We start from the raw sequence: 115,343 nt of genomic DNA on the forward strand, positions 1-115,343 counted from the left end.
GACTTGTCCCGAAGAAGTGGAGCGCATTTTAGAGATTTATCGCCCCGCGTCAACCGCTAATTGCAATTAAATTGATAAAAGTGGTTTGTTTGCTTTTTTATTGAACTATTCGGACATTAAACAGACTAACCAAGGCAATATTAAGTTTTTATTATCACATTATTTAAAGCGAAACCTAATTTTCATGTACAAATACACAGGAGATATAAAGTTATTTATACTCTATATTGTTTTGACATAAAAATAATAATATTCAAATAGCATGGATTACCACGCTATGCATACAGAGAGCATAACAAATGAAAAAACTTCTCATCTTGTTAATTCTTGCTGGCATGTCTAATGCCGTCATAGCAAAGGATATTGCTGAATACAAACAAGAACACTTAATAGCTAAGATATTAAATCAACAAGTTAAAAAACATCGATCCGTACAGAGTAGCGTGCATTCAATATTGGCAAGGTATCCTGAAAAAGTTGATGTTGTCATGGCTGTTGCACTTAAGCGCTACCCTGAAGAGTATCGTCAGATAATGGAAGGTGCTTTATCAGCAGAACCAGTACTTGCTTGTGATGTTATAGAGAATGCTATTAAAGCTAATGTCGCTCCTAGTAGTGAATTAGTGCAAATTGCTATTGAAGCTGAACCTGCTTATGCCCAAGAAATTGTAAATACGGCGGTACTGTTTAGCCCTAGCGAAATTGAAAACATTGTCCGCGTTGCTATAAAAGCTGAGCCTTATGACACCAGTAATATAGTTAATAACACGGTAACAAATCACCCAAGCAAATTATTAGATATTCTCACTGCCGCCATAACGGCTATCCCTGATCAAGCAACAAGTATCGTTAAAGGTATCTTACGTTTATTCCCTGGGCAAGCCGACACTGTTGTTGCTACAGCAGTCAATAAAAGTACTGATAATCATAATACAGATATTGTTAATGCGGCGATTGACTCTGGATTTGACAGAGACTCGGTGATTGCAGCTGCAATAGCTGGCGGGGCTAAAAAGGAAACGTTAGCTAAATTAAATAATTGATAGCTAATAATTATAGTTGATAAAAAAGCCCAAGTTAATACTGGGCTTTTTATTTAAGTGTTTGTAAATCAAAGTCTAATGTTGTTCACGCTCAATCGCACGATATGCAATATCAGTGCGGTACTCAACACCTGGCCAAGAAATTTCTTGTAATAGCTCGTAAGCACTACGTTGTGCTTGAGTGACATTATCACCTAATGCTGTTGCACAGAGTACTCGACCACCTGCGGTAACAACCTCACCTGCTTTTACACTCGTACCTGCATGGAATGTTTTACGGTCAATCGCCTTATTTTTATCAAGCCCGCAAATAACATCTCCTTTCGGGTAATTACCTGGATATCCGGCCGCCGCTAATACCACACCAACAGCGGGACGAGGATCAAAATCAATTGTAGCTTTATCTAACTCACCACGACATGCCATTATGCATAGCTCAACAAGGTCAGATTTTAAACGCATCATGATCGGCTGAGTTTCAGGATCACCAAAACGACAATTATATTCAATAACTTTCGGTGTGCCCTCATTATCTATCATTAAGCCAGCGTACAAAAAGCCGGTATAAGGTGCGCCCTCTTTTGCCATACCTTCAACAGTAGGTATGATAACTTCATTCATTGCGCGTTGGTGAATTTCAGATGTCACTACTGGCGCTGGAGAATATGCCCCCATACCACCGGTATTTGGTCCTTTGTCTCCATCATAAGCGCGCTTATGATCTTGACTGGTTGCAAATGCTAAAATATTTTTACCGTCAACCATGACAATAAAGCTGGCTTCCTCACCTTCTAAGAACTCTTCAATTACTACTCGATGGCCTGCATCGCCAAAAGCATTACCAGCAAGCATATCTCTAATTGCGTTTTCTGCTTCTTCTAGCGTCATCGCAACAATAACTCCTTTGCCTGCAGCAAGACCGTCAGCCTTAATAACAATTGGCGCGCCCTGTTGGCGAACATAGGCAAGAGCAGGTTCGATTTCAGTAAAATTCTGGTAAGCACCAGTAGGAATATTATTTCTTGCTAAGAAGTCTTTTGTGAATGATTTAGATCCCTCAAGTTGCGCAGCTTTAGCACTAGGCCCAAAAATCATTAAACCTTCAGCTTGAAAGGTGTCAACAATACCGTCAACCAAAGGCTGCTCTGGACCAACAATCGTTAAAACAACGCTGTTGTCCTTAGCAAAGTTGACTAAGGCGGGGATATCTCCGACAGAAATATTAATATTTTCTAATTTGCTTTCTGTTGCTGTACCTGCGTTACCAGGGGCAACAAATACTTTTGTTACTGAGGATGATTGTGCAGCTTTCCATGCCAACGCATGTTCACGACCGCCACTACCAATTACCAAAACATTCATGTACTTAAATTCCTAAAGTTTTAAAGCCACTACAACAAAGGCATTATGTTATAGCAGCTTTATTAGTTTATTTTACAAATTTTAATGTCATTCTATCACTTTCGCCAATCGCCATATACTTAGCCTTATCAGTATCACCTAAGCGTAATACTGGTGGTAAAGTCCATACTCCTTTTGGGTAAACAGCCTTATCTTTAGCATTAGCGTTTATTTCACTACTTGCTGCTAGGGTAAAACCCGCCGCTTTTGCTTGCTCGATAGTTTTACTTTGAGAAACATACCCCATGGCCTTTTTAGGATCGACACCTTCAGGTAGACGGTGCTCAACAACGCCTAGCACGCCCCCTTTTTTCAAGGCTTTGTAAGCATCTTTAAATGCTTGCTCAACTCCAGCATCACGCCAGTTATGTAGGTTGCGGAAAGTTAAAACCAAATCAGCGGTGCCTGCAGGTGCAAGCTCGCTCTCTTTGCGAGGAACAAAATTAGTCAACTCTACTTCGCTAAATACTGGATCACTGGCTAATTTTTTAACTAACTGCTTGCGAGAGTTACTGTAATAGTTGTCTTCGCCGGTATCAGGATAATGAGCGCCATATAGCTTACCTTTGCCTTTTACAGCAGGAGCTAAAATTTCAGTGTACCAACCACCACCTGGTGTAATTTCAACCACGGTCATTGATGACTTAAAGCCAAAAAACTCTAAAGTTTCTTTTGGATGACGAAATTCATCACGGGCTTTATTTTTTGCTGAGCGGTGCTCGCCAGAAATGGCTTGTTCAAGCTGACTTTGATGGTCAACGTCTTGATGAGCGCTGGCAAATCCTGAACATAATAGACTGGCTGAGATGATTGAGGCAGTGAAAACTTTTTTTATAGTTTGAGCTGTTGTATGCATTGTTATCTTCCATTAACGAGTAAATTATAGAGTGGCTAGCAACTGTTAAGCTTTTACCAAGGTAACAGAACTATAAACCGAATGTTAAACAGACACTATTTATAACAGATTTCTTTCAGATGTTCAGTGCAGAACGCTTCATTTTATCGACGAAAACTAGCATGTTAACTTAATCGTGTAGGCCTAAGCATTACTTAGCCTAGGCATACACCTTACTGTGACGCGGATAAGAAAATCACCTATAAGGGCTTTTCTTATCCTACTTCATCATTAATGACGGAAATGACGCATACCGGTGAATACCATAGCGATATTGTGTTCATCTGCCGCGGCAATAACTTCATTATCACGCATAGAACCACCAGGCTGAATGACAGCCGTAATTCCCGCTGCTGCTGCTGCATCTAAACCATCACGAAATGGGAAAAAAGCATCTGATGCCATAACAGAACCCGCAACCTCTAAATTTTCATCCGCAGCTTTGATACCAGCAACTTTTGCTGAATAAACACGGCTCATTTGGCCAGCACCTACACCAATAGTCATACTATTCTTAACATACACAATGGCATTCGATTTCACGTACTTTGCGACTTTCCAACAAAATTGCAGATCGCGCATTTCAGCATCTGTTGGTTGGCGTTTAGTCACTACGGTTAATTCATCAGCAGCGACTTTACCTTGGTCACGGTCTTGTACTAACAAACCACCATTTACACGTTTGTAATCTAGACCCGTAGTTTTAGCTGACCATAAGCCACAAACAAGTAAACGCACATTAGGTTTTGCAGCAACAATTTGCGCTGCGGCGTCAGAAACACTTGGTGCAATAATGACTTCAACAAACTGACGAGATACAATTGCCTCTGCCGTATCAGCATCTAATTCACGGTTAAAAGCAATAATGCCACCAAAAGCTGAAGTAGGATCAGTTTTAAAAGCACTTTCATAAGCGGCTAAAATATTATCACCAATTGCAACACCACAAGGATTAGCATGTTTGACAATTACACAAGCGGCTTCATCAAATTCTTTTACGCACTCTAATGCGGCATCAGTATCAGCGATGTTGTTATATGATAACGCCTTACCTTGAATTTGCTTAGCAGTAGACACTGACGCTTCTTCTGGATTAGCTTCTACATAAAAAGCAGCATCTTGATGTGAATTTTCACCGTAACGTAAGTCTTGAGCTTTAATAAATTGATTATTAAAAGTGCGAGGGAACTTCTGTGTTTCTTTACTTTGCGCTTCTTTGTTGCCGTATGCCGGTAACATCTTACCAAAATAGTTTGCGATCATGCCGTCGTAAGCAGCAGTATGTTCATAAGCTGCAATCGCTAAGTCAAAACGCGTTTGATAGACCAAAGAACCATTATTGTCTGCCATCTCTGCCAGTACTCGTTCGTAATCATGCGCATTAACCACAATAGTAACATCTTTATGATTTTTAGCAGCTGCGCGCACCATCGTTGGGCCGCCAATATCGATATTTTCAATTGCATTTTCTAATGAACAATTTTCATCAGCAACAGCATCAGCAAATGGGTAAAGATTTACCACAACCAAATCAATAGCACTGATATTGTTTTCGGCCATTACCGCTTCGTCCATATCACGACGCGCTAAAATGCCACCATGTACTTTCGGGTGTAAAGTCTTAACACGACCATCCATAATTTCTGGGTGGCCTGTATAATCAGATACTTCCGTTACTTTTATACCATTTTCAGCCAATAATTTGGCAGTACCACCCGTTGATAAAAGGTCAACACCTTTTTCTGATAGCGAGCGAGCAAATTCTACAATACCGGTTTTATCTGAAACACTTAATAGTGCACGTTTGATTGGGCGTGGTGTATGCATGGTTTTTCTAATTACCTATAAATTAAAATGGTTGTCTGGCCTATGACACATGTCCTTGGCAGTGAGCTTAGCGCTTTATCGCGTCCTTTATCATTGATATGCGATATTTACTTTGCGGGATAAAAGTTGACTAATTGGATAACTTTTATATCCCTAAAAACAAAAAAGCACCCGAGGGTGCTTTTAATTGACAGGCTAGCCTGTCGTATTTCTTAGTTCATGCCGTATTTTTTTAACTTTTTACGTAATGTACCACGGTTGATGCCTAATAAGTTTGCCGCGCGGGTTTGGTTACCACGCGTGTATTGCATGACTTCTTCAAGCATTGGCGCTTCAATTTCTGAAAGTACAAGGTCGTACATATCATCAACGTCATTACCGTTTAACTGAGACAAGTAGTTTTTAATAGCTACTTTTGCTTGTGTGCGTAAAGGCGATGCCTTTGTCTGAGTTTGTAAATCACCGGTAATAAATGGAGAGGAAATATTTTGTTCAAACATAAAGTTCAGACTCTTTCTAAAGTTAAATTATCAAAATACATAGTTAATGCGTCAAGTTGTTCAGTAACTGACTCGAATGCATTAAAAATAGAGCGAAACGATTTTCCTTGTTCATGCGTTTGCATGTACCAAGAAACATGTTTACGGGCAAAGCGTACACCCATAAAGTCACCGTAAAAGTTGTGTAATTCCATTACATGCCCAATTAACACTGAGCGCACTTCATCCATAGAAGGAGCAGACAAATGCCTACCCGTTTTCAAAAAATGATTAATTTCTCGAAAAATCCAAGGTTTCCCTTGGGCACCACGGCCAACCATAATGGCATCAGCCCCAGTGTAATTAAGCACCTGTGCCGCTTTTTCCGCACAAGTAATATCGCCATTAGCAACAATAGGTATACTCACCGCTTGCTTAATTGCTTTTATGGTGTCGTACTCCGCATCGCCTTTATAAAAGTCGTTACGTGTACGGCCATGAACAGCAAGTGATTGAATACCGTTATGCTCAGCGATATTGGCTATTTCAATACCATTGCGAGTGTTTTCACACCAACCAGTTCGAATTTTCAACGTTACCGGAATATCTACCGCATTAACCACAGCTTTTACAATTTGCTCGACTAAAGCGGGTTCTTTCAATAACGCTGAACCTGCTAATTTTTTGTTTACCTTTTTTGCTGGGCAGCCCATATTGATATCAATAATCTGTGCACCGCTATCAGCATTAAACTTGGCAGCAAAAGCTAATTCTTCAGGATCAGAACCGGCAATTTGCACCGACCGTATACCTGCTTCTTCGCTATGTTCCATCCGACGTTGAGATTTACCGGTATTCCACACTTTTGGGTTAGATGACATCATTTCTGATACAGCTAAACCTGCCCCCATCTGACAACATAATTGTCTGAATGGTTGGTCGGTAATTCCCGCCATGGGTGCAAGCATAGTATTGCTCGCTAATGTGTATGGACCTATCTTCACGCTGGTGTTTTTTTGAGCTACTAGTCAAAAGGGCGCTAAGTTTACGCGTTTTTTTTAGGATTGAAAAGGATATAAATTGACCAAAAAGCGCTTTTTTTCACGTTTTTTATATTGACTTTTTATAAAGTGTTGATGCGAGCAGTTTCTGTACAAATTGATAACAAAAGCTGCTCATTTTTTAAGACATTTAGCGTTGACTATTTACGAATACCTGATAAACGCACCCATTCATCTTGCACCGCTACCGCATCCATCTGACAATATTCGCCATAAATAGTTTGTAATTGCTCTGCCTGCTCTTCCAAAACACCAGATAATGCAAGTACGCCATTGCTAGCAACATATTCAATAATCACTGGAGCAAGTTCACGTAATGGCCCTGCTAGGATATTTGCCACGACAACGTCGGCTTTAAATTCGGGCTGATCTTTAGGTAAGTATAATGCTAAGCGATCTTCGCATTGGTTACGCTTTGCGTTTTCTAAACTAGCTTGCAATGCTTGTGGGTCGATATCAATACCAATAACTTTCTTCGCGCCCAATTTAAGCGCAGCCAGTGATAAAATACCTGAACCACAACCAAAATCGACTACGGTTTTACCTTCAAGATCTAAACCATCGAGCCAAGTTAAACATAATGCCGTTGTTGGGTGTGTGCCAGTACCAAATGCTAAGCCGGGATCGAGCATCACATTTACTGCTGTTGGATCAGGTACATCACGCCAGCTTGGGCAAATCCATAGGCGTTGACCAAACTTCATCGGATGAAAATTGTCCATCCATTCACGTTCCCAATCTTTATCTTCAAGCTGTTCAAGCTTATAAGCCATTTTATCTTTATCTGGGTGAATACCTTTTAAGTAATTCAGTACCTTATCCATATCATGGCTAGCATCGTATAGCCCCATAACTACGGTATTATTCCAATAGATAACTTCATCACCAGGCAGAGGCTCATATATAGGTGTATCTTTAGCATCAATAAAGGTGACAGCTTGTGCACCACAGGCACTTAGCCAATCACTATACTTTTCTGCCGTCTCTTCATTCGCACTTAATCTAAGCTGGATCCAAGGCATGTTTAATCTCATCAAAAAATTTTCGCTAGTTTATCATTCTATATCGAGACAGAATAGCCACTTTAACTAGATACTAACGGTTCAAAAACTTTCATGGGCTAAATCGTAGACGCGAGTAAAATAAATAAGCGTAATACTCACTATTGCGTCTGTTAACAGATCCCAGTTCAATGTTCTGATAAAGTGATATTGCACTCATTCATTATATAAGGATACTTATGCTAGATTTACTGCCTGATTTATTTGATATGCATGCCGACAAGCTTTCATTGGCACAGCCGATTTTTAATGACTATGGCGGCAAAAAGTTATTTCACGGTGAAATAGTGACGGTCAGTTGTTATAACGACAACTCGAAAGTGAAAGAACTGGTGGCCACTGATGGCAGAAATAAAGTCATGGTTGTTGATGGCAAAGCAAGCCTTACAAATGCTTTGCTCGGTGATATGCTTGCTGAACAAGCCGTAGAAAACGGTTGGCAAGCAATCATTATCAATGGTTGTATACGTGATGCCGGCACTATTGCTACATTACCACTGGCAGTAAAAGCCCTTGGTTGTTGCCCAATAAAAACTGAAAAATTAGGTAAAGGTGAAATTAACAGCACTATTAACTTTGCTGACCTAACCTTTATTCCAGGTCAATATATTTATGGTGATAGTAATGGCTTAGCTATCAGTAAAGCACTATTATCTTTTTAAAATAAATGTGAATAACAAAGCCGTTAGACATATTATAAGTAGAGCTAAACCATAGAGTATTATAACAATGAAATATTTCCCTATTTATCTAGACGCCAATTACATCAACGCCATGATAATAGGTGGTGGCGAAGTTGCTGCCCGTAAGATTGATTTATTATTAAAATCAACCACCAAAATTACAATTATGTCTGAAACACTTAATGCTAGTGTTGAACGTTTAGTCAATTTGCACAAGTTAACTTGGCTCAAGCATAACTATCAACCGGGACACCTCAATAATTATAATATCGTTATTGCAGCAACCGACAGCTGTGAAGTTAATAGCGCTGTCGCAGCAGAAAGCAGCCAGTTAAAGTTACTTACTAATGTTGTTGACCAGCCAGAACTGTGTAATTACATCACGCCAGCGATAATTGATCGTGCCCCAATGATTATTGCCATGTCTAGCTCGGGTAGCGCCCCCATACTCCTGCGCATGCTCAGAGAGCAAATTGAAAAAACACTCCCTAATGGCTATGGTAAATTAGCTGATTTTTCATTTAAGTTCAGAGATCATGTCAAAGCACGCGTTAAAAGTATACGTGACCGTCGTTCGTTCTGGGAGCAGACATTACGTGGTGGTATCGGACAGGCTATTTTAGACGGCAATACAATTCAAGCCGAGCAACAACTCATTGCCAGTTTACAAAAACAAACACCACCACCTGAAGGTGAAATTGTCTTTATTCATACCGGTGACGGTAATCCTGACAACTTAACACTGAATGCGCACAAAGAAATGCAGTTTGCTGATGCTGTATTTTACGATCAAGAGGTCAATACAGATATCATAGAATATATCAGACGCGACGCTAGCAAGTTTCCTCAAGATATATCATCAAGTATTTTAATCAATGTTCAACATGCTTTGGATCTCGCAGAGCGTGGTGAAAAAGTGATTTACCTGCTTGATGGCACAACAGAGCTGCCAAGCAATCAAGCCTTAGCTGAAAGCTCAATTCCTAAAAAACATTTATACAGCGGCTGTTAATATTGCAAAACAAACGCGTAAAAATACACTTTACAGCCCGGACGATAAAAATGACTACAAAGTAGCGCTGATCTTTCCTTGTCAGTATTTATCTAAATCATGGTGCAACAAGCATATGAGTGATTATCAACCACCTAAAGCTATGAAAATAGCTACACTTTAGCTTTTGAGCTACCTAGGCAACAAGTGCAATGGCGACGAGTAACATAAATAGCGCAGCGGCATCTAAATAATTAGAGATCGGATTAGCAACAGTCAATTGATTATCATCTTGCATAAATAACTCCAGGTTAAAGTTGATTGCTATATGTAATACTATAGAGCGGGCTACAGCACATTAAGTTCCGGGCTTTACCATTCATTACATTCAAATTATCTTGAACTACTTATATAGATAGGCGCTTTTAGCAAACTATTTCACTTAACTTGCCTCAGAATATTTTTGATTGACTATAGATATATACCCAAACCACATGAAAATACAGGATTTTGCAAGTCGAAAAAGGTTTAGTACCAAGGCATTGATTGAAGAGAATGCTTGTTCCATTGTCAAAATCAATAACGCCGGAGGTGGCCCTTTATCGCCTTGCCCTGCGGGAGCTAAGCTAGAAAAACAGTACAACGTTGCATACATGGATGTATGTACTTAGCTTTTGTCTGGAGCAAAAAAGCTGTACAGCGCTTGATAAGGTTCCCACAGGGATGTAGGGCATTAGGATAATGCAGGCGCTATTATCGAGAATAACCATTATCTGTGTGCTGCGCCTTGCTCTGATTTCCTAGCTTAACGCTGAAACTGCATTTCCAAGTGGCTTGGGTATAGTCATTATATTGGCTAGCAATATGAAAGTGCTAACGGTGAATGACAGTCAAGTCACTGAGCATAACGAACAAGGGGTTCAACAGTAGAGCTCAGAAAGATTGATACCACTGCACTGAGCTCACTGGTATCGACTTTTCATCGTAAATGAACAAAATAAAAAGTTGTATTTATAGGTACATTTCACATAACAACAAGCTTTTTAATAAACCATCAGCGCACTCAGCAAAAATGTAATACAAGAGAATGAATAATTTAGCTTGCTATTTATTCCTCTTACCATTACGATCGCAACCGATAATCATTCGCATTTAGATTCCTATTGGTATTAATAAACATGTATATTAAAGCTAGCCTCTCGGCGCTAATTTTGGCCTTGCCTATTGAAACAATAGCGCAAGTAACGCCAGACAAAGAGCAAACCGAACATATCGTTGTTACCGGCACCCGCACAGCAAAATTATTAAGTAACTCCCCTGTTTTAGTGGACGTTATTGACGGTGAAATTATTTCGAAAATCAGTCAAGGCACATTAGCGCAAGCGCTTAATTATATTCCGGGTGTGGTAGTAAAACGTAGTGCTAAAGACGGCTATAACATTCAAATGCAAGGCTTTGATGGTGACCATGTTTTAGTACTTATTGATGGTCAGCCAATTATTAGTCCAACAGGATCTTCAGCAGATTTAGACCAAGTGCCTGCCAGCAATATCGCTCAAATAGAGGTTATTCGTGGTGCTGCATCTGTCATGTACGGTAGCTCGGCAATGGGAGGAGTAATTAATATAATTACCAACAAAACAAACGAACCAGCGCTTAATCTTGATTATGATATTAGTCAGTATCAAGGCAATACCATCGAAGATGGTGACTTCAACCATACTGTAAAAATACAGGCTATTGATATATTTTCCGGCTGGCGTACGCAGTTAAATGCCTTAATTATTGATGATCAAGGTTACGATTATAATCGTGATACGGTTAATCAAAATGCCGCTAGTGTCGATAAAAAGTTTCTCACGTTAAGTACCAGTAAAGATCATCAAGTTATTGCTACCACGTTCAAGTACCAATGGTTAAATGATAAAAAGCTCAGAGATACTTCAATCATTCCTGGGCAAAGTGAGATTATTAATTATCAAACAGATGTCACACAACATCAATTAGATATTGGTGTTAACAGCATTAGAAATAAGCTTTCGCCTTGGCAAATTAACGGCCGTTATATCAATCATCAAGAAACTAGCGGCCAGTCAAATAGTATTCGTGATACCGATATTGTATTAGCAGAAATTAACGGCCAAAAAGTATTTCAAATTCAGAATATTGAACTGGTAACCGGTGGTGTTATTCATACTGATAGCTTAGATCAGATTAAACCTAATGAAGGCATTATCGAAATAGAGAATGAAAATCGTCACAGTATCGAAGTTTTCACGCAAGGTAACTGGATTAAAAAAAATCATCAAATATTGGCTGGTATGCGCAGCCAGTATGATTCAGATTTTGGCTGGCATAATGCGCTGCGTCTAAGCGCAATGAAAAACTTCACTTTCGAATCAGGAAAGTTGCAATGGCGTGCAGGTATAGGCCAGAGTTATCGAGTGCCAAATTTAAAGGAGCGCTTTTATACTTTTGACCACACTGCACTAGGTTATAAAGTACTTGGTAATAAAGATTTACAACCAGAAACAGCCGACTCAATTAATTCAAGCTTAAGCTTTAATACCACTTTAGCTAACAACACCCTTGATTTGCGCAGTGATATAAGTGTGCATTACTCCAAAACAACCGATCTTATCGATCCAATTGTTGATGACAAACTATCTGCTGAACAAGGCATCGAAGTTCATCAATATCAAAACATCAGTGAAGCGACAATTCATGGTCTAGATATCAGCACTGAACTTACGTTAACCGATTGGCAGTTACAACTAAATTACAGTTACTTAACCAGTGAAGATGACAACAATAAACGCTTATTTTCTCGTCCACGTCACCAAATAAAATTCAATGTAAATTACGACCTAGATGCCTACGACATTGAACTGATTGCTTACGCGGTATATCAAGCGGATGAAGCCGTACCTGAGGACGAATTTGGGGTAAAGAAACATGTTGAGAATAATCAATACACCACATTTAACGCGGTGATGAACCAAGCAATAACGCCTCAATTATCGTGGCGCATTAGCGTCGACAATATTTTTGATGAACATAAAAACCCAGCAATAAATAACGAAACTTCATTTGATGCAAGACCTGTTAGTAGTCGCACTATCGGTGCAGGCATTAGCTACCAATTTTAAGATAACTTCGGAGACCAACATGAACACAACATTTTTTACACCATTTAAATTAACTAGCTTGGCATTATGCGTATTATTAACGGCTTGTGGGGGTAGCGACAGCTCAAGTAACGATACCACACCAGAGCCAACGCCGACACCAGAACCAACACCTACCTCGCCAACACAAGGTGCGATTAATGGTCCTTTTAGTACTGGTAGCGTTAGCGAGCCTGCTTTTGTTTACTATGACTTAGATACACAAGCCGTTTTAGAACTCAGCACAGAACAAGCCGCAAACGATACCGCATGGGATATTGCTTTTAAACGCAGTGGCATTTATTTGAATCAGCATAGTGATAATACCGTTAAAGCACATGCTACGGGTAATAATAGTGAATTCTTTAATGCTGACGGCACAGCAATCGCTGCCAGTTTTATTGCTGCAAACGCTGACACTGAATTAGACGATTACTTAGCGGTAACAACCAGTGATATACCAACAGATGACAGTAAATTTATTGGCGATGTAACATCAAATATCATTGAAGGTTTTTACGATTACAATACAACAACGCATGTTGTAACTGCCGCTGATAGCCATTACTTTATTACGCAATCTGATGACGCTTTTGCTAAGTTTAGAGCCACTGATATTGTTACTGCCGGTAGAGGTATTGGCCAAATCACCTTCAAAACAGCTTATCAAGGTGTGGGTGATGTAGCATTCTCAGCAGAACAAGAGCTGGTTATCGACGCCGCGCTCACTTGTTCAGGTGATGTAAGTCATGTTTACATTGATTTTGACACCAACCAAGAAGTAACCATGGCTGATGAATGGGATATTAACTTGCCATGTGTTGCTGATAAAACCGCTGCTGATTTTACCATTAATATTGCTGATGATGCTCAAGCTCTACAAGACTTTGATAACAGCTATGATGCCATTGATCCCGCTGCAGCTTCATTCTATGAATTCCAAGCAAACAGCCATACCGTAAAAGCTTTTGATAACACACCTTGGTATCAATATGCCCTCAATGGTGGTCATTTATTATGGTCACAATTTGATATCTACTTAATAAAAACACCAAGCAAGGTACATAAACTACAAATAACAAGTTACTACAATGCTGACGGTGTTTCAGGCAACATCAGCTTCAGAGCTGATGAAGTCACTGAACTTGCCGGCGAAGCCAGCAACTAATAATAAAGAGTAAACCTCATACTCAAGGTGCCCCCCCTCTCCGCACCTTGAGTCCCTGACTCTCCCTTATTAAATTTACCTTAATACCGCTAGGAAAATATTATGATCGCTCTGATCGAACAAACCATGTACCAGCTGTCAGATTTTTTTATGGCGCCAGTACTTTGCCTTATTGCGCTACTTTTTGTTTATTCACTATTTGCTACAGGCCAATTTTTTAGTCAAACAATGCAGCGCCGCCGTCACTATCGTGCATTTATCCAATTACTCAATAACGACTTAGGCAGTAAACCTGAGTTGGTGCTAAACGGTTATCCCATGGCAAACTTAGCAAATGAAATACCTAATATCAGCCAAGATCAACTCGATGTCGCAGCACTAAAAGAGCTAGAAGGTGTCCGTAACGTTAGCCGACTTGCGCCAATGTTAGGCTTAATAGCGACAATGATCCCGATGGGACCAGCCTTAAAAAGCTTAGCCGATGGCAATATTCAAGGCATCAGTGAAAACTTAATCGTCGCATTCTCCGCCGTTATTTTTGGTCTTATTATCGCGTCAATTACTTTTTGGATAGCTTCAGTGAAAAAGCGCTGGATGGTTGAAGAACTTGTCGCATTAATGCCACTTATTAATAGCGAAGCGCCAGCAATCAATCAACAAACACTCGCCTTACCTGTACAAGCTGTGGAGAAAAACTATGAGGTTGCTTGATGAAGATGAAGGTATTAACCCGGCACTGTCGGTGGTTAATTTAGTCGATGTATTTTTAGTGTTAGTGGCAGCTTTATTAATTGCCATTGCACAAAACCCATTAAATCCTTTTCTTGCTGAAGACGTTACAGTGATTAAAAACGAAGGCAAAGAGAATATGGAAATTATTGTCAAAAAGGGCAATACCATCGAGAGCTTTAAAAGTGATGGAAAAACAGGCGCAGGTACAGGTAAAAAAGCCGGTACCGCATACGAAATGGCCGACGGCAGCATGATTTACGTTAAAGAGTAGCGATATTATCCAATGAACAATCTTTTAATTAAAATTTCCATCTTATTGTTTTCTGCTATCGGCTTTATAGTTAGCGCCCTAGCTAGTGATGTTAGCCCTAAAAAGTCAACAACCACAGTAAACAACAAGCACAGTGTACTTTTTGTCAGCACCGCCCATACCAACACAGCAAAAATAACGCTACTAAAAACCGTTGCTGAGAAAAAGCTCGACTCAAACTGGAATATTCAACAGCAATCAGCAAAGTCATTATTAGAAACAGCGAGTCAAGCCGATTCATTAGCTGCAATTTTCAATCAATATGATCTGGTAATTCTTGATGCGGTATCTGTACGTGAAGCCAGTGCTGCTTTTGACAATTATGCCGATGCCATCAGCAAAGTAGATAGTGCGGTGGTCGCCTTTAGTTATTTACAAAATACTAAATTGAATAAAGCCTTAAACATTGAAAAAGCGAGTACTTTACAAGCTTATTGGATGAATGCTGGACGTCGTAATCTTGATAACATGCTATCGTATATAGCTGCCAACATAATCAAAAAACCTTCTAATAATTCAGCTTTGATCGACAGTTCAGCCGTGCCTGCTCCGATCATATTTCCACATCAAGGCATATATCACCCTGAACTGCCCAACTTAATCATCAACGACTTAGTTGAATATAAAAAACGCCGTTCGGCAAAGCCACAGCAACCTAAGATAGCAATATTATTACAACGCGCATTAATAGAGTCTGAGCAAACGCAATTAATTGATGCCACCATTGCCCAACTAGAAGCCAAAGGCGCTTACGTTGTACCGTTCTTTTTCAAACTAAGCCCTGTTACCAACGACTATAGCCATTTGCTACAATTGCCAATCACTAAAGATGGCCAGGTTGTTGGTCAACAAACCGATGTTGATTTAATCATCAACTTTCGTAACATTCATTGGGCTAATCAACGTAAAGTCGAGTTTGAAAAATTCAATGTGCCAGTCATGCAAGCAATGACTTATTATTCTGGTGATAAAGAAACATGGGAAGCTGATATGCAAGGTGTCAGCGCCAATATGATGTCATTCACTTTAGTACTACCAGAAAACGCCGGCGTGATTGATCCGATGATCGTGGCCGCAATGAACATGGCAGATCAAGAAATTGAAGTTATTGACTACCAACTAGAGCACCTAGTGAACAAAGCTATTAATGTCGTTAATTTAAAATACAAAGCCAATAAAGATAAAAAGCTCACCCTATTTGTTTGGGGCGACAAAGATGTTGGTGCGTCATTTATGAATATCCCTAAAAGTATTGAAGCCATTAGTCAGCGCTTAGCTAATGAAGGCTACAACACCGCAGAACGTGATGCAGAATATTTTGTTGCCAACGCCAAGAAAATTCTCGACCCTTTCTATCGTGATTATCAATTAACCGAATTGTTAGATAATGACTTAGCCGAGTTAATGCCGATTGATGACTATTTAAGCTGGTTTAATGCCCTGCCAACTGAGTTAACGCAAAAAATAACTGACCATTGGGGCAAGCCGCAAGACAACTTTATGGCCGTAGAAAAAAACGGTAAGCACTTTTTTATCCTGCCACGGATTCGCAACGGCAATATGCTGATCATGCGACAACCACCGCGTTCTGATAGTAAAAATGACGAAAACATGATTTATCACCAAGGTTTAGTGCCTATCAATCATTTCTACCTTGCCGCTTATTATTATGCCCGCGAGTATTGGCAGTCAGACGCTATTGTGCATTTAGGTACTCATGGTTCACAAGAGTATTTAGGCGGAAAAGAGCGGGGGTTATCTATTTATGACCAAGGTAATTTGGCGGTTTGGGATACGCCCGTGGTGTACCCATTTATTGTCGATGATGTTGGAGAAGCGATGCAAACCAAACGCCGTGGCCGCGCTACTGTAATTTCACACATGACACCACCATTTGCTGCTGCCGGATTAGAAGGCGAGATTCGACATTTGCATGAATTAATGCATCAATATAAACAACTCGACCAAGGTGGCGTAAAACAAAAAACAGCCGTGCAATTAACCCAGTTATGCTTTGATACCAATATCTGTAAAGACTTAGCATGGGAACAAGCACAAATTGAGCAAGCGTTTGATGAGTTTATCGACGCCTTGCATATTCACTTAGAAGCGTTAGCAACGGCTAACCAGCCACTCGGTTTACATACTTTTGGTTATATTCCAGAACAAGCCTTAACGATATCAACCTTAGTACAAATGCTGGGCAACGACTTTACTGCACGAGCGAGTGAGTTTGAACATGAATACTATACCGCTAGCTTAACTGGTGAAGATAATGAAGATGACAGCGATAATCATAGTCATACTTACCATGAAAAGAACCATGATGAGGGTAATAAGAAGAATGATGATAAGAGTCTTGATACATCGGCAGAAAACGACATTACTCGCTTATCAGGTTATTTAACCGTTAAAAACTACATTACCGCTGCTGCCGCTGAATCAGCCGAACGCCCGATACCCGTTAACGAATTAACAACAGAGCTACAAGCTGACATTGTACGAGGTAAAGCACTATATAAAAGCATGACTAGCATTCATGAGCTAGATGCCATGGTTGATTTTTTGAGTGCTAAATATATTCCAGTCAAATCAGGCGGCGATCCTATTCGCCATCCTGAATCTTTAGCTACTGGCTATAATTTATTTGGCTTTAATCCTGCTCGGGTTCCTACTCAAGCGGCTTATGAGCAAGGTAAAGAACTAACAGAAAAGATGATCGCTAACTACTACCAAAAACATCAACGTTATCCAGACAAAATGGCCTTCTCATTATGGTCAATTGAAACTATGCGTCACTACGGTGTGCTAGAATCACAGGTGTTATATGCCATGGGAGTTAAACCTATATGGAGTAAAAGCGGTCGCGTTAGCGGCACCGAAATAATTCCCTATAGTGAATTAAAGCGCCCACGTATTGATGTCGTGGTCTCAGCCACAGGGCTATACCGTGATGCTTTTCCTAATGTTATGCAAATGTTAGCAAAAGCGGTCAATCAGGTAGCGGCATTAAAAGAAGACAACAACTCGATTTGGCAAAATAGTGAAAAAGTAAAAGCAGATTTACTGGCCGAAGGTGTTGATGAAAAAGAAGCAGAGTATTTATCCACTATTCGAATTTTCTCAAATCAATCAGGAGATTATGGTACCGGCATTGATGATGCTGCTTGGGCCAGTGATACGTGGGAAAATGATAAAAAAATATCAGATAACTATCTAGGTAAAATGGGTTACTTCTTCGGTGCCGACAACAGCCGTTGGGGACAAAAAGCGGCAAATACTGACGGTAAAGAAGTACAGCTTTACGCCAAACAATTATCAGGCACTGACATCGCCATGTTTGCTCGTTCTTCAAATCTATTTGGCATGTTAAGTACTGATGACCCGTTTGAGTACTTTGGCGCACTCAGCCTAGCGGTACGCAATATTGATGGTAAAAGCCCTGATATGGTAATAGCCAACTTACGTGACGCTAAAAACGCCAAAGCCGAAGATGCCGGTTTATTTCTTGCCAAAGAATTACGTACTCGCATGTTCCACCCGCGTTGGATAAAAGAATTACAAAAAGAAGGTTACTCGGGTGCTGTGTCATTAGCCTCAAAAATGGATAACTTTTTTGGCTGGCAAGTCGTTGATCCTAACCTGATCAGAAACGATCAATGGGATGAGTACCTAGACATTTATGTTAATGACAAACTCGACCTAAAACTCGACCAATGGTTTAAAGATATTAATCCTGCCGCCTTCGCCCGTATGATGGAGCGTATGCTCGAAGCAGAGCGTAAAGACTATTGGCAAGCAGACCCTGAACGTTTAAAAAAACTGGTTGAACAATACGTTGCTGTGGTTAATAGCAATGACTTAGTGATTTTAAATGACGCGGTAAAAGCGCATGTAAATGAACTAGCTGAAGGTTTTGGTTTAGCGCCACTGGCCGCAAAAACTCTTGAAGCAATGGCCGCTAGCGCAAAAGCCCAGCAAGCGAAGAACAACCAACAACTTGCCGAAAAAAATCTAGAGAAAAAAGATGACTCTTCGGCGGAAACTAAACCAGAACAGCAAGTTGAAGGACAAAAACTTGATAAACAAAGCGCACAAACTGTAGAACCAAACGACTTCATCTACTATAGCTTAGCGGGCTTATTCTTGTTTATTGGCTGTGGCGCTATTTGGCAAACTCGCCCCGTTAAAAATAATAAAAAGTCACTATTTACTTATAGCACAAATGTTTAACCATAAGCCCTAAACAAAAGCAGTACAACAGTGTCATTTTTATTGACTACTGCAAGCTAAAAGGCCGTAACACTCGTTGCGGCCTTGCAACCTTTACTTAACACACCATCTCAGCACTCAATGATTCCACGCTAAACTATTTCAATGTGCTTTAGCGAGCACTCATTATCCAGAGTTCAGGTTAAATAACCATATCGTGTGCAATTTATAGACAACTCTTGGGAAGTGTAATAACCTGACAAGAGCTTGGTTTATAATAACTAAATAACTTGAAACAGGTTATTTGGTAATTTTGAGTTACACTGAAATAAAGAGAAAAATCTACTAAAATGGAATGTTATAGATGCCAAATAATAAAAACAGTAAACAAGAGCAACAACCAGATGTCGCTCCAGTAAATGAACTTGACCAACTTCGGCAAATTGTTTTTGGCGCAGCTGAGCAACAATTAAAGCAACAAATTACCTCAACACGCAACGACATCGAGCAAGCGTTAAGTAAACAAAATAACGCTTTCAATGATCGTCTACTACAAATGCAAGACAGCATAAACCAACGATTTTCTGAGCTTGAGCAAAAACTACAACTTTTTGATAAGAACCATGACGATAACGAAGCATCAATTGAGAAAAACCTTGCCAGTTTATCATCAGAGCATGAAATGTTTGCTAGCGCTACTCAACAAGACTTTAAAAATATAGAACAAGCATTAGATACTGAGAGTCAGTCGCTTACCCGTAACTTCAATGATCAACTTGCACAATTAAAAGTTCATCTAGAATCAGTTTCAAAAGACTTAACCTCATCGAAAACTGACAGAAAAACACTCGCTAAATTACTGGCTACAATGGCAACCAATTTAGAAGACGACCAATTATAATGCCAACTGATGCCGCTACAGATCATGCTGACTCAGAGCAACAATTAGAAAAAGTACGCACCCTGCTCTTGGGGAAAGAAAATAGTAGAATAACAAAAAGCATACAAAAAGATGCTCGTAGCTTAGTCGCTGATGTAATTACAGAAGCCTTACATGACAGGCAAAAAAAAGATAATTCAGTTAATAAAGTACTGCAACCATTCGTCGAAGAGTCGGTTAAACAATCAGTTGCTCACAATAGTGAACAATTAGTTAGCTCATTATATCCCCTTGTTGGTAGCTTAGTTAGAAAGTCTGTTGCTGCTTTTCTCAGTGACTTTATGGAAAAAACTAATCAGCTACTCGAAAATAGTTTAACCATAAAAGGCTTAAAGTGGCGCTTTAAAGCACGGCAAAGCGGTGTGAGTTATGCTCAATATGCCGCATCACAAACCTTTGTTTACCGTGTAGAGCACGTGTTTCTTATTCATAGGGAAACGGGTCTTTTATTAAATACTGTCGCTCTAGAGCATGAAAGTAAAAGTAACGCGGATATAGTTTCAGCCATGCTAACCGCAATTAATGATTTTGTTGGCGACTCATTTTTAAGCGATCAAGAAGGTCAAAAAGAACAACTACAATCGGTCAGTACCGACAATTTTAACTTACTAATAAAGCCTGGGCCTAGTGCACTAGTGGTAGCCGCGGTAAGTGGCAATCCACCGCAAAGTATCAGCAATCAACTACAACTAACACTAGAAAATATCCATAGTTTATATTTCGATGAACTTAATCGTTTCAATGGCGACAATAAAGACTTTAATAGCGCCGATAATTTATTGCGCGACTGTCTATTATCAGAACAAAAAGAAATCGTAGCCAAGCAGAAAAAAACACCTTGGTTGGCTTGGTTGATCGTATTCTTAGTTGTTATTTACGTGGGATATCAATCTTTTAATTGGTTTAAAAGCGCACAATTACACGAAAAAATAATGCAATTAGATAGTCAGCCAGGGATCATTATCAAGCAACTAAAAATAAAGCAGCTTGATGACATTACCTTAGATGTATTACGCGATCCTGATGCTTTAAATATTCATGATTGGTTGAAAGACAATGCGTTAAACCCCGCACAACTGACGATTACTGAACGTAACTACCACTCACTTGACCAACAAATATTACAACAACGAGCACAGCGTATTGTGTCAGCATACCCAAATATCAGTGCCAGCTGGAAAAACCACAGCCTGATGCTTACAGGCACCATAGATTTAATAAAAACCGAACAACTACGCAACACATTAGCCATTGCCGGCTTCACCGAAGGAGAGAACCTAAACACTGAACAATTAAATTTAGCCTCTAATACCCCTTCATCAACCCACAAAGAAATTAAGCAACAACTGTTTGAGCAATTGGTTGGCCGCATAGCATCAATTCAACTTAACTTTTCTGTGGCTAGTGAAAATATCACCCCACAAATGCAGTCATCATTGCAGCGACTCTATTTGTATATTCAACAATTAACGCCAATAGCTAAAGAGCTTAATATTGATTTTGGCTTACTCATTTTAGGCAGTAGTGATAACACCGGTAATAAAAGCACCAATAACATTCTCAGTATGAAAAGAGCAAACAACACCGCGGAAATATTACAGCGCAAAGGAATAGCGAAAGATAGAATGTATGTGGTTGGTTTGGGGCAAATAGATATTAAAAACATTAGCAGTACAGCAAGAAGTGTCATGTTCAACGTAATTTATAATAGTCACAACTAAGTAGCCAAACTCAGGATAAATAAAATAATAAGGTGACACTGTTGTAAATAAGAGTAGTATTTTAAAACGTACAATGAATAAACAACAAGCGGTCGAAAAGGGAGGTGACGCTTTGATTCAAAAAAAAATCTGCCTATTAGGCGCATCGAGTGTTGGCAAAACCAGTTTAGTAAAACAGTTTGTCGAAGGTATTTTTAGTGAAAAATACCTAACAACCATTGGTGTTAAAATTGACAGAAAAACGCTATCTATCGCAAATGAACAAATTAACTTACTGTTATGGGACATGGAAGGCAATGATAGTTATAACGTTTTTCAAGAAAAGTACTTACGCGGTGCTGCGGGTTACATTATTGTTGTTGATCAAACTCGAACGTCTTCATTACTTGAAGGTATCGACATTCACACGCTCGCACGTCAAGTAACTGACTGCCCAGCAATATTAGCGATAAATAAAAGTGATTTACTGGCTACCTGGCATTTAGATGATAGCGAATATGAAGCCTATCAAGACTTATTCGATTTACAATTTTTAACCAGTGCTAAAACAGGTAACAATGTCGAACAAATGTTTTCATCATTGGCTGAATTACTATTGAAGCGTGAAAAAAATGACCTCACTACTTAATACCGCTTTAAATGCTTTAGAACAAGTTGTATTAGAAGTTACCGATGCCAAATCCGGTACAGTAAAACTACTTGAAGGTGGTAGCCCTTGGGCAAGCGATTTATTCCCGCAAGCTAGCGCTCAACAAGCATTTACCATTAATGACGATACACCATTCTTATTAGATTTTCTGATTGATGCTAACACTATCTGGCAACAGCAAGACAATGCCAAATTGCACTCAGGCTTATGGACTGAAATAACCACAAATAATACTGTTCTGCATTTAGAAGCTATCGCCATAAAGCACGAAAAACGTAATATTTTAGTTATTAGTAATCAATTAGAAAACTTTAAAATTCAACAACAAACTAAACAGTTAGCACGTGAAGTTTTATTATCTTACGATCGTTTATTTTTAAAAAACGAGTACCTGCATACTCGGTTACTCTCTATTTTGAATCAACCAAGCGATCAAAGTAATGTGTTATCAACACTAGCAAAAGTCATTGAAAATGCTGAATTTGCTGTATTAATTGCCAGCAAAGACTTTACTACAAGCATTGAAAACTCAGCCGCACTGAGCCTTTTTAAACACAATGATATCTTAAAAGCACAATCAGCTCGCCCGATAGACATTCTTATTAGCTTAATGAAAAACCAATTACCTGAATATGAGCGAATACTCTCAACAGGATCGAGCTGGGATGGCGAATTGTGCTGGATTTTACCCCCCTCTACGTTAAAGTGGCTGAAAATCGGCTTATATCCGGTTAAGAATAAAAATAACCAAGTAGAAAGTTGGATAATATTTGCCAATGACATCAGCACCATCAAGCATTTAACCCAGCGGAATGAATTACTTGCGATGCAAGACATGCTAACAGAGCTGCCAAATCGCTTTGCATTTTGGCAAACACTAGAAGAGCATATTGCTACCAAGCAGCCATTTTATTTGCTCTATGTCGACATTAATGACTTTAGGCGACACAATGAATTTTATGGTCATAATGAAGGCGACAAACTACTGGTCGAAATCAGCAGACGCATTCGCCGAATGATTAAAACCACTGACTTTATTGCCAGAGTTGGTGGTGATGAATTTGCCATCATTCTCAGTGGTGTTGACAGCAAAGTAACCTGTGAACTGGCCATCAAACGCATCATAGAAAGTATTAATAAACCATTTCAAACTAAAAAGTCTGAACTATTCTCAATTAATGTCAGCATTGGGGTAGCGAATTATCCCAATGATGCACAAAGCGTTGAAGAGTTGATGAAATTTGTCGACTTGAGCGCTTATAACGGCAAGAAGAACAAAAAAAATTCAGTGCAATTTTATTCAAAATCAATGAAAGATGCCTCTCATGACTTAATTAAAATAGAACGAGAACTTAGACAAGCTATAGTAAACAACGAATTTGAATTGTATTTACAACCCATTATTGATGTCAAAACCAACTGTATTAATAAGGCTGAAGCGCTGATCCGCTGGAATCACCCTGAAAAAGGTCTAATCGGTCCTGATGATTTTATTGCCATTGCAGAAAAAAGCGGGTTAATTATCGCTATGGGTGAATGGGTAATAAGCCGCTCTTGCCAAATAGCGAAAGCCATTAACCAACTAGGCTATGAAATAAAAATATCCATGAACTTATCACCTTCACAGGTCACTGACGATAATTTATTTTCTCACTTACGCCGCTGTATTAACGACAACAAACTTAATCCAGGTTTATTAGAGCTTGAGGTAACAGAGGGGGTATTAGTTGACGACTATTCTGTCGCAGAGAAGTTATTAAGCAAAGTAAGAATGATTGGAATGAGCGTTTCTGTTGACGATTTTGGTACGGGCTACAGCTCGCTTTCATATTTAAAAAAACTACCATTAGATTTTTTAAAAATTGACCGTTCATTTATTAAAGAAATTGTTACCGATGATAACGATAAGGCAATAGTACGAGCGGTTATTGCTATGGCACATAATTTAAACTTATGTGTCACTGCTGAAGGGGTTGAAACTAAAGAGCAACTGACATTTCTCGTGAATAACTCATGTAACTCGGTACAAGGCTACATGTTAAGCAGACCCATTAAATTTGATCACTTCATCACCCTGCTCAATGAACAAAAAGCGATTAGCTGAAGTTCACTTACATTAAGCAAAAGCAAATAAAGTTAACCTTATCGACACTTAAATTGCCGATAAGGTCTTAGCTTACTAATTTGTTTAACCCGTTACCTTACTTACTTTCTAGCAAGCAAATGAACAGTACTAGTTGAACGTTCTAAAAAAGCACCTTCACAATAAGCAAAGTAATACAGCCATAAACGTTTAAATTTTTCATCATAGCCAAACTGTGTCAACTCTGACCAAGCGTTTAGAAACGCTTCACGCCAATGAGCTAATGTTTTCGCATAATCTAACCCAATATCGCTAATCGATTCAGTTACCAGCTCAGTATGCTGAGTAAGGTTTTGCGTTAGAACCGTTACTGAAGGCAAAAAGCCACCAGGAAAAATATAGCGCTGAATAAAATCAACATTGTGCTTATAGTAATCAAAACGCTGATCAGCAATGGTGATTGACTGTATTAATAATTTACCCCCAGGTTTTAAGCGTTGGTTACATTGTTGAAAAAAGCTCGGTAAATACTCAAAGCCAACAGCTTCAATCATTTCAATCGAGACTAACTTGTCATATTCGCCGGTTAAATCACGGTAGTCTTTCTTAAGTAAGGTAATTTGCTCTGTTAAACCTAACTCTTCAATGCGTTGCTTGGCATAAGCGTATTGTGCATCTGAAATCGTTGTTGTGGTAACTTTACAGCCATAGTGCTGAGCAGCATATATAGCTAAGCCACCCCAACCTGTGCCTATTTCTAATAAGTGATCGGAAGCTTTTAACTCCAAACGCTGACAAATAGTCAATAGCTTATGCTGCTGCGCTTCTGCTAGCGTTGCTTCTTCTTGAGGATATATAGCCGAAGAATACATCATTTGTGGATCAAGAAAGCGGCTATATAGCTCATTACCTAAGTCATAATGAGCAAGAATATTCTTTTTTGAACCTGCTTGGCTATTACGATTACTGCGATGCAACAAAGCATATTTTAGCTTAGTTAGCCAAGGTTTCTTTTGCTCAAGTGCATCTGTTTGCTGTTGAGCGCGGGCAAAAATTCGAATAACGGCGGTTAAATCAGGGCTGCTCCATTTGCCAGCAATATAAGCTTCAGCAGCACCGATACTGCCACCTTTAACAAAGTCACGATAAACACTAGTATCATGAATATTAATACGTCCAAGTAAAGATCTGTTTTCCGCAAACTCAGGAAATAGAAAGCGCTGACTATTATCAACCAATTCAATTTGCCCATAGTCTATTTTTGCTAAAACGGAGAACACTATACTTCGACAGCGCTTATCTAACCAATTAGCTTGTTTTCTTACTTTTAATCCTGAGGCTTGTTCCACCACTAAACTCCTTAATTAAACCTTGCTGACTTAGTCTTGTAGCATATTAATTGGCATTACTTTGCTTTTTGATAGCCAATAAAGGGAATACCTTTACAAAAAATTCTTACCGCTTGCCAATAAATGCCAAAGACTATTTTCAAGGTCATTGCAGGTAAGTTACACCAAAGTTTCCATAACGATGTTCGGGTAAATGGCACTTTGGTTAAATTCATCGTTGCTGCAAATATTTTTTGCTCTGCTTTACTACTTCCACTGACTTTACCATCATTCTTTTTATGGTTTTCAATTTGAATCAGTAACTTATCACTATTAAGCATAGGTGGCTTAATACGCCACTGATAACACATGTTCAAATCCATAAAAGGTGATACTTGAAAGTTTTTCTCTGTTACATGAGGTTTTTTAGCAAACTCACTTTGCTCATCATGACTTAATGGCACTAAGTAATAATGCCGTTCATTCCATGGTGTATTACTCACCTCAACCAGCACTTGCTGGCAAGTATCATCAGCGTCATAGCAAAAATAAAAATTCGCTGGGCTAAAATATATCCCAAAGCATCTCACTTGAACTAACATAGAAATGCGCGTTATCTTATCTTCAACGTCATCAGTCGCGGTTAACACCGCGACTTTATTCTTTATACGCTGCTTAAGTGATCCAAGTTCACCCTTTACATAATCTTTTTGCTCAAACCTTAAAAGGTTAAACCATGCAAAGCCAAAAATACCTTTCGGTGCTTGCTTTTTTTCCATTTCATCGGCATCAAGTGCCAACATATATAACTGATAGTTAAAACTGTGCGGCTTAGGACTAAAGCGTCGATGGCTAATTTGTCCACGATAGATAGCACTATATAGCGACTGTTCAGCCATGATTATTCGCCGCACTGTCTTGCAAGTAACAGTCGAACCGCTGGGCTACATCAACTGCACTCCTAACGCCATCTTCATGAAAACCGCTATACCAATATGCGCCTGCAAAATGCGTGTTTTGCTGACCACATATTGTTAAGCGTTGACGCTGTGCCTCAATAGAAGCCATTGAAAATATCGGGTGATGATAAGTAAATTCTCGCAATATTTTATTGGGGTCAATATCTTCTCGCTGATTCAAAGTGACACAAAAAGTATGTTCAGAAGTTAATCCCTGTAAAATATTCATATTGTAAGTAACGCTAGCTGGTTTCGTTCTATTCGAGCTTAGCTGGTAATTCCAACTCGCCCACGCCTTTTTCCGCTTTGGCAACAAACTGATATCGGTGTGTAGCACCACTGAATTTTCGCTATAAGGTATTGCTGCAAGAATTTCTTGTTCTTGAGGGCTAGCATCGCCCAATAAGGCTAAAGCTTGATCTGAATGACAGGCTAGCACCACATCATCAAACGTCTGTACATCACCGCTAGCAAAGTGCAGTTGAACTTGACCGTTTTCACGTGTAACGGCGCTGATATCGGCATTAAGATTAATATCATCAGCAAATGATGCTGACAACGGCGCTAAATAACTTCTCGAACCTCCCGGCACAACATACCATTGAGGTCGGTCAGCAATATTTAACAAACCGTGGTGATGGAAAAACTGCACAAAGAAATGAAACTGCATTTGTGCTACTTCTGCCAACGAACTCGACCAAATAGCCGCAGCCATAGGCAAAATATAATGCTCGGCAAAGTAATCGCTAAAATTATTCGCGATTAAAAACTCACCTAGAGTTAACTGTTGAGTGTAATTTTCTGTTTGATAGCTTTGCTTACATAGTTTATTAAATTTGAGAATATCACTAATTAATAACCAAAATTTCGGATTAGCAATATTACGTCGCTGCGCAAATAGCGTATCTAAATTATGGCCATTGTACTCCATGCCAGTACTCGTGTTATGTACCGAAAAGCTCATTTCGGTTTCCTGTTTGCCAACACCAATTTCAGCCAGCAAGGCTAAATAATTGGGGTAAGTTTTATTATTAAAAACAATAAAACCGGTATCAATGGCATAGCATTTATCATCAAGCTCAACATCAACTGTTGCTGTATGACCACCGATACTGGCTGATTTTTCGTAAACCGTAACTCGGTGCTTCTTAGCTAACAAATAAGCCGTAGTTAACCCTGATATACCCGTGCCTATAACTGCAATGTTTTTCATTTATTTTCACTCTTTAAAATCAATTTCTGCCATACAGCATCGGGAAGTAGCGCGAATAATTTCATCAGCCACGTTAGCCTTTTAGGAAAATGTAGGTAAGATTTTTTTGCCTTAACACCATTGTATATCCGGCTAGCTGCTTGCTCACTCGTCAGTAAAAATGGCATAGGAAAATCATTTTTATCAGTTAATGGTGTTTTGATAAATCCTGGGTGCACTAAAGTCACCGCAATATTTTTTGTGGTTAAATCTATCCGTAAACTCTTAGCTAAATAGTCAATGCCGGCTTTAGATGCGCCATAAGCTTCAGCTCTTGGAAAAGGTAATAAGGTGGCACTAGAACTGACAAAAACCACTTGCCCGCCTTCAGGAACCTTAGGTAAAAAATGCTCAAGTAAATAGCCAAGCGATTGTAAGTTTATCGCGATAATGTCAGCAAATAATTGGCCATCAAATGCATTTACATCATCAATATAACGACAATCGCCTGCGTTTAGTAAAAGCAGATCAATTCGCTCAATATCAGTTAATTGACTAGCTGCCTGAGAAATCTGCTGCCTATCGGTAATATCAAATGCCAACGGGATAACATTGTGATGGTCATTTGCATATTGGCGTAATTTTTCTTGGTTACGACCACAGGCAATAACACGATAGCCATTAGCTAAATATTGCTGCAATAGGGCATCGCCAATACCGGAGGTTGCTCCGGTGATCAACACGGTTGCTTGTGTACTCATTATGCTGACGCTCGATGTTTAAACCATGAAATAATGCGACCAAACAAGGGTAATTGCTCATAAAGCATCGCACCTAAATCTAAATAGTCTCGATGATATATCACCCTATCAGCGCAACCTTTGATATGAGAACTACCTTGTACATGCACCACATTACCGGCATTTAAACGCGGATGCTGATAACTCATCGTCCAATAAACAGCAGCTTCAGAGTCTTGGGCAATCACTTGGTCAATTTTAAATTCACAGTAGCTTAACTGCTGATAGAGCTTACTAAAATAGTCACGTAAGTGATCGAAACCGCTCAGTTGATGCATAGGGTCGATAAAAATAATATCTTGATGGTAGATATCGCCGAGCAAGTGTAAATTGTCCGTTGAAAGCTGTTGATATATTTCAATAAAATTAGCTAACCAAGCAGCGTGTTCATTAGGCTTGCTTGTTTGCTCCATGCTATTAGTTACTTGCTTTGACATAAGAACTCTTCATTTTGGCGATAAAAAGGCATTAACGCTGCGATTCACTAGTACAGTAACAATGACTAACAGGTAACAATTTCAAAAATGCTCAAAAAGTTACTTAATAATCAACTGCCAATAACTGCTTAGCGCTCACAGCCTAACGGTAAAAATCAAGAGCGGCTAACCTTGCTTGCTTATGATCCACAATTGCCGGCCAATAATTTTTTAAATTATGCTTAGCAAGATACGCATGTGGAAAATGAATTTCTTTATCAGGCAATTGCGCCAACTCTGGAATATATTTACGAATAAACTGCCCTTTTGGATCAAATCTTTCGCTTTGTCGTATCGGATTAAAAACCCGAAAGTACGGTTGCGCATCACAGCCGGTACTTGCCGCCCATTGCCAACCGCCATTATTGGCGGCTAAATCACCATCAATAAGCTGTTGCATAAAGTATTTTTCGCCCCAGCGCCAATCAATCAATAAATGCTTAGTTAAAAAGCTTGCCACCACCATACGTAAACGGTTATGCATCCACCCCGTTTGATTAAGTTGTCTCATGGCGGCATCAACCAGTGGATATCCGGTATTCCCTTCACACCAAGCTTTAAAATACCCATGATTATTAGGCCAAATTACTGTCTGATACTTAGGGTTAAAGCATTGATGTTTCGATAAGTCTTGCTGATGAAAAACCAGATTACGATAAAATTCACGCCAAATAAGTTCATTTAACCAAGTAAACTCGGGGCTATCAGATGCGACTAAAATATCAGGAAAACGCTGTAAAAATAACAGCAACAAATAACGCGGACTAATTGCACCTATGGCTAAGTACGGCGATAAACCCGATGTGGCTTTAAGCGCAGGAAAGTCACGTTTTTCACCATAACTAGCTACTTTATTTTGATAAAATTCAGGGATAACCTGTTGCTCAACCTGCTCAGCTAAAGGCCAAGCGTCAGACTCTCCCGTGCATGTTAACAACGGCATTAACTCTACTTTCTTTTGCTCAGCGAGTAACTCGGTTTTTACCGCGCTAGGCTTACCAAGATAATCAAAGCCATGTTGTCGTACGTACGCTAACCAAGCCCGCTTAAAAGGGGTAAACACTTTATACATTTCACCGGTTTTGTTCAGCACTTTTCCTTTTGAAACAATGATATCGCTTTCAAACATCCGTAATGGAATGCCCTTAGCTAAACAAAGCTGGTCGCGTTGGTTTTCATTAAACTCAATTTCATAATTCGCCACAACTTCTTTAATATTATGTTGTTGGCAATAATGCTGTAAAAATGAAACTTGCTCAGAAAAATCATCGCAATGTACAACCTCTAGGCTAATATTTAATAACAATAGCTGCTTGGCAAGCGCATTGACATGGCGCTTGATAAAATCAATTTTTATCGCTGACCAATCATGAGCTAGCCATTGTTTTTCGCTGACAAAAAAAACAGCTTTACCAGGAAGTAAGCCGTTTTTTTGTGCCAGAAAATAATCTAAAGCCGGGTTGTCGTGTATTCTAATATCGTTGCGGAACCAAAGTAACACAGACATTCCTTAATAAAAAAGTGGGTTAATAGCCGTATCTCAGCTTTAATGACTCAGGATACGGGTTTAAATACGCTTGTTGAGCTAAGTAATCATTTGGGTGCGCTAACAAATAATGATTAACCAAGGTTAATGGCACCATTAACGGCACTAAACCATTTCGGTAAGCATCAACTTGCTCAGATAGTTCTTTACGTTGCTCTTTATTTAAGTACTTTGAGAAATAACCTTGAATATGCGACAAGGTATTAGAGTGATTTTTACGTGTCGCTTTTATTGTTAAGGCGGCCATCAAACCACTAATGTACTGCTCTGCCATTTCCTCAAGTGGCAAGTCTGCACGCGCTAATAAACGTCCCAACTCTTTATAAGCAACGAGATTATGGCTCATCACCGTATATTTATATTGAGCATGAAAACTGGTCAGTTTATGCTTGCTTATGCCTGACTCAACCAAGGCTTGCCAATGACGATAAGCATAAACACGAGCGACAAAATTTTCGCGAATAATCGGATCGTTCAATCGACCATTTTCTTCACAAGGTAACAACGGATTAGCTTTCATTATTTCTCGAGAAAATACGCCAATACCTTTTGCTTGCAGTGGATCACCAGTCGGTGAATACACTTTAACGCGCTCCATTCCACAGCTTGGGCTTTTGGCACAAAAAACATAGCCACTGAGGTTTTTGGAGAATGACGCAACTTTCTTACCATAAGCTTTAATCGCACTGGTAACATCACCCGAGCCATCAGGGCGTGACACCTTGATCATCTGCTCGTCTTTAATTAACCGTATGGTTGGTCGAGGAATTGGCATACCAACAGCCACTTCAGGACAATAAGCCTTATAAGTGACATGTTGGCTTAGCTCATGAATACAAAAATTCGATGGCTTGTTACTCGCATCAAAGCGAACTTTTTCACCAATTAAACAAGCACTGATACCAATAAAAACATCTTCTTTTGTAAAATTTTTATGCATAGTCATCCCAACTAATAAATAAAAGCGCCAATAGGGTTAAGCAACTTGTTGATACCTTGAGTAAAGTGCAGGGCGTCATTAGCAACGGTATAACAAAGACAACCCTGTTCAGTCGCTGGCTGATGTTGATGGCGTTTATCTAGCATTATAAAATCGCCTTGCACATACTCACCTTGTTCATCAGCAAAGGTACCTGCTAATAGTAAGGTTAGCTCAAAACCTTTGTGTGTGTGCTCAGGTATAGAACCACCAGCACCAATATGCAATAAATTAGTATGAATCTCACCTTCATCTAATAAAATACGTGCTCGTGATAACTTACCAATTTGCGCTGTTTTCCCGAGTGCCATATTACGTAGAGCATTAGGCAAAACATATTCTGTACCTTTAAAACTCACTGAGCGCTCAACACTCACAGGTTTAGTCGGTTCAACATCATCCGATGCCGTTATTTGACCAATAATGTCGTCAAAATCTAATTCTGTTGCCGTTGTTGTGACAACACTGTCAATCAACTCAGAGACAAAACTCTCGGTAAAATTGTCTTCAAAACTGGCTTCTGCTACCTGCTCTGTTAACTGGGTTATTTTTTGCTGACACAATGGGCACATTTCAGCATGTATTGCGATACCTGCAGCAAGTGAAGCCGGTAATTCACCATCAACAAAACTTTGTAATAAAGAAAATTTAGGGTGGTGTTTAATCATGATGCTCTCCAAGTTTCAACTTTAGTTTGCCAAGGGCAAGTCGAAGCCGCGATTTTATGGTGCCAAGCGGCAGATTAAGGTGTACAGCAAGTTGCTCTTGCGACATCTCCATAAAATAAAAACCTTTAACAACTTGTTGTTGATTTTCAGGCAAGGTTTCAATAACCCCAAGTAAATTACGACTTTGAATATGGTCAGTAAAACTTTCATCTTCGGTGTTTAATGATTCAGCCAAGGGCCAAATATCGTCACTGAGATTATCTTCTTTATTGGCTTTGATCTTACGCAATAAGTCGAAGGTAACATTACGCATGATGGTATACACCCAAGTAGTGGCTGCGCCTTTACTCTCATCGAATAAATGTGCCTTACGCCAAACATTACTCATGGTGTCTTGCAACACTTCAGCAGCTAATGCTTCATTGTTTAATTTACTTTGAGCAATGCGCTGTATTTTGGGTGCAAAAAACTTAAACACACCGGTAAAGGCTTGTTTGTCTCTATCAACAGCGACAGCTTTAAGCCATTGACAAAGTTGGGAATGATCGATTTTATTAGTCATGCTACTAGATGTAGCAGCTGTTTGACGACTTGGCAACTCTGAATGAACAGACTGCATAATTCTTACCCATTATTTCACTGATGTTAACTTATACGCTGTAAAACTTTGCTGAGATCACTTCTTTTAAATTTAATTTTTAGTCACGACATTTTTAGCCGCATTAATATTTGCCCATTTACTCAAGCAAAATTATATTCTGCAAAAACTCTTTCGCTGCACCAAATGATCCAGGCTCAACAAATAAACGTTTTTCATCAATATTCACTGGCAGTAACTCTAACCATCGCGCAACCACCCAGCTATCTTGGCTAAAGTAAGCTTGTCGATATAATGCCGTTAACTCAGTATTTTCATCAAAAGCTTTATTTAACGAATCCGCCAGTTGATCGGCGGTATTGTCTTCACCACTATCAGACCAATGTTTTTTGATACTAACATCACCATGATGAAGCTTATCTTTATCTTGTGTCATCAGGTGAATATCAACTAAACACTTACATTGCACATCAATCAATAGCAAGCCGTCTTCACCTTGATCAAAGTTAACAATTTCAACCCAACTACCCGTTGGCATATCGCTAACCTTTTCAGCTTTGCCATAAGGTAAAACGATAAAGCCATCATTTTTCATTGCATGAGCAACCATTTTTAAATAGCGTTTTTCAAAAATGCGCAAGCGAGTTACCCCTTTAGATAACAAAAAGACCGGTAATGGAAAAATAGGTAAATTCACTGTCGCCATAATTTTTACAATAATCAATGTTAAGAAGTTATAGAGTGTTATACGTTGAAAAATAAAAAACGATCAAAAAAAAGCCCCTAAAGCAAATTTATTGCATTGTAGGGGCAAAACACACAGCAAGTATGAATTAGGTAATTTTTTGCATGGCACTAACTAACCGCACCAATGCAACTTCAATATTTTAACGGCAAGTTTTAACAGGCATTTCTTTATCAAAAAATAAGGTTATTTCAGCTAGAGTTACCCCAAACTTTGCCATTTTTGTACGATTAAACAAACGATACTCATCAACTTGGTACATCCAGTCATCTAGCGAGAATTGTATGGTCTCGCCATCAATCGGCACTAATAGGTCATATTGCCATTGAAAAGCAAATCCCTCTTGCTGACCAAAAGCTTCACCAACAACATCTTCTGCACTGCCTTGGTATCTCCCCTGCTTGAGCTTTTTGAGCTGCCAGTTACGATAACTAACTTCACCATCAGCAAAATAGAACACCTCTTTTAATAGTCCATTATCCCCCTGCCATTGACCGTCAATTTCTACACAAAAGCGTCGAGTGACGTTATCGGTATAGTCTTGCACCATACCCCAGGCGATTAATTTCCCAGAAAAAAACTGCTTAATGTCAAGCGTTGGCGAAGTTGTTTGATAATCTTTCAGTTGCGTTGTACAGCTCGATAGCAGCAATATCGCCACAACAAGGCCGCAGAATTTGTAATGCCATCTCATATTTTTTCTCCAAGTAATTGCTGACGTAGCTTTGGTTCACTGGTGTTTTCATCTAACCAAATACTAAGAAACAGCTTAGCAAAACCTGCGCTGTCAATAGCACCAATACTCTGCCGATTTAAATAAAATACCGTGGTGCCTGCTTGGCTTAACATAGATAATTGATCACCGGCTTTTATGTCAGGCCAAATGCCGTCCAATAAAGGTACGAATTCAATATAGTCGCTTTCGTTCAGGGCTAAATGACGCCACTGTGAAATGGTATTTTCTAATAACTCTTCTTTACTAATGTCTCGTAAATACTGTATTTCAAATAGCGCACGCTGACAGCGATTGCTAAAAGGTGGCTGACCATCAGTAGTCAGTAATGTGCTTTGGTAAATATCCCAAAACAAAACCGAAAATTTTGCACTACCTAATTGCCGAAAATGCTTGTCTTTCATTGATGGTAATAACTCATTCATCAACATTGGCGATTGCTTGCTAAGCTGGCACTTAGTCAGCTCATTATTGGCCTGTGCTGTTGACGAAATCACCACAACGAATATCAAAATAATACGAGTGTAAGCAAAGCTAAATGGCATCATTTATCTCCTCAACTTTTGTCCAGCGACTAAGTGCAAAAATAAGCACCATTAAAGGTCCCCACAAACAAGCCAACAGTAAGTAACTTAATTCGAACGAAGGAGTAATATAAACCACAGAAAACTTTGCTCCGGCTAGGTAACTTAATGGGGCAAAAATAGCGCCTACCGAGCATTGTAATATTTTAGAATTGCTCAAAAACCCTAAGCTATGGCGCACAGTAGCCGCAAAACAAAACCACAGCGTAATTAGCCAAAAAGGCAGTTTTTTAGCTTCAGGAAAAATAAATACATGCGCATAAACTAAAACGCTATCTAACAGCACGCCAATGCCAGCAACAATAAAAATAAGCATTAGCTCATTTTTTCCTGCTAGAAAATACAAGTGTAAAAGCAGCAATATCGCCGCAACAGGTATAAAGCTATTACCCAGAAAAATAAGCCCAAACCAAATAGCATTAAAGCCAAGTAGGTTAATAAAGTTCGGGTTATTGATTAAAGTTAACTTGGGTTTTATCACGCGTTATCACAACAATATTTATCATCATAATAAGTCATACGTAAAAGACTAACATTTGGATTAGTCAGATAAGATAATTATTCAAGCAATAATGTCTTGCCAATGTGATGAGTATAGTAGGTTGCTAGTTGGGGATCAGGATTCGAGGTTGAGGGTTCAGGCTGAGAGTTCAGATTTAGGCGTTGAAAATTAACAGTCAACGGTTTCGAAAACACCAAGCGAATAAACCTAAAACAATACCATAACAACCTAACGCTAAAATTTTCATAGCAGCACCGGCAATAGGATTATCGCCAATTAAAATAATGATAGCTAAAAGCAAAAAACCAATAATGGTGGCAAGGGTAAAACTAGCGATAATATAGGTGGCACAATATTGTTGAGTGTTTTTTTTTATCCATAAAAATAAAGGCAGCGATAGCAAAGTGATCAGCATTACCGGAAAAACATAAAACAGCAGTACAGTTAACATCATATTATCAGCACTTAATGAAAAATGAATAGATTAATTTTTACGTAAATCGACAACAAATATTTTCCCACCATAACCATGCTTATTGCATTTAGCTCGGACAATAACTTGAGAAACTTCAGAAGGTATCTCGATATCGCACTGACCGCGAGTAAATGGCTGCTCATTAACATGAGGGTGTGCCAGCAAACGAAAGCTAAGGGGCTTGCCGTTAAAGTCTAACACTTCCCAGCCATCAGCATAATGCTCCCAGCCTTGATCATTATGTCGTACAGACGTGCCAAAGCACCAACTACCATCAGCTTGCTGCGTAGCAAGCACATTCGTCACCTGAGCATAATCTAAAGACGCTGAGTAAGTAGCTAAATCGTACTTTTCTGCCCACGCTGACGATGTAAATAACAATAATATCAATAAAAGTCGCATAAACCCCTCATATATAACTACTCGAAGAATAGCCTAAATAATTGATAATTAAAAACATACAGCCAAACTAGGCTAATTCGCTATTTATTAGCAATTAAGTCTGCTCTAGCTAAAGGCTTACCATGTAAAATAATAGTCTCGATACTATTCCACGCATCAATTGAGTCTAAAGGGTTGCTATTAAGTAAGAGTAGATTCGCAATTTTTCCAACTTCTACGGTGCCATAATCTTGAGCAATTTTAAATTGCTTAGCATTATTGACCGTTGCTGCCGCCAATATATCTTCAAGTGTTAATCCGGCATTAGCCATTGCCTTCATTTCTTGAAAGCTAGTCAGTCCCGGCTGATTAGCAAAGCTAGGGCTACCAGGAAAATCAGATGCTAACAAAATTGGATGTTTAGCGGCGTTTAAGTATTTAATAACTTGATTGCCTTTACCTATGCGACCATATAAAAACACCTCTGCGATTGCCTGATCTGCCATGCCATCAAATCCCACGCGAAGCTCTTCTTTAAACCACTGTGCTTGAGGCGTTTTATACCAATTTATAAGTGATTTAGGCGTAACAGATAAAAATTCGGCTGAATCAGCAATCGTCGGGTTCATTACTTCACCTAAACCGGCAATCACTCTTTGTGTTGGCATATAGCCAACTTTATCAGCAATAATTTTATCTAGTGTTACAGACATTTCTTTGGTTATATTAGCTTGGCGGCTATATTGTCCCCAATTCCACATACCATGCGCGATTACATCAACACTTGCGGCAAGTGCTAATTGCTGCATGTCTAGCGCATTAGCATGGGCAAGTATCGGTAAATTAACTTTATCTGCAGAGACTTTAATTCGCTTCAGTGTTTTAGGTGTAAAGGTTTGCCATTGATTAGCATTGCCATAGCCATCTTCAAAATAAAGTTTTATACATGATGCACCAGAGTTATAAATATTAAGCACTGCATGCTCTGCAGAATTCGTTTCATCTGCTGAAGCTGCCTCATCAATCACATAAGTGAACATCGTTTTCGATTTATCATCCACTTTTTCTACATAGGGAAAGGTATTTTTTGATGTTATAACTTCACAGCGTAAATAGTCGGGATGGTTAGCACTCGAAGTAAAATGTTTATAATTTAGCCCTGGATTGGGGTCAAGTACTTGAGTAACGCCATAATATAAAAAACTTTTCGGTTGCTGCTCAAAGTAAGCCTTAACCAGTTCAGGATATTGGCTAGCAACAACCTCAACGCCAAAGCCCATACCAGGAATCGACGAAACGTGAGCGTGGCTATCCATCAAACCGGGAGTTAAAAACTTATCTGTGCCATTAATTTTACTATCATAGGAGGTAATTTTGTCTCGCGAGATATTGGTAATTCGCCCATTATCTAACAACACATTCATCTTAATTTGTGGCGCTTTCAGGTGAGATGAAACAATTGTAACGTTCTCAATTAATACGGTATTTTTCGCCAATAGCGTAAAAGAACATAGCGAAATTGAGAGTAATAATACTTTAATCATAAAACATCCGTGTAAGGTTAATTATACCCAAGCCACCTGACACTAAGAGAAAAGTAATTGGCTGAAATATAAGACTAAATAGTAAACTAACACATTTTCAGCTTACTATTTAGTCTTATATTACACTTTATTATTTATCTTAAAGTTTTCATTAACACAAAGCAGCCACATCGGGCTGCTTTGTTATTAGACTCGGTTTACAAGACGCTAATTATTGCACTAAGACTAATAACTCGTGCTTAAAGTCTTTGCCTGCTCTTAATATGCGCCAGCCGCATAGGTTAGTTCATAGCTATGGCTATAAATTTCTAAAATATTACCAAAAGGGTCTTCCATATAAATCATACGATACGGCTTTTCACCCGGGTAATAATAACGTGGCTCAGCCATACGTTTTTTACCACCTGCAGCGACTATTTTTTCGACTAGCTCTTCTAAATTCGGATCTTGTACGCAGAAGTGAAATACCCCGGTTTTCCAATATTCAAAATTATTTTCTGGATTTTCTTGGTTTTTAAATTCAAATAGCTCGACACCAATACGATCACCTGTCGACATGTGGGCAATTTTAAATTTTTCCCAGTTAGCGCCAAATACATCAGTACACATTTCGCCAATGGCGCTATCATCTTCAATAATTTCTGTTGGCTCCATTATTAAATACCAACCTAAAACTTCGGTATAAAATTTAACTGCTTTTTCGACACTCGGTACTGAGATGCCAATATGTGAAAATGTTCTTGGGTATGCTTTGCTCATGTGCTTTCCTCACTAAAGTTGATAGGCAAAGTATAGTGCCACTGATAAGATACAAAAAATTATCATTTATAATAGATATGAGTACGTTTTGTTATGATAAATCTTCATTGGTTAAAAACATTTTGCACCTTGGCTGACATAGGGCACTTTACTAAAACAGCTGATGTTCTGTTTATGACACAATCTGGGGTCAGCCAACATATCAAAAAGCTTGAACAACAACTCGCGGTAACGCTACTACTTCGAGAAGGCAAATCTTTTACTTTAAGCGATGAAGGCTTACGTTTATATCAACAGGGAAAGTTGCTACTGGAAAAAAGTGATGATCTTGCACAGTCAATCAAACAAGATGACGCCCACATCGGCAATATACGTGTAGCTTCACCGGGTAGTATAGGTCTAAAGCTTTATCCACAATTACTCGCTATTTTGCAACAGCAGCCAAAATTATCACTCGATTATACCTTTGCGCCCAATCACAGTATTGAACTAGCGCTAATTGAACGTAACATTGATATTGGTTTGGTAACCAAAAAACCGCAGGATCATCGTATCAATAGCACAGCCATTGGTGTTGAACCGCTAGTGTTAGTTACTCCGGCAGCTGTTAGCCAAGTTACTTGGCCAGTGTTGAACGAACTGGGCTTTATTAATCACCCTGACGCCGCTCATCACGCCAACTTGTTATTGCAAAAAAACTTCACTGAATTTAGTCATATTAATCAGTTTCAACACAAAGGTTTTTCCAATCAAATAAGCTTAATTTTAGCGCCAGTGAGCTTAGGGTTAGGCTTTACAGTATTACCACTATATGCCGCTTTAGCTTTTCATCAGCAGAGCCTAATTAACATTCATCATCTCGCTGAAATTATTAATGAGCCGCTTTATATTTGTCATAACCAATACTCATATAAAGCGCAGCGTATTAACTTTATCAGCAACGAAATTATCAAGCATATTGCTAATGACGCATGCTTTGAAGTACCTAGGTCACTACACTCAGATTAAATACCCTGCTGATCTCATCGTGATTTTTTTTCGTATTATCTTAATAATACATTGTCGCTACCAACTAGCGGCCGAGCAAAGGAGTAAATATGACATCACATGCCACGCTGATCATTGGCGCGAATAGTGAAATAGCCAAAGCGATTGCAGCGCAAGTAATTAACAACGATACGGCACAATTGATTGTTATTAGTCGTGATTGTAGTTTTTATCAACAAGATAAATTTGCTGATGCCCAGCTAATTACCCTTGAAAACTATCAGGAGCAAACCATTAGCCAAGCAGTAGAAACACTAAAAGCAAATATGCCAATAGTGATCACACAGGTCTTTATTTGCCACGGTATTTTACATAATGAGCGTTGTCAGCCAGAAAAACGTTTAGAAGACTTTTCTGCTGATATGTTTATTGAAACCCTGACCGCTAATACCGTTACCCCTATGCTGTGGTTAAAACATTTAACACCATTATTGGCGACAAAGCATGAATGTAAAGTGGTGATATTTAGCGCTCGCGTTGGCAGTATTAGCGATAATAAATTGGGCGGTTGGTACAGTTATAGAGCCTCGAAAGCGGCAATGAATATGCTCATTACCTCAGCGGCGGTTGAACTCGCAAGACGAGCTAAAAATATGAAATTAATCTCTTTTCATCCCGGTACTACTGACAGCCCACTGTCGAAGCCTTTCCAAAAAAATGTTCCTAAGGGCAAGCTATTCAATAGCGAGTTTGTTGCTAGCCGATTACTTACCATTGTTGCATCAGCGACTATTGATGGTCAGGCAAGTTATTTGGATTGGCAAGGTAAAGAAATACCTTGGTAACTTTATGCTGAAATATTAAGTGTTGGTGCAAAAATGCTTACTGCCAACCTAACTTCCACTGTTTACTGTCTTTTAGGTCGCGCCAATTAATGACATATTCATTTTTGTTAATCACCGCTTCAATAACACAGGCAGTAACACGTTGCTCGTCATCAAAGCTGAGTTTTGTAATGGCAAAATGTTTTTCTTTATTCTCAACGATTACTTTCGTCCACTTGCTGTGCAGTAGTGCTTTTGGGCTAACTTTATTCATGGTATTCCTAACTATTCCTATGATGTAATTAACTAAATTCAATAGTAAAAACTTCTAAAGCGAAGGTGTTTGGCTGCTTATTAGCAATTAAGAATCCGACTTCTGTTATCGTGCTTGCTAGCAATATTGGCGCAGTGTCAATTGCGCGGCCACGATGCGTTGCTTTAAAGTCGGCTAACTTAAATTGATAACACAAACTTTGCCCTGCTTGCGTTGCAAGCGTCACTTTATAAGCCAGAGGAAAAGCCATCACATGAGATTTCAAGCGTAGTTGATAGTCATTTCCATCGCCTTTAAGGCAAACCTTAATGTTGCTAATTGCCTTTGGTAATGGTGTTATCGGTTTAAAAGTGCTGGTAAAACCACCATTATTTTCAGTGGATATATCGCCAAAGAATATCAACTTATGGTCAGCCTGCTCGACTCTACCTTCAGATAAACCGCCCATAACAGCGTCATTTGTGACATACCAAGGCGCGTCGCCCAAATCGATCATAACAGTGCCTAAGCGTTACTCGTCACTGGCGGTGAGTATATTTTCTGTACGAGTTTATTAAACGGCTGTAACTCGGCCTCGTCTTCACAGTCAAATGCAAACCGGCCATGAAAATACATCGACATGGTCACGCCTTTATAACTGAGATAGCAAGTATAGCCATCTAAGTCATGCCAAGCAGTGAGTCCATGTAAACAATACTTATCATCATGCTTTTCACCTTCCGAAATAATTTGATTAAACACATAAAGATATTGAGAAAGTTTCATAGCATTACACCCATTAATTTATAAATAGAGAGTTTGTGATATTGCCGTTGTGCTGGGCAAACCACACATTTCATCATAAGCAGACTCTAAAGTTAGCTGTACAACATTAATATCATTATCTCGCAGCAATTGCTTGGCCAAAGGCAAAGAATTACACATCGCGACAGTATGTAAACACGGCAATGCTATAAAGTTGTTGTCATTGTCAGTAGCACCGACTAAATAATGTCTCGCATCGGCAACGCCGAGTATGGTTGGCTTACACTGCATAGTAAATTCCTCCTAAGTAGATAATTTATTTTACGTAGTCGTGCCGTAAAAAGTTTACTTTCCCGAAAATGAATTTTTCTGCGTACCGGTTAAATCGCCTGTATCTTTAACACTTTTAACAAGAATAAGTACTTTTATCATACATCTCACATTGCACCAAAATGAAGCGGCGGCTTAGTTTAGTGCAATTTTATTAGCTTTTGAATCACTTGATCTTTAGCCAAATAAAAAATAAATCATATTTTACAATGAATTACAACAACTCAGTAGCGACTAAATAAAATGGCACAGGAGTTGAAGGTATAATAACAACCATAACGAATATTTAGCGACAGTGGGAATTATGCTTTCAACCTTTATGAAACAACACAAACTACCTGAAGCGTTTATCTTAACGGCAAAAGAGCACTACCAACCACTCGCTGAACAGATACATAGCCAATTTACTCAGCATGATGGTGCATTTTTTGTTGGTATTAATGGCTGTCAAGGTAGTGGCAAATCAACATTAACCGACTACCTTGCTGAATATTTAGCGACAACTTATCAACTAACTATCGTTGTTATGTCATTAGATGATTTTTATTTAACTGGAGAAAAGCGCCAGCAATTAGCAGATAACGTTCATCCTTTATTAGCAACACGAGGCGTACCAGGCACACATGACACCAACGCGCTAAAGCAAACATTACAGCAGTTAAAAACCAAGCAAATCGGCTTTACTATTCCACGATTTAATAAGGCAACCGACGAACCTTACCCTGAAAGCCAATGGCCAATAATTGATAAACCTGCAGACATTATTTTATTAGAAGGTTGGTGCTGGGGCGTCAAACCACAAACCGACGAGCAATTAGCTGCTCCGGTTAATGAACTGGAATTAAAACATGATACCGATGGCCTATGGCGACATTATGTTAACCAACAGCTGAAAAGTTATTATCAGCCTTTATATAAAGCAATGGACTTTTGGTTAGCACTACAAGCACCATCGTTTGATTGTGTTTATAAGTGGCGCTTAGAGCAAGAGAAAAAGCTGCAAGCCAGAAATATCAATCTACCAAATTCAAAGGTAATGGGCTCGGCTGGCGTTTTGAATTTCACTCAGTACTTTCAAAGACTCAGCGTACAAGCTTGCAACACAATATCACAATCTGCGGATGCCATTTTTTATTTAGATCACAACAGAAACATCACCAAAATGCCAATAACGGACGCACTGTAATGACTAAGCAAACCATTATTTTCAGTGATCTTGATGGCACACTGCTTGACCACTACAGTTATCAGTCAACGGCAGCTCAGCCAACACTAAAACAGCTACGTCATGCTGAAATTCCCGTCATTTTAAATACCAGTAAAACATTGGCTGAATTAGACATTATTCGTGCAGAGTTGAAGCTTGATACCCCTTTTATTATCGAAAATGGTGCCGCAATTTATATTCCGATCAACACCTTTAAAACGCAACCAGAAGACACTGAGGTATTCAAAAATTACTGGCTGAAATCTTTCTGTTCACCACGCCAGCATTGGTTAGACTTACTCAGCCAACAGTGTGAACAATTTCAGCCCTATTACCAAGGATTTTCAACCTTATCTAGCGCTGAATTATGCCAAGTTACCGGTTTAGATTCAGCACAAGCTGAACGCGCAAAACAACGACAATACGGCGAACCTGTGCAATGGGTTGGCGATGAAAAAACTAAAAAACTATTTGTTGAACACCTTATCGAACTAGGCGCTAGTGTTGTTCAAGGTGGCAGGTTTATGCATATCGGCGGCTATTGCGATAAAGGCCAAGCCCTGATTTGGTTGACTGAGCAATACCGTGAGCATTTTGCCAACAGCAACGTTTATACCATAGCGTTAGGAGACGGCGAAAACGATATTTCTATGCTAGAGGCAGCCGATATAGCCGTGCAAATACGCTCTCCTGTGCACGACTTTCCGCCTTTGTATCAACAATATAAAACCACACAAACCCAACGATATGGTCCCGAGGGATGGGCAGACGCGATACAGCAGCTTTTGGCTAATCAACTCAGTACACATCTTAGGCAATCTAATTTAGTTTAATAAAACAAAGAGGTAAATCATGGCTGATTTCTATCAAAACGGTACAGTTACTACGTTACATAACTTGGCACAGCGCAAGCCACAAGATATGGCAGCCGAGTTACTTGAGTTTTCAAAAGTCCGCTCACTAGGGCTTATTTTACCTTCGTTATTCTCCGAATTAGAGGGCAAAGCCTTACCCGATATTATCAATAAAATAAAAGACGTTGAATACTTATCTGAAATTGTTATTGGCCTAGACCGCGCTGATTTAGCACAATACAAGCATGCGCTGTCGTTTTTTTCTCAGTTGCCTCAACATCATCGCGTGTTATGGAATGACGGCCCAAGGCTTCAAGCAATAGACGCTAAGCTTCAAGCTCTTGGTTTAGCGCCGAAAGAGCTCGGCAAAGGCCGAAATGTTTGGTATTGCATGGGGTATATTTTGGCTTCAGGTAAGGCCGAGTCTATCGCCCTGCATGACTGCGACATTTTAACTTATGAAAAAGAGCTACTTGACCGACTTCTTTACCCAGTTGCCAACCCACTCTTTAACTATGAATTCTCTAAAGGTTTTTATGCTCGTGTTGCCGGCGGAAAAATCAATGGTCGAGTTTCTCGCCTATTGGTAACACCTTTGATCAAGGCATTGAAAAAAACCGTTGGACACTGCGATTATTTAGAATACATGGACAGCTTTTTATACCCGCTTGCTGGTGAGTTTTCATTTCGTCGCGATGTCTTAAGTGATATTCGTATTCCCAGTGACTGGGGATTAGAAATTGGCGTACTCTCTGAAATGTATCGTAATTATTCTCCAAACCGTTTATGCCAAGTGGATATTGCCGCCACTTATGACCATAAACACCAAGACTTATCACTCGATAATACCGCCGGCGGGTTATCCAAAATGTCGATTGATATCAGCAAGGCCTTTATCAGAAAACTCGCCACACAAGGTGAAACGTTTAGCGCTGAAAAGTTTAGAACCCTAAAAGCGACTTACTACCGTATCGCTCTAGACTATGTTGAAACGTATCGAAATGACGCGATGATGAACGGCCTAGAACTTGACATTCACAACGAAGAAAAAGCCGTAGAAATGTTCGCCGAAAACATTTTAACTGCCGGTAATACCTTTTTAGAAAACCCGATGGAAACACCGTTTATTCCATCTTGGAATCGCGTAGTAAGTGCTATTCCAGATATTTTATCGCAACTAAAAACCGCCGTAGAGTTAGACAACCAAGAGTTTAGTCAAGTATTAAAGGAAAGTAACACTTATGCCAGCGCAGGTTGAACAGCTAAAAAACAAACTTATTCAACAGCTTGAGACTATATATCAAGGCATCACCCTAGCCGAAGCTGCGGCCGATATTGCTGATGCTCTAATTGATATTATGCGCTTAACAAGCCAGGTCGCTGCGCCAAAGCCCTTTACTAACCATTGGTCAGAAAGTGATATTATTCTGATTACTTATGGCGATAGTATTATCAGTCAACAGCAGCCACCACTGAAAACATTAAAAACATTTTTAGACACCTATCTAAAAAGCACCATTAACAGTGTGCATATTTTACCATTTTTTCCTTATAGTTCTGATGATGGTTTTTCTGTTATTGATTATTCATCGGTTAATGAGTCATTAGGTACATGGCAGGACATTACACAGATCAGCGAACAATATCAGCTAATGTCAGATCTGGTAATAAATCATTGTTCAAGCCGAAGTGCATGGTTTGACAACTTTATTAAAGGCGAAGGCGTAGGTCATGACTTTTTCTTTACCGCCCACCCTGATGATGATTTAAGTGAAGTAGTAAGACCTAGAACCTCACCACTACTTAAAGAAGTTGAAACGGGCCAAGGTAAAAAGTTTGTCTGGTGTACTTTTAGTCATGATCAAGTCGATTTTGACTTTCGTAACCCTGAAGTATTAAAAACTTTTGCCTCGATTATTCGACAATATCTTGATAACGGCGTAAAAATATTCCGCTTTGACGCTATCGCATTTCTATGGAAAGTGGTTGGCAGTAAAAGTATCAATTTACCACAAACCCATGAAGTGGTGAGATTACTTAGAACATTAATTGAAGCCGCTGAGACACACGCCATTATCATTACCGAAACGAATATTCCTAACACCCAAAATTTGACCTACTTTGGTAACGCCAATGAAGCGCACGGTATTTATAATTTTTCACTCCCCCCCTTGTTGCTCAATACTTTACTGACTGGCAACTGCTTGTATTTAAAGCGTTGGTTAATGAGCATGCCACCTGCGCAAGATGGCACGCTTTATTTTAATTTTATTGCTTCTCATGACGGTATTGGTTTACGTCCAGCCGAAGGGTTATTAAGCGATGCAGAACTTGATAGCTTAATCCATACCGTTGAAAACTTTGGTGGTAAAATTTCATGGCGAAGCACAGAAAATGGCGAGCAAAAAGCCTATGAAATGAATATTGCTCTTTATGATGCCCTGCAAGGTACTGTTGACGGTAAAGATCAGTGGAATTTTGAACGTTTTATTTGCGCACATGCCATTATGTTTGGCCTTGAAGGCATACCGGGTATTTATATCCATAGCATGATAGGCACACAAAACGACACTAAAAAATTGGCTAACACGCATCATAATAGATCGATTAACCGCCATCGCTGGCAAGAAGATATTTTAGAGCTTGCGCTAGCAAACAAAAATTTACATCACCATAAAGTGCTATCAACTTTAAAAACTTTATTAGATATTCGCATTAAACAACCGGCATTTCATCCTAATGCAACGCAGTTTACTTTACATTTAGGGCTGCAGTTATTTGGCTTTTGGCGACAAAGTCTGAACCGAAAACAAAGTATATTTTGTGTCAGTAATATTTCAAATCAACCAGTAGTATTACCGTTAAGTGAGCTTAATTTAATAATTACCAAATCGTGGTATGAGCTAATCAGTCAAAGGGAGATCACTGAATTAAGCCAAGAAATGACTTTAGCTCCTTATCAAACCGTATGGATAGCTAACCAACAAAGTTAGAAAAACATTAATTTTTAAGTACTTATGTGTCAGATAGTTTTACTAACATTACAGAAAAAAACAAAACATTAAAAATCAGCAGTTTAAAAATGAATATAAAGTTCTTAAAGGCTGCAATTATTGGTGCAGCTTTCACTATTAGCAGTGTTGCCAATGCTGGCCTCATCTTTTCTGATAATTTTGATCCTATCTCAACAGCTAACTGGACTGTTTCTAATGGCGGTGTATTTGGTGGTGGTATTACTGAGTTTTATGATGGTAACGCATGATATTTCAATGGTTCAGGTTCACGTTTCGCTCACACATCTGGCTTTGATTTAACACAAGGTGAAAGTGTTTCTTTTTACTTTAGACAAGGTAAATCACCATCAACTAGCTATTTTGAAAACACTGACGGCTTAAGTGAAGCAATGGATTTCTCATATTCAGTGGATGGTACTAACTACACGACAATTTTTACTTTCAATCCAAGCAATAATAATTACAACGGTTCATGGCAGCAGTTTAGCTTTGATATTAATGGCGCTATGTTGTCGAGCTCTACCTGCTTCAAATGGCAACAAAGAGACAATAGTGGTTCATCTTACGACCATTGGGCAATTGATAATGTTGCCATTACATCAGCGGCAAGCGCACAGGTACCTGAACCAACAAGCCTTGCTATTTTAGCACTTGGTATTCTAGGTTTTACTGCCCGAAGATTTAAAAAGTAATCTGTAAGACAGCAAAAGTACTACTGAGCTATGTAGTACTTTTTCATAAATCTCGTCTAACGCATGCAGTGATTGCACTAAAATCTCATTGGCAATATTGCCCTGATATCACTTCGTTTCACATATGCCTGTAGGATTTAATACACTAAATTAATACCGCTTATCAGTACACATCTCAATAACGATCAAATAATTTAGACCTCAAAAAAACACCAAATTTCAATATCTTGTGACACATATTGCTATCACACTTTATCTTTGAATTTCTCGCACAGAGTTTACTCTGGATTTTATACTCAGTATCAACTAACTTTTGGTGCAATATTTCCCGTCAAATTTACTACTATAATCTGGATAGCATCTGTGGCTGTGTGTTTTTTAAACAAATGATATATACAAAAATACCCCGTATTATACCAAGCCAACACATAAGCTAAGTTAACCATACCGGAACCGCTCGCCCAAAGTTAAAAATAAACTAAAAATAAGATTGTTAAGATCTTATCAATAATAACGCTCGTATATATCCATCATGCATTAATCGCTGAATTTTAGCTTGGTGTGTCATGGCAATTTAATGCAGTAATAGAAGCTAACAATATCAGGGAGAACAACATTAACTATCAACATTACGACAGTGCTGACTTAGCAAAAATGTCGAGTCGCTACCGCGCAAGGTTTATTAACAGCTTGTCTGGATATAAAAGTGTCAACCTTATTGGCACACAAAACCTCGACGGCCAAAGCAATTTAGCAATATTCAGTTCGGTTGTGCATTTAGGCGCATCACCGGCACTCATTGGCTTTATCATGAGACCCGATAACGGCTCAAGGCACACACTAGAAAATATTACGCAAAGTCAGCATTATACGATTAACCAAGTTTGTGCTGATTTTTATCAAGCAGCGCATCAAACCTCAGCTCGTTACCCTGAACATGAAAGTGAATTTGACACTTGCAACTTATCTGAGCACTATATTGATGGGTTCAATGCGCCATTTGTTCAAGAAAGTCGATTAAAATATGCAGTGAAATTACAGGAAATAATGCCAATAGCTATCAATAACACGCAGCTTATTATTGGTGAAATTGTTCATGTTATTTGTCAAGGTTCGGCTATTCAAGCAGATGGTTATATTGATATAGAATCTTTAGACACAGTTACGGCTTCAGGTTTAGACAGTTATCACACAAGCCAACGACTCGCACGTTTAGCTTATGCTAAGCCTGATGTTGCTAGCACTGCACTTAAACTAGATGCTACTGCTGTAAAAGCGGAATTTTCTAGAGGTGTTAACGAAGCGTAGTCATTGTTGATTTGACGATAACAGCAATAAAACTTGGAGTCCAAAAAGAATAGCGGCTATCGGTATGTGCATTCATACCGATAGTACCGGTCAATATCGACATGATTACCTATTATGACGCTACATAAATAGATCAATATAGATAACTAATCGCACGGCTAACATAGTGCCGAAATTTTGTGCTATTCACTCTAAAAGTCAATCACTCGTTGTGACAAACTTCAATCCTATTGCGACCATTCTCTTTTGCTTTGTACATGGCTGCATCAGCATCTTTAATTACATCTTCGAAACAGCCATGCCGCTTTTCAGCCTGGCAAATACCAATACTCAATGTTACATAAACATCCACACCTTCTAAAGTTATTGTTTGCTTAGCTAATGATGATTGAATTCGCTCAGCTGTTGCTATTGCACCACTTAATTCGCTTTCGGGTAATAAAATTATAAACTCTTCACCGCCATAACGTGCAAAAAAGTCAATGCTACGTATTTCTTCATTGCACACAAAACAGATATGCTGCAACACTTCGTCACCAAATAAATGTCCATACTTATCATTTATATCTTTAAATAAATCACAGTCGAGTAAGATTAAACTAAAAGAACTACCTGACCTTTGTAAGCGCGTAAATTCATCATGACCTTTTTCAAACAAAGCCCTACGGTTTGCTACTTTGGTCAAGGGATCAGTTTTAGATAGTTGCTCTAGCACTTCCGTTCGCTCTGCAACAATTTTTCTCATTGACTCCAAAGAAACTGTGGTTGCACTCAGCTCAGTGTTCATTTCATTAAAAGCATTTGCAATACTCTCAAATTCTTCAGATTTGTTCGATAGTTTAATATTTTGATAATTACCACAACGGTTTTTAGTGAAAGCGAGCTTAACTTCATTAAGTGAAGTGCTAAATATTTTTACTAGTTTAAATGCGCCAAAAATCAAAATAATAAGGCTTAACGATAAAATTGATAAAACCAAAGTTACTTGACGTTTAATCACCCGATGGAGATCTTTTTGTACAATATTGAATAACTGTTTTGCATCTGAACTAATGGCTTCTAGTTGCATAATAAGCCTCAATTTTAAATGCTGTTTAATTCGATCATCAGCTTTTTTCAATTTATTTTCATGAATAACATTAAAAAGTTTAAGTACATTTTTATTCTGGCTTTCAATACTGTACTGAATAGTTTTTTGCTCAGCCGATAAGCTAGGTGTTCGCGTAAGTAGCTCATTAAATTTAGCCTCTAATAACAACCACTGATCGATATTGTGATCTTTAGCATAAATATTCTCGCTACGGATAAACTGCTTTAATACATTACTGTGGTTTTCAACTTTATGCGCATAACGCTCACGCTCTATGGCAACATCGACCACATGAATTGACCATAAAATACTGCTAACAAGTACTACAAAAAATAAGCAACTGCTTAGGATAAAAAAGTAAATGTGCTGCTGTAAGCTTAACTTCATATCAAAACCTTAATTACCGCGATATATTGACTGCGCCTGGGTCAACCTTAAGTAGTGCTCTACTATCAATAAAATTGATTGCACTCGAGGTTACATTTACTGATGTCATTTGATTCGCTACCGCCCAATTAGCTTGCGCATTAATATTGAGTATAAGCGACTGATTTAGTGATAACTTAAAAATATAGTCAGGCCATACCCAATCAATAAAGTCAGTCGAAATAGCTAATTCAGTAATCACTATACTTTTTGCCTGCTCTGGATATGAAGTAATATAATGAATTGCCTTCTGTAAACCTTGAATAACACATACAGCCTGCTCAACTAAGTGTTGCTCGGCTGTTTGAGAAACCAAGTTAAAACTCAGGGTACTTAAACTTTTAGTATCATGAATTTTAATTTTACTTTTAAGCGATTGCAGCGTTTGAAATGCGAAGGGCTCCCACGGTAAAATGGCATCAACTTCATTGTGCCTAAAAGCTTCAATTAGGTGCTCAGGGGGATAATCTTGTAGTACAATATCTCCTAGACTCAAGCCTTCAATAGCAAGTAAGGTACTTAATATATATTCACTTGCTGTGCCCTTAGTCACTCCGATACGCTTACCTTTTAAGTCGATAAAGGCTCTGATATTATCTGCTTTGCGAGTTATAATTTTTACGTCATTGTCTGATTGTACAAACATAGCGTGAGTCACAAATGGACGAGCCTTAAGGCTTTCAAATGCAATAACGGAATCAGAGCTAGTAGCAAAGTCAGCCTGGCCACTCATAACTTTCTCAAATGCTAGCTGTCCGCCTGCAACCGCAATATATTCAGGGGCAACACATGTATCGTCAAATGCATTAATAGCTTTAGCAACATAAAAAGGCGTTGATAATGGCGATTTTGATACAGCGATAACAACCGGATGTCTTTCTTGCTGAAAAAGCGGTACTACACCAAAATAGATAATACTCAATGCTGAAAATACAGCCGTGAATAACAACAATGTTACAAGTGAATTCTTCTTCAATGGCTTAACCTCAACTCCATTAATAATTTTATTGCCATTAGCACAAGCATTATTAACATAATTGCTAACAACCTTGTCGTATAACTACAGTTGCAGCACTAACAGTGTCTAGTAAAAAACAACCAATAAACTAACTAACATTGATTGTGATGCAAGCAACCCTTAATGCTATACATTTGTTCTTTAGTATTTTATAGCACCATAAAATTACTAGCCTTACTGCTTACTCATTAATACTTGCATGATATTTTTTGATTAGATCTAAGGAAGCCGTATACATCCATTTTGAGGTAATCAAGACTCCTGTCTATCACTCAACCACTACAAGCATAGTTAATCTTGTATAGTTAATATTTAATTTTTTCTTTGTTATTATAGTAGCACTAGTTTTTGAAGTTTCTTTTAAATTTCAAATATATTTTATATTTAGCTGATAATTCTGCACTAGCAGAGTATTTAATGTAGCTATTTTACTTCAAATTTTTCTTTATTAGGATGCGCCTTATCGAAGTGAAGACGACCCCAACACTCTAGTTTAATCATAGAATAACACTAAGTAGTTTGCTGGCGATGTGATGTCTTGATTTTTCTCATTTAATGCCGATATTTTGGCGACTGGCTGGTTGGTTGACATACAAAAATAGGAGTTTTTACGCACATTCCATATATAATTGCTGCCACGGTATTCATAGGCTTAGTTTAGTAATTTTTCGTTAGCCCTAAAAGGTATACCATTTAATGATGTATATTTAGTTTGTCTAGCTTTTGCTGTTTCTGCAGTTACCGTTATCAATCATTTTTATTATTAAAAGTCATTATCTATTCAACAACCGCATGTTTTAGTTTGATATTTATTGATGCTATTAACTTACAAACATCGCATCAACGGTTAAATAATAAAAATAAAAACCTAGAAAAATCAGAATGGTAATGTTTGCTCAACCAGGGTTATATAACTAAAATATTATAAATATAGCGATATAGCTAAAGTAGGCCTAACAACAATCAATAATGGCTATTTAGAGCATTAAGAAATAGCTATAAATGTAGCAAAATTGACTCTTGTTCTTTCTTCGGCAGTTTACTCACCACCAATAGGTAAGAATTATCAATCATGCGCTCAATTTCGCCTTGTGGAATTGAGCCATCTAAGATTACCGTATTCCACTGTGATTTATTCATATGGTAGCCAGGTATAATAGCTGGAAAAATATCACGCAGAATTACAGCCTCATCGCGGTCACATTTTAAGTTAATACAATAGTGCCCTGCCATTTTGCCGTTAGTACCTTTTTCATTACCCTTACCTAAAGATAAAGTTGCGAACATTTTATTTTTCACTTTAAAGACACTAACATCAGGGCCAAAAGGGTGGTAGATACAAGCTTCAATTTTATCGAGTAAGTAACGCTTAACTTGCGCATGATCCATAATGTAAACACCCTTTTCTTATGTTATTAGAAAACAGATAATTTTAAATTTATCATTTATTTAACGGTAACTTAACAAGAAACCTTAACACAAAAACACTTAATAAATTGCATTAGCGATAAGTGACTAGAGTAGGAATTGTTAATATTTTACTACCTGCACGCTTTAACCCGTAATAGATACTAAAAAATACCGCAAAAACTAAACTTAGGCTGAGCAATGAATCAAGCGGTTGCGTTGAAAATACCGCTATTTGGTAACATGCTGCTGCCGCTAAGTAAGCTAAAGTAAAGCTCCACAAAGCTGCAAAAACAGCCCAACGTGTGCCTACTTCATTTTTAATTGCTCCCATTGCTGCAGCACATGGCGTATAAAGTAAAATGAATAATAAGTAACAAAATGCACCTATTTTGCCAGCAAAGGCCGCTTGCATAATCGTAATCGTACTTTCAGCAACACCTTGTTCTTGTGCTGCAATTTCGACGCTAGAGACATCACCAATATCTGTACCTAGCGGGTCGTCAGCCTCAATGCCTTGCATGTTATCACCAATACTTTCTATGGCTTGCTGCCATAAGTCTTGCATTGAATCTGGCTCTGTTGGCTCTTCTGATGCTGGCGAATACAAACTATTAAACGTAGCAACCAAGGCTTCTTTAGCAAATAATCCGGTTATAATTCCCACACTCGCTTGCCAATTATCTTCTTTGACTCCCATAGGAGCGAGTAATGGCGTAACCACTTGGGCGCTCTTGCTCAGTAAAGAGTCTTGGCTATCGTGATGACCAAATTCACCATCAGTACCCAAAGAGTTAAAGAAGTTTAGAATACACACTACAACAACGATGGTTTTACCGGCCCCAAGAACAAATGAACGAGTACGTTGCCATACGCGCTTAAATAAATAGGCTGGTTTCGGCCATTCATATAAAGGCAATTCCATAATATTAATAGAGTTTTTACCCATTAATATGGTTTTCTTAAGTAGTAAACCGGTAAATAATGCTGCCGCAATACCAATAAGGTACAGCAAGAAAACCAAGTTCTGCCCTGATTCGGGGAAAAACGCCGCGGCAAATAAAGCATAAACCGGTAAGCGTGCTCCACATGACATAAACGGCGACATCATCACCGTCGTAATACGTTCACGTTCATTATCCAAAATTCGTGCAGACATAACCGCTGGAACTGTGCAACCAAAGCCAACGATCAAGGGAACAAAAGCTTTGCCCGGCAAGCCGATTTTTTGCATTGCCGTATCAACAACAAATGCTGCTCTAGCTAAGTAACCACTGCTTTCCAACAATGACAAACCAATAAACAGGCAGGCAATTACAGGAATGAATGTCGCAACCGTTTGAATACCTAAACCAATACCACTTAAGATGGTGGTAAGCCAAGCAGGTAAGTTAAAACTGCTTAAAAAATGTAACGGATAGTCAACAAATATTGCCCCAGCTAAAATATCGAAAAAGTCGATAAACGCACTACCAATATTAATTGCGAACATAAATAACAAATACATCATCACTAAAAAGATCGGTACACCCAGCACAGGGTGTAGCATCCAGTGATCTAATTTATCACTAAACCTACTGTTAGTTGTTGGTTCAGTAATAACTTCAGCCAGTAATTGATGAATAAAGTCATACCTTGCCTGCATCACAGCCATAGCTTTTTTGTCGCCTGATTGACACGACTCACTTTTACCGCAAGCTTGGCGCTCTAATGCTAAAGGCATGCCTTCATAGCCAGTAAGTTCAACAGGTAAGGTTAATAAGTGTTGCTTAGCGCTGGGCTTAGGTAGGTTTTTTAACGCCGCCTTAATTGCCTCACCTGCATTTTTACCAATACTGTTTTCAGCAACAACAGGGCAGCCTAATTTGTCCGACAATTTTTTTAAGTCGATGTTTGATGCTTCTTTACGGTCAACCTTATTAAGCACAACAATCATAGGTATACCAAGCTCAAGTAATTGAGTGGTTAAATATAATTGTCGTTTCAGTTGTGTGGCATCAATAACGTTAATTAAACAATCAATACTATTTTCACGAAGGAAATCTTGGCTAATAGAAAGGTCTTTACTTTGCTGATTACGCTGAGCTAATGAGCTAATGCCTGGTAAGTCGGAGAGTAATGTCAGTTTACCGTTTAGCTGACATTGTTGTTTTTTTGCTGCAACCGTCACACCGGTCCAGTTGCCAGTTTTTTGTTTCGCCCCTGCTAAGGCATTAAATAGCGTGCTTTTTCCTGCATTAGCAAAGCCAACTAGAGCAAAGTTTTGTTCGATCATTCGGTTAATAACTCAATTTTAATTTGCTTGGCAATTGCCACCGGCAAACACATTTTTGTACCATGTAAGTGGAAAGCAAGCGGGCCGTTGAATGGCGCTTTATGCGCCAGAGATATTTCGCTTTTCAATGCGAAGCCTTGCTCGATAAGCTGGGCACTTAAATCAAAATTTGTTGGTAAATAGCTAATACGTGCCGACTGATTAACGGCTAATTCTGATAAAGTCATAACAAGACCTTTAAACGATAATAATTATCATTTGATGATACTAGAATACACCACATGCAACAACATAATAAATCATCATTTCGATGCTATTTTGATCTAACTCAGTGTTAGAGCTTATTAGGCCTTAAAATACTGCTGGATTCTTTGAACGATCTCACTTTTGTATACTCTGATTATTTTCGTCATGCTGGCATAGTAAAATACTTTCTAGGTCAAATCGCTTATATCAAGCAGATAATATCAGCAGTATGTGGTAGATAAAGTCGGCTTATTGACGGATAAAAGATGACAAATTAGATTACACTGGCACAATAGCTAAGTAATAATAAAAAAGGATATGCAATGAGAGTTATTTTTGCTCTGCTACTTATAGGCTTTAGCACGTTAAGTTACGCAGTTGAGCAGGCCGAAGAGATTTTTAAACAACTGGCCCCTTCACTTTATCAAATTCGTTTAATCGACAAAGCTAGCGGTGAGAAATCATCGATTGGTTCGGGCTTTCAAATTAGCAGTGACGGCCTTATCGCCACTAATTATCATGTTATTTCAGGTTATGCTCGCCATCCACATAAATACACTATCGAATATATAGATAACCAAGGTAATAAAGCTCAGCTAGAGCTTAAAAGTGTTGATGTTATTAATGACTTAGCGATTGTACAACGCCAGGTAACTAGTGTAATGCCTTATTTTGAGATTGCTCAGCAAGCGCCAACAAAAGGTGAAGAGCTTTACTCGTTAGGTAACCCACATGATTTAGGTATGATTGTAGTACCTGGTACATACAACGGCTTAAAAAATGAATCCTTTAATGACCGCATCCACTTTACTGGCTCAGTAAACTCAGGTATGAGTGGTGGCCCAGTAGTTAACAAAAATACCGAAGTAGTCGGTATTAACGTTGCTACATCAGGTAATCAAATTGGCTTTTTAGTACCTCATGACAAGCTACTCACCCTCTACCTAAACTATAAAACTAGCCCACCAGAAAGCATTGAACAACAAATGGCTGCACAACTGATGCAAAACCAAAGCAAGTTGATCAGCACCATAATGAACAGCGACTGGCAATTAAAACAATTGGGTAGAGGTTTAATTCCAACTATTGATGTACCTTTTGTACGTTGTTGGGGTGAGTCAAACTCAGATAAAGCTGATGCTCAAATTATGGCAGCCGTTGCCAATTGTGACTTAGACGAGAATACCTATATTTCTTCCGACTTTTTTACCGGTTCGCTCGAAATGGAATATCGTTACATGGAATCAAGTAAAATTAGCAGCACTAAGTTCTACCATATTTTTCAACGCCAGCTAGACCGTGTATCACCGGGTAACCAAGCTGGCAAAGATGATGTTACTGAATATCAATGCCATCATGACATTGTTATGCCAGATACCAGTAATATCAGAAATAAAGCAGCATTTTGTACTCGTGCTTATAAAGACTTTCCTGACCTCTACGATGTTCTGTACATCGCAATATCGGTTGATCATGAACAATATGCATTGCTGAGCCATTTCACTATTTCGGGTGTAGCACAAGAAACCTCATTGGCTTTTCTGGCTAAATTTATGGAGTCGGTTTCATGGAAATAATTATTGAAGAAATCAGTCATGGCCACAAACTATTAGGCCGCCACAAGTTTGCCGCAGACAGCATTAGTATTGGCCGAGGTTACGACAACGACATAATTATTAGTGATCCTCATGTTTGTGCTGACCACTTACACTTACAATTTAACGGCGAGCACTGGTTTGTTAGTGATCAAGGCTCAATTAATGGCAGCTACCTCGAGAACAGCAAAGAAAACATTATTCAGCATCAAGTGAAGTCTGGCGATATTATTACCATAGGTAAAAGCCAAGTTCGCCTTGTTTTTCCAAGCCACCCGGTTGACGAAAGTATTGCTATCAGCCCATTTGAAAGCTTAATAAATTTAGCTCGCCACCCATTAGCACTGGCATTAAACATAAGTTTATTTGCCTTTATTGCCGGCTGGATTATTGATTTAGGTAATGTCAACGAAGTCACACTAACCCAAATGATAGTGCCAACTATCGGCTTAACATTTGCTTTTGCTTTATGGCCTGCTGGCTTAGCGTTGGTTTCACATTTAACCAAGCATGACGCACGTTTCTGGACCCAAGTGGGCATTAGCTTTATATTTTTTAACTTAATGTGGTTCAGCGATATTTTTGAAAACATTGTGCACTTTAACACCTCAAGCAACTTTTCAATGGTGTGGATCATTGCCATCATTCCTTTATTGTTGGCATTTTGCTTGTTTTGGCTCAACTGCTATGTTGGTTTTCATATGACCTTACGTCGTAGAAATCTCGTATCATTATGTTTAGTGTTGCTATTATTTGGCGGCAGCTTGATCATACAGATGAGTAAACAACCAGACTTTAACCCTCGACCACAATTTAATACAAAAATAATGTCGCCAGCCTTTTTGTTTGCACCTAGCAGCAATGTTGAACGCTTTGTTAGCGATAGTGCTAAATTATTTGACAAAGTAACAAAGCAAGCTGAAGAAGATAGCAAAGAATAGCCCAAGCGGACCAACCATTAGACACAAAAAAGCCTGAATTAATTCAGGCTTTTTTTCTACTTACTGTCCCATCAAGCTATGCGTAAATCACAACAGTCAAAGTTTAAGGCTTAGCAATAAAACCTACTGCTTGGTATACCTCAGCAAGTAACTTACTTGCGCGAGCAGAAGCTTTTTCAGCACCTTTGCGCATGACTTCGTCTAAGTATGCTTGGTCATTACGATACTGGTGAAAACGCTCTTGAATAGGTGCAAGTAAAGCTACAACAGCTTCAGCAACATCACCTTTCAAGTGACCATACATTTTATCTTCATATTCAGGTACAAGCTCTTCAACCGTTTTACCCGTAGTGCACGATAATAATGATAATAAATTAGACACACCTGGTTTTTCAGCAATATCAAAATAAATATTGGCCTGCTCGTCAGAGTCAGTTACTGCACGTTTAATTTTCTTAGTAATTTTCTTGGTGTCTTCTAACAAACCAATAAAGTTACCTGGATTAGTATCAGACTTAGACATTTTCTTTGTTGGCTCTAATAGGCTCATTACACGGGCACCAAACTCTGGAATATAAGGCTCTGGTACTTTAAAGGTTTCGCCGTGTAGGTTATTAAAACGCGTTGCAATATCACGTGCTAATTCTAAATGTTGTTTTTGATCGTCACCAACAGGCACTTTGTTGGCACCATATAATAAAATATCAGCCGCCATTAATACTGGGTAAGTAAACAAGCCAGAGTTCATGTTAGCTTCAGATTTTGACGACTTATCTTTATATTGCGTCATTCTGTTAAGCTCACCCATTTGAGTGTAGCAATTTAATACCCAGCTCAATTGTGCGTGTTCTGGTACATGCGACTGGATAAAAATAGTGCTTTTTTCTGGGTCAACACCACAGGCTAAATACAAGGCTAAACCATCAAGTGTTGCTTTACGTAACGCTTCTGGATCTGGACGAACTGTAATCGCATGTTGATCAACCAGCATATAATAACACTCGTGACTGTCTTGCATGCTTACCCATTGCTTTAACGCACCAAGGTAATTACCAATAGTTAACTCACCTGATGGCTGGCAGCCACTTAATACAATAGGTTTACTCATTTTTTATCCTTTAATTCTTTGAATTATTTAATCTATTACTTAACAGCGCTATTAGCTGTTTATTATTTTACAGTCGCTAATTCAGCACGCATTTCATCAATAGCAATTTTATAGTCAGGCTTTGAGAAAATAGCTGAGCCGGCAACAAACATATCTGCACCCGCTTTTGCAATATCTGCGATGTTGTCAGCCTTAACACCACCATCAACTTGCAAACGAATATCAAAACCACTGGCATCAATTTTCTCACGTACTAAACGCAACTTGTCTAACGTAGTAGGAATAAAAGACTGCCCACCAAAGCCAGGATTAACCGACATAAGTAAAATTACGTCAAGTTTATCCATCACAAAATCTAACACGTGCAACGGTGTTGCTGGGTTTAATACTAAACCGGCCTTGCAACCATTATCTTTAATTAACTGCAAGGTTCTGTCGATATGATCACTGGCTTCAGGATGAAAAGTAATAATATCTGCGCCTGCTTTAGCAAAATCAGGAATAAGGCTATCAACAGGTTTCACCATTAAATGCACATCAATAGGTGCTGTTATACCGTAGTCTCGTAATGATTTACATATCATCGAGCCAAAAGTAAGGTTAGGTACAAAATGGTTATCCATAACATCAAAATGAACAACATCAGCGCCAGCGCTAAGAACGTTTGCTACATCTTCGCCCAAACGCGCAAAGTCAGCAGATAAAATTGATGGAGCAATTAAAAAATCAGACATAGTAAGAACCTTGACAAAATTTGCGCTACTTTAACTTAATTACACGAATTTTGCGACTGAGATCAGCGACAAAAATGGAGATTAAAAGTAATAAAATTAGCCATTCTGTTAAATCAGTGGATCTTCACAACTGATGAAAATGCTTGAATCGTATTTCTTAGGCTTTAGGTGGATTACGATGACACTCATTTCAAACGAGGTTAGTTCAATTTGAGATGGGTTTGGATGGGTGCCCTTTTAATTTTTTTAATTTTTGACATCAAGGAAGCGTCCATATATGTCCTTTTTATTTTTAATTCTACATAGCAACATTTGCACTTTTTTTGTACATAAAACGTTATTTTTGCACCAACACAGTACAAGCACAGTTTAAAAAAATGATATAAAACATAAAAATCTACTCTAAACCTCTGATAAAAAACACTTTAAAAATTAAATTCGACTAAGGCATTGTCTTTGCAATGTTATTAGCAATTATAAAAACTTAGTGGACTCAAGATGAAAAAATCAATTATATCTCTATCTCTCTCAATGATATTAATGACTTCAGCGTTAACAGCAACCTCAGCACACGCGGTTGAAGGTTTATCGGCAAATGCAGCAGCCTCAAACAATTACTTGTGGCGTGGTGTTACACAAACCACCAATTCAGCAGCAGTATCTGGCGGTATTGATTATGAAAATGCTTCAGGCTTTTCAGTAGGTACTTGGGCATCAAATGCCGATTGGGCTGAGAACATGACTTATGAACTTGATGTTTATGCCGCCTATGCCAACGAGTTAGATAACGGTATAGGTTACAGCGTAGGTTATATTTATTACGCATATGATAACGATGCTGATGCTGACTTTAGTGAAATCAACTTTTCACTGTCATACGACGCTTACTCAATTACCTACAATACTTTAGTTGACTCAGATGGTGGCGGTGACTTTGGTGATGACACGTATATTTCTGCCGATGCTGCCTTTGAAGTGTCTGAAGGTTTAGAGCTAGCACTGCATGTTGGTAGTTACGATTTCGACGCCGGCGGTGATTATATTGATTACGGCGTAAGCCTGAGTAAAAATGGTTTTACCTTTGCTGTATCAGATACAGATATTGATGGCGCTGACGGTGATTTAAACTTTGTCATCAGCTATAGCGTTGATTTTGATTTATAAAAGTTCGCAGGTAAAAGTCACAAACTAACTTAGAGCATTTGGCGCGTTACTGTAGTCGCGCCAAAGCTTAATTTCTCTGCCTAATTTAGCTTGATAAACTAATTTATACCTTTAAGTTTTACCTGCTGCTTACGATGATTCAGTTGCTGACAAATAGTCACCAAATCAGCATGAATACCACCAGCAGTAACATCACGCCCGGCTCCTGGGCCACGAATAATTAATGGGTTTTCTTGATACCACTCACTCTTGATCTGAAAAACATTATCGCACGGTGTTAACTGAGTAAAAGCATCATCATTGGCGAGTTCTTCCAAACTCACTTTTGCACTAATCTTGCCATTTTCATTAGCAAAGCGTGCAACATAGCGTATGCCACATTGCTGTGCTTTTGCTCGGTTTAAGCGCTGCAGAAATAACTCATCAAGCTCATTGGTGCGTTGAAAAAACTCAGCGAGTGGAATATCGCGCAGCACTTCCGGCACTAAACTTTGGCAACCTATATCAGCTAACGATAATTCAAAGCCTGCCATTCTCGCCAAAATAAGTAACTTTCGTTGTACATCTCTGCCGGATAAATCTTCACGAGGATCAGGCTCTGTTAAACCTTGGGTTAATGCATCTGATAACAGGGATGAAAATGGTGTCTCACCATCATAATATTGAAATAACCAAGACAATGTGCCAGAAAATATACCTGATATTTCGGTAATAACATCACCGCTGTTGATCAACTCAGCAATCGTCGCGTTAATCGGTAACCCGGCACCAACCGTGGTATTTCCAAGCCATAAGCTATTATGCTGTTTGGCCGTACTTAACAATTGTTGATAATTTTCTGTTGGTGATGACGCGGCCCATTTATTTGCGCCAATAACGTGAATTCCTTGGCTAAAAAACTGCTGATACAATTCACTGAAATCTTCACTGGGTGTGATATCAACCACGATTAATTCATCATAAGGATGATTATTTAACCATTCGACTAGCTCAGCACTTTCATAAGCTTTTGCTTGTTGTTGATAACGGGTAATTGCATGGTTCACATCAATACCGTCGGTATTGATCAGCGCTTTAGTCGCTCCAACTAATGCTACTAAATGAACATTTTCTAAGACCGATAACCGCGCTAGTTGTTTAGGCAGCATTGCTAAAAATCGTTGACCGATATTGCCAATGCCAGCAACCACTAGTCCAATATTGCGGGCATCTTTGGTCATGTCTGCATGGATATTGTTAAGCCATTCGCTGGTACAAGGCTCAGGTAATACCGCAATATAACTATGCTTATTTTCTGCCTGAACAAAGTGCAACGTGCGCTGATGTCGTAATGCTCTTTTGAATCTAGCCCGCATATCGCCTTGCTTTGCCACCTGATAACCAACAACGGCAATAATAGCAACGGGCGTAAACGATACTTGATTACCTTGACTCGCCAACCATTGGCTAAGGGCTTTTTGCTGCGCCTGCGTTATCACTAAATAGCCTTCGGTTAAGTTATAACAAACCGGCGAAAACTCTTCAGCCGCCTTTTGACCTGACAGCCCTTGCAAGCTGACTGAGTGCGCGAGAATCAAATCATTTAAATGGGTAACGGACAATTCTTGTTTCGCTATTTGACCAAACTTGCCTATTTCAGTACCGCTAACCTCTGGGGCAAAACTACTCGCAACATGCAGGTGACTATTATGATGTGTTAATGGCTGTAAAGTTTTTTCATGCAATACCGGATTACCCAAACGGCCAAGTTCGTTAGCCACTGCATTCGGTAAACGGTGTAGTTTTCTGGCTTGTGGTACAACTCGAGGATCAGCACTATAAATACCGTCAACATCCGTCCAAAGTGTAACATTGCGAGCCCCCACCAATGCTGACATGATAGTCGCTGAATAATCACTACCATTACGTCCCAAGGTACAAGTATTTTGTTGCAGATCACGCGCAATATAACCGGTAACTACCACTAACTTCCCTGGCTGTTGATAAGCTAAAAATTGCTTTTTGCTTTGGTTATAATCAATAGCGCAACTTTTTTCATCTGCCAATAACAAAAAGTCTCTAGCGTCTACCGTGTAACTTGGGCAAACTCGTTCACTTAATACTGCCGCTAATAAACGCGCTGACCACACTTCACCAAAAGCTAGTAAGTCATTTTGAAAAGCTCTGGGACAAGTTACTAATTGCTCTGCTATCAAAGCGATATCAGCTGATAACATTGCGGTGAGCTTGACTGCACTACCAACATTGAGCAATGAACTGATTAAGCTAGCTTGCAAGCTTTGCAATTCTGCTAAGGCGGCATCTAATGATTGGCGAAATGATTTTACTAGCTCGTTATCATGGCCTTGTATTGGGTTTTCCTGCTGCTCATTAACTGATTCAACAAACTCAACCGCCAACTGATATAGATTAAAAAGCGCATCCGTTGTGTCACCATTAGCTGAAACAACAACAATGTCGTTTAGCTGGCAATGCTGACTGATAATTTCAATAACTCTTTCAATACAAGCGGTTGTAGCTAAACTACTGCCACCAAATTTATGCACGTTACTGGCAGTTTTTGCTAACTGATTTTTTGACGGCGTAAGCTTGACCGCTACATTTGACTCTATCATTTCATTACCAAAGGACAATGAGCTTTTCAGCTCTATTAACAACTTGTATGTTCATTTAAAATGCACAAACACATAACTTAAGCTACTGCTGACTGGCATCTAATGCTTGACTAAGGTCAGCCAAAATATCTGCAATATCTTCAATACCAACAGAAAGTCGCACTAACGATGCTGAAATACCGGCAACGAGTTGTGCTTCAACGGCCATACCGGCGTGCGTCATGGTTGATGGGTGACTGATTAAACTCTCGACACCACCTAAAGATTGCGCCAAGGTGAATAATTGCAAGTGTGCAAACAGAGTTTTAACCGCTGCAACTCCGCCTTTGATTTCGAAACTCATCATGGCACCAAAATCATTTTGTTGCTGCTTCGCCAATTCATGCTGAGGGTGATCGGCTAAACCTGGAAAATATACCTGATCAACGGCATCATGCTGAACAAGAAATTGCGCTACAGCATTGGCATTTATTTGATGCTGTTTCATCCGTATTGGTAAAGTTTTTAAGCCTCTTAACGCTAAGTAACTGTCGAAAGCTGAGCCAGTAATACCAATACAATTTGCCCACCAAGCAAGCTCTTCTCCCAGTGCTTGCTCTTTAGTTACCACAACTCCGCCAACTACATCACTATGACCATTGATGTATTTCGTTGTCGAATGAAAAACAATGTCAGCCTCTAGCAGCAAAGGTTGCTGTAATACCGGTGACAAAAAGGTGTTATCAACTGCGACTAATGCTCCAGCTTGATGAGCTTGTGCTGTGATACTGGCTATATCAACTACGCGTAACAAGGGGTTACTTGGCGTTTCAATTAGCACCAGTTTAGGCTTAGTCGATAGCGCCTGAGCTAAAGCGGTTTGATCATTTTGATCAACAACCACTAAGTTGAATTGTCCACGTTTAGCTAAATGGGTAAATAAGCGAAAACTACCACCGTAACAATCATGTGGAATGACCACCGTATCTTCAACCGATAGCAATTGGCAAATAAGGTGTACGGCTGACATTCCGGTACTGGTAACAATACCAACAGCACCTTGCTCTAAATCAGCAATAGCTTGAGCAAACGTTGCACGTGTTGGATTGCCTGTTCGTGAATAATCAAACTGGCGCTTTTCATTAAACCCTTTCAGGGCATAGGTACTTGAGAGGTGAATAGCAGGGATCACACCGCCGTGCTGTTGGTCACTATTAAGACCTGCCCTAACGGCGATGGTGGCAATTTTTTTCTCGCTCATGTCTGCTCCAGGATAGACGCTTTTCTATTTAGATGTTTGGACGTCTACAAATCTAAACGGTTTGTGGCGCGCGGTCAAGAACTTTAGACATCTAAACTTCTACACATTCGTTATTGACTACCGCCCCACAACCAGTAAAATCAGCAGCTAAGAATAAACTTATCACCAACAAATCTAACTAAAAGATTTTGCGCCTGTAGGTTTATCGCAATTAATTAAGCATAGAGGAATATTCATGGCAGAGTGGAATGGCGAATATATTAACCCATACGCCGAACACGGGAAGAAAAGTGAACAAGTAAAAAAGATCACCGTGTCTATCCCTTTACGTGTGTTAAAAGTATTAACTGATGAAAGAACACGTCGTCAGGTAAATAATCTACGTCATGCAACTAACAGTGAACTATTATGTGAAGCATTTTTACATGCTTTTACTGGCCAACCTTTGCCAGATGATGGTGACTTAGCAAAAGACAACACACAAAAACTACCCGCAAGTGTGCGCAGAGCGTTAGAAGCACAAGGTATTACTGACTTTAGTGAATACGAAGCAGAAATTGAAGATTAAAATAAAGCCTAGCGCTTTATAAATAAAACAAGGCGCTTAAAGCGCCTTTTTTATTGCCTTGCAAAATGATGCTTAGCACGTCGTATGAAATTTCAAGCTGCTTTAATGCGCTAAAATAAAGTATCAAGTAAAGTGTTTTGAGTTTTATTGTGCTGACGTACTTAAATCAGTAATCATGATATAACCTTCAGCTTGGTAATCATTGACACATTTTTGAAAACGATTCTCAATTTTAATTTCATCAAAAAAGCCCCAAGCATAAGCGTCACATTTTACTTTAATTTTTTTATCGTTCTGTAACACTGCGACTTTTTTTAATTCAGCAAAACCAAATTTATAAGCAATTTCAGAAAATTGCGTGTAAACAATAAAACCAAATGCCAACAAAACTATAAACGAAATTACATTTCTCATTATAAATCCTTATTATTTATTAAACATCAAGTTATAAGCAATTAACAAACCAAAATAAAATCCTTTAATTTCAGTTAACTATAAAAACAATATTAATTGAGGAATGTTAATTTAGCTATATTTTAGTAATTTAAACCAACAACTTAAACTTATTTGTGTCAGCTAAGTTACCAAAGAATAAAACCGTAACAAATTAAGCACTACCAGCTGGCATTATGTAACTGCAGTAAATCCCATTGCGTGCCATATAAGTCTTTAAATACTACCACTGTGCCGTATTCTTCTTCGCGCGGCTCTTCGGTAAATTCAACACCTTGCGCTTTCATTTCTTGGTAGTCACGCCAAAAGTCATTGGTTTGTAAAAATAGAAATACTCGCCCACCCGCTTGATTTCCCACTGATTGACTTTGCTGCGCATTGCTCGCCTTAGCTAATAATATATTTGTGCCATTACCGTTTGGTGGTGATATTTGTACCCAACGTTTTCCGCCACCTAATTCAGTATCTTCAATAAGCTGAAAGTTCAATTTTTTGGTATAAAAAGCAATGGCATCATCGTAGTCTTCAACCACGAGGGCGATATTTGATATTCTTTGTTTTATGGTTGTCGTCATGCGTTGTTACTCATAATTGATAGTAGCGGCTATGTTTAGTACTTATACCCAAGTCACTTGAAAATGCAGTTTCAGAGTTAAGCTAGGAAATCAGCGCAAGGCACAGCACGCAGATAATGGTTATTCCCTTATCAAGTGCTGCAACGCTGCACTGATTTTCTAGCTTAGCTCCCGCAGGGCAAGGCGATAAAGGGTCATCTCCGGCGTTATTGATTTCGACAATGGAACAACCATTCCTTTCAATCAATGCCTTGGTGCTAACCCTTTTTCGACTTGCTGAATCCTGCATTTTCAAGTGGTTTGGGTATAACTATCATAATTTAGCTATTTTACAGACCGCTGTTGAAAATTTAGTCAGTAGAGAAGCGGGTATTTTAGCGTATATGAAAGTAAATAAATTAAAAAAAGACGTTTATATAACGTCTTTTTTACTTGTAACTCATCAATGGCTATACGCTGAACAATAATGGCGCAAGGCCGCAGTGCAGTAAGTTAATTCGAGAAAAACTTGGTTACGGTTATCGCTTTTACTTCTGGCATATCATGTACACTGACCTGCAATGATACTTCACTGACACGCTCAGTGATCTCTTCAGGTGTCATCGTTAAATGTACCGGCACACTGACGATTTCACCGCCTTTAATTAGTATTTCATTTGCCACACTTAAGGTAACATTGCTATTCAATACATTGATGTCAAACTGTCGATCAAGTTTCGACTTATTGGTAATTTTTAATAAGTAGCTATTGGTCACATTGTCTTGAAAGTCGAGTTGAAATAATGCCCCACGATCACGTAAAACTGAAAATTCAATTGGCACCCGCACCTGAATGGTATAAACCATAAATAGCATGGCTAATATCGATAAAATACCATAACCGATAATTTTTGGTCTGAGCAGCTTGGCTTTTTTACCTAACAACGCATTTTCACTGGTATAGCTAATAAGACCTTTCGCATAATTAAACTGGCTCATGGTTTGATCACAGGCATCAGCACAAGCACCACAGTTAATGCATTCATACTGCAAGCCATTACGAATATCGATGCCAACCGGACAAACTTCAACACAAAGATTACAGTCAACACAATCGCCTAAACCCAGCGCCTTAGGATCGTCTTTACGTTTACGACGACCACGATTTTCACCACGTAATTTATCATACGCCACCAGTAACGTATTTTTATCAAACATAGCTGATTGAAAACGTGAATATGGGCACATATAAATGCACATTTTTTCTCTTAGCCAACCCGCATTACCATAAGTACAAACAGCAAAGAACATTACCCAGAATGTGGTTAAGCCATCCCATTGCCATTGAAATAAGTCAACATACAATGTTCTAGCCGGTAAAAAGTAGCTAATAAAAGTGCTGGCAGTAAGAAATGCCATTGCCCCCCAAATAAGGTGCTTAGCCGATTTTCTTGCGAAGGTATCGAACGTAGTTGGCTGTTTATCTCGCTTGATACGCTGGTTACGGCTACCTTCTAGCCACTCTTCAACCCAGATAAAACTGAAAGTCCAAACTGTTTGCGGGCAAGTATAACCACACCAAATTCGCCCTAACCAAGTAGTGACAAAAAAGAGTAAGTAACAACTAACAATCAGCAGCCCAGCTAAAAGGGTAAAATCTTGTGGGAAAAATGTTTGTGAAAAAACATGGAATTGCTGTTTAGCGATGTCTAACAACACCGCCTGATGACCTTGAAAATTAATCCAAGGTATTAACACAAATAACAAAACAAAGGCTAAACCTGTGAATTGTCGAACTCGTTGATAACGACCTTTTTGTTTACGAACATAAACTGGGGATTCAGACTTGTATGGCTTAATGATCAAGTCTTCTGCTTTATAATCAAACTTCATGATTTACTACTAGTACTAACGTTAGGATAATTGCCAATAGCAAAATATGAACCAAGTTACACGAGTGTTTTAACCACATGTTTAATAAGTGTATTTTTATATTCAGTTAAAATACAAGACCTGAAAAATACACGACATATCGCAGAACCACGATATATCGTGTAACTTGATAAATAAATTAACTAGCTGGGTCGGCTAATGTGCAATTTTTTCATACGAGATCGTAATGTACTTTCAGGTAAAGCTAATTGTTTAGCTGCCCCCATATCACCACCAATACGCCATTTACATGCTTTCAATGTCGTTAAAATATGTCGAGCTTCAACTTGCGCTAAAGTTTCTGCTAACTTTGGCGCTACTGCTTTTTCGCTACTTTTAAAATTAAAATTTAAAATTGATGTTGAACTTAAAATCATTTCACGCTCGAGGATATTTTGTAACTCTCGAATGTTGCCAGGCCATTGATATTGCATAAGTTGTGTTAAGCTACGATTGCTTATCGCGCTAATGCTTTTTCCCAACTTTGTATTTAATGTCGCAATAATTGCCTGTGATAATAGTGGTATATCTTCTTGACGTTCACGTAGTGGCGGCACGGTCACAGGAAAAACATTTAAACGATAGAATAGGTCAATTCTAAATGTGCCATTGGCAATCATCGTCGATAGATCACGATTGGTAGCAGCGATAATACGTATATTTACCTTGATGGTTTCGCTACCACCGACCCTTTCGAACTCTTGCTCTTGTAGAACTCGTAGTAACTTCCCTTGCGCTTCCATTGATAGCTCACCAATTTCATCCAAAAACAGTGTGCCACCATTAGCCAGTTCAAAACGCCCTTTGCGGCGTTCAACAGCGCCAGTGAATGCACCTTTTTCATGACCAAAAAGCTCTGACTCCAACAAGCTAGGTGTAAAGGCTGCGCAATTAACTTTCACCATTGTAGAATTTTTACGTTGGCTAAGGGCATGTATATTACGGGCAACAAGCTCTTTACCTGTACCGTTCTCTCCTAAAATCAATACCGTACTATCGGTTTGTGCTACCAGTTCAACTTGTGACAGCATTTGTCTGACAATGGCACTTTTACCTACTAAGCCTGCAGACGACCACTCTTGGGCAAGTTCATTCTGTAAATAAGTATTTTCAGCTTTAAGTTGCTCGGTAAGAGACTGCACGTTTTCTAACGCACTACGCAATGCTAATTCAATTTGTTGCTGCTGGCTTACATCACGAAATACCGCGACAGCACCGATCAAGTGATTATTTTTATAAACCGCCTGTGTGGTATATTCAACCGGAAAACTACTCCCATCTTTTCGCCAAAACACTTCGCCACTGACTTGACGAGAAATACCATCAATTGCCGTATTAAAGATTTTGCAATCACAAGCAGGATAAGGTTCACCATTACTATAACTATGATGATGAAATTGATGAATATTTTTGCCAAGCAACTCAGTAGAAGACCAGCCTGTCATCGCTTCAGCTGCGGGGTTAATAAAAATTGCTCGCCCTTGAGCATCTAAGCCATATATCCCTTCACCAACCGCGTTGAGTAATAATTCTGAGTCAGCAAGGTAGGCTTTTATTTCTGAATTCATTTCATTCGTCATCAATAATTTCACTTGTCACAATTAGGCCACGATATTTCGAGGTTATTATGCTGGATATTGGCTCAATATAAAAGCCATTACTTAATGGATTAATTTTCAGCTATTTGTTGATGTAATCGAGTATTTATTTAGCACAAATATCTAATACTCTTATATATCTCACGGTGACTTCAAATGTCAGGATTGAGCTGAAACTTGTATCTTGGTTGTGCATGAGTATAGTTCGTAAGCTGTACTTAAGGACTTTACATTAATGGCAGGACAGTATGAATAATAAGTTAGTCGCTTTAATTTTAGCAATGCGTTTACCGTTTCTGTTGCTCACCTGCTCAGTAATTTTACTCAGTATTGCTGCAGCATTAGCAACCGGTGTCGATATAAAGCTCATGGATGCTGTGCTAGTAATGAGTGGCGCCTTAGCAGCACATATTAGTGTTAATTTGCTTAATGAATATCAAGACTTTCAGAGTGGGCTAGATGCCTTAACGAGCAAAACCCCTTTTAGTGGTGGCAGTGGCGCTTTAATAGCCAGGCCTTCAGCTGCGAAATTGATCGCTAAAATGACGGTATTATTCTTAGGTATTACCATTAGCATTGGGCTTTATTTCACCTTAAGCGTGGGCTTTCCACTGCTCGCTATTGGCATTGTTGGTGTGGCTATTATTGTTTTATATACCCAATGGTTGAATAAGCAGGCTATTTTATGTTTAATCGCTTGTGGATTTGCCTTTGGGCCTTTGATGGTTTTAGGCGCTTATTTTGTCTTATCTGGTACCATTAACGCTACTATTTTATCAGTTTCGCTGGTGCCGTTTTTCCTCACTAATAACTTACTACTGATCAATCAGTTTCCCGATATAGCGCCTGACAAAAGCGTTGGACGAAATAATTTTCCAATTAAGTACGGTATTAATATCAGCCTTTATGTGTATTTTGTTTTTGTTTTACTTGCCATGATCACGACATGTTTTATTTTACTGAAGCTAAAGCTAGCCATGATTAGTTATGTAACGCTACTGCCAATGCTAATTGCCCTGGTTGTGGTTTTACGATTAAAGTTAAATAACACGGTAATGACTAACATAATTACCGCCATGGCAGTTTCTGTCATGAGCGCAGTACTCAGTCCTTTATTACTTGCTCTAGCAATATATTTAACCTGAACTCTGGATAAGCAGCACTCATTATCCAGAGTTCAGGTTATTTTAACTAAATTTGTGATTGTGCGTGCTTTGTTCTAGCTTAAACTGAAACCAAAAAGGGAAGCATAACGCTTCCCTTTTCAACAACTGAATACAGTTAAATTTTTCGATTAACAACTTAGCCGTTATAATTCTCAGGCATTTCCAAAGCAGCTACACCTGAGTCTACCGCCGCTTGTGCAACCGCAATAGCTACCGCTGAGCGTAAACGTGAATCCATTGGCTTAGGAATAATATAGTCTTTACCAAACTCTAAACTCTCACTATCGCTCGCCGCTAATACTTCAGCAGGAACCGGTTCTTTTGCCAAGGTACGAATAGCATGGACAGCTGCAATTTTCATTTCATCATTTATTGTACGTGCACGAACATCTAATGCACCACGGAAAATAAAAGGAAAACAAAGCACGTTATTTACTTGGTTTGGATAGTCTGAGCGACCGGTCGCGATAATTAGGTCATCACGGGTTGCCATAGCAAGCTCTGGCTTAATTTCAGGATCAGGGTTAGAACAGGCGAAAATAACAGGCTTAGCAGCCATTAACTTTACTTGCTCAGCTGAGAGTACGTTTGGTCCAGACACACCAACAAATACATCAGCACCATCAATAGCTTCATTAAGTGTGCGTTTATCTGTGTTGTTAGCAAACAAGCGTTTATATTCATTTAGATCGTCACGGCGAGTATGGATAACCCCTTTAGTGTCAAGCATGTAAATTTTTTCACGTTGCGCACCACACTTAATTAAAAGCTCCATACATGCAATTGCCGCGGCACCAGCGCCCATACAGACAATATTGGCATGACGTAACTCTTTGCCTTGAATCTCCAGCGCATTAATCATACCGGCTGCAGTTACAATTGCGGTACCATGTTGATCATCATGAAACACAGGTACTTTACAACGTTCAATAAGAGCTTTTTCAATAGCAAAGCATTCAGGTGCTTTAATATCTTCTAAGTTAATGCCGCCAAAACTATCAGCAATGTTGGCAACAGTATTAACGAAGTCTTCGACAGTTTTATGTTTAACTTCAATATCAAAAGAATTAATACCAGCAAAACGTTTAAACAATAATGCTTTACCTTCCATTACCGGTTTAGAGGCCATAGGCCCCAAATTACCTAAGCCTAAAATTGCCGTACCATTAGTAATAACTGCAACGGTATTACCTTTACCAGTATATTTATAAACATCATCAGGGTTTTCAGCAATAGCACGAACTGGCTCCGCAACACCTGGACTATAAGCGAGCGCGAGATCATAGCTGGTTTCAGCTGGAGTCGTTAATTCAACGCTAATTTTTCCTGGTGTCGGGTAAGCGTGATAATCAAGTGCTTGTTGACGAAGATCTGTCATGTCTATTCCTAATATGTGGGGCTAATGCGTGAGTTAATTCGATTGCAATGTTCGCACTGCAATAATTCATGATGCTTATATTCAATATCATCATTTTCTATGTTATTGCAATGTGCTTGCTAATTTCAAGCTGTTTTATATATATTATTTCGCTACAAGCTATAAATAATATAGCCTTAGCCGTTCCATATTTCACATTACTTAGCTGAATATTCAGCATAAAGCCTTAACTATTCATCGTAAAAAGGCCTTCCTGTTGCTTGAACAAGTTATAAGCGAGTTAAGTAGAAGCTATCAAACTAAAATGCTTGTTTTAGTTAACTTAATATCATTTCATGACAGATAGAAGAAGTTAGCGACTGTTTAGTTATTTCTCTTGCAGCCTAATCGTTAAAGTGGTCAACCTGACCAGGCTAAAAATGAAATATTCGCTAGTTTATGAAGGTATGTGTCAGGCCCTAATTATCTGGATAAGTGAACAATTTCAGGCATAAAAAAACCACCTAGCCGGTGGTTTTTAAAGTAACGTTAAACGAAATAAATTTTACTATTCGTCAAACGGATTAACTAAGATCATTGTTTCATTACGATCTGGACCAGTAGAAATAATATCAACAGGTACGCCAGTCACTTCTTCAATACGTTTAATGTATGCGATTGCATTTGCAGGTAAAGCATCAACAGAAGTAGCACCTACTGTTGTTTCGCTCCAACCAGGCATTGACTCATATACTGGAGTAATTTTCTCGTAACCTTCAGCTGCAGTTGGTGGCACAGTGATAACTTCACCTTCAGCCGTTTTATAACCAATACAGATTTTTAAGGTTTCTAAGCCGTCTAGTACATCAAGTTTAGTTAAACAAAAACCACTGATGCTATTCACTTGCACAGCGCGGTGCATTGCTACAGCATCAAACCAACCACAACGACGTTCGCGACCAGTAGTTGCACCAAATTCATGGCCAACTGTACCTAAATGATGACCAATTTCGTCATCAAGTTCAGTTGGGAATGGGCCTGAACCAACACGAGTTGTGTAAGCTTTAGTAATACCAAGCACGTAATCTAAGTAACGAGGACCAAAACCACTACCCGTGGCAACACCACCAACAGTAGTATTAGATGAAGTTACATATGGGTATGTGCCGTGGTCGATATCAAGTAATGTACCTTGAGCACCTTCAAACATGATAGGCTCGCCCGCTTTACGCGCTTGATCTAGCATTTCAGAGATATCAGCAACCATACCTTTAATTACTTCAGCAACTGCCATAGCATCAGCTAGCACTGCTTCATAACTAACTGGCTCAGCTTTGTAGTACTGAGTTAAAACAAAGTTATGGTATTCCATAATTTCTTTTAACTTAGTCGCAAAAGATTCTGCGCAAAATAAATCACCAACACGTAAACCACGACGAGCGGCTTTGTCTTCATAAGCTGGACCAATACCACGACCTGTAGTACCGATAGCTTTGCTACCACGTGCTTTTTCGCGAGCAGCATCTAAAGCGTTATGATAAGGAAGAATTAACGGACAAGCATCGCTAATTAAAAGACGTTCACGTACAGGGACGCCACGTTCTTCTAACATTGCCATTTCTGTCATCAGGGCTTTAGGACACAGAACTACACCATTGCCGATTAAACATTTTACGTTTTCACGCAAGATGCCTGATGGAATAAGATGTAAAACGGTTTTTTCACCGTTAATGACTAGTGTATGACCAGCGTTATGGCCACCTTGATAGCGCACTACATATTTGGCTTTATCAGTAAGTAAGTCGACGACTTTACCTTTACCTTCGTCACCCCATTGGGTGCCTAGAACTACGACGTTTTTACCCATGTTCACATATTGGTAAGAAAATTAGGCGGGGATTCTATCAAATATCAATATTGAGTCCAAGTAATAATTGTTGATTTTTAACGCGTTATAAAAAAAGCTATTGATAGCTTAGAGTTAGCAAGATAATTAATTTGCCTTAAAATAGCCTTAATTGACCGCCCAAAGTAATAAAGCACCGATGAGCAATAAAAAAACACCAACCTGGCGAATGGCCGTTATTGGTTCATTGGCTAATTTCAACACATAAGCCCGCCATTTATTTGGAAACAGTGCGGGGATTAATCCTTCAAGAATAAATGCAATTGCCAATGCTGTCAGTAATGTAGAAACCATATTTCACCTTATAATTACTCAATAAATTATTAGTTAACCTGAACTCTGGATAAGCAGAACTTGCTCAATCCTCCCTTTTAAGCCATTGATGGTGTCTATTAGTGATGTTCAGCTTGCTGTAACATTTGCTTTGTCACCTAAGCTGTTGATTCATTTGACTATCAAGCACTCATTATCCAGAGTTTAGGTTAGTTAGCCGTTAGATACAGAAAAGCCATGACAAGGTCATGGCTTTCGATAACTGGTTACGCTTAAGAGTTACTTCGTTTTTTTACCGTCTTTTAGGTAATTAAAGAAGTCGCTATCAGGTTTAACAACCATGATATCACTCTTAGAGCTAAAGCTTTTTTCATAAGCTTCAAGACTACGGAAGAAGTTATAAAATTCTGCGTCTTGGCTATATGAGTCAGCATAAACTTTTGCTGCTAAAGCATCACCTTCACCACGAATTTCTTGTGCGTTCTTCTGTGCTGTCGCTAGCATTACCGTCACTTTTGCATCAATGGTTGCACGAATGATTTCAGCTTGCTCTTGACCTTGTGAACGATGTTCTTTCGCTACCGCAGTACGTTCAGCACGCATACGTTCGTATATTGAATTACTAACTTCTGTAGGAAGGTTAATCGCTTTAATACGAACATCAATCACTTCAATACCTAAATCTTCACGGCTACTTTTAGCACTTTCAAGTGCTTTTGCCATGATGTCATCACGATCGCCAGAAACAATTTCCTTAATCGTACGAGTACCAATTTCGGTACGCAGACCATTGTTAACTTTTTGTTTCAACAACGCACGAGCGTTTTCAATTGAACCAGAAGTACGTAAGTAATACGTAGAAAAATCAACGATGCGCCATTTAACAAATGAATCAACCATTAAATCTTTCTTTTCAGACGTTACAAAGCGATCTGGTGCTTCATCTAAGGTTTGAATACGCGCATCAATTTTACGTACCGTGTTAATGAACGGAAACTTGAACTGTAAACCTGGTTCATAGACTTTCATGTCACCGGTATCACCGTCACGTTTAATTTTTGAAAATTGGAAAACAATGCCTCGTTGACCTTCAAAAACCACAAAAACAGAAGAAACTGTTAATACCAATATTAAGGCAATAATTGCCATTATAAAATTCTTCATGGCTTAACCTCTCCCATTATTGAAACGATCAGTACGACCGGATAACGTTGGCGATGTATTATTACCATTTGAACTTTGGTTTACAGTCGGCAATGACTGTTGAATAACGCGTTGGGTACCCGATTGTTGCTGCATAATTTTATCTAATGGTAAATACATCATGTTATTACCACCATCAACATCAACCATCACTTTACTGGTATTGCTGTACACGTTTTCCATCGATTTTAAGTACATACGTTGACGAGTAACTTCTGGTGCTGCTTGGTACTCAGGTAATAACTTATTAAAGCGAGCTACATCACCTTCAGCATCAAGTAAAATTTGTGATTTATACGCTAACGCTTCTTGTTCTAAACGCTTAACACGACCACGAGCACGAGGCTCAATGCCTCTAGCATAAGCTTCAGCTTCACGTAAAAAGCGTACTTCATCTTCTTGTGCTGCAATAGCGTCATCAAAGGCGTCTTTTACTTCCTCAGGAGGACGAGCATCTTTAAAGTTAACATCAACAATAATTAAACCTAAGTTGTAAGGTTCGATTATTTTTTCCAGTTCTTGCCAAACAGCTTGACGTACTTCTTCACGGCCACTGGTTAAAATGTCATCCATGTTTGCATGACCAATAACATAACGTAAGGCACTATCAAGTGATTCACTTAAACTTTCGTCAGCGTTAGTAACACTAAAAATGTAGTTTCTCGCATCAACAACACGGTATTGAATTTCCATCTCAACACGTACAACATTCTCATCTCGCGTTAGCATAAAGCCCGACGAAGGAAGGTTACGTGTGGTTTGCATATCAACAGGAATAATGCGATCAACAAAAGTCCACTTCCAGCTTAAGCCAGGCTCAACCATACCGGCATATTGACCAAAGCGTAAAACGATACCTTTTTCAGCTTCTTTAATAGTATAAAAACCATTAAAGGCGTACACGAAAATAGCCACAATAAGCAATAACATGATACCGATGCTAGAAAAACTTTTTCCAGACCCGTTTCCTGAGTTTTTGCCACCAAAAATACCGCCAAATTTATTGCCAATATCTTTTAATAAATCGTCTAAATCAGGTGGTCCTTGATTTTTGCCACCTTTATTTTTCCAGGGATCTTTATCATTATTCCCCGGTTCATTCCAAGCCATGGTACTCTCCGCTATAAAAAATTAATGCGCTAACTGCTATATAAACGATAAAACACTGCTTAATATATCAGTCTGTTAAGTTTGAATAAAGCGCTCTATTTCGGCTTCATCTTGTTTTAGTAATTGATTCCATTCTCGAACGGGTAACTTTATCGATAATAAGCAGTTACCTTGCTCGTCATATCGCTCATCAGTGATACAATTTAATTGATAAAATTGACCACGAAGTTTACCGGCACTGGGCGGCAAACAAAGCTCATGCGCTATAATCTGCTTACCTAACCGTTCGGCAAGTGCTACGAATAATAACTCAATGCCAACGCCTTGTTGCGCTGACAACCAAACTCGAATCGGCAACCCTTGTTCATCACGATCAATTCTCGGTTCAACATCGTCTAATTTATCGATTTTATTACAAATCAATAATTGAGGCACATCACCTGCTTCAATTTCTGTTAAGACTTCGTTTACTTGTTCAATATTCTCGCTGCGTCGGTCATCAGCAATATCAATAACATGTAATAATAACTCTGCTTCTCTTGTTTCTGTTAGTGTTGCTTTAAAGGCTGCAACCAAATCATGGGGTAGATGGCGAATAAAGCCAACAGTATCAGCAAGAATAACGCGGCCAACCTCATCGACCTCAATTTTACGTAAAGTTGGATCTAGGGTCGCAAATAGCTGATCTGCTGCATAAACATCTGCTTGAGTAATATTATTAAATAAAGTCGATTTACCCGCATTGGTATAACCAACTAAAGACACGGTTGGAATTTCAGCTCTATTTCTTGCTCGACGCCCTTGTTGTCTTTGCTTTTCTACCTTTTCTAAACGTTTACGAATATTAACCATACGGTCACGTAACAAACGTCTATCAGTTTCAAGTTGAGTTTCACCAGGGCCACGTAAACCAATACCGCCTTTTTGTCGTTCTAAGTGCGTCCAACCTCGTATTAACCGAGTACTTATATGGCGTAATTGCGCTAGCTCAACTTGTAATTTTCCTTCATGCGTACGAGCTCGCTGAGCAAAAATATCTAAAATCAAGGTGGTCCGATCAACAACTCGGCATTCACACAGCGCTTCAATATTTTTTTCTTGTGATGGCGATAAACTATGGTTAAACAGAACAATATTGGCCCCAAACATACGCACAGCTTCAGCAATTTCTTCTGCTTTTCCGGTTCCAACAAAATATTTTGGGTGAGGGGTATTGCGTTTACCTGTAATTGTATTTAACGCAGTTATCCCTGCTGAATCAACAAGCATTTCAAATTCTTGCAGATCTTCGCGGGTGTTATCATCTGGGAAATCTAAATGAACAAGTATCGCCTGCTCACCTGCTTGATACCTATCAAACAAATGAGCGACTCCATACAATACTAGCTTTTACCATTAATCTTCTGAATCCTGATTGTAGCCTGCTTGATTGGCTTGTGGGGCTGGCATAGTAGATACTGCTCTAGCCGGAACTACCGTTGAGATAGCGTGTTTATATACCATTTGACTTACAGTATTTTTAAGTAAAATCACAAACTGATCAAATGATTCTACTTGCCCTTGTAGTTTGATGCCATTAACTAGGTATATTGCTACTGGAATGCGATCACGACGTAACGCGTTCAAAAATGGGTCTTGTAAAGATTGCCCCTTTGCCATTATTTGGCCCCTTTTGTTATTTTTAGGTAAAGTTAAATATTTGCTTCAATTTTTATTAAAATTTTTCAATTAAACTAGTTGCTTAATGCACAACTGATTTAATTATACATCAATGTTTAAACTTTGCTTACTGCCGATAAAATAACTTGTAAATTATTTTCATCTTCCATATGCAGCCATTGCAAGTTTTGCCAACTTCGCAGCCAAGTTAATTGCCGTTTCGCAAGTTGCCGAGTAGCACAAACACCTTTAAAAATCATTTCATCATGATCATAATCACCTTGCAAGTGTTGCCACATTTGTCGATAACCAACACAACGCATTGAAGGTAAATCTAAGTGTAAATCGCCTCTTTGCTTTAAATCGATAACCTCTTGTTTAAAGTCTTGTTCAATCATCTGCTGAAAACGTAATTCAATACGCGCATGCAAATCACTGCGCTCTTTTGGTGCTATGGCGAACTGTAAAACATTTCCACTGACTTTATCACCTTTTATTTCAGTCAATTGTGTCAAAGTGTGACCTGTTTTACGATATACCTCAATTGCTCGAGCGAGTCGCTGGGGATCATTAGGATGAATGCGCTCAGCTGATACTGGGTCAAAACCCTGTAACTCTTCATGTAAAGCAAGCCAGCCTTTTTCTGCCGCTTCCAACGCAATACTTTTGCGTATGCTTTCGTCAGCTTCAGGCAGTGGCGAAATTCCCTCAATAAGGCTCTTAAAGTACATCATAGTGCCCCCCACCAACAAGGGTATCCGGCCATTTTCTCGACTTTTCGCTATCGCCTTTAATGCGTCTTGACAAAAGTCTGCTGCTGAATAGCTGTCACTCGGATCTCTAATATCGATCAATTGATGCGGATAAGCGGCCAGTTCTTCTGCCGTTGGCTTAGCCGTACCGATATCCATACCTTTGAATACCAGCGCTGAATCAACACTAATAATATCGCAAGGTAATGCATCGTATAACGCCATCGCTAAAGCTGTTTTTCCTGAAGCGGTAGGCCCCATTAAACAAATAACAGGCGGCTGATTAGCAGCAATATTTTGTTGGTTTAGCACGTTATTCAATACCGTTATTTGTTACGTTAACTCATTTATAGATGATGTGAGGTCTAGGGCAACAGAATTCAAGCGTAGTTGCTGTTCAAATTGACAATTAAAATGTCTTTGCGCATTTCGCCAAATTTGCAAGGCATGTGCTTGGCTACTTTCCTCACTCAGCATAAGCGCAGCTAAGGCCATTTGCCAGTCAATATCTGCATGCACGCCATCATGACTCTCAACATCTAACTGCTTAATTAATCTATCAAAACTATGAGCAACATCTTTATTTCTCAATAAAGCGGGAAATTGTCGAATTTGTACTTTCTGGTTATTTAGCGATTGTATATCCATGCCAATATGTTGAAATTGCTCAGCATTGAGCTGAACAAATTTTGCTACTTTTTCACTGACAGATATTTTGATTGGCAATAATAACGGCTGACTAACCAGCTTTTCATGCCAACGTTGCTTAATAGTTTGCAGCTTGAGTAATAATTCAATTTTTTTAACCGACAGTACTCGTAAGCTTTGCTGTTGTTGAAATAATAAACAATCCGGTGCTTGCCAAAACAACACTTTAGTTGCTTCTGTTGTTTCTGTCATTTCATCTTCAGTACTAGCGCTTAGCACAGCAGGGGAAACTTGTGCCGAAGTTCGGTTATTTTCTGGTATTAACTCAGGCTCGGTTATTTGTGAGTCAATCGCCAGTGGTGTCATCAAGTCACTGTAAGCCTTGCTCGCTTGCGGATTTATTTTTGGAGAATAGTGATGAGTATTTGCACTGCTTGCATAGCCATTAGCACGCAAGTTTTCATGGTTGCTGGCACGTTCGGCACGGTTATCCGATGACTGAATATTAGTTGCAGTATGAGCTTGCTGACTAACATCAGCACTAGCACGCAAAGGCGTTACAAAGCTGGTATCGTGATCGGCTAACTGATGCTGGGCTTCATGGTTAGTGTCTGAAGGGCTAATTTCCCCGGTACTATGATCAACATCAAACGCTAGTTCATTTTTCAACGCTTGGTTACACACCGAATAGATAAAATCATGAACATAACGCCCTTGATGAAAACGGACTTCATGTTTGGCCGGATGTACATTGACATCGACATCACGAAAATCAAGTTTCAAAAATAAAACAAAAGCAGGATAAGCATCGCTGGGCAATAAGTCCGCATAAGCTTGACGAATAGCATGATTAATCAATTTATCACGCATCATACGCTCGTTAACGTAACTATAACTTAAGTCATTTTGATTACGATAAAAGCTAGGTTGTGCAATCCAACCATGCAGATGAAGCCCATCATGTTCACAGTCAACTTCAATGGCATTATCAATGAATTTCTGACCGCAAACTTGCGCAACACGTTTACTACGCTGTATTAATGAATTCGCCGCACGAAATTGTTTGATCACTTTATGATTGTGACTGAGCACGAAGCTAATATCAAAATGTGCTAAAGCAATACGCTTAATGACTTCTTCAATATGAGCAAATTCAGTTTTTTCAGTACGTAAAAACTTGCGCCTGGCCGGGGTATTGAAAAATAAGTCACTAACATCGATTGTAGTTCCTTTAGGATGAGCCGCAGGTTTAATCGAGACCGCCATATCACGCCCTTCAGCATTTGCTTGCCATGCCGACGTTTGTAATTCTGGCTTTGAGGTCAGCGTTAAACGGGCCACAGAGCTAATACTGGCCAGGGCTTCGCCGCGAAACCCTAAACTACTAATAGCTTCTAGGTCATCAAGGTCTTTAATTTTGCTGGTGGCATGTCGGCTCAAGGCTAAAGCTAATTCATCCTTAGCGATGCCTTTACCATCATCACTAATTCGGATCCGCTTTGCGCCACCTTTTTCAATATCAATTTTGATGGTTTTCGCGCCAGCATCAATACTGTTTTCAACCAACTCTTTGACAACTGAGGCTGGACGTTCAACAACTTCACCTGCAGCAATTTGGTTAGCGAGGCGAGCGGGTAATATTGCAATGGTCATGCGAGGATTAATCTGCCTGTGGTATTTTTAAGGTTTGGCCAATTCTGACAACATTCGATTTGAGATTATTTGCTGATTTTAATTGACTGACTGAAACTTTATAGCGTTGTGCCACAACGGAAAGTGACTCGCCACGGCTAATTTTATGCTCTCGAACACGAGCAGCAGCAATCAGTGTGCCATCGGGCGCATTATGAGCAAAGTAATCATCAACAGCGGTATATATAGCTTTAGCCAATTTCTGTTGGTGATGCGCATTGTTCAATCGTTTTTCTTCTTGTGGGTTAGAAATAAAGCCAGTTTCAATTAGTACTGATGGAATATCAGAAGACTTTAACACCGCTAAGCTTAAACGTTCAGGCTTCTTTTTGTGTAATTTGGTCACTTTCTTCAGTTGTTTGACAACATGCTCAGCAAAGTCATAACTACTCGCCATAGTGTATTCTTTTTTCATGTCAGCTAAGGCTATCGCTAAGTTATTATCTTTGGTTTTTCTGATAGTTTCTCCCGCGCCGCCTAGTAACTCTGAATTTTTTTCTCGATTTTGGATCCATCGGGTAAACTCTGAATCTGCGCGACGCGTTGCTTGCACTAATACTGATGCACCATTAGGTTTCGACGATGTAAAGGCATCTGCATGAATAGAAATCAGCAAGTCCGCCTTAGATTTCCTGGCTAACTCTGTTTTGCGATTGTGGTCAACATAGTAATCACCACTGCGGATCATTACAGCTTTTAACCCGGGCTTTTTATCGATTAAATTCGCTAGCTTTTGCGCTATTTTTAACGTGACACGTTTTTCATAAGTACCCGCTGCCCCGATTGAACCTGGGTCTTCACCGCCGTGACCAGCTACAATCGCAATGACAATATCGCGTTTACCTAGATTGTTATCATTTTTTTCAATACTTCGGCTCTTTTTATCGTAGAGATCAATGACCAAACGATCACCATATTGTCCTGCTGGAGCAAGTGGAAAAACTGAAACTCTGAAGTCTTCCGCTAATTCAAGTACTAAACGAGTACTGCCTTTTTCTTTTGAAGTACTGGTACGAATTTTTTTTACTCGACGATCGGTATTAATGGCTGACATTAATGCGGCATTGTTTTTACTATTTTTAAAATCTATGACTAAACGGTAAGGTGATTTTAAAGGAAAGTATTTAAAATCAGGTTTTTCACTGAGATCAAAAACAATTCGTGTATTTTCTGGCGCTGGCCATATCCGCACACTTTCGATGCTATTACTTGCATAAGCAACAGCCGATAGGCCGATACACAACAAAAATACCGTCAGTAATTGTTTTATATAGCTCACTAAACGCATTAAATTTATTACCTCTAAAAAGACACGATCTGAAATAACTCATACATTGGTTATTTTCTTATTATATTCTCAAACTATACTGAACGAACACGTAACATACGTAGCCGCTATTCATATGTAGTGGTAATTACTCCGCTAATTTTGACAGTAAATTTTCACCTAAAATCGTTTTAGCATGCAGAGAGATTTCGCGTTGCTCGTCATGGTAGGCTAAATCTATAATCATATCTGGTGCAGGTAACATACCTTGGCCTTTTTCGGGCCACTCAATAAAACTACAACTCGTACTATTAAAATAGTCTCTAATTCCCATGTATTCTAGTTCTTCAGCATCAGCTAAACGATATAAATCAAAATGATAGACCTGCCAATCAGGTAAATCATAAGGTTCAACTAAGGTATAGGTTGGGCTTTTAACATGACCTACATGTCCCATTCCTTGAACAAACCCACGCGTTAATGTGGTTTTCCCTGCACCAAGGTCACCATTAAGAAAAACAACAACACCTTGTTTTAGCTCATTTTTTACAATATCAGCAAGTTGTTTTCCCATGGCTATTGTTGCCAGTTCATCTGCTAATATATAATTTTTTTTCGTTGTAAAATCATTCATTTTATCGTTATTACTTCTAAAGTATCGCATCTATAGCGTAATTACCATTGGTTAATTAGCCGTTGAATTTCGGGCGATAAATCACTCGCCAACAGGCCTATTTGCCCGTGTTTTTGAGTAATAATATCAGCTGCAAGGCCATGAATATAGACACCTAAACGTGCAGCACTCAATATATCACTTGTTTGTAAAATTAGCGCACCAATGATACCACTGAGTACATCCCCCATACCACCACTTGCCATGCCTGGATTGCCAGTGCGGTTAATCCAAGTAGTATTACCATCAGATATCAATGTGCCTGCCCCTTTGAGTACGCATATTCCACCATATTGCAAAGCAATTTTTTTCACCGCAGAAAAACGGTCTGCTTCTACCTCTGCTGTCGAACAAGCCAGTAAAGCCGCAGCCTCACCTGGATGAGGAGTTAATATCCATTGATTATTTTTTAGTGGTTTTTTCGCCAGTAACCTTAAAGCATCGGCGTCAATCACTTTCGACTGTGGTAATTGAATGACAAAATCAAATAAAGCTTGTGACCAATTATCTTGCCCTAACCCTGGCCCTAGAATAATGCTTTTAGCTTTATCTAAAACCGGCGAGCAACTCAATGTTTGTAGAGAATTTGCGGCTATCATCACCTCAGGCCGACGAGTCAATAAGGGAGTTCTAGACATTTCATGACAACAAACGCCAACCAACGAGGCGCCTGAACGCAACGCTGCTTCAGCAGCTAAACAAATTGCTCCGGTATAAGCATGGTGTCCTCCCACGGCTAATAAAAGTCCAATATGGCCTTTATGGCTACACGGTAATCGTGGCGATATAACCGGTAAGTTTTGCTTATTTTGTACCAAACAAAGCGCTTTAGTGAGCTGTGCTAAGGCATGATTAGCAGCTAATGTTTCCAGTTGTAGCTTACCAACAAAATTAGCCGCTTGCCCGCTTAATAAACCTTGTTTATAGGCTATCAATGTTACCGTTAACGTTGCTTTGACTGCCACTGTCGATATTGTCCCTAAGTCAGCGTTTAGACCTGAAGGAACATCAACTGACACGCGAGGGCATAACGTATTGTTGATCTCTGTAATCAACTCCACATATGGAGCAGACAAATGCCCGTTGAAACCAATTCCGAATAAACAATCAACCAGTAGATCGCCTTGAAAGTCTTTAACGGTTTGCTGAACTAATGCAACATCATGATAAAACATAATCTTTATCGGTAAACCGTCAAGCTGCTCCAACGCGAGTTTAGCATTATCAGCAATTGATTCTCGTACCCCGTTCACAACAACGGTTACCGAAAAACCCGCTTGATGCGCCAATGCTGCAATAATATAGCCATCGCCACCATTATTTCCTTTACCACAAATAATAATGAGCTTTCGGGCATCGGGAAATTTTTCTTTTATTTGCTGAAAAACTGCGGCTCCAGCTCGCTGCATTAATTGCCATAGGTTAATACCTATCAGTTGCGCTGCATCAGCTTCATAGCGCTGTAGTTGATTAACCTTATAAGTATGATGTGTTAAACTTCTCGACACTTGCAATACCACCATTATCGTTTGAACATTCAGCTGCCATGACTACATCTACTATTAACTATCAAGATTTAACAGAAAAGATCAAGCTTTGGGGCCAAGAGCTTGGTTTTTCCCAAGTAGGCATCAGCGATGTTGACTTATCTAAGCATGAAGCCGCACTAACTCGTTGGTTAGAGAATAACTATCACGGCAATATGGATTATATGGCGCGTCACGGTTTAATGCGAGCAAGAGCAAAAGAGTTAGTCGAAGGCACACTTAATGTTATTAGTGTTCGTATGGACTACTTACCTACTGATGCAAAGTTTGCCAAAATTTTAAAAAATAAAGATCATGCCTATATCAGTCGTTATGCCTTAGGTCGTGATTACCACAAACTCATACGTAAGCGTTTAAAGCAACTTGGGGAAAACATTAAGGCACATTGTGAACACTTTAATTATCGCCCTTTTGTCGATTCCGCGCCAATACTTGAAAGACCGCTAGCCGAAAAAGCTGGGTTAGGCTGGGTTGGTAAACATTCCTTACTGATTAACAAGCAAGCTGGCTCATGGTTTTTTCTCGGAGAACTACTCGTTGACCTACCTTTAATACCAGATACTAAGCCAGAAAACGATTGCGGTACTTGTGTTGCTTGTATAAAAATTTGTCCAACACAGGCAATTGTAGAACCTTATGTTGTTGACGCTAGACGCTGTATTTCGTACCTAACAATAGAATTACGTGATGCTATTCCTGTCGAGTTTCGACCATTGATCGGTAATAGAATTTATGGCTGTGATGACTGCCAATTAATTTGTCCATGGAATAAGTTTGCCAAACTTGGCAGTGAAGACGACTTCAAACCTCGGCAGAACTTAGATAATATCGCGTTATTGACCTTATTTGCATGGGACGAGCAGACATTTTTAAACAAAACTGAGGGGTCACCTATTCGCCGTATTGGTTTTCAATGTTGGCAACGCAATATAGCTGTCGCAATAGGCAATGCTGATTTTTCCACGCGTAATATTGAAGCACTAACAGAAAAGCTACTGGAGGCAGAGCCTATGGTTGCCGAGCATATTGAGTGGGCAATAGCGCAACAGACATTGAAACAACAAGCATTAGATACAGATAAAAATTTGCGCTTAACGGCACGCTTAATTCGCTCGGTTGAAAAAGGTATGCCGCGCGATGCTTAAGTGATAAACCACCTTATGTTATGTGTTTAATTTTTGCCATTTAGTCAATAAATCAGTAAAAACGGTCGCACTTTGACCTTCAAGATTTAACGAGGTTAACTTAGCAATAGTATTATCAATGAGCTTAATATGCTCTGGCTCTGCTAGTTCTTCTTGCTTGATTTTCATCAATATTTTAAATTGACTAAAAAGCAGTTTAACATTGTCAGGATTAATTTTTAATGCTTGTTCAACGGCATTAAGTGCTGGCAAAAAACGACTTTTTTGGAAGTGCTCAACCGCCATAGTATTGAGCTTTTTAGCACTAAAATGTATTTCCTCTCGTTCTTGAGTTTCCTGGGCAATGTAGCGTCTGATCACTTGGCTATTCAGCGAATCACCGGCGATTTGGTTCTTAATCGCTTCAAGCAACAACACAGCATCTTCACGCATGCCCAATTCATGCAATACTTTCACACGATCTAAATTGTCTTCTAAAACCGTACTTGGTTTAAGTGACATATGGTTTTCAACCAGTTTTTTCGCTTTACTCTGTTCATCTTTGACATTATGTAACCGGGCTTTCACCACCAACAATTGTTGTTTAAAAAAGTTCGCATCTTCACGATCACTTTCCAATTGTTTGATATAACGTTCGGTTTGCTGCAATATCACATCAGCACTTTCATCGGGAGTTGAGCACACAAGATCTATACCGGATCTAATCACATTTAGTATCAGTTCCGGTGAGTCATGAATAGAGTTTTTTGCTTGTTGTGCAATATTACGAGTTGCAAGGTACTGACCTTTATGATCATGAGTTAAACGTGCTAAATCCCAGGATTTCTTATTACGTTCAATATTCCTCGGGGCCAATTCCATAGCCTTTTTGATTTCTTCATAAGCTTGCTGATATTGCTCTTGCTCAATAAAATATTGCGCCATCATATCGTGAGCACCAAAACGTGTTTCAGGCTTATCGATAAGCGTTTTGATCATGTCTCTTATTTCATCTAAACGCCCTTGTTTCAATAAAGCTTTGGCATAGCCTAGATAAACCCAAGAGTAAGGATATTCTTTTAATAGCTCCTGATAAAAAACTTCCGCTTCTTCAAATTCAAGTAACGAAAGATAAGATTCTCCTTTAATACGATTAATATTAGGGTAAAAGTGCGCTAGCTTTTCATTTTTCAGGTGCCTGTCGGCAAAATAGATGGCTTTAGCATAGGCTTTTTTATCAATGGCACTATTAATGTTAAACAGTACTTGTTTGATTTTTAGCGTTGAAATTAAACGGGTTCGTACTTTTTTTATCGCAAGCGGCTTAGTCCAAAAATCATCAGGTTGTAATTCAATAATAGAATTGACTAAAGACTCATTTGTTTCTGTACTGAGAAAGATCAAAACGGTAGTTTTAGTGACGTGGCCTTTAAATTTAAGCTCTTCTAGTAAATGAAAGCCGTCTTTGTCACTCTTGACATTAAAAGCACAAATAATGATATGAAAATGCATTTCATCACACAACCTCAAACCATAATAAGAATTTTGTGCACAACGTATTTCCTTAATGCCCAAAGCAAATAAACTTTCTTTTAATACGCTATGTACTAATAAATTATCATCGATAATCAAGACATTAAGTTGATCTAACTGTGCTAAGGGATTTTTTTCAATTTCTTCCATTAATCATCCTGTTACCCCTAATGCTAAGCGACTATTTATCTAGCTGTTGTTGACGTTGCTGGCATTGACTCAAGACTGATTTCTTTCCTGTCGCATCAAGTTGCCGCCATGCCATGATTTCATCAATATGACGAAAACAACCTAAGCAAATATCAGCCTCATTTAAACAGCAATTACGCACACAAGGACTGGCAATATCATCCTCAACATTATTTATTGGCTGGTGGTATTTAACGCTCATATTGACTCTGCAAACTCAGTTAACTGCTCTATGCATAGTTTGAGTTGATTTAGCTGCGCTTGCAATTGTTCTTTTTGCAGTTCTGATACTGACTGATCAGAAAGCTCGGCATTGTCAGCATGACTATTTATTTGCTTTAATACCAGGTCTAACGCCGTGCATTGTACCAACAAAGGCTCTGCGGCAATGACTTTTGCTAGTATAGTCAAGGATTTTGAAGACTGTAAAGCCAAATGATAGTTTTGCCGTGCTAAAGCGTGCTCTAAAGCTAGTGCGTGCGCATGAATGTCCAACACATATTCATCTAACATAAAAGCCGCTAGTTCTGCTGAGCCTTGATTGTCAGCATACTGAGCTAAATCAAAAGCATTATCGGATAAGTGAAATTCTGCTGAGACTTTAGCAGTATCAAACAGCGATGCTACATCAACCATATCGAAATCTAACGTTTGCTCAGCATGACTAAGCACTGACGCGGCCTGTTCCCCCACGGCAGTATTACTCATTACTTGCTCAGGTAATGTCAGTGAATTTATTTCAGCAGAAACCTTATTACAATCAGTTTTTAGCCAAGGCGATAGTTGCTCAATTAACAATGCGACATCCAATTCAGCTGTTACCTCACCACGATACCAAGTTTCAGGTAACGTCAAACAACTCAAGTCAGTTTTATCGCTTTCATTATCCAGTAACGAAAATACACCTCGAGCATTATCTGCACAGTGATTGAGCGTTAATTGGGTCGGCAAAAATTCACTCATTACCACTAAATAACGCCCCGACTGCCACAAGCGATCTAAACGTTCTTGTTGAGATACCAAGGTAATTTGTAGCCCAAGCCATGGTAATACTCTGATTAATGTTTGGTATTTGTGCAACGCTGCTACACCAAGTAAAATTTCTACCTGTGTTGGAACAAACTTATAATCTGCGAACGTTTCTGCTGCGAGCAAAAGATTCATCTGATTTTTATTGTTTTTTAGCTGTACAACACTAGCCACGAGTTCTTGAGCAAACCATGGTAAATTACAGTTACTAAATAGCCCTCTACTTTGCAAAACATGACAACAAAAAGGCTGGATAACTAATATTTTTGGCAGTAGCTTTTCGGGAAGTGTCGCTAAATGCCGAGTCACTAAATCATAATCAGAAGCATATACTTCCGGTGATAAAATAATAATATCAACATGGTTTTTGCTTAAATGATTAACACTGATTTGTCGTCGGAATAATGACAGATCTTGCATCGTTTCAACGATGGCTTTGCTATTGATAAACTGCTGGCAAATTCTGCTGCGACTACTTTTATCCGTTGCAATAACTAAAATAGAGCATTTATTGAGCTTTATCGGTGCATCATGATTATTTTGATTATGCTGTTCAGCAATAACCGACGGTAAGTGAAAAGAAAATTTACCTGTTGCTCCTAACTGCTGAGCAGCTTTATCACTAACGTTAAAAACTAACTGCAAATCACGTAAATAGCTTTGATTCGTTATTTGACTCTCTGGAGATACTTCGTTGTCAGCGGCCAACTGTTCAATAATTTGAAACAAGCTTTTAGGCGCTGATGCGTTATTAATCTCAAAGCTGACTTTTAGTATTTGTTGATCAGAGTTGACATTAACTAACTGAACATCGATAACAAGCTCAACCCCATACTGTCCTGCCAGCATAATTTGGCAGGTGGTATCAATCATGGCTTGAAATAACTCACTTTCAAGTGTGACAAAACTCGCGACATTACTAGCAACATTCATATAAACAACATTATTATTAGCTACTTGCTGTAAGCCAATATTAAGCAACGCAGTCTGCAGCTCATTACTTAAGTTAACCGTACTCAGGGTTAAAACAAAATCGTCTCGACGTAATTGCGCGCTAATTCTTTGTTGTTCACTCCAGCAAAATAACTGCTGTAATTGTTGATAGGCATGCTGTTCATCACCACGATCCAACGACAGTATTTGTCTTTCCTGCATAGCTGAACTAGACATCTCGATAATATGTTGAAAGCTTGTCATAGCAGTCAGCTTGTCTTCTTGATTTTGCTGTTTAAGTTTTCGTTGAAGTTGGCTGTTTTCGTCTTTCAATAGACGTAAGGCCTCGGCACTAGATAAGCTGCCACACCATGTACTATCGATATATTCGATGGTTACTGTAATAGCCTTTCCTTGTCTGCTGGTTAAGGACGCTCTTTCAATACTTTGATGCTTCTTCGCTTGACGAGCAATCGACAAAACAGTGCGAACATCAGTTCGGCTAAAGCAATGTCGCCAATGTTGAGCCCTAAAGTCGACAGCTAATAATTTGCAGAGTTGCTGCTGCTTTTTCTTTGACTCTATTGGCAGCTGAAAAAACACACAACCACTATGACGAGACATAGCACCTGCATATTTTTGAAATTGTAGCCGTTGTTCTTGAAAGTCAGCTTCGCTATGCTCAGGGCGGGAAAGCTGTTTGATCTGTGTAATAATTTCGCTAATTTCATAACTTACAGGAGTAATATCTAGCTGCTCTGTGCTAACTACTGCCTGTACAGTTGCCACCCCTTTAATACCGCAATGTTTTATTTTTCGCCGTATACTGAATAGTGTCATGATAAAAATGAGAGCAAGCAAACAAAAGAAAGCAGTAACTAACCAAATAATATCTTTAGCCTGCAAGCTTATATTCGTTAGCGATAACCACTTCCCTAGTTGCTGTTCAAACAACGAAGGTTTGAGGGCTGGAATAGTCAGTTGTTTCTCAAATAACGGCATCAACTCAGCTTTTTGTTGCCCAAGTTCTACTTGGACAGTATTTGCCCTACGGATTTGCCCTCGCCATTTTTCAAAAGTACTTTGCTCGCTAAGAAGCAAGGCATATAACACAGACGTTTGTTCGAATAGTGAGTTTTCTTGCTGATTTTTATCGACAATATTAGCTTCGTTCGCCAGCCATTGTTTTATTTCATGATTTATTTGCTGCTGAATATAATCAAAATTAACTAAGTCATATTGAAGATCAAGTTGATTAAACATCACCAAAGCGTCAATGAGAGCTTGCTGAAATTGCCGGTTAGTATTTAAGTTGCTCACTAAACCACTTAGTGCCTTTGCTCTGATGGCAGTAACTCGATCGGTTAAGTTATCTTGTGTTATTTGTCGGTATAATTCCTGCTGTTGCTGGCTTTGCGTTGTGATTAAATTTGACAAACTGTCAGCAACTAGCGTTAATTGTATGATGGCATTATCTTTAAGCTGACTATTTCGCCGTTCATTATCTACTAAACTTTGTACATTTTCAGCTTGGCTTTGCATGCGCTGTATTAAGCGTTCAATCAACCGTCGATTGTTGCGGCTTAAAGCAGAAATATCAGCTAAATTACTATTGAGTGCTTGGTAGTTATCGCCAAACTTCGTTGCATACTTACTATAGATCATCTCATTAAGCAGACGCTCATGCTTGCTCAATAGTTGTTGCTTCTGACTGTATTCTTCAATCATCGGTACTTGCTGATATTTTACAACAGCTAAGTCTTGCTCATGTTGAAAGTAAAGCGCCCCTCCAACCAAACAAAGCAAAAAAAAACTCAAGCCCAATAATATAAAACGGCTTGAAAGCTGACGGTATAACGGCAGAGTTGAATCCATGAATGGGTAAAATCCTAACAAGTCAAAGTAATTTATTTAGCCAAATAACAATCAGGGAAGTATTTTAAATACCCAAAAATTATTCGAATATATAACAGTCTATGGATTTCACTTCAATTAGCAACGATTAATCAATAAGGCTGGCTATTTACTCATCACATCGGCATTATCATCTACGGTAATATCTTCGCTGTCGCAAGCTAAATCAGCTGAAACATACCACTTCATCCAAAAGCTTCGAGCCAGCATACCTAGCTAAACTTAACGCTTCCACGTTCATCGCCAGCGCACTTGACACTATTTAACCTCAATTCAGACGAATGAACTTTATAACCGAAAAATTCTTCGCATTCTTGACTGAATCATTGCCTAAATAATTGATGATATTTTTAAATAAAATATTAACCAAGCCATAATGGTCGAGTTTAGGTGCTTACCAAGGCATTTTAACAAACCAATAGCGGCTACTGGAGATAAAAACAACACTGACAAGCCTTGGTAGAGTATTATTGAAGCTTAATTCGAACTGGCGTTATTTAGATTTTTTGTCACCCAGGCCCAATTCATAATGCACTGAACGGGTTGCTCACCTGATTCATCAGTAATAGTGACGACTATTTCCATACTGCCTTTTTCTTCTGTTAGCTGGGAAATTTGTTGCTCAGAAATACTTGCAACAGCGGTCAAGTCACCTTGCATTCGGCGCTGAAAGTGCATAGTCATTGATTTTAATAACGGCAGCGCAGTATCTGGCAGGTTCATACCGAAAACAATACCCGTTGCTGACTCCGCTAATAGTGCTACGGCAATCGCATGCACCCCGCCAATATGATTTTGTACCTTTTTATGGTTTTTAATCAGCAATTTCACTTGCTGTGCTTCTATATCGACAATAGTGATTCTGGACGTGCGAGCATACTTTACCTGAGAGCAAAATAGTTGTGTAAATAAAAACGAGTGAGTTACCTTCGGTAGTTTTTTTATGGTCTTAATAGCCCGGCTAAAGCGATTACTCATAAGAGTCCTTTATTGCTGTTTGCTAAAATAATAACTAATTGTTAAACAAACTGGTCAGACCTGCAAGAAGTTTATAAAAAAAGACGCTTGCGCGTCTTTTCACTGCTTGTGATTAAAAACAATTCAATTAAAGTTTGAAGAAATGCTCTTGATAAATTTTTAATTCTGCGATCGATTCACGAATATCATCTAAGGCTAAATGCGCCCCTGTTTTAACAACTTTTTCAAGTACTTCTGGTTTCCATCGTCGTGCAAGCTCTTTAATAGTACTGACATCAAGGTTGCGATAATGAAAGTAATCTTCAAATTCGGGCATATACTTATTAATAAAACGTCGATCTTGCCCTATGCTATTACCACACATAGGAGATTTACCTTTAGCAACATAAGGTTTAAAAAACGCTAAAGTTTCTGCGCTTGCTTGAGCTAAACTCGTCGTACTTTCACGACATCTTTTTGTTAAACCGGAGTTGCCGTGGTGCTCAATACACCACTGACTCATGTTGTCTAACACATCGTCACTTTGATGAATGGCAAAAACAGGGCCTTCCGCCAATATGTTAAGTTGGCTATCTGTGACTATAGTAGCGATCTCTAAGATAACATCGGTGCTGGGTTCAAGGCCGGTCATTTCCAAATCTAACCAAATTAAGTTGTTATCATTAGCGCTCATTATTTTTCCTATATCAATTAGTCTGCAACTTACTACCCCACTTTAATCAGACAATACTATTAGCTAATAATTGGGATAACGGATATTTCAAGCTTAGTTTTACTTCAGTTTATCAGGCATTTATACAAGCCAGTATTTATGCTATGCAACTTGCGACTTAACGTGAGTCATAATGCAAATAAACGTCCAGCAAACATTGTGTAAAAAATGCAGTTAATAATCGTTTTACTCGTTATTGACGAATGCATGCTTAGAGTGACTAAGCGACACCGTCAGAGAGAAATGCACTTTAATCTTCAACAAAATTTCATAGCAAAAATACAACTGCCACGAGTAAAGACGCGATTACACATGCATTTAAATCATGCTTAAGTATATAATACGTGAGAATGTAGCACGATTGAATTTATTTGTAATTTGCTCTGGTAAGTTATCATAATAATGAGAGTCGAAATAAAATGAGAATAATTTGTGGCTAAAGCCAAAAAACTAACCAAAGGCCAAGCGCGGCAGATCAAAGCGAACCAAAGTAAAAAGTTACGCAAATCTACTGAGAAAGTGCAATGGCAAGATGATGAGCTTGCTGCAGCTGAAAATGGCATTGTCATCAGTCGCTTTGGCCAACATGCAGACGTTGAAAGCAGCAGTGGAGAAATATTTCGCTGTAATTTACGCCGCAGTATTAGCTCTTTAGTCTGCGGTGACAAAGTGCTTTGGCGTAAAGGTAAAGAAACCCAACATAGTATCTCAGGCGTAATCGAAGCGGTACACGAACGAGACTCGGTACTCAGTCGTCCTGATGTTTATGACGGTGTTAAACCTATTGCTGCCAACATCAGCCAAATTCTAATTGTTTCATCAGTCTTACCGGCTTTTAATGCTGATATCATCGATCGCTATTTGGTTGCCGCTGAGCAAACCGGCATTACACCAGTTATCTTATTGAATAAAGTTGATTTACTCGATGATAGCAACCGTGATGAAATCGAAAAACAACTCAACATTTATCGTAAAATTGGTTATCAAGTCACTTATGTTAGTAACGAGACAGCTGAAGGTATTGCCGAATTAAAACTACAACTTAGCCAACACACTAGCATATTTGTTGGCCAATCTGGTGTTGGTAAGTCAACACTCACTAACACGCTAATGCCTGAATTAGGTGTAATGACTAAAATTGTTTCAGAAAATTCTGGGCTTGGTCAACATACAACAACTGTGGCTCGATTATATCACTTCGAACAAGGTGGTGATCTGATCGATTCACCGGGTATACGCGAATTTGGCCTTTGGCATTTATCACCAGAGCAAGTAAGTAGTGGCTTTATCGAGTTTGATGAGTATTTAGGCACCTGTAAATTTCGTGATTGCAAACATCAAAGCGATCCCGGCTGTGCGTTGGTCGCAGCAAAAGAAGCCGGTAAAATTTACCCTGAGCGCTTAGCTAGTTTCCAAAAAATATTAGCCAGTTTGGGTGATAACACCTTAACTTCACGCTTCAATGATTAAACAGTAGAATAAGACATTAAGGAAAAATAGTGTTAATTAATAAATTAAAAATCGCTTTGCAGTATCTAATGCCAAAGCATGGTATTTCAAGACTTGTTGGTAAATTCGCGGCAGCAGAAGCCGGTTGGTTTACCACTAAAGCTATCAGTTACTTTATCAAAGCTTATGATATTAATATGGCTGAAGCTAAACTAAAAAATGCTACTGACTTTAAAACTTTTAATGATTTTTTTACTCGTGAACTTGAAGATGGCGCCCGTACTATTCTGCAGGATGACAGCACCATTTGTTACCCTGTCGATGGCGCTATCAGTCAGCAAGGTCGAATTGAAAAAGGCCAGCTTATTCAGGCAAAAGGCTTTAATTACAGTTTAGAAACTTTGCTTGGCGGCGATAAAAATACCGCAGCTCCTTTTCAAGACGGTGAGTTTTCCTGCATTTATTTAGCTCCGAAAGATTATCATCGTATTCATATGCCTATGACCGGCACTTTACGTGAAATGATTTATGTCCCTGGCGATTTATTTTCCGTCAATCCATTAACGGCAAATAATGTACCAAACTTATTTGCACGCAATGAGCGTGTAGTGGCCATTTTTGACACTGAACATGGCGCAATGGCAATGGTACTGGTGGGCGCTACGATTGTTGCGAGTATTGAAACAGTTTGGGCCGGCACAGTAACACCACCAGCAGGGAAAGATGTATTTCGTTGGCAGTACCCAAGCACTGGCGCGAGCGCTATAACTTTAGAAAAAGGTGCCGAAATGGGTCGCTTCAAGTTAGGTTCAACGGTTGTGACTACTTTTGCACCTAATATGGTGAGCTTTAACCAGCAAGCGGGTCCTGAAACCGTTACTCGGCTTGGTGAACATTATGCTGACTTGCTTACGACTACTTCAAACAGCTAAGCTATACCCGATGACTAATACCGGTAACTATTTTGGCAATCAACAATGCAAGTAATTGCCCATAGAGGTGCTAGCGGTGAGTTTACTGAAAACTCACTACTAGCATTTGAGCAAGCAATACTTCAAGGCTGTGACGGTATTGAGTTTGATGTTCAATACCATCAAGCTAGCGGGGAATTTATTCTCTTGCATGATAATTACTTGAAAGATAGTTGCTCGAATAATAAAACTATAAATATTCACTTTAATCAACTGTCGCTAGCTGAGCTTACCAGTGCTAAATACAATATCTGCACGCTAAACCAAGCTTTAAAGTGCATAAACACTCAGTGCTTAATAAATATAGAGTTGAAATCTGCAGCACAAGGCGATCAGCTTGCTGATGAAATGCACAAGCTTATAGCATTACTAAGGCAAGCAGAGTCAAATAATACAATTAGCTACGCACAAATTATAGTGTCTTCCTTTAACCATCATACGCTTACTTATCTAACCACGCATCTACCCAAAATCACCACCGCAGCATTAATTGCCTGTTGCCCTATTGATTATGCTAAGTTTTGCATAAAACTAAAGGTAAAAATGTTAAATCTTGCTGTTGATTGCCTAAATGCTGAAATCGTTAATGACGCTCATCGTCGTGGCCTAAAGGTTTGGGTTTATACTGTTGATAATCCAGAACAAATCAAACAATGTCTGCAGTACCAAGTTGATGGCATTTTTACTAACTTTCCACAACGCACACGTCACTTTATCTCGTCAATAGAACAAAAAGATTAACACCTTGAATAACTACATTTTTTATTATTTTCGCAATAATTTTTTAAAACAATTTAGTAATTGCTATTGCTCATTTATTCGTCTCAAGCTAGGATGGTTGGAATAATATACGAGCATATTCGTATAAAAATTCTGAAAATATTCGCCTTAAGGAATCTCAATGTCACGAGATAAATCAGATATTAAGCCAACAGAGGCAGAGCTGACGTTACTTAATATCCTCTGGAAAATGGGACCTGCCACGGTTCGACAGATTCATGAAACCGTTAGCCAAACTCAAAAAACCGGCTACACTACGGTACTGAAAATATTACAAATAATGCACGAAAAGTCGTTAGTTATTCGTGATGAAAGTAATAGAGCACATGTTTATGCTCCTGCAAATAGTGAAATGGTCACTCAATCATCTTTATTGAAAGATTTAGTCTTAAAAGCATTTGGAGGTTCCACCTCAAAGTTGGTGATGCGAGCTTTAGATAACTCAACAAGTAAAGAAGAGATTGAGGATATTAGGCAGTTGCTCAATGAGCTAGAACAACAATCATAATTAATTAAGTTCAAGGTAATTAAAACAATCAATGATGCAGGAAAGCTTAATAAATAGTCCCTTATTAGCTGGTTTAGCCATTACTCTTATCCATTTTTTATGGCAAGGAGTTTTGGTTGCATTGGTACTAAAAGTACTACTATCGTTAATTTCCTATAAAAAATCACAATTACGCTACGCACTTAGTTCAGTAGCTATGCTAGCAAATTTGATTTTACCTCTTGTGACATTCTTTATTGTTTACGATGTTGAATATCGCCAAGTTGCAAGCTTTGTTAATACCTTCCCCCTACTAGAGCAAGGCTTTTCTTTCGAGCAAATACAAGCAAATGCTTGGTACATTGAGTGGCTAGAATACTTACCTGCACTTGCTATGTTATGGCTGGTTATTGTTTTTACTCTTGCACTTAAGTTAACCATAGAGCTGTACAATGTGAACAGGCTGCCAACTCAAGGTTGCACTTCGGTAGATTTAGCGCTGCAAGCTCGTTTTGATAACTTAATTAATAAGGTCGGGTTATCAAGAAAAGTTGTCTTGTTAGTGTCTAGCAAAACCAATGTACCAATGGCTATAGGTTGGTTGAAACCGGTAGTACTTATTCCATTTAGCATGCTTTCAGGCTTATCACCTCAACAATTAGATATGCTTTTACTCCATGAGTTAGCTCATATTCGACGCCACGACTACTTAGTGAACTTTCTACAGACTTTAGTTGAAATACTGTTATTTTTTCACCCCGCAGTTGCTTGGGTTTCTAAGCAAATGCGTAATGAAAGAGAATATTGCAGCGATGATATTGCGGTACAGCACAGTGGTAGTCCGCTGGCTTATGCGCATACTTTGGCTGACACGGCATCGCTATGCCAAAAACATCGTCACCACACCATTCCTAACATGGCAATGGCAGCCTCTGGCGGTGATTTAAAGCAACGTGTAGTGAGACTATTAGACCAACAGCAACATTGCACTAAAAGTACTGATTCTGGCAAATGGCTAGCATCTTTCACTGTGTTATTAAGTCTTATTTTTCTATTTTCTAAATACTCATTAACCTTGCCGATCATTGACTTACAATCGGGCAGTATTTCAATTCAGAGTTCACCTAAAGCACTACGAGAAAGCGCAATAACTTATGCACCTTTAACTGTCCAAGCAGTTAAATCCAGTACCTCGCTTGCTAGCCAATTATTAGCTATTGATGATTCAAGTTTGCCCCAGCAAGCTGTCAAAAACACTGCTAACGTTTCATTTCAGCCGGCAATAAAAAAAGATAATCTTTTGACCGTTAAAGCGCCTTCAAATAAGTCCAATACCGTTAATCAAGCAAAAGTTACACCTTATTATAATGAGTTACCCATTGTACGAACCAATGTTGACGCGAACAAGAATGTTGCCCAGCACCACGCAGAATTAAAAAGCCAGACACGTACTAGCGATAACCTTAACAATAATACTCGCGCAACTGAGTTAATGTCTGATAGCGCATTTAAACAAACAGACTTAAGTAACTCGACAATAAAAGCTACCGCTTATTCTCAACAGCTTGCGTCCTTGTTAAGTGAACCTAATGTAACTCAGAATGATCAAATAGCAGCCTTAAACAAAACTCACTATGGCATTGACCCACAGTCATCAGTGAACCAGATAAACAAAAACGGACTTAGTCAAGCTGTACTAACTGATGAAACTAGAGATGTACTGAAACGCAATACCACTAATATCGCCGCTAAGTTAATCAGCTCTGTTGAACCTAAATACCCTTCTTCTGCGAAAAGAAAAGGCATAGAATTAGAAATCATGGTCAAGTTCAACATTGATAAAAACGGTTTAGTAAAAGATTTACAGTTTGAAAGTAAAAGCAGAAGTAAGGCAAGTTACTTTCGCAATACCATCAGAAACGCTATGGAAGAATGGCGCTTTCTACCGGCCAAAAAGAATGGCCAAGTGGTAGAAAGCAAAATGTCTAAAATATTTTCTTTTAGCTTACTAAGCTAAAATAAAACGAATTAACGCGCTCGTTTATGCTGTTGCATTTTTACGAATTTCTTTTGTTGCTCTGGTGTTAAAACCTGCATAATTTGATGATGAGTTTTCGCTTTTTGCATAGCCATCTCTTGAAAGCTCGGCTGATATTCTGCATAGATAGCTGCAAAGCTATTGTCATCAAAATCACTCGCTAACATCAATGAGTCAACTTGCTTTTTGAAGCTCTCACGTGATTCTTTATGTTCTTGACGTTTGGTTTTCATATCAGCAAAAATAGCTTTAATCTTCGTTTTCTGTGCTGAGTTTAAATCCAGTTTTTTAACTAAGCGATGAAACTGCTTTTTCATTTTGTTATGATGCTTACCGCGTTTTTCACTCTTTTGGTACTGAGCATTCGGATTACTAACATCACTCTTGTGGCCAATAGCGTTGACATTAAGACTAGTCACTGTCAATGCGATAGCACCCATCGCAACATATGGTTTTATTGTTGAATATAAGCTTTGCATTTTCATAAGTTTTACTCCTCAATTAATTCAACACCAGTATAAATCGCTCAACGAAAAGAAACGCAAACCAACGTAAATGTTATGTAAAGATCTTAAAAGGTAATAAATATATACGCTATTATGGCAATAGAGTATTAGCGGTTAACGAGAGCAACAATGAAAAAACATAAACTTTTATTAATAGATGATGATAGAGAGCTCGCTGATTTACTTTCTGATTATCTTGCAACAGAAGGCTTCGAGTTAATTTGTTGCCATGATGGCATATCAGGCTTAGAGAAAGCATTTGATGATAATATCGCTTTGATATTATTAGATGTAATGATGCCTGAATTAACCGGTTTTGAAGTATTAAAAGCACTTGGGGGCAATCATAAAACCCCTATTTTGATGCTGACAGCTAAAGGTGATAATGCCGATCGTATATTAGGATTGGAACTAGGTGCTGATGACTATTTACCTAAGCCCTTTCAGCACCGTGAATTGTTAGCACGAATAAATGCCATTCTGCGCCGAATTAACATAGTGCAAAATAGCAAGGTACCAAGCTCATCATTAAAAGTTAACGGGGTAATGCTTAATCATGCAACACGCCAAGTCAGTTGTCATGATCAGTCTATAGAGCTTACCGGTACTGAGTACCAAATTATCGAATATTTAATGTCAAAGCCAGGAAGCATTGTCAGTAAAGATGAAATATCAGAGCAAGTGCTGAAACGTAAGCTTAGTGCTTTTGATCGCAGCATAGATATGCACGTCAGCAATATTAGACGCAAACTGTTACCGTTTAGTCCAAACGATAAGCTTAAAACAATCCGTGGTGCCGGCTATATTTTCTTGGCAGGAGAACTAGAGTAATGCTGAAGCTTAGAGAGAAATTTTCTTCAATTGGCGCTAAATTATTTATCTGCTTTTGGTTAATAGTCATATTAACCATTGGCATTACTCGGCTGGTTTCCGAACAATTTAGAAGCAAAAGCTTTATTGCCCCTAGTCATCATTCCGATATAGCAAGAGTTAAGCGCATCGATCACCTCATTAAACGTAACCCCCCAAAAACACCACAAGCAGCGCTAACGATTCTATCTAGAAAGTCAGATCGTGAATTACTGCTAAAAAATATGCAAACAAACCAAATTTACGCATCAAAAAAATGGCAAATTGAAAACTTAAAAAGTTTTTTAAGTGAAAATAACCTAGAGAGCCTCACAACAGTTAAATTTGAGTTTTATCGAATGACAGGCCCTTTAGCCCTTGATATTGCAGGTACACCCTACCAGATATTTCTTGCAAGCCGTGATCGCAAACCACCTTTTGGTGGCTTAATACAACATATTCCAATTTGGATACGTTTAGCCATACCTATCATCATCAGTTCAATTTTACTGTGGCTACTTACCCGATCATTCACAAAGCCATTAATTGCTATGCAAAAAACAGCAACACGCTTTGGGGATGGCGAATTCAGCGCACGTGTGCCCTTAATTGCACAACGTAATGATGAAATAGGTACTTGCGCAGCCAGCTTTAACTTAATGGCTGAAAAACTAGAGCAAAATATTGGCTCTCATCAGAGACTTATGGCCGATGTTTCTCATGAACTTAGATCTCCAATGACTAGATTACAAATTGCCTTGGGCTTGGCACAGCAAAAAGATATCGAACAAGCGACACTTCATAAGCATTTGCAACGTTGTGAGCTTGAAGTCGCTAGGCTAGATGAAATGATAGCAAATGTCTTATCGTTATCACGCTTAGAAAACACGATAAGCCAAATGGAATTAATGTCTGTCGATGTTAAGCAACTTTTAATGCTGTGTATTGAAGATGCGCAATATATAGCTAATGAAAAATCTATTGTTATTAACTTTCATAGCGAAAGCACAGCTTTAACCCAAGCAGATCCAACACTTTTATCCAGTGCATTTAATAATATTTTAATTAATGCGGTAAAATATAGCCATAATAACGATGAACTTAATGTTTACTTAAAAAACACTAGCACTGACTTTATTATTGAAATAGTCGATACTGGCACTGGAGTTCCTGTTGATGATTTACCTAAATTATTCGAACCATTTTACCGAGTAGCACAAGCCCGTGATCGAGCAACGGGTGGTACAGGTTTAGGATTAGCAATAGCTAAACAGGCTGTTATTGCACATAATGGCTCTATCAGCGCAAACAACAATACTAATAATGGCCTCACTGTAACCATTAAACTGCCGATTGAGAGCGGTAAAGTATGATCATAAGTAATGCCTAGTTTAAGTGATTAGCTTTACTTGCTATTAAGCGCCTTATAAGGAATAACATCATTGATTAGCACAGAATGTCTGGTGAGCAAGCGTGCACTTACCACAGAAAAAGTTATCGCCATCGAAAAATATTGGCAATCAGTGCATCAAGCTTCATTCACCACAGTTGATCAGGTTAATATCGCTTACGCCACGCATTTTAAACGCCCAGATCAACCTTACATTGTCATCGTTCCGGGTCGTTCCGAAAGCTACTTAAAATATCAAGAGTTAACTTTTGATTTAGATGCTTTAGGCTACGACTGGGTAATCATTGATCATCGCGGGCAAGGCCTTTCTATGCGCTTAACAGCTAACCCGTTACAGGGATACGTTGAAAAATTTGATGATTATGCTCGAGACTTGCACCAGTTACTCGAGCAAGTATTACCCCAAAAATACCCACAGCATCAACAAAGTGCTTTTATGCTGGCACACTCAATGGGCGGCGCTATTGCATTGAGGTACTTGCAGCTTTATTCTCACCAGATCAAGGCTTTAAGCTTGAGCTCTCCAATGATAGCTATCGCAAGTAACGGGGTCCCAACTTGGTTAGCTAAATTTTTGGTCAAAACTGGTAGAGCAATAAATCAATGCTTGTCGGCAACTCCTTGGTATTTTTTAGGGCAAAGCGATATCAATCAAAGTACATTTGATGAAAACCGCTTAATGCACTCAAAACTACGTTTTCAACGTTTTCGTGAGTTATATCATCAACGGCCAGAACTAAAGCTCGGAGGAGTAACATTTCACTGGTTGCAACAAGCACTAGATAATTCAGATAAGCTATTTATTGATTTGAAAAAATTATCACTACCCATACAACTGATGCAGGCAGAAGAAGAATATATTGTTGATAATAATGCCCAGAATAGTTTTTGCCGACAGTTGAGCACACTTAAGCCCGATCATTACCCAGAAAATAAACCAATAATAGTGGCCGGTGCCTATCATGAACTCTTTTTTGAGCTTGACCAATATCGAGATATCGCAATAAATAATGCCGTAGCTTGGTTTGTTGAGCATCATAACGACTAAGGTTGTTAGTCGCTGATACAGGCTTACTTATTACTTAAAGGCTTAACGACTGACAAAGGGTCGTGATGTATAAAGACCTCACAAGGCGCTAATGCTTGAATAATTTCACTCTCAATAGCTTCACCTATTTTATGCGCTTCGAGCAATGACAGATTTTCATCTAGCTCTAGGTGAAACTGAATAAAGCGATCAGGGCCTGCTTGGCGTGTACGTAACTCATGTAAGCCATAAGCACCTTCGTGCGCTAAAACAATTGCTCTTATGGTATTTAGCTCTTCATCTGTCAATTCATGATCCATTAAATGATGAACGCTGGTCCATATTATTTTACCTGCGCCTATGAGTAGGAATATGCCCACCGCAACCGTAAAAACGCCATCAGCCTGCAGCCAATAACCTTGACTTAAAAAAAGTGCGGCAAGCACGCCTAAATTCAATAACAAATCAGACTGGTAATGCAGGGCGTCAGCGCTAATCGCAACAGATTTAGTACGGTTGATAACATATTTTTGTAACATCACTAATGATAAGGTCAGCACAATTGCAACAATAGACACAAGCATGCCCACTTCCGTTCTAACGATTTGCTGTGGGTTAATAATGCGGTCTACGCCATTAAATACTAATAGCAACGCAGAACCTAAAACAAATGCGGCTTGCACTAAACCTGCAAGACTTTCGGCTTTACCATGACCAAATTTATGTTCTTTATCTGCGGGGGCTAAAGCAAAACGTAAAATAACCACATTCATGATCGAGGCAAATAAATCTAGAATCGAATCTGTTGCAGAGGCAAGCATAGCGCTTGCATCCGTAGCAAGCCAAGCGTATAGCTTTAGCACAACTAAGACTAATGCCGTTGTTGTTGCCGCAAACGCTGCTAGCTTAACGAGATAAGCATATTGATTCGCATCTAGTGGTTGTTTCACTATTTTAAACTCCTAGTAATAAATATTAAGCCGTTATTTATCAAGCATTACTTAAGCATTCGCTTCAAGCACGGTATAATGTTTTAATTATACAATTTATTAAGCACTTGATATGTTAGATGTCGTTTTATTTCAACCTCAAATTCCACCCAATACTGGCAATATAATCCGTCTATGTGCTAATACCGGTTTTAGATTACACCTTATTGAACCATTAGGCTTTGATCTAGAAGATAAAAAATTACGCAGAGCCGGTTTAGATTACCATGAATTTGCAGCATTGAAGCGTCATGCAAATTATCAAAGCTTTATTGAGTCTGAGCAACCGAAGCGTGTACTTGCAGTAACGACTAAGTCTACAGGTTACTATGGTGATGTTAATTTTCAATCAGGTGATTACCTGTTATTTGGCTCTGAAACGGGTGGATTACCTGAAGATGTTCGACAGCAAATTCCCGATCAAGACAAAATCAGAATCCCGATGCTAAAAGATAGCCGCAGTATGAACTTATCAAATGCCACTGCGGTTATAGTTTATGAAGCCTGGCGCCAATTAGGCTTTGCAAATTCAATTTAAAGCTTATTTTTAAGTTAGCATATTAGTTAATCATTAGCGCATAAAAAAGGCATACACCATAAATGGGGTATGCCTTTAAATAAATGATTTCAATATTCAGCTATTCAAATTTACGTTCGCGAGATAATAAATCGGCAGCAGCTAATTTGGCATCTTTACCGCAATAAAGCACTTGATATACTTGCTCAACGATAGGCATTTCTACCCCCATACGCTGTGCTAGCATGTAAACTTCTTTAGTATTGCGATAGCCTTCCACAACTTGTCCAATATCAGCCATGGCTTGTTCCACTTCAGCTCCACCACCTAAGGCTAAGCCAAAACGTCGATTTCGTGATTGATTATCAGTACAGGTTAAGACTAAATCACCTAAACCAGCCATGCCCATAAACGTTGATGGCTCAGCGTTTAATGCGCAACCTAACCGGGTCATTTCAGCTAAACCACGTGTGATCAACGCTGTACGAGCATTTGCACCAAAACCAATACCATCAGCCATACCCGCACCGATGGCGATAACATTTTTAACCGCCCCACCTAACTGAACACCGATAAAGTCGTTGTTACTGTAAACACGAAAGGTTCGTTCGCAATGCAGTAAATTAGAAATATCACTAACAAATTCTTCGTCTGTTGAAGATAGCGATATTGCTGTTGGTAGCCCTGCCGCCATTTCTTTAGCGAAAGTTGGCCCAGAAAGCACAGCTAAAGAAATTTCATTGCCTAAAGCCTCACGAGCAACATCTTGCAACAAGCGTCCTGACTCATGTTCTAAGCCTTTAGTGGCCCACACCAAGCGTGCATCTTTGCGTAAATGTGGTTTTATTTGCGCCAGCATTTCACCAAAAGCATGACTAGGCACAACTAATAAAATATTTTTACTGGCTGCAACCACCTTAGCTAAATCATCACTAACCAGTAATGGCTCAGGAAATTTACTGCCAGGCAAGTACTTCTCATTAGCGCGCGTACTTGCCATTTCAGCAACGTGATTTGCATCACGTCCCCAAAGTAAAGTTTTATGGCCATTTCGCGCTAAACAGATTGCCAACGCTGTGCCATATGAGCCAGCGCCAATAACTGAAATTGCGGCAGAATTAGGATTCATAAATTAGTGCGTTTCAGTGCTTACTTGCGCTTGCTCTGCTTGTGCTGCACGTTGTTGAACATAATTAGCAAATAATGCTTCAAAGTTCACTGGCGCTAAGTTAATTTGTGGGAATGAACCACGGCTAACTAAGTTCGCTACGGCTTCGCGCGCATATGGGAATAATGTTGTTGGGCAGAAGGCACCAATTGTGTGCGCTAATTGCGCTTCAGGTATGTTACCAATAGTGAAAATACCAGCTTGCTTAACTTCAGCTAAAAATGCAGTTTGGTCTTCAACTTTAGCTGTTACCGTTAGAGATAATGTTACTTCATAAGTATCATCAGCAAGTTTCGCTGACTTAGTATCAATATCTAATTGTACTTCAGGTTTCCATTCTTTTTGAAAAATAGCCGGTGAATTAGGTGTTTCAAATGAGATATCTTTAGTATAGACACGTTGAATAGCAAATTGTGGTGCTGGTTGTTCGTTTGTTGCTTCTTCGCTGTTTTGAATTTCGTCAGCCATAGTTTATTTCCTGTATATTTATGCCATTATCTAATGGCTTATTATGCTAAGTTTTTCACTGATATTATGATGCTAAAAGTGAAGCTAATTTTCCTTGCGCATGTAATGCAAATAAATCATCACAACCGCCAATATGACTATTGTTAATGAATATTTGAGGTACTGTTGTAGCTCCCTGACTACGTGTGATCATTTTTTCACGTAATGGTGCATCACCGTCAATTTTTATTTCGTTATAACTAACATCCATATCATCAAGTAAAGCTTTCGCTCGCATGCAATAAAAACAAGTTACTTTGGTATATATGTCAACTGCCATCATGATAATCCGCTGTTAAGAATTTACGACTTGGTGACAGGTAAACCTGCACTTAACCAAGCATTCATGCCACCTTTGAGTAAATTTACTCGTGTAAAGCCGGCTTTTGCTAGCTGGTTAGTCACTTTACCTGCACTAAGACCAGCACTACATACTACAATGATGGGATTATCTTTGTGCTTTTCAAGAGTAGCAAAGTCATTTTTAGTGACTTTTTCATTATCGAGATGGATTGCATCAATAATATGTCCGGCTTTATAATCTTTCTCACTGCGACTATCTACCACAACACCCGACTCTCTATTCACTAAAAAAGTCATTTGCTGTGTGCTTAATTGTTTAATCGGTGACATTTGAATTCTGATCGTTATAACAATAATCAGTAAAACAATGACTAACCAAGCCGTACTTAGTAAAGGCTGGCTCATTGCAAAAGTAATAAGTTGATCCATAAGAGTTACATTCTAATTAACTAAAAATTTGCCATAGTATACAGGCTAATAAACTAAACCCAAACTGAACTTTTCATCAACAATAAGATTGCTCAAATAACTTAAGCGCCACCAGCAAAATTTGATCATAAGCTCGAAACATTTTCTCTAAACAGACACAAGATATTCATTGCGTGTCTTGATATACTCAGGCGGAAAAATAATTTTACTTATCTTTGTTCGTATAAAGGAAGCCGTGATGTCAAACAAGAAGTCAACAGTTCTTATTATTTTAGATGGCTGGGGATACCGAGAAAACCCAGAATCAAATGCCATTTATCATGCAAAAACACCGGTATTAGACGACTTAATGGCCAATAGACCACATATGCTGATTGAAACATCGGGTATGGCTGTAGGTTTACCAGACGGACAAATGGGTAATTCTGAAGTGGGTCATGTCAACTTAGGTGCCGGACGAATCGTTTATCAAGACTTTACTCGTATCACCAAAGCGATTGAAGATAAAGAATTTCAAAACAACCCAACGTTAGTTAAAGCGATTGATAACGCAGTTAGTAACAACAAAGCAATTCACGTTTTTGGCTTATTATCACCCGGCGGTGTTCATAGTCATGAAGATCATATTTTTGCCATGTTAGAAATGGCTGCTAAGCAAGGGGCAAAATCAATTTATTTACATGCCTTTTTAGACGGTCGCGATACACCACCACGCAGTGCTGAAGCTTCGTTATTAAAAGCACAAGAAAAATTTGAAGAACTCGGCTGTGGACAAGTGGCCTCAGTGATTGGTCGTTACTATGCTATGGATAGAGATCAACGTTGGGAGCGGGTCGAGACAGCTTATAATTTAATGATTTCAGGCCAGGCTGAATTTCAGTATAGCCAAGCTACAGATGCTTTACATGCGGCCTATGCCCGTGATGAAAATGATGAGTTTGTTCAAGCTTCTGCCATTACTGGGCCAAATGGCGATACAATTCAAGTGCAAGATGGCGATGCCATGATTTTTATGAATTTTCGCGCCGATCGTGCTCGACAATTTACCCGCTGCTTTACTGATAAAAACTTTTCAGGATTTGAACGTCAAGCACGGCCAAAACTTAGCGAGTTTGTTATGTTAACTGAGTATGCTGGCGATATTGATGCACCTTGTGCCTTCCCAACAGTACAGCTGAACAATGTACTAGGTGAATGGTTAGAAAAACATAATAAAACGCAACTGCGCATTTCTGAAACAGAAAAATATGCCCATGTAACCTTTTTCTTCAGTGGCGGTAAAGAAGACACCTTCAATGGTGAACAACGAATATTAGTTCCTTCACCACAAGTGGCAACTTACGATTTACAACCAGAAATGAATTCGACACTGTTAACCGACAAATTAGTAGCCGCAATCGAAAGTGCAGAACATGATTTTATTGTTTGTAATTACCCCAATGGCGACATGGTTGGGCATACAGGAGACTTTGACGCCGCAGTAAAAGCCTGTGAAGCAGTCGATGCGAGCATCGGGCGAGTGTTAGTGGCTTTAGAAAAAACCCATAGCGAATGCCTAATTACGGCTGATCACGGTAATGCCGAGCAAATGAAAGATAATGTTTCAGGGCAAGCCCATACTGCACACACTTGTGAACCGGTACCATTAATTTATGTTGGCCGTAATGCGCAAACAGCTAAAACTGGAGCACTAAGTGATATTGCCCCAACCATTTTAGCGTTAATGGATATGCCGCAACCAGAAGAAATGACAGGTAGTAACCTATTAACGTTAACGTAAAACTAAGATTATTTTAAGGTGAATAGCTCATCAAACATTTACCAACATAGCCAATCTAGTATTGGCTATGTTGGTTGTATTACGCTGCTAATACTTTTCTGTTCGCTAACAGCCTACGGGCAATCAGACCTAAGTGCAAAAAACACCGCAAAAACAAATCAGCAACTGAGTGAGATCCAACGAAGAATTAATCAACAAAAACAAACATTATCAAATACCACAGTAAAAATTACCGATTTAGAGCAGCAACTTAAAACTGATGACTTAGCCATTGGTCAAGTGGCTAAAAAGCTGCAAGCAACTAAACAAGGTTTGCTGGCAGTACGTAAAAAAATTAGCCAACTTGCGAATGAACAGCAACAACTAGAGTCAGCTAAAAAACAACAAGAACAAATATTAGCAAAACAATTAAGGGCAGCTTACTCTGCAGGGCATCATGACTACTTAAAGTTAATGCTAAATCAACAAAAGCCCAGTAGCGTGCAACGCACAATTACACATTATCAGTACCTTAACGCTGCTCGCATTAAAGAAATAGAAACCTTTAAACAGACAATTGCTAAATTAAATGACATTCGAACTCAGCAGCAAGTAAAAGCGGAAGAGTTTACTCAATTAACCCAAGAGCAAAGCCAACAAAAACAGATTCTAGAACTATCAAAAGTAAAACAACAGCAAACCTTAAAAGCCTTAAATAAAAAGGCACTGACCGGCAAACAAAGGTTGAATAAACTAGAACGAGAAGAATCAAGTCTAGTAGCTTTGCTGAAAAAAATGGCCGCTGCAGCAAAAGCGGCTGAAAACTTAGTTGGCTTGAGCAAGTTGAAACGTAAGCTAAATTGGCCGGTTAAAGGTCGAATTAGCCACAGTTTTGGATCAAGTAAACAAGGCTATTTAAAATGGAAAGGGGTATTTCTTTCTGCTCCAGTTGGCCGGCAAGTGAAAACCATTCACAGTGGAACTATTCTTTTCTCTGATTGGCTTAACGGCTATGGGCTGGTGTCTGTTGTTGACCACGGCGATGGCTATATGAGTTTGTATGGCCATAACCAAGCATTACTCAAATCAGTTGGTGACCGGGTTGAAGCAGGAGAGCCTATAGCACTAGTTGGACAAAGTGGCGGGCAAGCTGACTCTGGACTGTACTTTGAAATAAGACATGCAGGTAAGGCCGTCAATCCTAAGCTTTGGTGCAGGTAAGCGTGTTCGTTCTTAAGTATTGAACTTATCGATTTTACCTGCTCGAACTGTTAACCTAAAACGGTTACTTAACATGAGAAATACTGCCCGTGCTCCGATTACTGTTGATATTAAGCTTACTCCTCCCCTTTTTTTCTACTGCTCAATCAGCGCAAGTTGCAATTATTATTGACGACATTGGTTATCGAAAAAGCGATGCCCAAGCTCTTTATCTTCCTGGTGATATTAGTTACGCCATTTTGCCTCATACGCCTTATGGAAAAAGGTTAGCCTTGCAAGCAAAAGCACAAAACAATGAGGTTATTTTGCATATCCCAATGGAGGCAAAAAATGGCAAAAAACTTGGTCCTGGTGCACTGACTAGCACAATGAATGAAGAGGGTATTCGACAAAGTTTAACAAATGCTTTTCTAGAGGTACCTTTTGCTTTGGGTATCAACAATCATATGGGGAGTAAATTAACTGAGTTATATCAACCTATGGCCTGGACAATGCAATTTCTCAACGAAAGAAATTTAATGTTTATTGACAGTATGACCACCAGTGCAAGCCAAGCAGAAAAAATCGCCATTAACTTTGGTGTACCTAGCCTTCATCGTCATATTTTTCTCGACAACAAACTCGAATATAGCTATATCCAAAGTCAATTTAAACAACTAATACGAGACGCTAAACGAGAACATAAAGTAGTAGCCATTGCTCACCCTCACCCTGAAACAATCGCAGCATTAATTAAGCTTTTACCATTACTTGAGCAGAATCAGATTCAGCTCGTACCGATATCGGCACTATTAAGCAATAAAGCCATCGCACAGAATCAACGTCTAAGTACAGAAGATTAAAACGACTAACTTTTAATCTTATGTTTTTTCAAAAGTTGATGCAGATATTTAACCGGTATCGCATAAGTAATGCCACTGGGTTTGCTGATCACCGTTTCTTTACTTTCTTGCACAAAAACTTTATTTATAATACCAATAACTTTGCCAGTTTCGATATCGTACATAGCGCTACCGCTATTACCTGGATAGGCCGTTGCATCTAATTGGTAAACTAAATAAGGATCTCTTAAGCGCTTAATCATAGCAATACTGATCTGCCTTGAGTCATCAACCGGAATGATGGTCGGCGTTACAGCAGCAATAATCCCTCTATGTGTCACAGGATAAAGTCCTAATACAGCACCAATAGGGAAACCGGTAAAGGCAATGGCGCTCCCCTCAGGCATAAAGCTACTTTGTGCTAACTGTAGTGCTGGCAACGGCTGGCCTTTAATTTTCAAAATCGCGATATCATGCTCTTTATCTGTAGCAATTAAAGTTGCCACTCTTACTTTTGCAGCTGACCCCTTGCCGGTAAAAACAGCTAATTCTTGTAATAAGCTTTCATCTAACTCTTTTGCAATAACATGACTATTCGTGACAACATAACTACCGTCACCAATCACAAAGCCGCTACCATAAAGTTGATTTTTGGGCCGGCCTGTTGGTGTGTAGACCCCAATACCAACAACAGAAGGCTTTATTAAACGTACAGTTTCAACTAAGTTACTATAGGCTGTTGAACTAAACAGCATGCATATCAATAGTAGTAACAATATCTGTCGACTCATTTCTCACTCTTCCTAAAAATTAATGACTAACGCTGAAGTTAGCACACTTTGTCGCTAGCGAATTCCAAAATTTTGCCCATAATTAAATAATCTAAGTATATGGAGAATAATACGTGGTTAGTATTGTACCTATTTTAGCTGGCGGTGGAACACGATTGCCTGCGCATATCGGCGTATTGCAAGCGTTAAAAGATTTAGAGATTAATTTCTCTCATATTGTCGGCGTTTCTGGCGGTAGTATTATTGCAAGTTTATATGCTGCTGGACTGTCGATAGACGATATTAAACATATTGCAATAACCACTAACTATAATCAATTTAAGGGCTTTTCATTAGTCAGTTTGATTCGTAATGGCGGCCTAAGCTCTGGTGATGTTTTTGAACAATGGGTTGATCATCACTTACAAGGTAAAACCTTTATCGACCTCGAAAAAAACTTACATGTTGTTGCCACCGATGTCAAAACTGGTCGCCCTGTTATTTTCAATCGAGAAAGAACTCCTGGCATGAAGATTTCTCAAGCCGTGCGTTTTTCAATGTCAATTCCTTTGGTATTCAGTTTCAAAAAATTTGGTCAGCACTTAATGGTTGATGGCAGTATTTTGTCTGAAGACGCCTTACATCGTGATTGGGCAAAGGATGGAACACCTGTATTATGCTTTCGTTTACGTGGTGAGCATGAATATGACGACCTAAAAACCAATGGTATGTTCCCTATCGTAAACTACGTCACCTTACTTATACGTACATTTATGACGACTATTTCACGTGAGTATATTAATGATGCATTCTGGCACAATACCATCATTATCAATACAGGCCTGTGCTCTGCGGTAGATTTTGGCATGAGCGAAGAAAAAAAGTTTTCATTGTTTGATATAGGTTATCAAACCGCTATGGAAATAGTCCCTATTAAAGCTAAACTGGATAATTAGAAGTATTGTTAAAGTAATGAAGATAAATATGTCACGGGTATTTAAACAATATATTCTATAATAAATAAATAAAACCTAAATTAATTATACAACTAGCTTAAAAACAGGTAATAATGGTTAGTATATCTAATCCTTAATAACGTTCACTAGGAAGCTGAGGTAATAATGAGTTGGAGCAAGAAATTGCTAAATGCACCGGTAATTGGAAATGTCACCAAACGAATTGCATCGATGAAAGTGAATCATGACGCAATGAATATTGCTGAGCACTTCACCCAATTCTTAAAGCCTGAGGTTGCAATTAACGATGAACTTAGAGATGAAGTGTTCCGTATTCGTCATAATGTTTATTGTGAAGAATTAGCATTTGAAAAAGTAAAGGATGAAGGTAAGGAACACGATGAGTTTGATGGACAATCAACTTTTTCAATGATTAAGCATAAACCATCAAATATCTATACTAGTTGTGTTCGAGTAGTTAAGTCAGCAAATGAATCTGAAGATCTCCCAATAGAAAAATATTGTATCGAAGCTATTCAAAATAAAGAGCTACATCCAAGCAACTTTCCTCGCCATGAAATTGCTGAAATTTCTAGACTAGCTGTAAAAGCTGAGTTTAGACGACGTAAAACCGATAAATTTAAAGGCTCGGCAATTGGCGCAATTAGTGAATCAAGCTACTCAGAAACTGAGCTTAGATGCTTTCCATTTATTGCAATAGGCTTATACATGGCAGCAGCAACCATGTGCATTGAAACAGGCGTAAAGCATATTTATGTCATGATGGAACCAAGACTAGCTCGTAGTATGAAGTTTGTTGGTATTAACTTTGTACAGTTAGGTGAGCCTATTGATTACCATGGTTTAAGAGCACCTTACTATATCAGCCCAACGATCTTTTTAGAAAACTTATCTCCAGGGTTTAAATGCCTCTATGAAAAAATATCAGAGGATATTTGCAAACACTTATCGCTAGTTGAATAAATTTTTCTGTATACATGCACCAAATGATATATCTGCATTTTTATCGTTAAATTTCACATACTATTAGGTAATATCCATCAGCACTAACGGTTTACATTAGTTTATTTACATCATATATAAATACTTTCAAATGCAATAGGAATAAAAATGTTTGATTACAACGAAGCATTTTCAAGGAACATAGGCTGGGTTACTAAAGAAGAGCAACAAAAGCTTAGAAACACAAAGGTTGCTATTGGTGGCTTAGGTGGCGTTGGCGGAGATCATACAATAGTACTTGCCCGTTTAGGTATTGGTAACTTTCATATATCTGATCTTGATGACTATGATGTTGCCAATTTTAACCGCCAAGCTGGTGCTAACATGTCTACTTTAGGTAAAGCTAAAGCAGCAGTTATGGAAGAAACAGTAAGAGGTATTAACCCAGAAGCGACGATAAAAAACTTTGATTCTGGTATAAATGAAGACAATCTCGATGAGTTTTTAGAAGGGGTTGATATATATGTTGATAGCCTAGACATTTTTGTTCTAGAAATCAGGCGCAAGGTCTTTCGTCGCTGCTACGAAAAAGGTATCCCAACAATTACCGCCGCACCTATGGGCATGGGCACCGCTTTTCTAGTATTTATGCCAGGTGAAATGTCTTTTGATGAATATTTCGCTATCGTTGACGCTGCTACAAATGCGAGTGAAGAAGAAAAAGCAAAAATATTTAATGATAATATTATTAGGTTTGTTATCGGTGTTTCACCTTCTGTACAACAGCGCCACTACTTAGTTGATAGATCTTCAGTTAACTTCCTTAAAAAGAAAGTACCCTCTACCTGCATGGGGATCTCATTAGCCGCAGGTACTTTATGTACAAACGTATTAAAAATTATATTACAGCGTGGCGATGTAATTCACGCACCGCATGGAATGCATTTTGACGCTTATAGAAATAAACTAATTAAAACTTGGCGACCTTGGGGCAACAGAAACTGGCTGCAACGCTTTATGTTTTGGCGAGTTAAAGTGCTGCTTAAAGAAAATAATTAGACTGGCTAGTTTCCAATTTATAGAATACTCTTCGGTTGAAATATGTCATATGCTTAGGTACTTTTACTGTTAATATTTCAGTATTAATCAGTAAAAGTATCAAGTAAAGCTGAAGCCGAGTTAGGCGACTGAGGTCAGTAGCGCTGTTTTAACGCATCACGATTTTACCTCTTCTAATAGCCTGAAACTCAATTATAATCACAGTAAACCTATTGAATACTGTAATATAAACATGTCAAATTAACGCTCTATGGATGATATGAAGCCTTTAAGAAGTTGGGCTTGCTCATAACTAGCCTTATAAATTTTTATCATTGGTATATACTCTTAAACCAAAACAACTTTAAAGTAACCATCTTAAAGTAACTATCAAATATGCTCTCGGCCAAATATGCTGTCGGCAAACCTGCCTCTTATACCAACCAACTATTCAGGACAAATGACCTTAACAACATGTATCAACAGCTGCCTGCAATCGATGCTACTGGTTATTTGATGCCAGCAACTATATGCAGACGCGTTTCGCCAAAGTAAAACTCTAGACTTCCCATGTCTCACTAGACAACTTGTAGTTCAGCGGCCTTATCCAAGCAATAGCTAAATTCAAATACCTAGCCAGTCTAATTTTTTCAACATTGATTAGGAAGATGGGTAATTATAAATATTGCAAACAAAAAAACCGCCATTTGGCGGTTTTTTTATTATTCATAGTAACTTTTCTAAGTTAGCTTATTTAGCTTTACGACGTGACGCACCGGCCATACCTAATAAACCTAAACCTAAAATAGCAAGTGTAGTTGGCTCAGGA

General features: G+C 38.9%; 108 protein-coding genes and 1 pseudogene (1 of these 109 running past the window's edge). 44 read left to right on the top strand and 65 right to left on the bottom strand.

The genetic code is table 11. The annotated features are described in order from the left end of the window. Positions 1-299 precede the first annotated feature (299 nt). Positions 300-1,043 carry a hypothetical protein gene (locus tag B0169_RS14800; RefSeq protein WP_077287198.1) on the top strand — a complete coding sequence of 248 codons (744 nt, stop codon included), beginning with the start codon at positions 300-302 and terminating at the stop codon, positions 1,041-1,043. A gap of 75 nt (positions 1,044-1,118) precedes the next feature. Here the strand turns inward: B0169_RS14800 and purD are convergent, their stop codons facing one another. The 6 genes from purD to prmA all read right to left on the bottom strand — a co-directional run bounded on the left by purD (position 1,119) and on the right by prmA (position 7,728). Further along, positions 1,119-2,405 carry a phosphoribosylamine--glycine ligase gene (purD, locus tag B0169_RS14805; protein ID WP_077287200.1) on the bottom strand — a complete coding sequence of 429 codons (1,287 nt, stop codon included), beginning with the start codon at positions 2,403-2,405 and terminating at the stop codon, positions 1,119-1,121. Positions 2,406-2,472: 67 nt separating this feature from the next. Beyond that, positions 2,473-3,300: a class I SAM-dependent methyltransferase gene (locus B0169_RS14810; protein WP_077287202.1), complete on the bottom strand. Its 828-nt coding sequence runs from the start codon at positions 3,298-3,300 to the stop codon at positions 2,473-2,475. A gap of 270 nt (positions 3,301-3,570) precedes the next feature. Continuing rightward, positions 3,571-5,166, bottom strand: a complete 1,596-nt coding sequence (purH, locus tag B0169_RS14815) for a bifunctional phosphoribosylaminoimidazolecarboxamide formyltransferase/IMP cyclohydrolase (RefSeq protein WP_077287204.1) — start codon at positions 5,164-5,166, stop codon at positions 3,571-3,573. 212 nt (positions 5,167-5,378) lie between these two features. Then, positions 5,379-5,666 (bottom strand): DNA-binding transcriptional regulator Fis, encoded by a 288-nt coding sequence (gene fis, locus B0169_RS14820; protein WP_044832893.1) that lies wholly within the window; start codon positions 5,664-5,666, stop codon positions 5,379-5,381. Between the two features lie 5 nt (positions 5,667-5,671). After that, positions 5,672-6,649, bottom strand: coding sequence for a tRNA dihydrouridine synthase DusB (gene dusB / locus B0169_RS14825; RefSeq protein ID WP_077287206.1), 978 nt, complete (start codon positions 6,647-6,649; stop codon positions 5,672-5,674). Between the two features lie 197 nt (positions 6,650-6,846). Then, positions 6,847-7,728: a 50S ribosomal protein L11 methyltransferase gene (gene prmA, locus B0169_RS14830; RefSeq protein WP_077287208.1), complete on the bottom strand. Its 882-nt coding sequence runs from the start codon at positions 7,726-7,728 to the stop codon at positions 6,847-6,849. A 218-nt stretch (positions 7,729-7,946) separates the two neighbouring features. On the opposite strand from prmA, the gene B0169_RS14835 reads away from it, so the two are divergent. The 11 genes from B0169_RS14835 (at position 7,947) to B0169_RS14890 (ending at position 24,444) form a co-directional block, all read left to right on the top strand. After that, the gene (locus B0169_RS14835) at positions 7,947-8,429 is read left to right on the top strand and encodes a putative 4-hydroxy-4-methyl-2-oxoglutarate aldolase (RefSeq protein ID WP_077287210.1); all 483 of its coding nucleotides are present in this window, start codon (positions 7,947-7,949) and stop codon (positions 8,427-8,429) included. 67 nt (positions 8,430-8,496) lie between these two features. After that, the gene (locus B0169_RS14840) at positions 8,497-9,462 is read left to right on the top strand and encodes a siroheme synthase (RefSeq protein WP_077287212.1); all 966 of its coding nucleotides are present in this window, start codon (positions 8,497-8,499) and stop codon (positions 9,460-9,462) included. 1,157 nt (positions 9,463-10,619) lie between these two features. Then, on the top strand, positions 10,620-12,590 hold the full coding sequence (locus B0169_RS14850) for a TonB-dependent receptor plug domain-containing protein (protein WP_077287215.1): 1,971 nt from the start codon (positions 10,620-10,622) through the stop codon (positions 12,588-12,590). A gap of 19 nt (positions 12,591-12,609) precedes the next feature. Further along, positions 12,610-13,776, top strand: coding sequence for an HmuY family protein (locus B0169_RS14855; RefSeq protein ID WP_077287217.1), 1,167 nt, complete (start codon positions 12,610-12,612; stop codon positions 13,774-13,776). A gap of 102 nt (positions 13,777-13,878) precedes the next feature. Then, on the top strand, positions 13,879-14,487 hold the full coding sequence (locus B0169_RS14860; protein ID WP_077287219.1) for a MotA/TolQ/ExbB proton channel family protein: 609 nt from the start codon (positions 13,879-13,881) through the stop codon (positions 14,485-14,487). Beyond that, a complete protein-coding gene (locus B0169_RS14865; protein WP_077287221.1) occupies positions 14,474-14,779 on the top strand; it encodes a DUF2149 domain-containing protein in 306 nt (101 codons plus the stop codon). Before B0169_RS14860 ends, B0169_RS14865 begins: the two co-directional genes overlap by 14 nt. 12 nt (positions 14,780-14,791) lie before the next feature. Next, the gene (locus B0169_RS14870) at positions 14,792-19,051 is read left to right on the top strand and encodes a cobaltochelatase subunit CobN (protein ID WP_077287223.1); all 4,260 of its coding nucleotides are present in this window, start codon (positions 14,792-14,794) and stop codon (positions 19,049-19,051) included. Positions 19,052-19,394: 343 nt separating this feature from the next. Continuing rightward, positions 19,395-19,931 carry a hypothetical protein gene (locus tag B0169_RS14875; protein WP_077287226.1) on the top strand — a complete coding sequence of 179 codons (537 nt, stop codon included), beginning with the start codon at positions 19,395-19,397 and terminating at the stop codon, positions 19,929-19,931. Then, positions 19,931-21,691, top strand: coding sequence for an OmpA family protein (locus tag B0169_RS14880; protein WP_077287227.1), 1,761 nt, complete (start codon positions 19,931-19,933; stop codon positions 21,689-21,691). Before B0169_RS14875 ends, B0169_RS14880 begins: the two co-directional genes overlap by 1 nt. 112 nt (positions 21,692-21,803) lie before the next feature. After that, a complete protein-coding gene (locus tag B0169_RS14885; protein ID WP_077287514.1) occupies positions 21,804-22,319 on the top strand; it encodes a Rab family GTPase in 516 nt (171 codons plus the stop codon). Beyond that, complete coding sequence (locus B0169_RS14890; RefSeq protein ID WP_077287229.1) at positions 22,303-24,444, top strand: putative bifunctional diguanylate cyclase/phosphodiesterase; 2,142 nt, start codon at positions 22,303-22,305, stop codon at positions 24,442-24,444. The genes B0169_RS14885 and B0169_RS14890 overlap by 17 nt, the downstream gene beginning before the upstream one ends. A 101-nt stretch (positions 24,445-24,545) precedes the next feature. On the opposite strand, the gene B0169_RS14895 is transcribed toward B0169_RS14890, so the two are convergent. The 17 genes from B0169_RS14895 to B0169_RS14975 all read right to left on the bottom strand — a co-directional run bounded on the left by B0169_RS14895 (position 24,546) and on the right by B0169_RS14975 (position 38,692). Continuing rightward, positions 24,546-25,772 (bottom strand): SAM-dependent methyltransferase, encoded by a 1,227-nt coding sequence (locus tag B0169_RS14895; RefSeq protein ID WP_077287231.1) that lies wholly within the window; start codon positions 25,770-25,772, stop codon positions 24,546-24,548. A 56-nt stretch (positions 25,773-25,828) separates the two neighbouring features. Next, positions 25,829-26,650 (bottom strand): DUF1365 domain-containing protein, encoded by an 822-nt coding sequence (locus B0169_RS14900; protein WP_077287233.1) that lies wholly within the window; start codon positions 26,648-26,650, stop codon positions 25,829-25,831. Next, positions 26,643-27,923, bottom strand: a complete 1,281-nt coding sequence (locus B0169_RS14905) for an NAD(P)/FAD-dependent oxidoreductase (protein ID WP_077287235.1) — start codon at positions 27,921-27,923, stop codon at positions 26,643-26,645. The genes B0169_RS14900 and B0169_RS14905 overlap by 8 nt, the downstream gene beginning before the upstream one ends. Then, positions 27,920-28,663, bottom strand: coding sequence for an SDR family NAD(P)-dependent oxidoreductase (locus B0169_RS14910; RefSeq protein ID WP_077287237.1), 744 nt, complete (start codon positions 28,661-28,663; stop codon positions 27,920-27,922). Before B0169_RS14910 ends, B0169_RS14905 begins: the two co-directional genes overlap by 4 nt. Next, positions 28,663-29,139 carry a nuclear transport factor 2 family protein gene (locus tag B0169_RS14915; protein WP_235838593.1) on the bottom strand — a complete coding sequence of 159 codons (477 nt, stop codon included), beginning with the start codon at positions 29,137-29,139 and terminating at the stop codon, positions 28,663-28,665. Before B0169_RS14915 ends, B0169_RS14910 begins: the two co-directional genes overlap by 1 nt. Before the next feature lie 142 nt (positions 29,140-29,281). Beyond that, positions 29,282-30,685 carry a deoxyribodipyrimidine photo-lyase gene (phrB, locus tag B0169_RS14920; protein WP_077287239.1) on the bottom strand — a complete coding sequence of 468 codons (1,404 nt, stop codon included), beginning with the start codon at positions 30,683-30,685 and terminating at the stop codon, positions 29,282-29,284. 19 nt (positions 30,686-30,704) lie between these two features. Then, positions 30,705-31,664 carry a YbgA family protein gene (locus B0169_RS14925; protein WP_077287241.1) on the bottom strand — a complete coding sequence of 320 codons (960 nt, stop codon included), beginning with the start codon at positions 31,662-31,664 and terminating at the stop codon, positions 30,705-30,707. 11 nt (positions 31,665-31,675) lie between these two features. Then, positions 31,676-32,371 (bottom strand): ChrR family anti-sigma-E factor, encoded by a 696-nt coding sequence (locus B0169_RS14930; protein ID WP_077287243.1) that lies wholly within the window; start codon positions 32,369-32,371, stop codon positions 31,676-31,678. Further along, complete coding sequence (locus B0169_RS14935; protein ID WP_077287245.1) at positions 32,364-32,990, bottom strand: sigma-70 family RNA polymerase sigma factor; 627 nt, start codon at positions 32,988-32,990, stop codon at positions 32,364-32,366. Before B0169_RS14935 ends, B0169_RS14930 begins: the two co-directional genes overlap by 8 nt. A 118-nt stretch (positions 32,991-33,108) precedes the next feature. Next, on the bottom strand, positions 33,109-33,675 hold the full coding sequence (locus B0169_RS14940; RefSeq protein WP_077287247.1) for an LON peptidase substrate-binding domain-containing protein: 567 nt from the start codon (positions 33,673-33,675) through the stop codon (positions 33,109-33,111). A 181-nt stretch (positions 33,676-33,856) separates the two neighbouring features. After that, complete coding sequence (locus B0169_RS14945) at positions 33,857-34,408, bottom strand: DUF3833 domain-containing protein (protein ID WP_077287249.1); 552 nt, start codon at positions 34,406-34,408, stop codon at positions 33,857-33,859. Beyond that, entirely contained in the window at positions 34,405-34,995 is a 591-nt protein-coding gene (locus B0169_RS14950; RefSeq protein WP_077287250.1) for a chalcone isomerase family protein, read from the bottom strand. Before B0169_RS14950 ends, B0169_RS14945 begins: the two co-directional genes overlap by 4 nt. Then, entirely contained in the window at positions 34,982-35,512 is a 531-nt protein-coding gene (locus B0169_RS14955) for a DUF2878 domain-containing protein (protein ID WP_077287252.1), read from the bottom strand. The genes B0169_RS14950 and B0169_RS14955 overlap by 14 nt, the downstream gene beginning before the upstream one ends. Before the next feature lie 196 nt (positions 35,513-35,708). After that, complete coding sequence (locus B0169_RS14960) at positions 35,709-35,987, bottom strand: hypothetical protein (RefSeq protein ID WP_077287253.1); 279 nt, start codon at positions 35,985-35,987, stop codon at positions 35,709-35,711. Between the two features lie 30 nt (positions 35,988-36,017). After that, positions 36,018-36,410, bottom strand: a complete 393-nt coding sequence (locus tag B0169_RS14965) for a hypothetical protein (protein ID WP_077287255.1) — start codon at positions 36,408-36,410, stop codon at positions 36,018-36,020. A gap of 80 nt (positions 36,411-36,490) precedes the next feature. Next, a complete protein-coding gene (locus B0169_RS14970; RefSeq protein ID WP_235838594.1) occupies positions 36,491-37,933 on the bottom strand; it encodes an amidohydrolase family protein in 1,443 nt (480 codons plus the stop codon). Positions 37,934-38,191: 258 nt separating this feature from the next. Continuing rightward, positions 38,192-38,692 (bottom strand): lactoylglutathione lyase family protein, encoded by a 501-nt coding sequence (locus B0169_RS14975; protein ID WP_077287257.1) that lies wholly within the window; start codon positions 38,690-38,692, stop codon positions 38,192-38,194. Positions 38,693-38,785: 93 nt separating this feature from the next. Here B0169_RS14975 and B0169_RS14980 point away from each other — a divergent pair, with 93 nt between their 5' ends. Both B0169_RS14980 and B0169_RS14985 read left to right on the top strand, forming a co-directional pair. Beyond that, on the top strand, positions 38,786-39,700 hold the full coding sequence (locus B0169_RS14980) for a LysR family transcriptional regulator (RefSeq protein WP_077287258.1): 915 nt from the start codon (positions 38,786-38,788) through the stop codon (positions 39,698-39,700). An 89-nt stretch (positions 39,701-39,789) separates the two neighbouring features. Further along, positions 39,790-40,524, top strand: coding sequence for an SDR family NAD(P)-dependent oxidoreductase (locus tag B0169_RS14985; protein WP_077287260.1), 735 nt, complete (start codon positions 39,790-39,792; stop codon positions 40,522-40,524). Between the two features lie 37 nt (positions 40,525-40,561). On the opposite strand, the gene B0169_RS14990 is transcribed toward B0169_RS14985, so the two are convergent. From B0169_RS14990 to B0169_RS15005, 4 genes are read right to left on the bottom strand one after another with little or no spacing between them, the layout of a single operon-like run. Continuing rightward, a complete protein-coding gene (locus tag B0169_RS14990) occupies positions 40,562-40,777 on the bottom strand; it encodes a TIGR02450 family Trp-rich protein (protein ID WP_077287262.1) in 216 nt (71 codons plus the stop codon). Between the two features lie 28 nt (positions 40,778-40,805). Continuing rightward, positions 40,806-41,273: a CIA30 family protein gene (locus B0169_RS14995; RefSeq protein ID WP_077287263.1), complete on the bottom strand. Its 468-nt coding sequence runs from the start codon at positions 41,271-41,273 to the stop codon at positions 40,806-40,808. An 8-nt stretch (positions 41,274-41,281) separates the two neighbouring features. Next, positions 41,282-41,542: a DUF3081 family protein gene (locus B0169_RS15000; RefSeq protein ID WP_077287265.1), complete on the bottom strand. Its 261-nt coding sequence runs from the start codon at positions 41,540-41,542 to the stop codon at positions 41,282-41,284. Between the two features lie 18 nt (positions 41,543-41,560). Continuing rightward, entirely contained in the window at positions 41,561-41,812 is a 252-nt protein-coding gene (locus B0169_RS15005) for a DUF6482 family protein (RefSeq protein WP_077287266.1), read from the bottom strand. Between the two features lie 343 nt (positions 41,813-42,155). Here B0169_RS15005 and B0169_RS15010 point away from each other — a divergent pair, with 343 nt between their 5' ends. The 8 genes and pseudogenes from B0169_RS15010 to B0169_RS15040 all read left to right on the top strand — a co-directional run bounded on the left by B0169_RS15010 (position 42,156) and on the right by B0169_RS15040 (position 48,926). After that, a complete protein-coding gene (locus B0169_RS15010) occupies positions 42,156-43,037 on the top strand; it encodes a kinase (protein ID WP_077287268.1) in 882 nt (293 codons plus the stop codon). Continuing rightward, complete coding sequence (locus B0169_RS15015) at positions 43,037-43,891, top strand: HAD-IIB family hydrolase (protein WP_077287269.1); 855 nt, start codon at positions 43,037-43,039, stop codon at positions 43,889-43,891. Before B0169_RS15010 ends, B0169_RS15015 begins: the two co-directional genes overlap by 1 nt. 19 nt (positions 43,892-43,910) lie before the next feature. Next, on the top strand, positions 43,911-45,170 hold the full coding sequence (locus B0169_RS15020; RefSeq protein WP_077287271.1) for a glycosyltransferase family protein: 1,260 nt from the start codon (positions 43,911-43,913) through the stop codon (positions 45,168-45,170). Next, the gene (locus tag B0169_RS15025) at positions 45,154-46,905 is read left to right on the top strand and encodes an alpha-amylase family glycosyl hydrolase (RefSeq protein ID WP_077287273.1); all 1,752 of its coding nucleotides are present in this window, start codon (positions 45,154-45,156) and stop codon (positions 46,903-46,905) included. The genes B0169_RS15020 and B0169_RS15025 overlap by 17 nt, the downstream gene beginning before the upstream one ends. A gap of 89 nt (positions 46,906-46,994) precedes the next feature. Then, a complete protein-coding gene (locus tag B0169_RS15030) occupies positions 46,995-47,174 on the top strand; it encodes a hypothetical protein (RefSeq protein ID WP_143323565.1) in 180 nt (59 codons plus the stop codon). Positions 47,175-47,186: 12 nt separating this feature from the next. Beyond that, positions 47,187-47,510: pseudogene (locus tag B0169_RS19695) on the top strand (hypothetical protein); the annotation flags it as partial. Between the two features lie 9 nt (positions 47,511-47,519). Next, complete coding sequence (locus B0169_RS19700; RefSeq protein WP_328589028.1) at positions 47,520-47,618, top strand: PEP-CTERM sorting domain-containing protein; 99 nt, start codon at positions 47,520-47,522, stop codon at positions 47,616-47,618. A gap of 654 nt (positions 47,619-48,272) precedes the next feature. After that, complete coding sequence (locus B0169_RS15040) at positions 48,273-48,926, top strand: flavin reductase family protein (protein ID WP_077287519.1); 654 nt, start codon at positions 48,273-48,275, stop codon at positions 48,924-48,926. A 202-nt stretch (positions 48,927-49,128) separates the two neighbouring features. On the opposite strand, the gene B0169_RS15045 is transcribed toward B0169_RS15040, so the two are convergent. The 5 genes from B0169_RS15045 to B0169_RS15065 all read right to left on the bottom strand — a co-directional run bounded on the left by B0169_RS15045 (position 49,129) and on the right by B0169_RS15065 (position 55,369). Continuing rightward, positions 49,129-50,403, bottom strand: a complete 1,275-nt coding sequence (locus B0169_RS15045; RefSeq protein ID WP_077287278.1) for a GGDEF domain-containing protein — start codon at positions 50,401-50,403, stop codon at positions 49,129-49,131. Between the two features lie 13 nt (positions 50,404-50,416). Then, positions 50,417-51,418 carry an ABC transporter substrate-binding protein gene (locus B0169_RS15050; RefSeq protein WP_235838595.1) on the bottom strand — a complete coding sequence of 334 codons (1,002 nt, stop codon included), beginning with the start codon at positions 51,416-51,418 and terminating at the stop codon, positions 50,417-50,419. 1,038 nt (positions 51,419-52,456) lie between these two features. Further along, a complete protein-coding gene (locus B0169_RS15055; RefSeq protein WP_077287282.1) occupies positions 52,457-52,849 on the bottom strand; it encodes an MmcQ/YjbR family DNA-binding protein in 393 nt (130 codons plus the stop codon). Between the two features lie 112 nt (positions 52,850-52,961). After that, positions 52,962-55,142: a ferrous iron transport protein B gene (gene feoB / locus B0169_RS15060; RefSeq protein WP_077287283.1), complete on the bottom strand. Its 2,181-nt coding sequence runs from the start codon at positions 55,140-55,142 to the stop codon at positions 52,962-52,964. Then, the gene (locus tag B0169_RS15065) at positions 55,139-55,369 is read right to left on the bottom strand and encodes a FeoA family protein (RefSeq protein WP_077287285.1); all 231 of its coding nucleotides are present in this window, start codon (positions 55,367-55,369) and stop codon (positions 55,139-55,141) included. The genes feoB and B0169_RS15065 overlap by 4 nt, the downstream gene beginning before the upstream one ends. Before the next feature lie 342 nt (positions 55,370-55,711). On the opposite strand from B0169_RS15065, the gene B0169_RS15070 reads away from it, so the two are divergent. Both B0169_RS15070 and B0169_RS15075 read left to right on the top strand, forming a co-directional pair. Further along, the gene (locus B0169_RS15070) at positions 55,712-56,965 is read left to right on the top strand and encodes a S1 family peptidase (RefSeq protein ID WP_077287287.1); all 1,254 of its coding nucleotides are present in this window, start codon (positions 55,712-55,714) and stop codon (positions 56,963-56,965) included. After that, on the top strand, positions 56,956-57,924 hold the full coding sequence (locus B0169_RS15075; protein ID WP_077287289.1) for an FHA domain-containing protein: 969 nt from the start codon (positions 56,956-56,958) through the stop codon (positions 57,922-57,924). The genes B0169_RS15070 and B0169_RS15075 overlap by 10 nt, the downstream gene beginning before the upstream one ends. Positions 57,925-58,027: 103 nt before the next feature. Here B0169_RS15075 and trpS read toward each other — a convergent pair whose 3' ends face one another. Continuing rightward, on the bottom strand, positions 58,028-59,032 hold the full coding sequence (trpS, locus tag B0169_RS15080) for a tryptophan--tRNA ligase (protein ID WP_077287291.1): 1,005 nt from the start codon (positions 59,030-59,032) through the stop codon (positions 58,028-58,030). A gap of 62 nt (positions 59,033-59,094) precedes the next feature. Continuing rightward, a complete protein-coding gene (rpe, locus tag B0169_RS15085; protein ID WP_077287293.1) occupies positions 59,095-59,766 on the bottom strand; it encodes a ribulose-phosphate 3-epimerase in 672 nt (223 codons plus the stop codon). 498 nt (positions 59,767-60,264) lie between these two features. Here rpe and B0169_RS15090 point away from each other — a divergent pair, with 498 nt between their 5' ends. After that, a complete protein-coding gene (locus B0169_RS15090; RefSeq protein WP_077287295.1) occupies positions 60,265-60,930 on the top strand; it encodes a TorF family putative porin in 666 nt (221 codons plus the stop codon). Positions 60,931-61,028: 98 nt separating this feature from the next. On the opposite strand, the gene metL is transcribed toward B0169_RS15090, so the two are convergent. Beyond that, entirely contained in the window at positions 61,029-63,545 is a 2,517-nt protein-coding gene (gene metL / locus B0169_RS15095; RefSeq protein ID WP_077287297.1) for a bifunctional aspartate kinase/homoserine dehydrogenase II, read from the bottom strand. An 82-nt stretch (positions 63,546-63,627) separates the two neighbouring features. After that, entirely contained in the window at positions 63,628-64,785 is a 1,158-nt protein-coding gene (metB, locus tag B0169_RS15100; RefSeq protein ID WP_077287299.1) for a cystathionine gamma-synthase, read from the bottom strand. Between the two features lie 235 nt (positions 64,786-65,020). On the opposite strand from metB, the gene metJ reads away from it, so the two are divergent. Then, complete coding sequence (gene metJ, locus B0169_RS15105; protein WP_077287301.1) at positions 65,021-65,353, top strand: met regulon transcriptional regulator MetJ; 333 nt, start codon at positions 65,021-65,023, stop codon at positions 65,351-65,353. A 144-nt stretch (positions 65,354-65,497) separates the two neighbouring features. Here the strand turns inward: metJ and B0169_RS15110 are convergent, their stop codons facing one another. Both B0169_RS15110 and B0169_RS15115 read right to left on the bottom strand, forming a co-directional pair. Then, complete coding sequence (locus B0169_RS15110) at positions 65,498-65,767, bottom strand: hypothetical protein (protein ID WP_077287303.1); 270 nt, start codon at positions 65,765-65,767, stop codon at positions 65,498-65,500. 200 nt (positions 65,768-65,967) lie between these two features. Further along, positions 65,968-66,381 (bottom strand): VOC family protein, encoded by a 414-nt coding sequence (locus B0169_RS15115; protein ID WP_077287305.1) that lies wholly within the window; start codon positions 66,379-66,381, stop codon positions 65,968-65,970. 221 nt (positions 66,382-66,602) lie between these two features. On the opposite strand from B0169_RS15115, the gene B0169_RS15120 reads away from it, so the two are divergent. Then, a complete protein-coding gene (locus B0169_RS15120; RefSeq protein ID WP_077287307.1) occupies positions 66,603-66,848 on the top strand; it encodes a hypothetical protein in 246 nt (81 codons plus the stop codon). Positions 66,849-66,873: 25 nt separating this feature from the next. On the opposite strand, the gene ccoG is transcribed toward B0169_RS15120, so the two are convergent. Together ccoG and B0169_RS15130 are read right to left on the bottom strand one after the other, a co-directional pair. Then, on the bottom strand, positions 66,874-68,253 hold the full coding sequence (ccoG, locus tag B0169_RS15125; RefSeq protein ID WP_077287309.1) for a cytochrome c oxidase accessory protein CcoG: 1,380 nt from the start codon (positions 68,251-68,253) through the stop codon (positions 66,874-66,876). 182 nt (positions 68,254-68,435) lie between these two features. Next, positions 68,436-69,860 carry a sigma-54 interaction domain-containing protein gene (locus B0169_RS15130; protein WP_077287521.1) on the bottom strand — a complete coding sequence of 475 codons (1,425 nt, stop codon included), beginning with the start codon at positions 69,858-69,860 and terminating at the stop codon, positions 68,436-68,438. Positions 69,861-70,138: 278 nt separating this feature from the next. Between B0169_RS15130 and B0169_RS15135 the strand changes: the two genes are divergently transcribed. After that, a complete protein-coding gene (locus tag B0169_RS15135) occupies positions 70,139-71,035 on the top strand; it encodes a prenyltransferase (protein ID WP_077287311.1) in 897 nt (298 codons plus the stop codon). A gap of 157 nt (positions 71,036-71,192) precedes the next feature. On the opposite strand, the gene B0169_RS15140 is transcribed toward B0169_RS15135, so the two are convergent. From B0169_RS15140 to B0169_RS15195, 12 genes are all read right to left on the bottom strand, one after another. Continuing rightward, positions 71,193-72,434 carry a malic enzyme-like NAD(P)-binding protein gene (locus B0169_RS15140; protein WP_077287313.1) on the bottom strand — a complete coding sequence of 414 codons (1,242 nt, stop codon included), beginning with the start codon at positions 72,432-72,434 and terminating at the stop codon, positions 71,193-71,195. 547 nt (positions 72,435-72,981) lie between these two features. Then, on the bottom strand, positions 72,982-74,280 hold the full coding sequence (locus B0169_RS15145) for an adenylosuccinate synthase (RefSeq protein ID WP_077287315.1): 1,299 nt from the start codon (positions 74,278-74,280) through the stop codon (positions 72,982-72,984). Between the two features lie 147 nt (positions 74,281-74,427). Further along, positions 74,428-74,613, bottom strand: a complete 186-nt coding sequence (locus tag B0169_RS15150) for a DUF2065 domain-containing protein (protein WP_077287318.1) — start codon at positions 74,611-74,613, stop codon at positions 74,428-74,430. Between the two features lie 258 nt (positions 74,614-74,871). After that, positions 74,872-75,756 carry a protease modulator HflC gene (gene hflC / locus B0169_RS15155; RefSeq protein ID WP_077287320.1) on the bottom strand — a complete coding sequence of 295 codons (885 nt, stop codon included), beginning with the start codon at positions 75,754-75,756 and terminating at the stop codon, positions 74,872-74,874. A 3-nt stretch (positions 75,757-75,759) separates the two neighbouring features. Continuing rightward, positions 75,760-76,905: an FtsH protease activity modulator HflK gene (hflK, locus tag B0169_RS15160; RefSeq protein WP_077287322.1), complete on the bottom strand. Its 1,146-nt coding sequence runs from the start codon at positions 76,903-76,905 to the stop codon at positions 75,760-75,762. Between the two features lie 75 nt (positions 76,906-76,980). Beyond that, a complete protein-coding gene (hflX, locus tag B0169_RS15165; RefSeq protein WP_077287324.1) occupies positions 76,981-78,267 on the bottom strand; it encodes a ribosome rescue GTPase HflX in 1,287 nt (428 codons plus the stop codon). Between the two features lie 33 nt (positions 78,268-78,300). Beyond that, positions 78,301-78,564, bottom strand: coding sequence for an RNA chaperone Hfq (gene hfq / locus B0169_RS15170; protein ID WP_077287326.1), 264 nt, complete (start codon positions 78,562-78,564; stop codon positions 78,301-78,303). Between the two features lie 116 nt (positions 78,565-78,680). Beyond that, positions 78,681-79,577: a tRNA (adenosine(37)-N6)-dimethylallyltransferase MiaA gene (gene miaA, locus B0169_RS15175; RefSeq protein ID WP_077287523.1), complete on the bottom strand. Its 897-nt coding sequence runs from the start codon at positions 79,575-79,577 to the stop codon at positions 78,681-78,683. Between the two features lie 72 nt (positions 79,578-79,649). Beyond that, entirely contained in the window at positions 79,650-81,617 is a 1,968-nt protein-coding gene (mutL, locus tag B0169_RS15180) for a DNA mismatch repair endonuclease MutL (protein ID WP_077287328.1), read from the bottom strand. Between the two features lie 7 nt (positions 81,618-81,624). After that, positions 81,625-82,944: an N-acetylmuramoyl-L-alanine amidase gene (locus B0169_RS15185; RefSeq protein ID WP_077287330.1), complete on the bottom strand. Its 1,320-nt coding sequence runs from the start codon at positions 82,942-82,944 to the stop codon at positions 81,625-81,627. 127 nt (positions 82,945-83,071) lie between these two features. After that, complete coding sequence (tsaE, locus tag B0169_RS15190) at positions 83,072-83,557, bottom strand: tRNA (adenosine(37)-N6)-threonylcarbamoyltransferase complex ATPase subunit type 1 TsaE (RefSeq protein WP_077287332.1); 486 nt, start codon at positions 83,555-83,557, stop codon at positions 83,072-83,074. Between the two features lie 41 nt (positions 83,558-83,598). After that, on the bottom strand, positions 83,599-85,104 hold the full coding sequence (locus B0169_RS15195; RefSeq protein WP_158077104.1) for an NAD(P)H-hydrate dehydratase: 1,506 nt from the start codon (positions 85,102-85,104) through the stop codon (positions 83,599-83,601). A gap of 38 nt (positions 85,105-85,142) precedes the next feature. Between B0169_RS15195 and queG the strand changes: the two genes are divergently transcribed. After that, positions 85,143-86,288, top strand: coding sequence for a tRNA epoxyqueuosine(34) reductase QueG (queG, locus tag B0169_RS15200; RefSeq protein WP_077287525.1), 1,146 nt, complete (start codon positions 85,143-85,145; stop codon positions 86,286-86,288). Positions 86,289-86,306: 18 nt separating this feature from the next. Here queG and B0169_RS15205 read toward each other — a convergent pair whose 3' ends face one another. The 5 genes from B0169_RS15205 to orn all read right to left on the bottom strand — a co-directional run bounded on the left by B0169_RS15205 (position 86,307) and on the right by orn (position 93,516). Then, positions 86,307-87,950 (bottom strand): response regulator, encoded by a 1,644-nt coding sequence (locus tag B0169_RS15205; RefSeq protein ID WP_077287335.1) that lies wholly within the window; start codon positions 87,948-87,950, stop codon positions 86,307-86,309. 31 nt (positions 87,951-87,981) lie between these two features. Next, complete coding sequence (locus B0169_RS15210) at positions 87,982-88,191, bottom strand: DUF1289 domain-containing protein (protein ID WP_077287337.1); 210 nt, start codon at positions 88,189-88,191, stop codon at positions 87,982-87,984. After that, on the bottom strand, positions 88,188-91,826 hold the full coding sequence (locus tag B0169_RS15215; protein ID WP_077287339.1) for a hypothetical protein: 3,639 nt from the start codon (positions 91,824-91,826) through the stop codon (positions 88,188-88,190). Before B0169_RS15215 ends, B0169_RS15210 begins: the two co-directional genes overlap by 4 nt. 516 nt (positions 91,827-92,342) lie before the next feature. After that, positions 92,343-92,843: a DUF4442 domain-containing protein gene (locus B0169_RS15220; protein WP_077287341.1), complete on the bottom strand. Its 501-nt coding sequence runs from the start codon at positions 92,841-92,843 to the stop codon at positions 92,343-92,345. A gap of 127 nt (positions 92,844-92,970) precedes the next feature. Further along, on the bottom strand, positions 92,971-93,516 hold the full coding sequence (orn, locus tag B0169_RS15225; RefSeq protein WP_077287343.1) for an oligoribonuclease: 546 nt from the start codon (positions 93,514-93,516) through the stop codon (positions 92,971-92,973). A 471-nt stretch (positions 93,517-93,987) separates the two neighbouring features. On the opposite strand from orn, the gene rsgA reads away from it, so the two are divergent. From rsgA to B0169_RS15250, 5 genes are all read left to right on the top strand, one after another. Next, on the top strand, positions 93,988-95,025 hold the full coding sequence (gene rsgA / locus B0169_RS15230) for a small ribosomal subunit biogenesis GTPase RsgA (RefSeq protein ID WP_077287345.1): 1,038 nt from the start codon (positions 93,988-93,990) through the stop codon (positions 95,023-95,025). A gap of 35 nt (positions 95,026-95,060) precedes the next feature. Further along, the gene (gene asd / locus B0169_RS15235) at positions 95,061-95,936 is read left to right on the top strand and encodes an archaetidylserine decarboxylase (protein ID WP_077287527.1); all 876 of its coding nucleotides are present in this window, start codon (positions 95,061-95,063) and stop codon (positions 95,934-95,936) included. 45 nt (positions 95,937-95,981) lie between these two features. Further along, entirely contained in the window at positions 95,982-96,716 is a 735-nt protein-coding gene (locus B0169_RS15240; RefSeq protein WP_077287347.1) for a glycerophosphodiester phosphodiesterase, read from the top strand. Between the two features lie 160 nt (positions 96,717-96,876). After that, positions 96,877-97,263 carry a BlaI/MecI/CopY family transcriptional regulator gene (locus tag B0169_RS15245; protein WP_077287349.1) on the top strand — a complete coding sequence of 129 codons (387 nt, stop codon included), beginning with the start codon at positions 96,877-96,879 and terminating at the stop codon, positions 97,261-97,263. A gap of 31 nt (positions 97,264-97,294) precedes the next feature. Further along, positions 97,295-99,259 (top strand): M56 family metallopeptidase, encoded by a 1,965-nt coding sequence (locus B0169_RS15250; protein WP_077287351.1) that lies wholly within the window; start codon positions 97,295-97,297, stop codon positions 99,257-99,259. Positions 99,260-99,270: 11 nt separating this feature from the next. Here the strand turns inward: B0169_RS15250 and B0169_RS15255 are convergent, their stop codons facing one another. Beyond that, the gene (locus B0169_RS15255) at positions 99,271-99,765 is read right to left on the bottom strand and encodes a Spy/CpxP family protein refolding chaperone (RefSeq protein ID WP_077287353.1); all 495 of its coding nucleotides are present in this window, start codon (positions 99,763-99,765) and stop codon (positions 99,271-99,273) included. A gap of 150 nt (positions 99,766-99,915) precedes the next feature. Between B0169_RS15255 and B0169_RS15260 the strand changes: the two genes are divergently transcribed. The 3 genes from B0169_RS15260 (at position 99,916) to B0169_RS15270 (ending at position 103,094) form a co-directional block, all read left to right on the top strand. After that, positions 99,916-100,617 (top strand): response regulator, encoded by a 702-nt coding sequence (locus B0169_RS15260; RefSeq protein WP_077287355.1) that lies wholly within the window; start codon positions 99,916-99,918, stop codon positions 100,615-100,617. Continuing rightward, the gene (locus B0169_RS15265; RefSeq protein WP_077287357.1) at positions 100,617-102,008 is read left to right on the top strand and encodes a HAMP domain-containing histidine kinase; all 1,392 of its coding nucleotides are present in this window, start codon (positions 100,617-100,619) and stop codon (positions 102,006-102,008) included. The genes B0169_RS15260 and B0169_RS15265 overlap by 1 nt, the downstream gene beginning before the upstream one ends. 69 nt (positions 102,009-102,077) lie before the next feature. Next, positions 102,078-103,094 carry an alpha/beta fold hydrolase gene (locus B0169_RS15270; protein ID WP_158077105.1) on the top strand — a complete coding sequence of 339 codons (1,017 nt, stop codon included), beginning with the start codon at positions 102,078-102,080 and terminating at the stop codon, positions 103,092-103,094. Between the two features lie 23 nt (positions 103,095-103,117). On the opposite strand, the gene B0169_RS15275 is transcribed toward B0169_RS15270, so the two are convergent. Next, positions 103,118-104,023, bottom strand: coding sequence for a cation diffusion facilitator family transporter (locus B0169_RS15275; RefSeq protein ID WP_077287360.1), 906 nt, complete (start codon positions 104,021-104,023; stop codon positions 103,118-103,120). Between the two features lie 112 nt (positions 104,024-104,135). Between B0169_RS15275 and trmL the strand changes: the two genes are divergently transcribed. Further along, on the top strand, positions 104,136-104,600 hold the full coding sequence (gene trmL / locus B0169_RS15280; protein ID WP_077287367.1) for a tRNA (uridine(34)/cytosine(34)/5-carboxymethylaminomethyluridine(34)-2'-O)-methyltransferase TrmL: 465 nt from the start codon (positions 104,136-104,138) through the stop codon (positions 104,598-104,600). A 100-nt stretch (positions 104,601-104,700) separates the two neighbouring features. Here the strand turns inward: trmL and gpsA are convergent, their stop codons facing one another. The 4 genes from gpsA to B0169_RS15300 all read right to left on the bottom strand — a co-directional run bounded on the left by gpsA (position 104,701) and on the right by B0169_RS15300 (position 106,986). Further along, entirely contained in the window at positions 104,701-105,708 is a 1,008-nt protein-coding gene (gene gpsA, locus B0169_RS15285; protein WP_077287369.1) for an NAD(P)H-dependent glycerol-3-phosphate dehydrogenase, read from the bottom strand. A gap of 3 nt (positions 105,709-105,711) precedes the next feature. Further along, a complete protein-coding gene (secB, locus tag B0169_RS15290) occupies positions 105,712-106,215 on the bottom strand; it encodes a protein-export chaperone SecB (RefSeq protein ID WP_077287371.1) in 504 nt (167 codons plus the stop codon). A gap of 64 nt (positions 106,216-106,279) precedes the next feature. Further along, positions 106,280-106,537, bottom strand: coding sequence for a glutaredoxin 3 (gene grxC / locus B0169_RS15295; RefSeq protein WP_077287373.1), 258 nt, complete (start codon positions 106,535-106,537; stop codon positions 106,280-106,282). 20 nt (positions 106,538-106,557) lie between these two features. Beyond that, positions 106,558-106,986, bottom strand: a complete 429-nt coding sequence (locus B0169_RS15300; RefSeq protein WP_077287375.1) for a rhodanese-like domain-containing protein — start codon at positions 106,984-106,986, stop codon at positions 106,558-106,560. A gap of 235 nt (positions 106,987-107,221) precedes the next feature. Here B0169_RS15300 and gpmI point away from each other — a divergent pair, with 235 nt between their 5' ends. The 3 genes from gpmI (at position 107,222) to B0169_RS15315 (ending at position 110,808) form a co-directional block, all read left to right on the top strand. Further along, positions 107,222-108,766, top strand: a complete 1,545-nt coding sequence (gpmI, locus tag B0169_RS15305) for a 2,3-bisphosphoglycerate-independent phosphoglycerate mutase (RefSeq protein ID WP_077287377.1) — start codon at positions 107,222-107,224, stop codon at positions 108,764-108,766. An 18-nt stretch (positions 108,767-108,784) separates the two neighbouring features. Continuing rightward, on the top strand, positions 108,785-109,966 hold the full coding sequence (locus tag B0169_RS15310; RefSeq protein WP_143323567.1) for a murein hydrolase activator EnvC family protein: 1,182 nt from the start codon (positions 108,785-108,787) through the stop codon (positions 109,964-109,966). An 89-nt stretch (positions 109,967-110,055) separates the two neighbouring features. Then, entirely contained in the window at positions 110,056-110,808 is a 753-nt protein-coding gene (locus tag B0169_RS15315) for a divergent polysaccharide deacetylase family protein (RefSeq protein ID WP_235838596.1), read from the top strand. Positions 110,809-110,813: 5 nt separating this feature from the next. Here the strand turns inward: B0169_RS15315 and B0169_RS15320 are convergent, their stop codons facing one another. Then, the gene (locus tag B0169_RS15320) at positions 110,814-111,578 is read right to left on the bottom strand and encodes a S1 family peptidase (protein WP_077287381.1); all 765 of its coding nucleotides are present in this window, start codon (positions 111,576-111,578) and stop codon (positions 110,814-110,816) included. A gap of 113 nt (positions 111,579-111,691) precedes the next feature. Between B0169_RS15320 and B0169_RS15325 the strand changes: the two genes are divergently transcribed. From B0169_RS15325 to B0169_RS15335, 3 genes are all read left to right on the top strand, one after another. After that, entirely contained in the window at positions 111,692-112,513 is an 822-nt protein-coding gene (locus B0169_RS15325) for a patatin-like phospholipase family protein (protein WP_077287383.1), read from the top strand. Positions 112,514-112,678: 165 nt separating this feature from the next. Beyond that, positions 112,679-113,497, top strand: coding sequence for a PEP-CTERM/exosortase system-associated acyltransferase (locus B0169_RS15330; RefSeq protein WP_077287385.1), 819 nt, complete (start codon positions 112,679-112,681; stop codon positions 113,495-113,497). Between the two features lie 147 nt (positions 113,498-113,644). Further along, a complete protein-coding gene (locus tag B0169_RS15335) occupies positions 113,645-114,535 on the top strand; it encodes a ThiF family adenylyltransferase (RefSeq protein WP_077287387.1) in 891 nt (296 codons plus the stop codon). Positions 114,536-115,264: 729 nt separating this feature from the next. Here B0169_RS15335 and B0169_RS19560 read toward each other — a convergent pair. Further along, positions 115,265-115,343 carry the 3' portion of a PEP-CTERM sorting domain-containing protein gene (locus B0169_RS19560; RefSeq protein WP_077287389.1) on the bottom strand. The gene runs 782 nt beyond the window's last position, so only the last 79 of its 861 coding nucleotides appear in the window; its start codon lies off the right edge, out of view; it ends in the stop codon at positions 115,265-115,267.

Source organism: Cognaticolwellia aestuarii (genome assembly GCF_002000025.1).
GTDB classification, from domain to species: Bacteria; Pseudomonadota; Gammaproteobacteria; order Enterobacterales; family Alteromonadaceae; genus Cognaticolwellia; species Cognaticolwellia aestuarii.

Excerpts from the sequence above, each read along its gene's own strand:
- B0169_RS14800 (WP_077287198.1), top strand. The coding sequence starts at position 300 with ATGAAAAAACTTCTCATCTTGTTAATTCTTGCTGGCATGTCTAATGCC.
- purD (WP_077287200.1), bottom strand. The coding sequence starts at position 2,405 with ATGAATGTTTTGGTAATTGGTAGTGGCGGTCGTGAACATGCGTTGGCA.
- B0169_RS14810 (WP_077287202.1), bottom strand. The coding sequence starts at position 3,300 with ATGCATACAACAGCTCAAACTATAAAAAAAGTTTTCACTGCCTCAATC.
- purH (WP_077287204.1), bottom strand. The coding sequence starts at position 5,166 with ATGCATACACCACGCCCAATCAAACGTGCACTATTAAGTGTTTCAGAT.
- fis (WP_044832893.1), bottom strand. The coding sequence starts at position 5,666 with ATGTTTGAACAAAATATTTCCTCTCCATTTATTACCGGTGATTTACAA.
- prmA (WP_077287208.1), bottom strand. The coding sequence starts at position 7,728 with ATGCCTTGGATCCAGCTTAGATTAAGTGCGAATGAAGAGACGGCAGAA.
- B0169_RS14835 (WP_077287210.1), top strand. The coding sequence starts at position 7,947 with ATGCTAGATTTACTGCCTGATTTATTTGATATGCATGCCGACAAGCTT.
- B0169_RS14840 (WP_077287212.1), top strand. The coding sequence starts at position 8,497 with ATGAAATATTTCCCTATTTATCTAGACGCCAATTACATCAACGCCATG.
- B0169_RS14850 (WP_077287215.1), top strand. The coding sequence starts at position 10,620 with ATGTATATTAAAGCTAGCCTCTCGGCGCTAATTTTGGCCTTGCCTATT.
- B0169_RS14855 (WP_077287217.1), top strand. The coding sequence starts at position 12,610 with ATGAACACAACATTTTTTACACCATTTAAATTAACTAGCTTGGCATTA.
- B0169_RS14860 (WP_077287219.1), top strand. The coding sequence starts at position 13,879 with ATGATCGCTCTGATCGAACAAACCATGTACCAGCTGTCAGATTTTTTT.
- B0169_RS14865 (WP_077287221.1), top strand. The coding sequence starts at position 14,474 with ATGAGGTTGCTTGATGAAGATGAAGGTATTAACCCGGCACTGTCGGTG.
- B0169_RS14870 (WP_077287223.1), top strand. The coding sequence starts at position 14,792 with ATGAACAATCTTTTAATTAAAATTTCCATCTTATTGTTTTCTGCTATC.
- B0169_RS14875 (WP_077287226.1), top strand. The coding sequence starts at position 19,395 with ATGCCAAATAATAAAAACAGTAAACAAGAGCAACAACCAGATGTCGCT.
- B0169_RS14880 (WP_077287227.1), top strand. The coding sequence starts at position 19,931 with ATGCCAACTGATGCCGCTACAGATCATGCTGACTCAGAGCAACAATTA.
- B0169_RS14890 (WP_077287229.1), top strand. The coding sequence starts at position 22,303 with ATGACCTCACTACTTAATACCGCTTTAAATGCTTTAGAACAAGTTGTA.
- B0169_RS14900 (WP_077287233.1), bottom strand. The coding sequence starts at position 26,650 with ATGGCTGAACAGTCGCTATATAGTGCTATCTATCGTGGACAAATTAGC.
- B0169_RS14905 (WP_077287235.1), bottom strand. The coding sequence starts at position 27,923 with ATGAAAAACATTGCAGTTATAGGCACGGGTATATCAGGGTTAACTACG.
- B0169_RS14910 (WP_077287237.1), bottom strand. The coding sequence starts at position 28,663 with ATGAGTACACAAGCAACCGTGTTGATCACCGGAGCAACCTCCGGTATT.
- B0169_RS14915 (WP_235838593.1), bottom strand. The coding sequence starts at position 29,139 with ATGTCAAAGCAAGTAACTAATAGCATGGAGCAAACAAGCAAGCCTAAT.
- phrB (WP_077287239.1), bottom strand. The coding sequence starts at position 30,685 with ATGTCTGTGTTACTTTGGTTCCGCAACGATATTAGAATACACGACAAC.
- B0169_RS14925 (WP_077287241.1), bottom strand. The coding sequence starts at position 31,664 with ATGCATAAAAATTTTACAAAAGAAGATGTTTTTATTGGTATCAGTGCT.
- B0169_RS14930 (WP_077287243.1), bottom strand. The coding sequence starts at position 32,371 with ATGATTAAACACCACCCTAAATTTTCTTTATTACAAAGTTTTGTTGAT.
- B0169_RS14935 (WP_077287245.1), bottom strand. The coding sequence starts at position 32,990 with ATGCAGTCTGTTCATTCAGAGTTGCCAAGTCGTCAAACAGCTGCTACA.
- B0169_RS14940 (WP_077287247.1), bottom strand. The coding sequence starts at position 33,675 with ATGGCGACAGTGAATTTACCTATTTTTCCATTACCGGTCTTTTTGTTA.
- B0169_RS14945 (WP_077287249.1), bottom strand. The coding sequence starts at position 34,408 with ATGAGATGGCATTACAAATTCTGCGGCCTTGTTGTGGCGATATTGCTG.
- B0169_RS14950 (WP_077287250.1), bottom strand. The coding sequence starts at position 34,995 with ATGATGCCATTTAGCTTTGCTTACACTCGTATTATTTTGATATTCGTT.
- B0169_RS14960 (WP_077287253.1), bottom strand. The coding sequence starts at position 35,987 with ATGATGTTAACTGTACTGCTGTTTTATGTTTTTCCGGTAATGCTGATC.
- B0169_RS14965 (WP_077287255.1), bottom strand. The coding sequence starts at position 36,410 with ATGCGACTTTTATTGATATTATTGTTATTTACATCGTCAGCGTGGGCA.
- B0169_RS14970 (WP_235838594.1), bottom strand. The coding sequence starts at position 37,933 with ATGATTAAAGTATTATTACTCTCAATTTCGCTATGTTCTTTTACGCTA.
- B0169_RS14975 (WP_077287257.1), bottom strand. The coding sequence starts at position 38,692 with ATGAGCAAAGCATACCCAAGAACATTTTCACATATTGGCATCTCAGTA.
- B0169_RS14980 (WP_077287258.1), top strand. The coding sequence starts at position 38,786 with ATGATAAATCTTCATTGGTTAAAAACATTTTGCACCTTGGCTGACATA.
- B0169_RS14985 (WP_077287260.1), top strand. The coding sequence starts at position 39,790 with ATGACATCACATGCCACGCTGATCATTGGCGCGAATAGTGAAATAGCC.
- B0169_RS14990 (WP_077287262.1), bottom strand. The coding sequence starts at position 40,777 with ATGAATAAAGTTAGCCCAAAAGCACTACTGCACAGCAAGTGGACGAAA.
- B0169_RS14995 (WP_077287263.1), bottom strand. The coding sequence starts at position 41,273 with ATGATCGATTTGGGCGACGCGCCTTGGTATGTCACAAATGACGCTGTT.
- B0169_RS15000 (WP_077287265.1), bottom strand. The coding sequence starts at position 41,542 with ATGAAACTTTCTCAATATCTTTATGTGTTTAATCAAATTATTTCGGAA.
- B0169_RS15005 (WP_077287266.1), bottom strand. The coding sequence starts at position 41,812 with ATGCAGTGTAAGCCAACCATACTCGGCGTTGCCGATGCGAGACATTAT.
- B0169_RS15010 (WP_077287268.1), top strand. The coding sequence starts at position 42,156 with ATGCTTTCAACCTTTATGAAACAACACAAACTACCTGAAGCGTTTATC.
- B0169_RS15015 (WP_077287269.1), top strand. The coding sequence starts at position 43,037 with ATGACTAAGCAAACCATTATTTTCAGTGATCTTGATGGCACACTGCTT.
- B0169_RS15020 (WP_077287271.1), top strand. The coding sequence starts at position 43,911 with ATGGCTGATTTCTATCAAAACGGTACAGTTACTACGTTACATAACTTG.
- B0169_RS15025 (WP_077287273.1), top strand. The coding sequence starts at position 45,154 with ATGCCAGCGCAGGTTGAACAGCTAAAAAACAAACTTATTCAACAGCTT.
- B0169_RS15030 (WP_143323565.1), top strand. The coding sequence starts at position 46,995 with ATGAATATAAAGTTCTTAAAGGCTGCAATTATTGGTGCAGCTTTCACT.
- B0169_RS15040 (WP_077287519.1), top strand. The coding sequence starts at position 48,273 with ATGTCGAGTCGCTACCGCGCAAGGTTTATTAACAGCTTGTCTGGATAT.
- B0169_RS15045 (WP_077287278.1), bottom strand. The coding sequence starts at position 50,403 with ATGAAGTTAAGCTTACAGCAGCACATTTACTTTTTTATCCTAAGCAGT.
- B0169_RS15055 (WP_077287282.1), bottom strand. The coding sequence starts at position 52,849 with ATGGATCATGCGCAAGTTAAGCGTTACTTACTCGATAAAATTGAAGCT.
- feoB (WP_077287283.1), bottom strand. The coding sequence starts at position 55,142 with ATGATCGAACAAAACTTTGCTCTAGTTGGCTTTGCTAATGCAGGAAAA.
- B0169_RS15065 (WP_077287285.1), bottom strand. The coding sequence starts at position 55,369 with ATGACTTTATCAGAATTAGCCGTTAATCAGTCGGCACGTATTAGCTAT.
- B0169_RS15070 (WP_077287287.1), top strand. The coding sequence starts at position 55,712 with ATGAGAGTTATTTTTGCTCTGCTACTTATAGGCTTTAGCACGTTAAGT.
- B0169_RS15075 (WP_077287289.1), top strand. The coding sequence starts at position 56,956 with ATGGAAATAATTATTGAAGAAATCAGTCATGGCCACAAACTATTAGGC.
- trpS (WP_077287291.1), bottom strand. The coding sequence starts at position 59,032 with ATGAGTAAACCTATTGTATTAAGTGGCTGCCAGCCATCAGGTGAGTTA.
- rpe (WP_077287293.1), bottom strand. The coding sequence starts at position 59,766 with ATGTCTGATTTTTTAATTGCTCCATCAATTTTATCTGCTGACTTTGCG.
- B0169_RS15090 (WP_077287295.1), top strand. The coding sequence starts at position 60,265 with ATGAAAAAATCAATTATATCTCTATCTCTCTCAATGATATTAATGACT.
- metL (WP_077287297.1), bottom strand. The coding sequence starts at position 63,545 with ATGATAGAGTCAAATGTAGCGGTCAAGCTTACGCCGTCAAAAAATCAG.
- metB (WP_077287299.1), bottom strand. The coding sequence starts at position 64,785 with ATGAGCGAGAAAAAAATTGCCACCATCGCCGTTAGGGCAGGTCTTAAT.
- metJ (WP_077287301.1), top strand. The coding sequence starts at position 65,021 with ATGGCAGAGTGGAATGGCGAATATATTAACCCATACGCCGAACACGGG.
- B0169_RS15110 (WP_077287303.1), bottom strand. The coding sequence starts at position 65,767 with ATGAGAAATGTAATTTCGTTTATAGTTTTGTTGGCATTTGGTTTTATT.
- B0169_RS15115 (WP_077287305.1), bottom strand. The coding sequence starts at position 66,381 with ATGACGACAACCATAAAACAAAGAATATCAAATATCGCCCTCGTGGTT.
- B0169_RS15120 (WP_077287307.1), top strand. The coding sequence starts at position 66,603 with ATGGAACAACCATTCCTTTCAATCAATGCCTTGGTGCTAACCCTTTTT.
- ccoG (WP_077287309.1), bottom strand. The coding sequence starts at position 68,253 with ATGAAGTTTGATTATAAAGCAGAAGACTTGATCATTAAGCCATACAAG.
- B0169_RS15130 (WP_077287521.1), bottom strand. The coding sequence starts at position 69,860 with ATGAATTCAGAAATAAAAGCCTACCTTGCTGACTCAGAATTATTACTC.
- B0169_RS15135 (WP_077287311.1), top strand. The coding sequence starts at position 70,139 with ATGAATAATAAGTTAGTCGCTTTAATTTTAGCAATGCGTTTACCGTTT.
- B0169_RS15140 (WP_077287313.1), bottom strand. The coding sequence starts at position 72,434 with ATGACAGATCTTCGTCAACAAGCACTTGATTATCACGCTTACCCGACA.
- B0169_RS15145 (WP_077287315.1), bottom strand. The coding sequence starts at position 74,280 with ATGGGTAAAAACGTCGTAGTTCTAGGCACCCAATGGGGTGACGAAGGT.
- B0169_RS15150 (WP_077287318.1), bottom strand. The coding sequence starts at position 74,613 with ATGGTTTCTACATTACTGACAGCATTGGCAATTGCATTTATTCTTGAA.
- hflC (WP_077287320.1), bottom strand. The coding sequence starts at position 75,756 with ATGAAGAATTTTATAATGGCAATTATTGCCTTAATATTGGTATTAACA.
- hflK (WP_077287322.1), bottom strand. The coding sequence starts at position 76,905 with ATGGCTTGGAATGAACCGGGGAATAATGATAAAGATCCCTGGAAAAAT.
- hfq (WP_077287326.1), bottom strand. The coding sequence starts at position 78,564 with ATGGCAAAGGGGCAATCTTTACAAGACCCATTTTTGAACGCGTTACGT.
- miaA (WP_077287523.1), bottom strand. The coding sequence starts at position 79,577 with ATGGGGCCTACCGCTTCAGGAAAAACAGCTTTAGCGATGGCGTTATAC.
- mutL (WP_077287328.1), bottom strand. The coding sequence starts at position 81,617 with ATGACCATTGCAATATTACCCGCTCGCCTCGCTAACCAAATTGCTGCA.
- B0169_RS15185 (WP_077287330.1), bottom strand. The coding sequence starts at position 82,944 with ATGCGTTTAGTGAGCTATATAAAACAATTACTGACGGTATTTTTGTTG.
- tsaE (WP_077287332.1), bottom strand. The coding sequence starts at position 83,557 with ATGAATGATTTTACAACGAAAAAAAATTATATATTAGCAGATGAACTG.
- queG (WP_077287525.1), top strand. The coding sequence starts at position 85,143 with ATGACTACATCTACTATTAACTATCAAGATTTAACAGAAAAGATCAAG.
- B0169_RS15205 (WP_077287335.1), bottom strand. The coding sequence starts at position 87,950 with ATGGAAGAAATTGAAAAAAATCCCTTAGCACAGTTAGATCAACTTAAT.
- B0169_RS15210 (WP_077287337.1), bottom strand. The coding sequence starts at position 88,191 with ATGAGCGTTAAATACCACCAGCCAATAAATAATGTTGAGGATGATATT.
- B0169_RS15215 (WP_077287339.1), bottom strand. The coding sequence starts at position 91,826 with ATGGATTCAACTCTGCCGTTATACCGTCAGCTTTCAAGCCGTTTTATA.
- B0169_RS15220 (WP_077287341.1), bottom strand. The coding sequence starts at position 92,843 with ATGAGTAATCGCTTTAGCCGGGCTATTAAGACCATAAAAAAACTACCG.
- orn (WP_077287343.1), bottom strand. The coding sequence starts at position 93,516 with ATGAGCGCTAATGATAACAACTTAATTTGGTTAGATTTGGAAATGACC.
- B0169_RS15240 (WP_077287347.1), top strand. The coding sequence starts at position 95,982 with ATGCAAGTAATTGCCCATAGAGGTGCTAGCGGTGAGTTTACTGAAAAC.
- B0169_RS15245 (WP_077287349.1), top strand. The coding sequence starts at position 96,877 with ATGTCACGAGATAAATCAGATATTAAGCCAACAGAGGCAGAGCTGACG.
- B0169_RS15250 (WP_077287351.1), top strand. The coding sequence starts at position 97,295 with ATGATGCAGGAAAGCTTAATAAATAGTCCCTTATTAGCTGGTTTAGCC.
- B0169_RS15255 (WP_077287353.1), bottom strand. The coding sequence starts at position 99,765 with ATGAAAATGCAAAGCTTATATTCAACAATAAAACCATATGTTGCGATG.
- B0169_RS15260 (WP_077287355.1), top strand. The coding sequence starts at position 99,916 with ATGAAAAAACATAAACTTTTATTAATAGATGATGATAGAGAGCTCGCT.
- B0169_RS15265 (WP_077287357.1), top strand. The coding sequence starts at position 100,617 with ATGCTGAAGCTTAGAGAGAAATTTTCTTCAATTGGCGCTAAATTATTT.
- trmL (WP_077287367.1), top strand. The coding sequence starts at position 104,136 with ATGTTAGATGTCGTTTTATTTCAACCTCAAATTCCACCCAATACTGGC.
- gpsA (WP_077287369.1), bottom strand. The coding sequence starts at position 105,708 with ATGAATCCTAATTCTGCCGCAATTTCAGTTATTGGCGCTGGCTCATAT.
- secB (WP_077287371.1), bottom strand. The coding sequence starts at position 106,215 with ATGGCTGACGAAATTCAAAACAGCGAAGAAGCAACAAACGAACAACCA.
- grxC (WP_077287373.1), bottom strand. The coding sequence starts at position 106,537 with ATGATGGCAGTTGACATATATACCAAAGTAACTTGTTTTTATTGCATG.
- B0169_RS15300 (WP_077287375.1), bottom strand. The coding sequence starts at position 106,986 with ATGGATCAACTTATTACTTTTGCAATGAGCCAGCCTTTACTAAGTACG.
- B0169_RS15320 (WP_077287381.1), bottom strand. The coding sequence starts at position 111,578 with ATGAGTCGACAGATATTGTTACTACTATTGATATGCATGCTGTTTAGT.
- B0169_RS15330 (WP_077287385.1), top strand. The coding sequence starts at position 112,679 with ATGAGTTGGAGCAAGAAATTGCTAAATGCACCGGTAATTGGAAATGTC.
- B0169_RS15335 (WP_077287387.1), top strand. The coding sequence starts at position 113,645 with ATGTTTGATTACAACGAAGCATTTTCAAGGAACATAGGCTGGGTTACT.